Here is a 110,574-nt window from a genome sequence, read left to right as displayed (position 1 = left end):
CCGCGAAGAGAACGCCGCGCTGAAGGCCCGCATCGAGGCGCTGGAAGGCAAGAAGGAAGACTGAGGTCTTCGCGATGGAATTTGAAAACGCCCGGTCCGAATGGCCGGGCGTTTTTCGTTGGCCCCGTACGGGGGCGACCGCCCCCCGGGGACGGCGCATTGGCGATATCCTCGCGCGTTCGGATATCATGCGGCCTTGCAAGACAAAGCGCCCTCTCGAGGGTCAAGCGCGGCCCTTTGTCAGATTTCCAGACACGTCACCACACAGCGAAATGCCCGCGCCGAGGCGCGGGCAAATCACTAATTCTTCGTTAAAGCCTCCCGGCTTCAGGTGCCTTCCGCCTGATCGTAGGCGTCGATGATCTTCGCGACCATCGGGTGACGCACCACGTCTTTCGCTGTGAAGTAGTTGAAGCTGATCCCCTCGACATGGCCGAGGATACGCTCGGCATCCTGCAGTCCCGAAGGCATCCCGCGCGGCAGGTCCACCTGCGATCGGTCGCCGGTAATAACCATCCGCGAGCCTTGGCCCAGGCGGGTCAGAAACATCTTCATCTGCATGGTCGAGGCGTTCTGCGCCTCGTCGAGCACCACGAAGGCGTTCGACAGAGTGCGCCCGCGCATGAAGGCGAGCGGCGCGATCTCGATCCGCTTCTCTTCCAGCAGCTTCGCGAGCTGCTTGGCGGGGAGGAAGTCGTTCAGCGCGTCGTAGAGCGGCTGCATGTAGGGATCGACCTTGTCCTTCATGTCGCCGGGCAGGAAGCCCAGACGCTCGCCCGCCTCGACGGCCGGACGCGACAGGATGATCTTGTCGACATGCCCGCCGATCAACATGGTCACGCCCACAGCCACGGCGAGATAGGTCTTGCCGGTGCCCGCCGGCCCGATCCCGAAGGCCAGCTCGTGCTCGAAGAGGTGCTTCACATAGGCCTTCTGCGCCTCGGTGCGCGGCTCGACCTGCTTCTTGCGGGTGCGAATCTCGAACTTGCCCGCCTCGAACATCTCGAGCTGCTCGTCCACCGTGGTCCCGGCGCCACCCAGATCGGCCATGCGCAGTGCGGCATCCACCTCTTCGGCGTCGATCTGCTTGTTCTGTTCCAAGCGCTGATACAGCTGATGCAGCACGGCGGCGGCCTGCGATTGCGCCTCCGGCTCGCCCACTACGGCCAGCTGATTGCCGCGCCGGAGGATGTGAACCTGCAACTTGTGCTCTATCTGGGCCAGATTGCGGTCGAATTCACCGCAAAGATCGATCAGCAGCCGGTTGTTGGGGAACTCAAGAAGCGTCTCGTGAGCATCCTGAGAGCGAGGCGGGGGTGTGATCGCGCTGAAGCCCAAATACAGAGTCTCCCTAGCTGGTTTGGTAAAGATATGGTGCCTGCCTTGGGGGATTCACGCAAGCACTGGTTTCCCGCCCTCCTAGGCGAGGTATCGAATTTCATCAAACTGAAACGAAAAAACCCAAGCGCGGTTCCGTCTGGTCACTTCGCCTGTTTTTTAGGCAAAGACGGGTCGATCTGGTGTGCAAGTCGCTGAGCGGGTCGAGCATCCGTGGCACGGTTGCCCCGCGCGACAACCCCGAATCGCCAAGCCGCCGAGGGCCCGTCAAAGACGCAGAATCGCGTAGGAAAAGGCAAGCTTCACACAACCTTAGCGGGAAAACTGTCGCGGAAGGCTAAACATCCTCCATGTTTTTCCCGCCATTGTTTTCACATGCCCGGCAAATATCGACAAACTCTCGCCAATTTGGGTTCAATCTGGGCAAACTGCGGGCAGATGGTGCTCGGGTCGGAAGGATCACGAGCACCTATGTTATTCCGCTGCCCGATCAGGAGAGTCTCTGAAGATGAAGACCATTGCAATCACCGCCGCCGCGCTGCTCACCGGTATGGCATTCGCTGGCGCCGCCCAGGCCGGTACGAGCTGCTACACCGGCCCGGTGGGGCGCGATCACGTCAACAACAAGACCGTCTGCGGCCCGACCCGCAAGCAACAGATTCATATCGACTGCTTCCGTGGCCCTTGGCGCGAGACGATCTGGGATCACCCGCAGGGCAGCTTCGTCGATGACCTTGTGGCGTTCGGCTACGATTACGGCGATGCGAACGGCCTCGCGACGCAAATCTGCAGAAACGAGAGCCTCGTGGGCAACCCGGAAGGTCTCCGAAAAGAGCTTCTGAAAGCGATCGCGAACGATCCGCCCGGCCCGAACTGATCGGCGAAGGCTTCCAACAAGAAAGGGCCGCGGATGATGCGGCCCTTTTCAATTGATGCAGTGACGCGTTGCGCGCTCAGATCAGCTCGCCCGCCAGCGAATTTGGCGCCGTACCGGTGATCCGCACCTTCGCCAGGACGCCGGGACCGAGCCCCTCGCCCGAGACATGGACCGCCTGCAGGTAATCGGATTTGCCGACCCACTGGCCGTCCAGACGACCGGGCTTCTCGAAGAGCACGTTCACTTCGCGCCCGATCATGCTCTCCTGACAGGCCCGCTGTTGCGAGGTCAGAAGCGCCTGAAGCTCTTGCAGCCGCGCGTCCGCGACCTCGGCAGGCACCGCGCCTTTCGCGCCAGCCGCGGGCGTGCCCGGGCGCGGCGAGTATTTGAACGAATAGGCCATGCCGTAATTGACCTCGCGGATCAGCGACATCGTGTCCTCGAAATCCTGATCGGTCTCGCCGGGGAAGCCCACGATGAAATCGCCCGAGATCACGATGTCGGGGCGCGCGGCGCGGATACGCTCTATCAGGCGGATATAGCTTTCCGCCGTATGTCTGCGGTTCATCGCCTTGAGGATCTTGTCCGACCCAGATTGCACCGGCAGATGAAGATAGGGCATCAGCTTCGGCTCGTCGCCATGGGCCGCGATGAGATCGTCTTCCATGTCGTTCGGGTGCGAAGTGGTGTAGCGGATACGCTCCAGCCCATCGATCTTGGCGAGCGACCGGGCAAGCCGCGCGAGCGACCAGTCACCGCCCTCTCCCTCGCCGTGATAGGCGTTGACGTTCTGACCCAAGAGCGTGATCTCGCGCACGCCTTTCTCGACCAGCGCCTGCGCCTCCCGCAGGATTTTCTCGGCAGGGCGCGAAACTTCGGCCCCCCGCGTATAGGGCACCACGCAGAAGGCGCAGAATTTGTCGCAACCTTCCTGCACGGTCAGAAACGCGGTCGGGCGCGCCTGCACGGGGCGCGCGGGCAGATGGTCGAACTTGTCTTCCAGCGGAAACTCGGTCTCGACGGGGCGCGCGCCATTGTCGGTGCGGGCGACCAGTTCGGGCAGCTTGTGATAGCTTTGCGAGCCCACGACCAGATCCACCAGATCCGAGCGCCGCAAAATCTCGTCGCCCTCGGCCTGCGCGACGCAGCCCGCGACACCGATCTTCAGGTCGGGCTTGGCCTCCTTGAACGGACGCAGGCGGCCCAGATCGGAATAGACCTTCTCGGCCGCTTTCTCGCGGATATGGCAGGTGTTGAGCAGCACCATATCCGCCGCGCCCACATCGTCGGTCAGCTCGTAGCCCTTGGCGCCCATGGCCTCGGCCATGCGCTCGCTGTCATAGACGTTCATCTGACAGCCATAGGTTTTGATATGCAGCTTTTTCGGAGCGTCGCTCATGCCAATCCTCGCGCGTCTTTCCAGCGCGCCTGATACAGCCAAACCGCCCTTTCCCGCAAGGTCGCGCATGGCGCGGGCCGTAAAGGCTTGATTTCATGCGGGCCTTCCCCGATCCTGCGCCCGAAGACCCCGCGAAAGGGCTAAATCGGGCATGAAATATTCCTCGCTGATCGATTTCCTCACCCGTCAGAGCGCAGCGCTATCCAAAGGTCCGGTCGGCGTGATCCTAGCCGAGGACGGGGTCGAGTTGGAGAGCACGATCCGCCACCATATCGACCTCGGCTTCCCGTTGTTGCTGGTTCTGGGCCATGCCGCGATGGATCTGCCGGACGATCTGGCCGCCGACAGCCCGACGAAAATCCACCGCATCGATTTCGAGTTGAACCGCCGCGACGCAGCCCCCCTCGCGATCAACCCGATCATCGCTGCCGTGGCCGCCGGAACGTGGCTCTATTACTGCTTCAACGCTGAATACCTGTTCTTCCCCTTCTGCGAGAGCCGCACGATCGGCGAGGTGCTGAGCTTCCACACCGAAGAACGCCGCGCCTCGATGCTGAGCTATGTGATCGACCTCTATACCGGCGATCTGGAGGCGCATCCGAACGGCGTCGATACCGAGAACGCGATGTTCGACAAGGCGGGCTATTACGCGCTCGCCCGGCTCGATCCCGAGAACCACGACCACCCGAAGGAGCGGCAGCTCGATTTCTTCGGGGGGCTGCGCTGGCGTTTTGAGGAGCACGTCCCCGCCGAGCGCCGCAAGATCGACCGGATCGCCCTGTTCCGCGCCAAGCCCGGCCTGAAGCTGCGCCCCGATCACACGTTCAACGACGAGGAATACAACACCTATTCCTGCCCATGGCACCATAACCTGACCTGTGCCACCGCCTCGTTCCGGGTGGCGAAGGCGCTGAAGTTCAATCCCGGCTCGACCTATGACGTGCACAGCTTCACTTGGGTCAATTCCGAGCGCTTCAACTGGTCGAGTCAGCAACTCATGGATCTTGGTCTGATCGAACCAGGCCAGTGGTTCTGATCCGCCCCTCAAACTGATTCCGAACGGTTCCCCCGTTATCTCTGCGCGGGCGCAGAGCACCCTGCGCAATTCCCGAGTAAAAGAATCACCTTTACAATTCCGATAATTTCACTCAGGTTGCTTCCATCAGCCAGTCGATCCCCGACGAGCCGCATATCGCGAGATGGAGACCGGAGATGAAACGCCCCTCTTCCCCCGGCCCCCGATACCGGGCCGACACGCATGTTGATACCGACCCGCCGCTGAGCCTGCGCGATATCGTCGAGGCGCTGTGCAGCGGTTTCCCCCCGGGCCAAAGCGCGCTCGAAGCGACGCTCGACCGGATCGAGGGAGGCCAGAGATGAGCATCAATGAAAGCTTCGCCAACGCCCTGCCCGTCCATGACGCGGAGGTGCTGACCGGCAAGGGCAACCTCGCCCATATCGTGCTGGACGGTCAGGTCTATACGCTGCGCATCACCAAGGCGGGCAAGCTGATCCTGACCAAATGAGCGCAGCATTGCGCACCCCGCACATCCCGAACGTCTGAAGCCGCCCGATCGTCCCTCGGGCGGTTTTTTCGTCTCGAAGACGCGTATCACAGTGATCTTGGGGAAAATGGAGCGGGTGATGGGAATCGAACCCACGTCTTCAGCTTGGAAGGCTGCGGCTCTACCATTGAGCTACACCCGCACTCTGGCCTCTCCTTAGCGGTCCACGCCGCGCCATTCAAGCGGGATTGGCAAACGGTTCGCGTAAACCCGCCCCGGAGGCGCGGTTCGAGTTCACCTCTTGGCCCACGCGCCACGCCTGCAGGATGCCCTCGGGCCTGGGCTGCATCAGTGTCGCCGCGCCATGGCCCTCCTCGCCGAGCCATTTCGCCCAGTCGGCTTCTTCGAGGACCAGCGGCTCGCGGTGATGGATCGGGGCGAGCGTCGGGCCTGCCGGCACCGTCACGATGGCGCAGGTCGTCAGCAACTCGCCGCCCTTCTCCCAGTCCTGCCAGAGCCCGCCGAACACCATCGGCGCCCCGTCCCTGCGCGAAACGTAGAAAGGCAGCTTCGCCTCGCCCTCGCGATGCCATTCATAGAAGCCATCCGCCGGGATCAGGCAGCGCCGCGACCGGATCGCCGCCCGGAAGGCGGGCTTCTCCGCCACCGTCTCCGAGCGCGCATTGATCAGCAATGGCCCGTCGGTCGGCGTCTTGTACCAATGCGGGATGAAGCCCCAGCGCATCGCCCGCAACTGCCGCTGCCCCTCACCGGAGACGCAGACCGGCAGGCTCTGGGTCGGGCAGATGTTGAACCGCTCGCCATCGGGCACGTCATTGCCGGGCACCGCCTTGAACAGACGCGCCATCGCATCGACAGGAAGAGTGTTGGCCATACGTCCGCACATGGCACAAAGCTATGCCGCCACGCGCGCGGCACAAGCCCCACGCTTGACCGGACGGCGCGTTTTCGGGCAAGGGAAAGCCATGTTGATTTACAAAATCCTCCGTCGCCCCGAATGGGATGCATTTCGCGAAGCCGGGCACACGCTCGGCGCTCCGGTCGACCTCGCGGACGGCTATATCCATTTCTCCACCGCCGATCAGGTCGTCGAAACGGCTGCGAAACATTTCGCGGGCGAATCCGATCTGGTGCTGGTCGCCTTCGACTCCACCGCGATGGGCGCCGATCTGAAGTGGGAACCTTCGCGCCGCGATCAGCTCTTCCCGCATCTCTACCGCCCGCTGAATCTCAGCGAAGTCGTCTGGGACCACGCCCTGCCCCTGGGCGCTGCGGGCCATATCTTCCCGAAGGAAATGTCGTGACCACCCTGATCGAGCGTGCGGGCCTCGCGGTTTTTCACAAGATCGACCCGGAAAAGGCGCATGGCCTGTCGCTGCGCGCGCTGCGAATGGGGCTCGCGCCCCTGCCCGGCCCGATCACTTCGCCCCGGCTGAAAACCGATCTGGCGGGGATGTCGCTTCTGAACCCGGTGGGCCTTGCGGCCGGCTTCGACAAGAACGCCGAGGCCGTGCCGCAGCTGATGCGCGCGGGCTTCGGCTTCATCGAAGTTGGTGCCGCGACGCCGCGCGCACAGGAAGGCAACCTGCCTCCGCGTCTCTGGCGGCTGCCCGCCGATCGCGCCGCGATCAATCGCTTCGGCTTCAACAATCAGGGCATGGAGCCGATCACAGAGCGGCTGGCAAAGCGCCCGCAGGGCATTCCGGTAGGCCTCAATCTCGGCGCCAACAAGGACGCCGCCGACCGCGCGAAAGATTTTGCGACCGTTCTGGCCCATGCCGGCCCGCATATCGATTTCGCAACGGTCAACGTCTCCTCGCCCAACACCGAGAAGCTGCGCGACCTGCAGGGCAAAGCCGCGCTGTCTGCGCTGCTGGCAGGCGTGATCGAGACCCGCGACGGCCTCGCGCGGCGTATCCCGGTCTTCCTGAAAATCGCCCCCGATCTGAGCGCCGAGGAACTGGCCGAGATCGCCGAGGTCGCGCTGGAAAGCGGGATCGACGGGATCATCGCGACCAATACGACGCTTTCGCGCGAGGGGCTGACCTCGCCCAACCCCTCCGATCAGGGCGGCATGTCCGGCGCACCGTTGTTTGAAAAATCGACCCGCGTTCTGGCCCAGCTCTCGCGGCATACTGCGGGCGCCCTGCCGCTGATCGGTGTTGGCGGCGTGGGCTCTGCCGAGCAGGCCTACGAGAAAATCCGCGCGGGCGCCTCGGCGGTGCAGCTCTACACCGCGATGGTGTTCTCCGGCCTCTCGCTCGCTGCAGATATCGCACGCGGCCTCGACGCCCTTCTGGAACGCGACGGCTTCGCCAGCGTTTCCGAGGCGATCGGCACCGGGAGAGACAAATGGCTGTAACGATCTGGCACAATCCGCGCTGCTCGAAATCGCGCGAGACGCTGAAACTTCTCGAAGCGCGCGGGATCGCGCCTGAGGTGCGCGACTACCAGAAAGAGCCGCCGACCATGGTCGAACTGCAGGACGCGCTGATGAAGCTCGGCCAGCCCGCCTCCGCCCTGATCCGCTGGAAGGATACCGACCTCTCCAAGGAGGCCGGCGAAAACGAAATCCTCTCGGCGCTCACCGCCAACCCGAAGCTGATCGAGCGCCCCTTGGTGCTGACCGAGACTGCGGCCCGCATCGGCCGCCCGCCGGAAACGGTTCTCGAGATTCTCTGACATCAGGGGCGCGGCCGCACTTCGCCTTGGCCCAAATATCCGGGGGCTCTCCGGAGGAGGTGGGGGCAGAGCCCCCTGCCTGACCGATAGTTGCCTAGTGGCGCTGAAAATATCGACGATGCTCGGCGTAACCCCACCCGCGGAAAGCAAAGCGCCGAGATCAGAAACGATCTCGGCGTGAAGGCCATCTGCGGCGTCTGGATCAGGTTTCAACTCGACCCGCCTTATCAACTCTCGGATATGCTCGTTCGCTTGGTGTACAAGCTCGGGATCGGCGAGCAATGTCTCGAGTTCCCGCACGGCGCGGGCAAAGAGCGCGGCACTGTCGGTCGGAAGTTGTGGCAGAACTGCGCGGGTCTCTTGATGCTGAGCCAGCTCGGCTTCAAGATCGGCGATCTCGCGTTCGAGGTCTTCCGCGCGCGCTTTGTAAGCGCTGTATGGCGCGCCCTGCTCGATCGCATCAAAGATCCGTTGGCGGCTCGTGCGCGCTTTCTTAAGACGACGCTCGAGCCGCGTTGCGGTATCTGCGCCCTGGGAGCTCGCCAGCGCCTTGTACTCAGCCTTAAGCGCGGCGTCGAAGCTCGCGGCCAGTTCCGGCGTCAGGAAGGTGCCCCGGAGCTTCGAGAAGACGCGCGCCTCGATCCGATCACGGTGAATGGTCGTCTTGTTGTTGCACGCCCCCTTGCGAGCTTCGCGGCATCCGAAATGCGTTCGACCAACTTTTATGTAAGTCGCGCCACAGCAGCCGCAGACCAACAAACCGCTCAACAGGTGCTTACTGCGCCGGGCCCCGACGGGGTTACCCTTGCTTTTGGCTTTTACGGCTTGGGTCGCAAGCTGGGCCTCAACACGATCCCAGAGATCTTGATCGATGATCCGCAGCGCCGGGACCTCGATCTCCACGGCCGCGCCCGGGGTTTCGTAGACCTCCTTGCTGCCAGTTTCGGGATGATAGCGGCGTGACGTCTTCGCGACGCTTGCAATGCCGATGTAAAGACGATTGCGCAGCATGCCTTCAAACCGCGTCGGATTCCCTCGGATCGTGCTGATATCCCAAGTGCCACCGCGCGGCGCCGGAATGCCATCTCCATTCAGCCGCTTGACGATCGCTTGCGTCGAGTGCCCGTCGGCAAACTCGCGAAATATGCGACGCACAACTTCTGCCTCGTCGGGGGCGATCTCGCGGTTGAGCCCTTCGTCACCGTCACGCTTGCGGTAGCCGTATGCGCTCGTGTGAAGCCGTTTCCGGGTGAGCCCCTGTACCATTCCACGGCGCGTGTGTTCACCGATCATCTGCGCATAAAGCTGCGCGCCGAGCGCATTAATCAGCACTTTGAAGAAGTCCTGCTGGCCTTCAGCGACAGAGTAAAGCTCGGCCTGCTGGAACCGGAACAGCTCGTAATGATTGAGCGCGTCCGCGATCTTGCGGGTGAGGCGATCCACGGCTTCGATGACGATCGCATCGACCTGCCGCGCGTTGACCGCAGCGCACAGTGCCTGGAGACCCTCGCGGCGCGTGTTGCGGCCCGATTTCTCATAGTCCGTGAAACGATGGGTCACCACCCAGCCGCGCTCGGCTGCAAAACGCTCCGCCATGGCGACCTGATCGTCGATCGAAGTTTGCTTCTGGAGACCGGAGCTGTAGCGAGCATAGATTGCGACGCGTTTCGTCATTGTGCTTCCTCCTTCTGAGGCGCGGCGGGGCTGTTGGCGGGGATCGCATTCGCGAGATCCCGGACAACAGCGCGCGCCAGCAGCCGGGCGATCGCGTTGCAGGCTGGCGGCATGAACGTCGCTTTGTCGGGCGTATCGTTGGCGGCGGTGATGGGGGCGGATGGCATGGCAAGCTCCTTCGTTCGGGATCCTACGAAGAAGCTGGGTTCATCTGTCAGAGCGCGGAAACGCGATCACGCAAAAAACTGAAATTCGCGATGCGAAAAGGTCGGCATGAAGCCTCATGTTCCTTGCGAACGAGCCCGCCCTAGCGTTCGTCTCAGGAGCGGACTCGTGATCAATAAGGGCGGAAAGTGCGAATTCGCCGCGATGCAGCAGAAAACTGCGCGAACTGCAAAAGCGGACCTTCTGAACTGCAAGTTCCTTTCATCAGATAATCACATGGGCTGTATACCGCCTCGGTCTGCGGCGCAAAGACACCACATCTTCTTTGTACGGAGGGCGCTTTGCTTCCCTGTCGCATCCCGCGATTACAGACTAGCTATATGTTGGGCCAGGTGGGGGGAATCAGCGCAGCGTCGCCGCGCCATTCTTCGACGATCGCATTCTCGAACCACTCGTTTCTTAGATGAGCGTGATCCAAAACGATGAGTTGAAACGGCTCTGATATTTCCTGACAAGCACGATGCATTAATTCAAACAAGGATTGGACAGCTTGCCTGTCTTCGTCAACTTCAATCTCATCCAAAAAGCCGTCCTTGGCGTCTGGCGGGTAGTAGGCTTGTGTCGGTTGATCGAGTACCAAAAATGCTGGAACAGGCCGGTTGCGTTTCCTTAGCCACCAGTGCAGTGCAAGGTGCGCTAGAACGTGGTACCCGACCCAGTTCTCACCACTACCCATCCTGCTCAAAGGGATCGGGCCATCTTCAGTGTTCGCAACCACGGTCAGCTTTTTCGCATCCAACCTCAGTGAGCTGCCTTGATACTCAAGATTGAGCATTTCAGAATACTCGGTCATCTTCCGGCCAATGAAATCGAGGAACGTAGCGATTTTTGACTCGGTTTCCTCCGAGCGGAGCTTCGAAAGAACTGTGTCGATGAGCGCTTTCACCCGGTCGAGCTCGGCTTCATCGAATTCGACCTCCTCTTCAGGTGACACAGTTTCAATGAAGTTCGTCAACCTACCCACATAGCGGGCTCTGGCAACAAGTTGCTCTTGGGCAGCCCGAGCTTGTTCGTCAGAAGCTATCGCGCTTCGCAATTCCCTTGAGACTTCTCTGAGGTCGACAGTAAGAGATTGGATCTTCTCTTCGAGCGCAGCGATATGCGAGAGCAAATGTGGGCTTTCTTTGTGCACTGACGACAATTGTAGGTCAATGTCCTCAAGAGCCGCATTTATTTCCTGTAGGCTGGGCGTAGGATTGTCTTGTGGCAGAGCACACAGTGGGCATATTGACCTGTCACCAAGGGGTTCTTTGTAAATCCCGATGCTGCTCAACCTAGATTTCTGCTCCGATACTTCCAGACCATAGTCTGTTTGCGCCGACAAAAACGCTTCCGTTGCGGAGCGATCTTTCGTGAGTTCGTCGATCCGATTCCAGATTGACCGCCTTTCATTTTCTAACTGAGTTATCGTTTCTCCGAAGTCCTGATAGTCCACAGCCTCCTCGACATCTGTTTTTGCGACCTGTGCTAGAAAGTCGAAAACCGTGTCATCTACGGCTTGGTAGTCCTGAGGAATGAGCCCCACTCGTTTACCGTCATTCACTAGTCGCGTCACGCGGGACCTGCTGACATCTACGGCCTGTACTCGTTTTGCCTTTTGAGCTTCCAACAAACGTGCTTGCGCGCGTAGTTCGTCTAGCTCCGCCAGGTAGCGGAAATGCTCTTCGTCTACCGCTCCCAAGAAATATGGGAGAGTGTCTCGCAGTGCTAACGCCCGAAACGTATCGTCCATGCGGTTGAACAGTTGATCTTTTCGCGCGATGACCCCCTGGGGCTGAAAGCACATGAACAGCGCGTGCGAGATATTTGCCGCCAAAGGGTCGCGTGTGCCAGTGACAGGGCGGTGTTCATTTTCCACGATTCCGCTGAACTGCGTCATGAATTTCTTTAAGCTGTTCTCGGTGGTGTTCTTCTCCAATTCGTCGATAGTTGGCAAATTTTCGACCTTGCCTCTCCGAAAGAAAACTTTGGAACCTGTTGAAGCACCTGTTCCAGGGTTGTCTCGCGCGACGAATACCTCGTCTCCTTCCTTTTGCAGATGAAGGCCGAACCAAGATACCTTTTTCCGGATAACGCCTTCGGCAACATCGTAACTCCCCCGACCGAGGCAATAATCAATGATGTCAATAATTGCAGATTTTCCGGTCTTCGACTTGCCAGTAATAATATTCAAACCGGTCGGGTTCAGGGGGATTTTTCGGACCTGACCGGAATGGCTATACAGTACGATTCCGCGAATGATGAAACTCAAGGTCGAACTCCCCAACCTGAAAGTACAGATGCTTCAGAGCCAGACTTGGCAAACCACTTTGCCAAGAACCTTGTGGCGGCGACAACCTCGTTCATGTCGCTGGACACCGCGTCCAAAAACGCGGGCGTGAAATGCCCCTTTTTCGGTCCAACTATAAGCCGATGCCCGTCAGAGAACTCGATCACCTTTTGGAATACTGCGAACTTCATGCCATCGCGCAACAGCGGCAAGAGCGCATGATTTCGTCGAGGGAGGTCAACCAGAACATCTTCATTGTTTTGAAGCCATTCGTACAAAGAAGTAACCGTACGGCTGGGAAACCTTGTTCTTGTTTGCCGGTGCAACGATAAGGCCGGAGCCAGAAAAGCCAAGGTGACCGGGCAAGCTTCGTGCTTTGCTTTTGTGAACTCTCGGACGAAATCGCACACTAAAGATGACAAAAATGCCGGGTTGAAGGCGTATGCCTCTTCGCGTGGACGATCTTGCCAAGCCCTATCCATCGCTTGCCTCCGATACCTTCCCGTCAGCATTGTCGAAATCTGGATGCCACCTGACTTGGTGCCTATCCGCAAGCCCGTGATATGATCCTGCGGTGATCCACTTCTCGACTACGTTTCGAAGCGGCGTCGATTCTTGGGTAGCCCACAGGAAAACTCGTCTACCTATCGAAATCTTTTCTTCTTCGTTTTTTGCATCGTCCATTAGCGACACTTCATCGAACTTCCGACGCCAGGCGTCTCGAAGCTTTTCGTCGTAGTTGGACAGCTCGTCTTCCAGGATTAGGCTTTCTCGAGCCCAACGCGACCTTTGGGCGTACGCACGATAAAAGTCAGATGTCGCACCGCGCACCATGCCATCCGTGATTTTGATAGCTCGCATTTGGCGAACAAAAACACGGGCCTCGTCATCGTCGCTGTATTCCTTGATGCCCAATGTGGCCGGGCTGTCGATGGGCAAAGCCTTATCGGTCAGCGTCTTGCCAATCTCGTGCGCCTTTAAGATCAAATGCTGAACAGGAATGCCCGCGTCATCCTCACCAATCAGGTGTTGACCAACTCTGTTCAACCACCACCCCTCCAAATATTGCGCTGCTAGTTCGGCGTTGGTGGGCGCGAGTATGTTGAGTTCGGCGACTATGTCTGAAAATACGTCTGTCAGGTTTGGGTGGCTGTCGATGACAACGACACGCGACAAGAGCAGTTTTGCTTCATCTGCCGTCATTTCCAAGAAGGCCGACCGCGCCACTTCAGTTGCACTATTGGCCGAATCCCGCGCGGCGGTTGTTAGCAGTTCATATGACGCATTGACGTCAGCTTCTGATGCCCCTTCACGCAGTTTGGACATTGCTGAATCTGGCGGGCTCGTTGCTGTTGTCACCAACATGTATGTGGTCTTGCTGACTTCGAACACGCCGTGCTTCGCACCCTCCATCCAGATCAAGAGAGTTTTCCAAACGTCTTCGCTCATATCACCAAGCGGCTTTGGCACAACGTGGTGTTTCGCTTGGACCAAACAATCTGCGTGGTCCCCTGTCTCAAAGGCGATATCATCAAACTTCTCTATGGAAACCATTGCTTCTGGTTTCCGGCGCGTGAGCTCCAGAGCATGGAGCAACGCAAGGCGACACTGGAATAAATATCCCGCCATTGAACCGCTTGCGCTGTATTTTGAAAGTTCAGTCACCCAACAGCCTCCGTTTACAGCGTAGCACGTTGAAAAGACAATTCAAAGTTGACTGACTTCCGATCAATAACTCTGCTTCCAGACTTGAGTTTCTCTACCAGCGTGCTGACAATCAACGAAACCAAACTTGGGTGGTTGGAACGGACCGAGACAGACCAGATCAGCCGGGTTGTTTCGCCCGTCAGACTCCCATTCCTGATTGGGAAGTAGCCGGCGGGAGGTACGCCGAAGCTCCTTGGGTTGCCGCACGACGCCTTCCTCATTTAGCACGAGCAGCGAAGGTCCGGTCTGACGTGTCGCGCGGCAGCACGCAGATCAGTGGCTGAAAATTTGGTAAGGGCCGCGAGTGATGGCACCTGAAAAACGGCCTCGACTATCGGTACCGCAAAAATATGGTGAGGCACGTAAGGAGCTTGAAAATGGGAACCATGGGTGAACTGCACGGTAGGCTTCACGGCGGGTTATGGCACACGACCCATCCTGACCGCTTACTGTCCATCGTTGAATCTAGGGCAATCTTAGTGGAACCGGAGATCGATGATCGAGAGAGGTCAAATACTGCCAATGGGCCGAGGAATTATCCAATTTCCAGAACGATTGGAGGCATAAGCCTATTTGACTTCGATGGGTTCCATCCAGAGAGCTATGAAAAGCAGTTTCCAATGAGCTCGTGGCAGTTCTTTGTCCCATATGTTCGGAGCTGGCAAGGTTCTGTGTGGCTTGAAATCGAACGCGAAGTTGTGAGTGAGCAGTTGGTGTCACCCACAGCTCTACTCAGTAAGTGGAAAGATGAGGGGCTTCACGGTCACAACATCTTGCCAGCATTAGAGGCCGCGCACATTGGTGACCTACCGATTTCGGCAATCCTTTCTGCATTCTTAACGTGGGATGATGGGCGGGAAGTTCGCGAATTTAATATACAAGACTTCGACCACGAGCTTTTTAATCAGAATCTGATAGAATGGCAGGAAGCTGTCGGAAAGTAATCCACCAGTGAGCATTCCTTTTGGCGGCCGTTGGAGGCGCGCAGCTGACCCAAGTGGCTTCCGACCAGTAATTGACCGCATAAACCATTGTTGAAATTCGACTGAAGTAGTGACGGTCAATGTCCGCTATGCGGGTTACGACGGCAGCATTGATCGGCACTGGTCAACGGCAGCTATGGTTCGATCGCGTCTTGCTCTAAGAGCCATCACGCTCCGAGCATCGTGCAAACCAACAGTCTTGAACGCCGTGTCGCTTGGATCGAAGGGAGTGTGGGCGCGCCGGTTCCGGTTGAGTTTGGAGCATGTGCGGAAAGAGTTTGTTGGCGCGCCCTGGCGGATTACCACCACCATCTCTTCGAGCCCGTTCGGCGTCATATCTTCATCATGCGGCTTGCTGGATGCTGCTAGCGCGCTCGATGCTGAAAGCAACGGCCGTACAATAAGAGCCGTTGATCGCGTCCCGAAGTCGACGCATGGCCCTGTCGAGCTCGCGCGCAATCGTCTCGTCCGGCTCGATCCGCGCGAGGTGGCGCAGAATCTCCGCGCCCGCCTCGCGGAAGTCCTCGCCGACCAGCTCATCGTTGATCACAAGCCGTGCGCAAAAATCGCGATCGAACTCTGCGCCCCGGAGAGCGTCAGCGGGAAGAGCATCGAGAGCGTCGATTGCCTCGCGTGCCATCGCTTTCACAGTGTCGATCCGGTTCGGTTGCTGAAACATCGGACATCCTTCCAAAGCTGAACTGCGGGCGCTGCGGCCCTCATCGAGGGGCCGCAGCGATTGCAGTTCAGCCGATCCCGTCAGGATCACTTCCAATCATTAGGAAATCAGGCATCGCAGCGTATCTCGCCAAGCGCATCGAGCGCCTTCTGCGCCCAATATGCCTGTCCCTCGAGTTGCGTGCGGATCCCTCTCAGATCGGTCGCGACGGCACGCATCGCGAGATGCGGCGGGGCCTCTTCGACGGAGAAACGCGGGCCGAGCCGCATGTAGCCGTCTTCGAGATAGGCCCATTCGAGAGCGTCATCGAGCGCGATGATAGCCCGGGTGATCAACGTTCGGGTCCGGCCGGTGGCTTCCGTCAGGCGGCCAAAGAGCGAGATGTCTTCGAAGCCAGTGAAAAGCATCCAGTCTTCGAGAAGCGGCGCGTTCTCGAGGTCTTTCGGAGATGGCTTCGCAGTCGCTCCGAGAACGACGTTTGCGAGCACGCTGCGTTCTTCGCGGAGCTCGGCAGCGGTGAGTTCGGTGGGGTGTTTATCGTAGGTCATGTATGATCTTTCGAAGAAATTAAGGGTTCAGGAGACGAAGCAGGGCTGCAAGATCCGTCCGCCTCGGTGAGAAGGCGGACGGACGCTGCAGCCCCGATCGGCGGCGCAGTTTACGGTTGGATGAGTGGTTTCGGGCGGTAGATCGCGACACGCGGCCTCAGCCGGGACCGAACCTCGCGACGCGCGGTTGCGAGCAGCGTCTCGACCGCTTCGAATTGTTCGCGCTGTGCCGGGCCGAGGCGCCCGATACGAGCATTGCGCTCGAACAGGTCCGAACCGGTCGCGATGAAGAGCCGTTGCGAGGCGCGGAACATCGTGGGGCGATAGAGCCCGCAAGCGGCAGCTTGACTGTGATCAGCAATGACGATGTCGTCTTCGCGCAGCAGCCGGCCTTCGGGACTAACACCCGGCGCTACGATGTTCATCGGTGCATCACCGATCAGCCCGCGCGAGAGGAGCAAGCAAGGACGCGTGCCGGGCGGGATGTCGAACTCGCCATCACGTTTGCGGTCGGAGCCATAGGGGAAGCGCATCAGGAAAATATCGCCGGGTTTGAGCTGGCCGCCCGGAAGCAGCCGAAGGTATCGGTCGTGGAGCATGAGTGCCTCGTGTCGTTGAAAAGGAAAACGACGCGCCGAACCTCACCAACGAACCCGATACGGGGCTTCGGGGCGTGGCTTGATTGCGTGCGTCAAAGACGCTGCACGCAAGCAAGACATGCGCCGAGGCCTGCCCTCCCACGACCCATTGATCGCTCGCCAGCGGGCAGATCGCGCGGATGCCGGGGAGAGCGTCGAGAGGGGTGACATCCCTCTCGACCCGCCGGGGGCGCCGGAAGAGCTCGGAGAGGGTGGCGAACGCCTCTTCGATCCGTCGGAAGGACGCCGAGAGGGTCCGGGGAGATTGGCGAAAGTCTCCCCCGGTCCGCCGGATGGGCGCCTTAGGGTGCAGGGAAAGTGGCGAACGATCCCTGCCCTGGGGGTTTGGGGGATGTGGAGCTTCCCCCATGCGGCGCGCAGCGGCGCCGGGTCTGGGGCTACGCCCCAGCGAACGCACGGGACGCGCTATCGGCCGAAGGACGATTGCGCGGCCCGTCTAGTGAGTAGATGGCCCTGCGCACCCGTTGAGCGAAGGCGTGCGAAACTAGTGAGCGCTTTGGGCAGCTGCATTGGGAGAACGGACGGAGAAGCCCGTCGTTGGGAAGGAAGAGCCGACGGGGAATGTCATCTGCATCAGAACTCCTCGATCGGCCCTGAGCCGCCATTCTTGGCCGTCGCCAGTGCCGCATCGCAGCTTCCCCAAAGCAGCCATCGGCGGCTTCATGCAGCATCATCTGGTGGTCCAAGGTCGGCTCTGCGGGACAAAGCCGACATCCGATGAATGCCGGCTTTTGATCTATGGAGGAATGCAGTTTCCGCTGGTGACTGGAAATCTTCGGTGTTGGTCGTTTAGCCCCTTAGGTTGACACTTTTTCAAACCCGAAGGCACTTCGATCTAATTTATCAGTCACCCCATTCATTTCTGACGAACTCTTCTATCTTGGACGCGCGAGCACGCACTGCTTTTTTATCCCACTTCAGTCCGTTTTCAATTTCGTGGCCGATCTCCAGCGTGGACTGCATCCCAGATTTGACGTATTTTGCAGCCTTGTCGGATGGTGGGCGATCCTTCAGTGAAGAATTAACCCCGGGAGGAAGCATCGTCAGGTTTCCGAGGCTGTGGATATAAGACTTTCCTGAGCTTTGAGGCATGACATGCTCAATCGAACGCGCGGGATCGGCCGCCCAAACCTTCGCCCATTGCGATTCATTCATCGTTACGCCGCTCTCGCGCGCCAGATGCTCCTCGTACCGGAACAGAAGATAACGAACTTCTTCATTATAGCCCCCATACCAGTCTTCCCAAGTCTCGTCATCGATGATCGTGTCGATGTCGAAGCCGTCGGCGAGAGCCTTGATCTTCCCTTTGATTTCTTCGGCATCTGGCTTTTCCTTCAGCACGCTATATCCCAGCCGGATGTAGTCTCCGACCTTTGATCGACTATCCTTACCTGCAAGCGTGAAAATGCGAAATGTCACCCGCTCCCAAGCGCCAAGCAGGTTCCGCTCTGTCTCTTCATCAAATCCACGCAGCATGATGGCGATCGCGAGAAAACGTGCTTGCGAGATACGGGTGACAGCCGCCCGCCGCTGATCGTTGTGCAGGTCCACAACCTTTCCGACTACCGTCTTCAACCAAGTTGCGGAGCTGACAATAGTCTTGAGACGCTTGTCAGCTGCCTGAAGCAGTGCAGCAGATGCATCTTGCTCATTGAGAACACGGTTCAGAGGTTTGTCACTTGAGAAAGTTCCGGCGAATCTTAAAGCCTCTGCACCCAAGTGATTGTCCAGCCCGAGAAGGCGATACACATCTTTGAACAAGTTCTGCACCTCGCGCAATCCGTCAGCTTGCGAGCCGGGCTCCACATATTCGTAGATTGACGCCATAAGCTGGCTTTTGGTCTTGTCAATCCAACGAACGTCGAGCCCACGGCTATTGAGCACTTCAAAGACGCGGTAAACTGTTCCTTCGTCATTAAGTTCATGATAAATCATCGACAGCTTGTGGCGGATGGTCGCAACCAAATCAGTCAAACCATCGGTCATTTGCCAATTCGTGACGAATGCTTCGCATTCCTCAGCTGCATTGATGACATTGGCATCAGCAGACGTCACGATCGAGTCCCTCCGAATCTCCCCATCCCTGATGTAGCTTGCAAAGACATCACTGCTGTCGTGATTGGTCTGCAACAGGACCAAGTTGTGATCGTCGCCTTTGACGAGCATGCGACGCAGATCATTCCGGATGTTTTTTCCCGTTTCTTGATCTTCACCGAATGCCTTTTCGATAGCCTTGAACAGTATAACCAATGTCGTGAGGCGCTGCTGGCCATCTACGAGCTCGACAACGTTAAATTCATCGGCTTCAATTAGGCGCTTCTCGAGAGCGAGAGCGACCACTGTGGCCATAAAGTGCTCGCGGCCCGAGCGGGCGGCTTCCCGAATGTCTTCAAATAAGTCAGAGCGTTGCCGTGTTCCCCATGAGTAGGCGCGTTGATAGTCGGGAATTCGAAACAAGCGGCTTTGCATCAGGTGAGCCACGGTTAGATGTTGAGGACTAAGTTGCATTTCTGTGCCTTTTTATGTCGAACTTCTTCGTGGCCAGTTCCTGTCTAGGCTACGAGAAATGTTGAGTATTTGCTGCGCAGATTGCAGATAACCGCTCCGGAATGGAACCCCCTCGCCACAACCAGCGAACTGCAAAACATCGTATCTGTCTCTATGAGCGTCAGCGTCCCCTCGGCACTTCAGCACGGTCAGTGTCCCAACGTGAAACTAGATCGGTTTCGGCAAGTTCGTGGCTGATCCTCAAAGCAATCATTCGGTGCGCTCCGATGAACGGACGAGGGCTCGAACCGGTCATGCGGCGGCGCGGCAGGCTCCTCGCCGAGGTGAGCCAGGTCCGCGCGGCGGTGACGGCCCTTCGCTGCCATTCAAGCTTGTGCGATTGCCATACCGCGATTTTCCCAAAAGCAGACGTTCAAAACCATACCTAGCATCGCCGGGCTGCCAAGGTGAGGCGAGAGCCTAAGTATCGGGATCGATGACATCAGCTTGTGCCGAGGGCACGATGTCAGACAACTTTCGCGTCGTGCTCTTAGGCTGCTGCATATCGGGTAGAGGTCTCATAGCCAGCTTCATTGGCATCTGGCCTGCCATCCCGCTGAATATGCAAGTTCCAGTCGGCAGGGTCGGGATCGACTCCTCGGTAATTTTGTCTATGTAAGACACGGCCGTAGCAATGGATTGCAAATCACGGTGATTGATTAGCCTGTGAATGAAGTAATTGTGGGCTTGGGACGTGATCGTTTGGGAAATATCACTGGGACGCTGGCTCGAGACTGTTACAAATACGCCAAACTTTCTGCCTTCTTTGATGATCTCTTCAAAGGTCTCGAGACGATAATCCTTCCAACTCTCTGCTTCACGGGATGACTCATAAGACAGAATATTGTGAGCCTCATCGATCACAATACTCAGCGCGGAGTCTGTATCTGCACGATCTTTCTGTTCTTGATAGACACGCTTTGAGATCAAGAGAGGAAGCGTTTTCTTCATCTCGATATTCACATCATGCAAGTTCATCACAACGATGTTTCTAGCGAAGATATCGCCTACGTTTTGTGGATCAAAAACTTTTCGAATGTCGCCTTGCTTGCTTTTCAGCTTGTTGATCGCGGGAGCAATGTGTTCGTTTTGGGCACGATTGCTAAGTACATCCCAAATCAGTTGTACGTAGCATATGGAGATAAAGTCGGTAATAATGTCTCCTGCAAAATCATACGAATCAACGCGTTGATAAATCTCAGTTTCTGGTATTACCTCAGGATTTGATGGCAGATAATCCCCATTAAATCTGAACTGGGCCGTCGTGTTGTGCCATTCTAAATCGGTTTCAAGAGGCACCTCGACCCCGCCTTCCTCACGCTCAGGTAAGATCTGGCGCATATAGTCAATTAGCAGGAATGCACGCTCCTTATCAGCCATCTGCAGAATTTGAGTGATCTGCATACGCAACGTGTTTTGTAGATGAGCCCGACTACCTTCACCTCGTCCTATCCTATTGGCCAAGCCAAGAGCTCTTCGGATAAAGGGGCGTTGGGTTTTCTCTGTGGCATCTGAAAGTATCGCTAGGGTTTCAAAGTCGAGAAACCCTGCTTCAGATAACGGAACCTTGTCACCTTCATCATGTCTCGTGGATAGATTGTAGACTGTCTTGTCAGGCGTCAGACAGTTCTCACGAGAATACTCCCCGTTGAAGTCGAAAAACAAAACTCGCACGCGCTCATCGAACGAAGCGTGATTTCTTTGTCGCATAGCTTCGATGAAGCTCTGGTACAACAGAGCAACCGTGTTCGATTTCCCGCTGCCTGTGTTACCAAATATCGCGATGTGACTGTTCATCAGGCCGTCGACGGGTAGGCTGATCTCAAATCCTTCGTAATCCGAAACAGCAACATTCAGGGGTATCGCATCTTTCGATACTAGGTTGTGGATTTGGTGCACTTTTTCGCTGGTGAGCAAGAAGGCTTCGTTGCCGACCAAAGGTAGCTCTTTGGTACCTCCGTAGAACGTCCCGGAACGATCAACATAGCCTACAAGAGAAATCGACAGTGATCGCTTTGCGTTAGGTACCTTGCTGGCTTCAGCCGGGTGGGTCGCGTCGGGACGAGCGTACTCACCATCAACCTTGCCTATGAGACTGAAGAACCCCTTTCTAATGTCAATGTAGCTGCCCACTGCGACGTTGCGGATCAAGTCACCATCAAAGAACAGCTCAGATAGGTTTTTGTCCTTGTCGACTGTAACCGAGATTTTGCGCCCAGTGACCTCTGTTACCTCGCCAACCCGCAGTACTGCTTCCTTCTGAAGACGCGGATCAGTCATGTATTTCCTCGGGGGTAACACCGATAGTATGGAAGAGAGAGTTCAACTCTGGAAAGCCGATATGCTGCCCTTCCTCAGGTTTGATTATCAAAACATTACGGTGGGCTGAGAATTTTTTCTCAAAGTCGGCTGCACCGTTTTGACTATATGCGAATATCACAACCTTTGCAGTGGGATTGCGCATCGCTCTTCGGGTGATGTCTAAGATATGCTCGTCAGCAAATGAGAATCCGAAAACGAAGAGTAGAGCGTTCTCCATCTCCATAGCGTTCGAGTACAGACGCAGAAGATCAAAATATACTCGATCCAATAGTGTAGACTCGAATTTCCGCATGTTGGGTAAGATCACAGCTCTCTTTGCAAGAGCATCCCTAACGTCCTGTGGATTGTCTTTCTGGACCCCCGATAACTGAACTGTTTCCGGCTCACCAAGCGTGATCTTTTCGTCGTCCTGACGCTTCCACGAGATCGATCCATGAACTTTGACTAGGTTAACCGACGGTATTTCTGATTGATGCTGATACACCGTACCCGACCTATAAACGCGGTCGAAAAACAACTCCGGTGCATACTCAAAGCCTGAGTTACCTATGCGACGATTAAAGCCGTCGTTTAAAACTAACGAAGGAATTAACGATGCCGCAACCTCAAAAAACTCGTCGTAATTCGTCGTGAAGATGTTGGCTTGGCGGGGTAAAAGTATGTTTTTGCGCTCAAAGAGAATACGGTCGATAGAACTTAAAAAATGAAGGTAATTCTGGAGCGTAATTTCAGTATCGTCGCCCTCCGTGTACCCGGCGGGCAGAAAGCCATGCTGGTACTCCAGTTCTTCGATGAACGTCAGAGCTTTTTTGTTTGCCTCGTCATGTTCTGAGGCCGCTAAGTGCTGATCGATTTCCTGTTCCACAGTGCCAGCAAGGTCGATCGCAGGCATCGATGCGCCAGAGCCAAATAGGAAATTTAGGTGAGCAGACTGAATGTAGCGCTCCAGAAGTCGTGCTACTTTCTCGGGACCGTTTAGTTCAAGAATTTCCATGCCGCCCTATACTCTTACCTAATCAGGAGATTAGCTTACCGCAGAGTTCCGATTGAAAGTAAGGCATTCGAAACAATTTATGCGACATTAAGTTGTCATCCGGTGTCACTTTTCAATAGAAATTCGTACGTCTGCTTCAGCATGCCTACCTGCTCGGCGATGCACTCGCAGCGAATGACCGTTTCCCGCCCTTTGTGACCGAGCCTCCCGCAGTCGCCTAGCCGTCCCGACACCCGCCTCGCAGGTACCCTCTAAGTAGATACCGGGGGAAATTCACAGCGATTTTTGCGCTGAATGACATGAACCCATCTCGATCTCACAAGCACGGAGATCGACTATGTCATCAGCACCTAAAACCCACTACCCAATCGTCATGCGCATGCAGGGCATGCACCCCCGCAATCTTGCCGGTTACGAGAAGCACCGGATGCGCAGTGGGGGCGATCACGGCCATTGCGACAGCAGCCTCATGGCACACAACCGACGCCTCATCGGCTCCGAGAGTTGGGCGCAAGATGCCTGGGACGAGATTCAGGACATGCGCCATGCGAACCATCTCCTCGAACTGGAGCAGCTGCGCCGCCGGCGTCGGAAGACGGAACTTAAGAATGCGCTTTTCCGGGGGCCGCGCGACCCTTGGCGCGCAACCCGGCACGGTCCGCTGCGCGAAATTATTCTGACGGTAAACACAGAGTGGTTCGACAAAGATCTCACCGAGTTTTTCGGGGAGAGCGGCCCGACGCGAGAAATGCAATTCGAGACGCGAGCCAAGCAGTGGCTCTTGAACAACTTCGGCGATGACTGCGTTCATGCACGCGCCGATCTCGACGAAACAGCATACCATATCCATGCGGTGATCATTCCTCGCGCAGTGACAACCGATGGTCGGCGTATGCTGCAGCCGGCAGTCCATCCGCTGATCCGGAGCTACGAGAAGGCGCAAGATAGCGTCGGCGAATGGTTCGAGGAGATTGGGCTCCAGCGCGGCGAGCGTCGCAAGCAAGCCCTGCGGGACGCCCTTAAGCACAACAGGAAAGTCCGCGAAGCGCGCGCGAATGGGGCGGCCGATCCTGGAACCGAGGTCGCGTTGCCGCAGCATCGCGATCACGTCAGCCCACGAAAATGGCGCGAGAGCCAGGAGATTGAGCTGGCCAGTCGCGACAAAGCGGTGAAGCAGACCGAGAAAACCCTCGCTGCCGAAAAATCGGCGCTCGCAGATCAAGAGCGTACCGTCACGCAGCGGCAGCGAGAGGCTCAGTCCGTGCTCGAAGTCGCGGCTGCGGTGGCTGAAGGCCGCGTGGACATTGTCCCCGCCACGGACGAGACGGCGCGACAGGACGCTCAATTCGATACGACATCGCCGGTGCAGACCCTATTTGGGCGTGCGCTTGCGGTTCTCCGGCAACGCGCACGCAAAGAAGCACGCGCCGAACTCGATGATGAGTTCACCCAGATCAAGGCGGCGGACGCAGCGCTTCTCGAGATCGCGAAAACGCTGCCCGACAAAGCCCGGCAGCGTCTCGCTCAAGCGCGCAGATCGCTTTCGTTGCCGCTGAATGCGCTTCGGCGTCGTTTGTCGCCCGCCCGGTTCGACGACGTCGATCGGGGCTCTGATGAGAAAACGTGAAAAAGTTCGCGAATTCGATTTCCGCGCCCCGCGCGATGAACCCACCTCATCATCAGCGGCCAGGAAGCCCCGCGACAGGCGTGGGGCAGACGCCGCCAGAAAAGGATTAGACTACATGGCACAGAAAAACCGGCATCCTGTCATCGACTGGAACCGCATGACCGACCGCCAACGGCAAATGAAAGCGCGGGCGGAAAACCTCACGGCGCAGATCGCTCTCGATCAGCACCGCGAACATGACCGCGCGAATAAAGCGCTTTTCGCAAGCCTCGAGAGCGTCCTGGCCCAGCTGGCGGGTACCCCCAAAGCGGAAGAGTTTTTCCGCCTGTTCAGCGAAACCGCCACGATGGCGAATGCCAAGCGGATCGCAAATCATCCCGACTGCCCGGACGTCGTGCGCGACGAGATCGCTCAACGGATCCAGAAGGCTGGCGCCATCCGTGGCAACGAAGGCGTTGCACGCACTGCGCTCGGGAAATCGGACAACGCCAGCGAAGGCTGACGGGGCTTAAGTCATCGACGACGAACAGAAAGGGCGCGGTGTATTCCGCGCCCTTTCTCGTTATCATCGGCTGCCCATTGGCTCGGCAGCGATTAGAAGCCACGGACACAGTCCGGTGCGATCAGCCAATTGAGCACTGCAGAGGCACTCCGCTGACAACTATCGGTCGGGTTAGGCCCCCTACCCGTTCAGATCCTTGAGCAGCCGCCCGTGCTTGCGCAGCTCCGCCACCAATTCGCCGAACGTCCGCAACCCCCGCGCCTGCAGCGCCGGCAGCATCTTCAGGAAAGCATCCGCCGTCGCGACCGTATCGCCGATCGCGGTGTGGCGTGCCTCCTCGGGGATGGTGATGCCAAGCCTGTGGGTCAGCGCGTCGAGCGTGTGGCTCTCCGACTGCCCGAACACCACCGCCGACAGCAGCACCGTGTCGAGGATCGGATGATCGAACCGCTCTCCGATCGCGCCTTCCTTGCGATGCAGGAATTCCATGTCGAAGGGCGCGTTATGCGCGATCAGCACCGCGCCTTCGGCGAAACGATGGAAATCGCGCCCCACCTTGGCAATGTCGGGCGCGCCTTCGACCATCGCATTCGAGATGCCATGCACCTCGGTCGAGCCGGGCGGAATCGGGCGTTTGGGATCGACGAGCGTGTCGAAGACCTCGGTATCGATCCGCCGCCCGTTGACGATCCGGACCGCGGCGATCTGGACGATCTCATCGCCCTCGGTGGGCAGCAGGCCGGTCGTCTCGGTGTCGAACACGACATAGGTCAGATCGGTCAGTGGCGTGTCGGCGATCTCGGCGACGCGCTCGCGCGCAAGCAGGTCGAAATCGTAGACCACCGCGCGCGGCACCGGCTTCGGGCGTTTGGTGACATGGCGCGCCTCGCGGAGCGGGATACACAGGCGCGCACGCGTGACGCCCAGCTTCTCGGGCCAGATTTCGGCGGCATGGGTGGTGAGCACCCGGTGCCCGGTCACATCTTCCAGCCCGGTGTCGAGCGGTTCGGCAAGCCAGCGCTCCAGCTCTCCGATCGGGAGCGGAGCGCCTTCCCATTCCAGCGCGATCAGCGCGCCGGGGCCGTCCTCGGTAATCTCCAGCCGGAAGTCGCGCCGGTCGGTCAGGCGGCGCACCAGACCCGCCAGAAGCGCGACCATCTCGAACCCCTCGCAGCGCAGCATCAGCGCGGCCGTGACCGGGAGGATCGCTCCCCCTTCGGCGGCTACCCGCGCGGCCACCGCCTGCCCCAGATCGGAGGCGCGGATCATCGCGAGCGGCCACCAATCGGCGCGGTTCGCCTCGTGGCGCTCGAAAAATTCGTGGATCGCGGCGGAGAGGTGATGCGCCTCGGAATTGGCGGCCTCGCGAACCCGGTCCCGCTCCGGACCCGGGGCGGGGCCGTCGTCGGCGGTCAGGACCCCGATCAGCGATTGCAGCGCGGCGGCCGGGCGGCGGATGCGGTCGAACAGCTCATCCATCAACTGCTCGCGCTGCGCATGAGCGGCCATGTCGCCCGAGACGTCGCGCAGCGTCAGCACGTAGCCCGGGCGCTTCGAGACGTAGTGATCCTCACCCTCCGACAGCAGCCGCATCCGGGCGGCGAGCACGCGCCCCTCCGCCTTGGTCGAACACAGCAGATCCGAGGCCGCATCGGGGTCTTCCGTCGCCAGAAGACGCTCATAGGCATGGGCGATGGGCGGCTGGTTGAGGTAATCGAAAACGCGCCGATCGAGCCCCGGCGCATGGGCCGAGCCCAAGAGCTCCACCGCCTGCCCGTTATAGAAGGCCAGCTGATGATCGGCGGTGCAGAGCAAAACGCCCACCGGCACATCCGACAGGAGCGCCTCGAGCCGCTCCTTCTCCTGCGCGAGCCGCGTCGTCTCGCGCTGAACGGCTTCGGTCAGGGCGTTGCGGGTCTCCGACAGATGACGCGTGACGGAGGCCGCCGCGGGAGCCAGATCGCCCAGATGGCGCGCGATATCGACATCCATCTCGCCCTCGATCTCGGCGGTGGTGCGGGCGCGCAGCATCCCCGAGAGCCGCTCGATCGGTTTGGCCACGTTCTCGTCGAACAGAAACCAGATCCAGGCGATCAGCCCAAGGATCGCGAAGCCCGCGACCGTGCCGCCGATCACCATAGCGTTCAGCAAATCGGGATCGCCAAGCCGGGTGAAGCCGAACCACAACCCCGCCACCAGCGCCGCGAGATTGCCGAGCGCGAGCGCGGCGAAGAACAGGAACACCCGGGTGCGCAGGGAGAGCCGGGTGAGATCCATCAGGCCGTCTCCCCGTCGAGAATGCGGTGGACCTCCTCGCGCAATTCGCGCAGTTCGAAGGGTTTGGCGATGAACCCGTCAGCTCCGAGCGCGAGCCCCTTGCGGCGCTCCATCGCGGAGCCGCGCGCGGTCATCATCAGGATTTTCACATCGCCGAGGCCCTTGTCGGCGCGCACGCCTTCACAGATCTCGTAGCCCGACACTTCGGGCAGCATCACGTCGAGAAGGACCAGATCGGGGCGGGTCTCGCGGATCTTCTCCAGCGCGCCGCGCCCGGTGTCGATCCGGTCATGCTCGTAGCCCTCGCGACTCATCAGGTAGTCGAGCGCGATCGCGATATTGTCCTCGTCCTCCACGATCAGGACGCGATGTTTCCTCCCCCCCGGCATGGTCTCATCCTCCTGCGCATACCGCTTTCAGCCCCGGGTCGTCGGGCGTGAGCTTCAGCCAACCGCCGCCCGAAAGCTCTCCGTCTTTCGACAGCGTGGCTCCGTTCACCAGATCGGCGCGGCTGTCGGTCTTGCAGTCATAGACCGTCGGCACCGTCTGTAAATTCTGCCAGCGTCCGATCAGCAGCAGATCGGTCTCGACCAGTTCCGGCTTGCCCGCGACAGGATGTTCCACCTTGCCTCCATCAACCGCCATGAAACGCGTGACCATCGGCACAAGGTAGGTCCAGGGCCGCCACGGCACGCTTTCGTCGATCTTCTGCAGCACGACGACCGTGTCGGGCATCTCGGAGCGCATTTCGGGAAACCACGAATATTCGCTCCAGATCGTATAGCCGATCAGCGCCGCGCCAATTGCTGCCGGCATCACCCATTTCGGCAGCTTCTCGCCGCGGATCCGCTTGCTCAGATGCGACAGCAGAAAGACCACGAGGGCGGCCAGCAGGCCCGCGGCGATGGTCGAGATGAAATCGTTCGTCATAAGCTCTCCTCAGCTCATCGCGCCTTTGCCGTGACCGGCGGCCGATTGCATGGTGCGCACCACCACGAAGGCATCGCGCAGATGCGAGCGTTCGAAATCGGACAGGTCCGAGGGTGCAAGATAATTGTCGGGCTTGCGCCCCGAGCGCGCGAGATGCGCCTGGTTCTCGAGCCGCATCGATGCGATCAGGTCATAGGCCTCGACCAGATCGCGCGCACCGGAATGGCTCAGCACGCCGGCATGTTCCGCCTCGATCAGGCGCGCGCGGGTGTTCACCTCCGGCAGGCGGCCCTGCAGCGCGTAGATGCGCGCCAGATCGGTCACTGGCACCACGCCGTTATGCTTCATGTCGATATGATTGCGATGCTCGCCCGAGCGGATCGTGGCAAAGCCCCGGATCAGGCCCAGCGGCGGGTGATGCTTGAGGCTGTTGGCGATCATATGCGCCACGAAGATCGAGTTCTTCGCCGCCTTCGCCAAGGTTTCTTCCTGCAACTGCTGGAACAGCGTCGCCCCGTTGCCGCCGATCGCGCGCAGGTCGAACATCACCGAGGCCAGCATCTGCGCCTCGGGGTTCGGCTTGGCGATCCAGCCGTTGAAATAGTCCCGCCAGACCCGGACCGGCTGACACCAGCGCGGGTTCGTCGCCATCATGTCGCCCGGGCAATAGACGTAACCGCAGGCGTCCAGACCATCCGAGACGATCTTCGCGAACTGGCGGAAATACTCCATATCAGCCTCGGTCACGGCATCGTCGAGGATCAGGCAGTTGTCCTGATCGGAGACGCCGGTCTGCTCCTGTCGGCCCTGCGAGCCGCAGGCCATCCAGAGATAGGGCACAGGCGGCGGCCCCAGCGTCTCTTCGGCCATCTTCAGCAGCCGGCGCGTGACTGCATCGGCGATATCGGTGATCAGCCGCGTGATGACCTCATGGGCGTGATGCCCGCCCACGAGCTGCACCAGAAGCTGCGGGATGCGCGCGGTGACGGCGGCCATTTCGGCCACCGTTTCGGCGCCCGCCACATCGCGGATCAGCACGGCCGAACTCACGGCCTGAAAGCGGGTCAGATCGGTCTGGGTGATCATGCCCACGAAGCGCCCGCGATCGGTAATCGGCAGGTGCCCGACGCGCTTTTCCAGCATGACATGCAGAAGGTCGGTGCCCAGCCCGTCGGGCGTCAGCGTCACCGGATCGGGCGTCATCACCTCGCCTACCGGCGTGTCGGGTGCGCGCCCCTCGGCCAGAACCTTGTTCGACAGGTCGCGCACGGTGACGATCCCAACCAGCGCGCCATTCGCATCGGTTACGCCCAGAGAGGAGATATGTGCGTCGCGCATCTGCCGCGCGGCCTCGGTCACGGTGGTCTCCGGCGCGCAGCCCATCGGCTCCTGCGCCAGCAGATCAGCGATCTTCATCGTCGCGATGGAGTTGGTGCGGCTCTCGCCGCCGCGCACCCGGTTGAAGAACCGCGCGAAGGCGGGAGTGTTCTGCGACAGCTCCCGGAATTCGTCGACTGGCAGTTCCAGCAGCACGGTCTCGGCGGTCGTGCGCGCGGTGGTTGCGGCGAGCCCGTCGCGCATCAGACCGCGCTCACCGAATGTGTTGCGCGCACCGAGGATCGAGACCAGTGCCCCGTTCTGGTCGGTCACTTCGACCGATCCGCGCTTGATCAGATAGATGCCCTTGAGCGGCTCGCGATAGGAATAGACGGTCTGCCCGGCGGGCAATTCCTTGCGACGGAAGGAACTGGCGACACGCTCCAGCTCGTTGCGCGGCAGATTGTCGTAAGGGTGGACGCCTTCGAGAAATGCGAGGATCGGGGTCAGATCGGCGGCCATGATCTTTTCCTTCGGGAAGTGGCGGCGCCCCCCCGGGGCGCCTGCCGGATTTTCGAGGGGCGGGACGAGGGCTCCCCCGTCCCGCGCCGCTGTCTCAGTGGTCGACTGCCGCACCGGCGCCTTTCGGCACGCGGATCGACTCGACGAGCTCCTGGATGTCTTCCGGGGTCTCTTTCGTCGCGTTCGAGACGAAGTAGGCGACGATGAAGTTCAGGACCGCACCGATCACGCCGAAGGACGTCGACTTGATCGAGAGGATCATCGGGTTCGCATCCGAGAACATGTTGGTGTCCGGGATGAAGAACCAGCCCTTGTGCAGGAAGATGTAGACCAGCGTGGTGATCAGGCCGGTCAGCATGCCCGCGACGGCACCGGTGTTGTTGATGCGCTTCGTGAAGATGCCCATCATCAGTGCCGGGAAGATCGACGACGCCGCCAGACCGAAGGCCAGAGCCACCGTCTGCGCCGCGAAGCCGGGCGGGTTCAGACCCAGATAGGTCGCGATCGCGATCGCAACGGCCATCGAGATACGGGCGGCCAGAAGCTCGCCTTTTTCCGAGATGCCCGGGTTGATCTGCGACTTGATCAGGTCATGCGAGACCGCCGACGAGATCGCCATCAGAAGGCCCGCAGCGGTCGACAGAGCCGCAGCCAGACCACCGGCCGCCACCAGCGCGATCACCCAACCCGGCAGGTTGGCGATCTCGGGGTTGGCGAGGGTGATGATGTCGCGGTTCACGGTCAGTTCGTTGGTGTCGCCCGCATTGTACTCGATGCGACCGTCGCCGTTCTTGTCGTCGAAGGACAGAAGACCGGTCGCGGCCCAGTTGCGCACCCACGACAGGTTCTGATCGTTCTCGATCGCGGTCATCTCCACCGCCGGCTCGTTCACGCCATTGGGGTAGAAGGTCGAGATCAGGTTCAGACGCGCCATCGCACCCACAGCCGGAGCGGTGAGATAGAGCAGCGCGATGAACACCAGCGCCCAACCCGCCGAGGAGCGCGCGTCGGCGACCTTCGGAACGGTGAAGAAGCGCACGATGACGTGGGGCAGACCGGCGGTGCCGACCATCAGCGTCATGGTGAACAGGAACATGTTGAGCATCGTGTCGTGCTGGCCGGTATAGGACGCGAAGCCCAGATCGGAGACCAGACCGTTCAGCGTCGACAGGATCGGCTCGCCGGTGTTCACGTCGTTCGAGAACAGGCCCAGGCCCGGGATCGGGTTGCCGGTCAGCTGCAGCGAGATGAAGATCGCCGGGATCGTGTAGGCGATGATCAGCACGACGTACTGAGCCACCTGCGTGTAGGTGATGCCCTTCATGCCGCCCAGAACTGCGTAGAGGAACACGATCGCCGCGCCGATGAAGAGGCCGGTGGTGTTGTCGACTTCGAGGAAGCGCGAGAACGCGACGCCCACGCCGGTCATCTGACCGATAACGTAGGTGATCGACGCCACGATAAGGCAGACCACGGCCACGGTGCGCGCGGTTTGCGAGTAGAAACGGTCGCCGATGAATTCCGGCACGGTGAACTTGCCGAACTTGCGCAGGTAAGGCGCAAGCAGCATGGCCAGCAGCACGTAGCCGCCAGTCCAGCCCATCAGGTAGGCCGAGGTGTCGTAGCCGCCAAAGGCGATGATGCCCGCCATCGAGATGAACGACGCGGCCGACATCCAGTCAGCGCCCGTAGCCATGCCGTTGACGACCGGGTGAACGCCGCGACCGGCGGCGTAGAATTCCGACGTGGAACCCGCACGGGCCCAGATCGCGATGCCGATGTAGAGCACGAACGTCGCGCCAACCACCAGCAGGTTGAGGGTAAACTGATCCATATCCCTCTCTCCTCCCTGAGATTACTCTTCGACGCCGTGCTCGCGGTCCAGTTTGTTCATCCGCCACGCATAGGTGAAGATGAGCACCAGGAACACGAGGATCGAGCCTTGCTGGGCGAACCAGAAGCCGAGATCAGTGCCGCCGATCTTGATGCCTGCCAGCATAGGGCGCAGCAGGATGCCGAAGCCGAAGGACACGATGAACCAGATCACCAGAGAGATCTGGATGGTCCGGATATTCGCCTTCCAATAGGCGTTGGACGAGGATTTGTCCGCCATGAGACTAACTCCCTTTAGTTTCTCTCCAGACGGGCCCCTCATGGGCCCGCCCCTCCCCAAAAATCAGGCCGAGACGCGCTCTACGATCGACCCAAGGCCCGAGGCGATCTCGTCGATGGAGCCCATCGCGTCGATTTCCTCGAGAACACCGAGCGCCTTGTAATGGGCGATCAGCGGTGCCGTTTGCGCGTGATAGGCCTCCAACCTGGCGCGCGCCGTCTCGGCATTGTCGTCGGCCCGGCGCTTGAATTCCGTGCCGCCGCATTTGTCGCAAACGCCCGCGACCGCGGGCTGTTTGAACTCGTCGTGATACCCCTCGCCGCATTTGGCGCAGGTGTAGCGGCCGGCGACGCGGGCGATCATCGCCTCGTCGTCGACCTCCAGGCTGATCGCCGCGGTCACCGACTGGCCGTTCTCCTCCAGAAGCCTGTCGAGCGCCGCAGCCTGCCCGGCGGTGCGCGGGAACCCGTCGAGGATCACCCCTTTAGCAACGTCCGGTTCCGCCATGCGATCTTGCAGGATCGCCAGAACGATCTCGTCCGAGACGAGACCGCCCTCCTCCATCACCGCTTTCGCGGCGAGGCCCGCCTCGGTGCCCTGCGACACCGCGGCCCGCAGAAGATCGCCCGTCGAGAGCTGCACGAGACCGAACCTCTCTTCGAGCATCCGCGCCTGCGTGCCCTTGCCCGCGCCCGGCGGGCCGAGAAGGATCAGAACCGCAGGCTTGGTCCGCGTCATGGTCGTGCTGTCGGCCATCACTTGTTCCCGCGATTTTCGATCAACTCATCGACGACCGACGGGTCGGCCAGCGTCGAGGTGTCACCCAGGCTGCCGAAATCGTTCTCGGCGATCTTGCGCAGGATGCGGCGCATGATCTTGCCCGAACGGGTCTTCGGCAGGCCCGGCGCCCATTGGATGATGTCCGGTTTCGCGATCGGGCCGATCTCGGTGCGGACCCACTTCTCGAGCTCCTTGCGCAGCTCGTCGGAAGGTTCGACATCGTTCATCAGCGTGACATAGGCGTAGATGCCCTGCCCTTTCAGCTCGTGCGGGTAGCCCACCACGGCAGCCTCGGCCACGGCCTGGTGCGCGACCAGCGCGGACTCGACTTCCGCCGTGCCCATGCGGTGGCCCGAGACGTTGATCACGTCGTCTACGCGGCCGGTGATCCAGTAGTAACCGTCGCTGTCGCGGCGGCAGCCGTCACCGGTGAAGTAATAACCCTTGTACTGGCTGAAATAGGTTTCCTGGAAGCGCTCGTGATCGCCCCAGATGGTGCGCATCTGGCCCGGCCAGCTGTCCGAGATGCAGAGCACGCCTTCGGTCTCGGTCTCGTCCTGCTTCACCGCAGTCTGCGGGTCGAGCACGACCGGCTTCACGCCGAAGAACGGACGGGTCGCCGAGCCGGGCTTGGTGGGCGTCGCGCCCGGAAGCGGGGTCAGCATGTGACCGCCGGTCTCGGTCTGCCAGAACGTGTCGACGATCGGGCATTTGCCCTTTCCGACATACTTGTCGTACCAGGCCCAGGCCTCGGGGTTGATCGGTTCGCCGACCGAGCCCAGCACCTTGAGCGCGGACAGATCGTATTTCTCGACCCATTCCGGCCCCTGCCCCATCAGCGAGCGGATCGCGGTGGGCGCGGTGTAGAACTGGTTGACCTTGTGTTTCTCGCACACGGCCCAGAAACGGCCCGCGTCCGGATAGGTCGGCACGCCTTCGAACATGACGGTCGTCGCACCATTCGCGAGCGGCCCGTAGACAATGTAGCTGTGACCGGTGACCCAGCCGACATCCGCGGTGCACCAGAATACGTCGCCGTCGTGATAGTCGAACGTGTATTGATGCGTCATCGCGGCATAGACCATGTAGCCGCCGGTCGTGTGCACGACGCCCTTCGGCTTGCCGGTCGAGCCCGAGGTGTAGAGGATGAAAAGCGGATCTTCCGCGTTCATCGGACGCGCCGGACAATCGGGCGAGACGTTCTCCATCATCGCCTTTACGTCGACATCGCGCCCGTCGATCCAGGTGGTCTGGTCGCCGGTATGCTTCACCACGAGGCAGCGCACCTTGTCCGAGCAGTGCAGCAGCGCGGCGTCGGCATTGGCCTTGAGCGGCGTGCGGCGACCGCCGCGCGGCGCGGTGTCGGCGGTGATCACGACTTTCGCGCCCGAGTCATTGATGCGGTTCGCCAGCGCGTCGGGCGAGAAGCCCGCGAAGACGATCGAGTGGATCGCGCCGATGCGCGCGCAGGCGAGCATCGCGTAAGCCGCTTCGGGGATCATCGGCAGGTAGATCACGACGCGGTCGCCGCGCATCACGCCCTGGCTCGAAAGCACATTGGCGAAGCGGTTCACCTTCTCGGAAAGCTCCTTGTAGGTGATGTGCTGCGCCGGGGTTTCCGGATCGTCAGGCTCGAAGATGATCGCGGTCTGGTCGCCGCGCGTCGCAAGGTGGCGGTCGATGCAGTTCACGCTGGCGTTCAACACGCCGTCCTCGAACCACTTGATATCGACATGGCCGAAGGTGAAATCGGTGTTCTTCACCTTGGTATACGGCGTGATCCAGTCGAGGCGCTTGCCCTCGCGGCCCCAGAACTTCTCCGGGTCGGTGATCGATTCCTTGTACATCTCGCGATATTTCGCAGCGTCGGCATGGGCGTTCTCGAAGCCCGGCGGGACCTCTTTGACCTCTGGAACCTGAGTCACCTTGTCTTGCGCAGTCATGAGTTTCCTCCCAGCAATTTCGCCTTGCGGCACGGCGTGTCCGCATGTCGCCCGCGTCATGGTGCAGGCCCTCTACCCCGCGCCACTGTAACTCAAAGGTTAAGATTCATGTAACCCCCTTTATACGCTGAATTTTTTTGTAAACTTTTTGACACCGATTGCGCTAACGCTGTAAATGCACGGAAATGAGGCAGAAAATAGTCACGCTTAATCAAGCGCTTGCCTGTAGCGTTTCATGCGCGCGGAGCCCGCATCTGAAAATCGACCTCATGGTTAAAAGCGGGCGGCAACCAAGAAGAGGGAACATGGCACCACGGGGTGATTCGGTACGCAATCTGTCGTTACGTCATCCTAAAGCCGACGACGTCGATTGCGGACGGCGTGGCTGAGTCCTAGCATTAGGACGTCCGCGAGGAGTCGCCCATGCCGCAACCAACTCCAACGACCGACCCAATTCGCCCGACGGATGACGAGGCCCGCGCCTTGGCGCAACGCCTGATCCGCGAGGCCCGGTTCGGGGCGCTCGGCACGCTCGACCCGGATACGGGCGCGCCGGTCGTGACCCGCGTCGCCCTCGGGCCCGGCCCTCAGGGGGAACTGTTAATCTTCGTATCCAGCCTCGCGGCGCATACGACAGCCCTTCTGCGGGATCGCCGCGCGGGTCTGCTGTTGGGAGAGCCCGGCCCGAAAGGCGATCCGCTCACCCATCCGCGCCTCTCGCTGCAGGTCGAAGCCCATGCCGTCGAACGCGACAACCCCGCCTTCCCGACGATGCGCGACCGCTGGCTCGCCGATCATCCGAAATCGAAGCTTTATATCGACCTGCCCGATTTCTTTTTCTTCGATCTCCGCCCGACCTCGGCCAGCCTCAATGGCGGCTTCGGCCGCGCTTTTCGCCTGATGCCTGTGGACCTGACATGAAAACGGCGCGCAAGACTTTCATCCCACGCGCCGCATCGCCAATCCGTCCGCCCCGGCCCGGATCGGCACAGCCCAAGCACCCCGTCAGATCGGGTTATCCATCCGCAGCGTGACTTGCAGCCGGCCCTTCGCCGCCTCCGGCCAGTTCACCGTGATCTGGTTCTTGGCCGCGCCCTGCTCCACCGCGACATAGGGCATTGCGTCGATCCGCGCGCCCGAGCTATCTCGCACCATCCCCTCGGCGATCAGGCCTTGAACATTGCGCGCCCAGCCCGCGAAGGGCAGGTACTCGCTCGCATCCGCCGTCCAGACCGTTTGCGCAGCCGACTGGTTCACCTCGACCATCACCGGGTTCTGCGATATCTCTTTGATCCCGTTGAACATATTCCCCTCGAACACCACATTGCGCACCCGCGAGCGGTCGATATCGGCAAAGCTCCTATCGATTTTCTCGATCCGGTCGACACTGCCGTTGAGCGACTTGAACACGTTGTTCGTCACGCTCAGCCCTTGGATGAAATGCCCCGGCCCATAGGGCTTTATCGAGAGCCACGTGAACCAAGGCGCGACGTTGATGCACACGCAGGTATTGCCCGTCACGGTCAGCCCGCCAAAGCTGTACTCGCTCGCGAAATCCGGCTCGGCATCGTGTTCATTCGTCCATTCGATGACCGAGTTATCGATGTAATTTCCGGTCACCGCCGATTGCACATTGGTCTGCGTGAAAACGAGCCCCGCAACGCGCACGCCGCTGGTTTCCTCGTCACCCTGAAACCAGTGATTACCGACGATCAGATGCCCAGAGCCATTCAGCACGAAACTCGTTCCGAAGCGCACGAAGCGTGAGTCGCGGATCTTGCTGTCATTTGCGTTGACGTTCAGCACCATCGACTTGCGATCCTGCGCGGGCACTAGCATCTCGTCCGACAGGAACTGACAGCCATCGATCAGCAGGTCCTGGCACCCGCGCCCGATTGAGGTGATCGCGCGATCCTTGGGTCGCACCACATAGCTGTCGCGGATCTGGAACATCTGCCCGTCGGGCGCCAGCATGATGCAGCTCGCCGCGCCGTTGCAGAGGAATTCCACATTGGCGATGTTGAACCGGTCGAGCTTCTCCATCCCGGAGAAATCCAGCACATATTGGTGACGTGTGAAGGTATAGGTCCGCGTCCCAGATCCGCCATAAAGCGGCTGCGAGAGATACAGCGTCTGCGCGCCGTTATTCTTCGACCTCACATAGACTTCGCGCCCGACGCCGGTGCCGGTGATCCGCGCGCCAACGGGAATATTGGCGATATTGGCGACCGAGCTCAGCTGCATCGACTGGCTCACCGAATAGGTCGCCTGCGACGTCACCACATCATCGTACCAACCAGATCCCGCGATCACGTTGATCTGCCCATTCTGCAGAACCCGACGGTTCGAAAAGCTCGACAGGTCCGGCGCGATCTCCTCGATGCGGATCGGTTCGGTCACCTCGACGCGACGCCCTTTCAGGTCCAGCACGTTATGATCGGTATATCCGAACAGCGCCTGCAGCGCCTTCTTGAACCCAGCCAGCTCATCGCCGAACGCCGCCGCATAGGTCGGGAAGTCGAAAGACGACATCAGCGCCAGCTTCGCCGCCACCGGCATTACCAGAGTGCCCACGAACTCTACCGGCGACGAGATCGAGATCGAGCTGCCCAGATAATAATTCCCCTCCGAGACGAGAACCTTGCGCCCGTTCGGCGCCTGATCGGCCGCATTGAAGGCCGCGACGTTGTCCGTGACGCCATCCCCGACCGCGCCGTAATCCTTAACATCGACCCAGCCCATCAGCTCGCGCAGGAAGGCCTCGGTCACATCCTCGATCTCGATATCGTCGATGCGCACGACCCCGCCAGTCGCGCCCGTCAGGTCCAGCCCGAAATGCCCGTAAATCGCATCCAGCCCCCACGACATATCGACACCGTCGCGCGAGCCGGTGCCCACGATCGCAGAAACCTCGACCACCTCACCATAGCTTTGCAGCGCCATCGTCGGCCCCACCTCGACCACGCCGCTCACGTGGCTACCCGATCCCGTCACCGCATAGCCTGCAATCCTCACCTCAGGCAGGTTGCCGCTCACCGCCTTCACCCGCGCCCGGATGCGCAGATAGGCGCCCGGCAGGATCGGCGTGTCGCCCATGTAGCGCAGTTTCTGCACCGTCTGCATCTTGAGCATTTCCAGACAACCGCCGAAATCCGCATCCGCCGGAACCAGCACGGCATTGCCCGAGCTCTCATAGGTCGTGGAGCCCGGCGTGCCATCTTCACTCGACCATTGATCCAGCCCTTCGGCGAATGCGGGCAGGCTCAGCACCAGCCCTTCGGTAATCGCGACGTTCATCTGCAATCCTCTTGTCCATTTTCCACCCGCGCGCGCCCCGCGCATCGCTCCATGCGCCTTGGAACCCGCCGAAAGCGCCCGCGCTTCGGCCCGAAAAGAGCTAGAAGGAAAGATTAAAGAAGACCTGATACCTCCGCGCGCCGCGCCGCCTCTCCCGCTTCGCAGATGACAGCGTCATGCGCCTGTCATATCCTCGCGCCACATCGGGAGTGCAGCCGAGAGGAGCGCAGATGGTCTACGCCATATCCCCCGACGACAAGACCCCAACGAAAGCCCTTCGCCGCATCGCGCGCAGCGAGCTTGGGACGGCCATCAAACTGGCTGGGAAACCCGATCCTTCGGTTCACGCCCTGCGCAAGGCGATCAAGAAGACCCGCGGCCTGATCCGTCTTCTCGCGCCGCACTTCGCCGATTTTCACAAGGAAAACGAGGCCTTGTCCGAGGCTGCCCGCGGCATATCCGGCCTGCGAGACGACGAGGTGATGCGCGCCTCGTTGATCCGGCTGGGGCGCGAAGGGCCCGATCTTGATGGCGCCTCGGCGGCCCGCACCATGCTCGAAGCACTCCCCGCAACCCCGCCCCCGAAGGAAGGCGATATTTCGACATTCGTCAAACGCGTCACGGAAATCCGCAAACGCGCAAAGGATTGGGAGGTCAGCGCAAAGGGCTGGCCCGCCTATGAGACCGGATTGCACGAGACCTTGAAAGATTGCCGCAAGCGTCTGAAAACCGCCCAGAAATCACACGCTGGCGCAGACCTCCACCATTGGCGGACGCGGGTGAAGCAGCACTGGTATCACACCCGCCTGCTCGCCCCAATCTGGCCCGAGATGCTGCACCCACGCGAAGACGCGCTCGACACTCTGGGCGAGTTGATCGGAGATCATCACGACCTGCATGTGCTCGAGATGAGGGTGCCCGAGCATCTCGATCCCGAAAGGGCCGAGGCGTTGCTTGCATTGATACGCACCGAATCTGCCCGGCTCGAGGCCGAAGCCTTCACTCTCGGCGCCAAAATATTCGCCGAGCCCCCCGAGCCGCTCTGCGACCGCTGGGGGGCTTGGTTCGAACTCTGGAAAGCCTAGGCGACCAGTTCGCCCGCCAGCGCCCGCTCGATCAGCGCGACGGTCTCATCGACACCGTAAAGCGCGATGAACCCGCCGAAGCGGGGACCTTGGCTCTGACCTAGGAGTACCTCGTAGAGCGCCTTGAACCAATCGCGAAGGTTGGCGAATTCGTGGTTCTTGCCGACCGCGAAGACGACCGATTGCAGGAACTCATCACTGTGGAAATCGGCCTCCGGCAGCGGCTCGTCGTTGCCTGCCGCCGCGTTCTTGCGCGCGATCTGATCGAGCGCCGCCTCTTCCGATTTCAGCGCCTTGGCCAGATCTTCCAGCGCCGCCCGCTCTTGCTCGGAGGGCGCGCGGAAGACCAGCGTGGGTTTCACGAAGTCCTCGAAATACTTCAGCGCGAAGCCTGCCGCCTGATCGAGGTCCGGATTGCCTTCCGGGCTCGCCTCGGGCGCATAGCGCTTGATGAAACCCCACAGCCCTTCCTTCTCGGTCGCGCCTGCGACGCTCGCAAGATTGAGCAACATCGCGAAAGGCACCACCATCCGGCTCTCGGGCGGATTGCCGCCATGGATGTGCCAGACCGGGTTGTTCACCTGCTGCTCGATCGGCTGATCGGGATAGGCCCGCAGCTGCTGGTGATATTCGTCCACCGCTTTCGGGATCACGTCGAAATGCATCCGCTTCGCGGTCTTCGGCTTGAGATACATGAAGTAGCTCAAGGACTCCGTCGCGGCATAGGTCAGCCACTCGTCGATCGAAAGGCCGTTGCCCTTCGACTTCGAGATTTTCTCGCCATTCGCGTCGAGGAACAGCTCATAGGTGAAATGCTCCGGCGCACGCCCGCCGAGGACGCGGCAGATACCGTCATAGATCGGCGTGTTGGTCGAGTGATCCTTGCCATACATCTCGAAATCGACGCCGAGCGCGGCCCAACGCATCCCGAAATCGGGTTTCCACTGCAGCTTCACATTGCCACCGGTGACCGGCAGCGTCCATTCCCGCCCTTCCTCGTCGTCGAAGGTCACGGTGCCGTCGCGCGCGTTGACTTCCTTCATCGGAACATACAGCACGCGGCCCGTCTCGGGATGGATCGGCAGGAAGCACGAATAGGTCTGCTGACGCTCTTCGCGAAGCGACTTCAGCATGATTTCCATGATCTGATCGTATTCGTGGGCCGATTTCATCAACATCTCGTCGAACCGGCCCGACTTGTAGTAGTCGGTCGCGCTCGCGAATTCGTACTCGAAGCCGAACGTGTCGAGGAAACGGCGCAGCATCGCGTTGTTGTGGTTGCCGAAGCTGTCGAAATCGCCGAACGGATCGGGCACCGAGGTCAGCGGCTTCTGCTCGTGCTGGCGCAGCATGTCCTGATTGGGCACGTTGCTGGGCACCTTGCGCATCCCGTCCATATCGTCCGAGAAGCACAGAAGCTTCGTCGGGATATCCGAGATCACCTCGAAAGCGCGACGGATCATCGTCGTGCGCGCAACCTCCCCGAACGTGCCGATATGCGGCAACCCCGACGGCCCGTAGCCCGTCTCGAACAGGACGTAGCCCTTCTCCGGATCGCGTTTCTCGTAACGCTTGAGCACCCGGCGGGCTTCCTCGAAGGGCCAGGCCTTGGATTTCATCGCAGCGTCACGCAAGCTCGTCATTGCATACCTCATGAAGGCGCCCCGTGCGCCCGGTCGCGCCTGACCTATTGAAGCGAAGGGGGACAGTCAATAATTAGCACTCGAACACCATCAAGGAGCTCCGACTTGCCAGACGTTCTCTCCTCGCTTTCGCCCCAAGACGCGCTCGTCGCCGTGATGGTCGCGGTGTCCGCCGCCGACGAGGACGTGCCGACCTCGGAACTCGTCGCCATCGAGCGGATCGTGAACCACATGCCGATCTTCGCGGGCTACGATTTCGACCGCGTCTCCCGGGTCTCGCGCTCTGTGTTCACACTGTTCGAAGAGGAAGACGGGCTCGAAGCGCTGTTCGGCCTGGTCCGCGATGCGCTGCCCGAGCATATCTTCGAGACCGCCTATGCGCTGGCCTGCGACGTAGCTGCGGCCGATGGCACGATCCGACAGGCCGAGTTGCGTCTGCTGGAGGAGATCCGCGGCGAGCTGGCGATCGACCGGCTGCACGCCGTCGCCATCGAATGGGGCGCGAAAGTGCGTCACGTCACGCTCTGATCCTCGGCGGCACTTCGGGCGGGAACGCGGCATGTTCACCGCCCGGATCGCGCCTCACCCGTAAATCCCGGCCCAACGTTCCAGTAGCTGGCTCTGCAGTATTTTCGACGCACGCACCCATTGCACCTGCCCCGGCGGGCGCGGTGCGGAGCCCGCGCGCCGGCGACGGTCGAGATCGGCGGTGAAGATCGCAAACACAAGCTCGGTGCCATCCGGCGCGGTCATGTAGCCCGCCAAGGTCGAGACGAAATTCAGCGTCCCGGTCTTGGCATCGACGCTGAACGGCTGCGATTTCGAGGCCCTACCCGTCGCATCGCGCAGCTTGAAAGGTTTCATTAAGCTGCGCAGCCCCATCGGTGCGCCAAGATTGCGCAGCGCCGCGACCATGTCCTGCGGCGAAATCTCGGCATCGGCGCGCAACCCGGAATGGTCGGTGAACCGGGCCGAGCGTGCGCCCGTGCGCTGCTGCAGCCATTGGGTCATGGCCTGCCCCGATTGCATCAGGGAACTACCCGCGCCCAGCCGTTTGCTGACCGTCATGCCCACCGCCTCGGCGGTGATATTGGTCGAGTATTTCATCATCGCGCGCAGCACTGGCACAAGCGGATCGCTTTCATGGCTTACCAGAACCGTGCCGCCGGGCAGATTGCGCGCCTCTTCCGGCGCGGGCAGCGGCGTGCCTTGTGCGCGGGCCAGCGTCTGGAACACGTCGCCCGCATAGGCCGCGGGATGGCGCACCGGCAACCAACGGCTTCCGCCACGCCCCAGAGCCGCCGAGGCGACCGTCCAATGCTCTACCCCGCCGCGATCCGAATAGGTGAATGTGGGTGAGGACCGCTTCGCGATCGAGGCTTTCGCTGTATAGGCCTGAGGCTGCACGTCGCGCCCACGCGCGTCCATGCTCAGCGCCCAGCCGCCCCCGGAGCGACGCCATTGGAAATGCACGCGATTGAAATTCAGCATCAGCCCGGAGATCGACGGGTTGTAGCCTGCGAAAATCGGCTGATCATTTGCGATCTCGCTCTTGTACGGAAGCGCGCCGGCCCAGGTCAGGAACCGCCCCGTGACGCCCTGCACCCCCTTGGCTGCGAGCGACTTCGCCATCGCATTGAGATCGTCGGTCGTCAGCGTGGGATCGCCACCGCCCGAGAGAATCAGATCACCCTGAATCCGCCCGCCAGAGATTGGCCCCGTCGCGATCAACTGCGTACCGAAGCGGAAATCCCCGCCCAGTTGCTCCATCGCGTAAATCGAAGTGATCGATTTGAGCGCGGAGGCGGGCGGCATCGCTTGGCCGGGATTGCGCTGTTCAAGGATCTGGCCCGTTTTCAGATCTGCCACGACATAGCCGACATCGCCGCTCAGCCCCGCCATCCGAACCAGTTCGGCGGCTGCGGGCGCCTGACCCAAAACCGTTTTCGGAGTGACGAAAAGCGCGGCGCCACCCAGCAATGCAAAGCGACGCGATATCGTTAGCGGCATGGCGATTCCCCCTCGGCGTTAGCCCGAGCGTAGCGCGCCCTGCGCCGTCTTCAAGCAGGCGTCGATGCCCCCCAGCCGCCTTTCTCGCGAATTTCCGTGGAGGAAATCGACGACATCGGGATGTTTACGAAGCACCAGCGTGGCGCTGGCCCGTCGAGCAGGCGCTGCGAGGCAACCGCGGGCAATTCGGCCCGCGCATAGATGCGCGCCGCGCGCGCCCAACGCCCCGGCATCCGCCAGCCCGGACGCGCCAGAACGCCGACCGACACGCTTTCTATGATCGTCCGCCAATGGTCCCAGCGATCGAGCTGTACGAGGTTATCCGCTCCCATCAGCCATGCGAAATTCACACCGGGATAGAGCGCACGCAGCGCGGTGATCGTGTCGGCGGTGTAGCGGGTACCGAGCCGCGCTTCGATATCTGTCACCACGACCCGCGGGTCTCCCCCGAGGATGGCCCGTGCACTCGCGATCCGCTGATCTAGGGGTGCAGGCCCATGCGCCTTGAGCGGGTTGCCGGGGCTCACGACCCACCAGACCCGGTCGAGGTTGAAACGGCGCAGCGCCTCGCGCGTGATCAGCACGTGGCCTTCATGCGCAGGATCGAACGACCCGCCCAGAAGACCGATGCGCTGTCCGGCGCGGGCAAATGGGAAACCTTGTCTCATGCGCTGCCCTTACCCGAAGGCGACCGGTCAGGAAAAGAGCGTTTTATGCGTATCAGACGCCGAGTTAGGCGGTCGCGGGCGCCTGCGATCAGCCTTTTCGGACGATCTCGACCCGAAACGAAGGCATCCGCGCCCTGCTGCCTTCGCCGCATAGGTTGCCCGGTCGACATCGCTCTGCAGCGCCCCGATCACAAGCTTCTCGTAGTCGCGTGACGAAACCGCGCCGACCGATCCGGACACCAGGCACTCCTGGCCCTGATACCATTTCGGTGTCTCGATCTGTTCGATAATCCGCGCCGCAAGAGCTCTGACCTCCGCGTAACTCGGAGCGCCCCGCAGCAGCACGAGAAATTCGTCGCCGCCCATGCGCGCAACAAGATCGTCCTCGCGAACGCTTTCGCACAGGTTGCGGGCCACACGTTGCAACACGTAATCCCCTGCCGCATGGCCCCGACTGTCGTTGATCGCCTTGAAGTGGTCGAGGTCGATCTGCAGCAAAGCGAAATGCGCCGCGTCATTCGTCGCGTGATCGACTGCCTGCGCAAGCGCCTGCGCCATTGCGCGGCGGTTGGCGAGTTTCGTCAGCGGATCGGTCAGCGCCTGTTTCTCTGCCGCTTTGCGGGCCTGATCGAGCCGCCCGGTCAAGGCTCGCAATTCTTCCATCACGAGCGATTTGGCTTCTTCCAGGTAAAGCATTTCCATCGCGAGATCCGCGGCGGAGAAGTCGCGTTCTGTCAGGTCGAACTCCGCCACGAGTTCACGCAGGTGAATACCGAAGCTGAAATTGAGGAGCATATCGCCCGCAGTCGCGCCTGCAGATGTCTGCGCAGATAGCCCCACATGGCTGACGACCGCGCCACGCAGGCTCACCTTAGGATGCATGCGCAGGGTGACATGCAGTACCTCCTCCGCCATCAGCGCACCAAGCGAACGCCCGCAGCGACCGGCCTGACCATCGCAATCGCGTGTCTCGCAATTCCTGCACAAGGTATCCGTGCAAAGACGACCTGTCGCCCCTCGTCGCGCGACCGCGAAAAATCGTGCGAACGGCGCGCCGAGGATCTGCGCCTCGGGCACACCGAGCACTTTGCGCAACGTGCGGCCGACGCCAAGGATGCGCGCCCGCTCATCTATCCAGAGAAACATCGGCAAAAGCCCGGTCAGGAGGGGCAGCCAATAGGCCTGGCCGCCCCGGTCAGGCGGCGGCACAGTCGGTGCAGCCCTCGGGGCAACAGTGGTTTTGGCCGGTGCGCCCATCACACCTCTCCAGTCATGTGCGCTAGGGCGAATTGACGCGCCTCGGCATGGGCGGCGTCGAGCAGTTGGATTGTCACCACCTCTTCCGCCGGCTCGAATATCCGCGAGTCGCGGCCTGCCCTGCTCTGCGGCATTTCAATAAGCGCGAGGCTGCCATAGTCATCCGCCATCGCGCGCAGAATACCCGCCAGCACCGCCCCCCAGCCCGGCACGTCCCCGATGACGCGAAGACGAAACTGGCCCGACTCGGTCGCAACGAGATGAAGATGCGGCAGTTCGAGATCGGGCAACGCCATTCGCGCGCGGTCGTGCAACTCGTTCAGCGAATTCAGGAACCCGCGATAATCGCACCCGCCATAGCGCAACAGGCGCCGCACGGCTTCGCGCGTGCACAGATGCGCACCAAGGTCCTCGAGCAACTCGGACCGTTCACGCCCCAACGCGTCGCAAGCGGCATCAATCAGCCGCAAGGTTTGCGCATCGGCATATTGCAGCAGCGGTTCATAGCCTTCACTCGGCAGCTCCGCGCACCGCCTAACACGCGCGCAGAGCGCCGCCCCGTGGGTGTCGGTCAGGAAGTTTTCGATAGAGCGGTTGATCAAGCCGAGCATGTGCCCTCCTTCCCGCCACGCTAGCGACCAGAAGTTAACAAAGCTCCAAAATCGCTCGGCTCAGCGCGAGAGCGGCAACAGGCGCAGCCCACCGGCCTCGAGCGACATGATCCCGCTTGGGACGACTTTCATCTCGCCGCGCTTGATGGCGGCGATGACAGGTGCCAGATCGACGCGGAAGCGCGGTTCGCCCTGCGCGTCGACCACGCTACCCCACCCGATCGAATCCCAAGCGCCATCCGACTGGCGCAGAACGTAGATCGCATCGCGATCGGGCAGATGCAGCAGGACCATCGCCTCGTCGCCGGGTACATCTTTCAGGAAATCGGCCTCGATCAGGGCGCAATTCGCCGCAGCGCCCTCGCCAGAGGCGCAAAGCCCCGACGCGACTTCCGGAGCCCGCGCGCGGATCGCATCGAGCAACGCATCCTCGGGCGGCGTCGCTCCGGGCGGCAGCACGAGATCCCGGCGCAACTGGGCGCGCGCCGCACTATCCCCTTCGCCCCCATCCGCCGACGGGCGCAGACGCGCCAAGGCGGTCGCGAGCGCTCGATCATCACCGGCTTGGGCCTCCAGCTCCGAGTAGGCCGACTGCCCGGCAAGCCCCCATTGGTTTTTCAAGGCGTAGAGCGGCAGGGCCCCCGCAGTGATCCGCCCGTCGCGATAGAGCGCCAGTTGCGAGCGCGCGGCGATGGCATTCGCATCCAGCACTGGCGTCAGCCACGCCAGAGCCGCGAGAAACAGCACGCCCGCCATCGCGATATTGATCCGCCGCAGGCGCGCCATCCAGCCGCGCCCCAGCAGGACAGAGCCGGCATATCCCAGTGCATATCCCGCGAGCAGCACGATCAGCACCGCCTGCGCCACGCGCCCTGGCGTCCAGCCCTGCGCCGTGACGCTTTGCCAGCCAGTCCAGGCCGCTGCGCCGACCAGCACGGGCAGCGCCAGCGCCAGCCCCTGAGCCGACAGCCGCAAAACCTGGGCCCGCACTGCGCTGTGATCGTCGCGCTCCACGCCGATCGAGATCAGCGTCACAGCGGCCACGGCCATCGCCAGCAGCGTCTCGATTTGCGAGAACCCGATCAGCGAGACCTGCCCGCGGCGCGCAATGAACCCGGCCACGAAGATCACGGCGACCAGCAGGACGGGCGGCAACAACAGCCTGAGAAGCCGCAGTATGAGGGTAGGAGAGATCATCTCCTCCAACTCGGTCACCACCGCCAGCCCGAGCCCGAGAATGCCGCCCGACACGGAGAAGGCGAATAGTTTCTGGCGCAGAAGCTGACGCAGGAAATCGAGGTCCACGCTTTCGAGCAGGCGCGCCGAGAGATAGAGGACGAGCCAGACCATCCCGAGGAAAATACACGCGGCGGCATAGCGCACGACGATATTCCATGCATGAAGAAACAGCGCTGGATAGTCGTTCCACGCGAGACCGCCACCCCGCGCCACGGCCATCGCGAAGGGCATCGGCAGCGTCGCCAGAACCGCGAGCGCGAGCATCTCGAACGGCATGAATCCCGCCAGCGACTCGGTCGGAGAATAGCCGAGCGACGCCCACCAGCCGAGCAGCGCGACCGGAAACGCAATCAGCGCCGCCGCACCGAAGGCCTTGCGCCAGCCGATCTCGCCCAGCATCGCCAGCGCGGTTGCGAAGAACACCGTTCCCAGAACCGAGACGCCGAATTGCCCGTGGGCGTCGAGCGGCAGCGCCGTCTGCAACTCGCTATCGAGAGCCCAGAAGAACACGCCCGCCAGCAGCCCGAGCAGAATATGTTGCAAACGTAGTTGCATGCGTCCCTCTCCTGTTCTTGCGCGAGGCTCTCGCGCGCATCCGACGCGTCTCGTCAGCCCGCGCGCTGTGCGAGCCAGTCGGGAAGCCCCCCGATATGATCGAGCACGGCATCGGCCAGCGGAGCAAGATCGTCCCGCATCGCTGGCCCGCTCAATACGCCGATCGCGATCATCCCCGCCGCGCGCGCCGCGTGCAGATCATGCTGGCTGTCTCCGACCATCACCACCTCCGCCGGGTCCAGACCGAGCGAGTCCGCAAAGGCCAGAAGCGGGCTCGGCGTGGGTTTCGCGCCATGCCCGCTGTCATAGCCGATGATCAGGTCGAAAAGATCGGTGATGCCCGCCTGCGCCGCATGCGCGCGCGCCGAGGACTCGGCGTCGTTCGTGCAAATACCCAGATGCAACCCGCGCGCGCGCAGATCAGACAGAAGCTTGCTCAGCGGCACCGGCTCCACCAGCGGCACATCATGCGCTGCGCGCTCCAGCTCGATTACGAGGTCGTCGAGCGTGCGCCCCGGCAAATGCGGCAGCAACAATTCTGCCGCCTCCCGGACCGTGCCCGCGATCACCGGCGAGTGCGGCTCGAACTCCACCCGCTCGAGGTCGAACCCGATCGCCTCGGCAAGCCGCGCGGCCTGACTGGTGTCTTCGGCCAACGCCTCGATCTGCAGCTTCGCCCAAGCGCCCCATGTCGCGTCGAAATCGAAAAGCGTGCCATCCTTGTCGAACAGCACCGCCCGTATCTTGCCGCCTGCCATCTGCGATCCGCCCTCCCTTTGCGGGCAGATTGCCCAAAGCGGGGCGTCAGGTCCAGTGGCGCAGATCGCCGCGCCCGAGAACCGCGCGGGCCTGCATCAGCGCCTCGGGCTGCACTCCGAGGTCCTGCGCGCAATCCAGAACCACCTGATCGTCCTGCAGGACATGGTCGAGAACCCCTGCGAGGAAGTCCGGATCGCTCGCCTGCGCACGCAAATCATCCGCGCTCGCCCCGGAATTGGCGAGGAATGCACCGATCAACTCTTCACGGCTGACGAGCCAACCGAGGGTCTGCAATGCGAGCGTGTGAGCGTTTTCTTGCCGCATGGCGGATCCTTCTCTGTCAGGGGAAACGCTTTGTTAACCTATAGATCGCTAAGGTCAAGAAAAGGCGCGTCCAGAAGCTCGCGCATTCGCGATCGCCCTGCCGCAAACCGGAGGACGCAAGAGGTTGTAAGGAGTAGCCTGGAATGCCGGGAACGATCCTCATCGTTAATGACGTGGCGACCAATCGCATCGTGCTGAAGGCGAAGCTGACCGGTGCGCGCTACAACACGCTGCAAGCTGCGAGCGCAGCAGAGGCGCTCGCCCTCGCCACAACAGAACGGCCCCGCCTGATCCTGCTCGACATCACCCTGCCCGACATGACAGGGGAGGCTGTCATCAAACGGCTGCGGAACGATCCACAGACACGGCGCATCCCGATCATCGCGATGACGCAGCGCGACATTCCGGAGCTGCGCGTGGCGCTGCTGGCGGCCGGGGCGAACGATGTCCTCGTCAAACCTTTCGACGAACTCGTGCTGCTCGCACGTCTGCGCAGCCTGATCCGCGCCCATGCCGGCGACGAGGATTCGGCCCTGCGCGAACAAACCTGCCGGGCACTCGGTTTCGCCGAGGCCGCGAATGAATTCGCACCTCCCGCCCGGATCGCGATGATCGCCCCCGACCCGACCGAGGGGATGCGCTGGAAAGCCGCGCTCGCACCGCGGCTCGAGGCCAGTCGGATCCTGTTGACCAGTTACGAACAGCCCTGCGGCGGCGACCCCGCGCGCCGCCCCCCCGATCTCTTCGTGATCGGCGCGGATCTCGTGCATCGCGGGGACGGGCTGCGGCTGATGTCGGAATTGCGCTCGCATCCAGAAACGCGCCACGCAGCGATCCTGATCGCGTGCATGCCCGAAGCCTCGGAGACGCAAGCGAGCGCGCTCGATCTAGGGGCGGACGACCTTCTGCCCTCGGATATCTCCACGCCACTCGCAGCACAGGAAACGGCACTCCGGATCGGCGCGCAGCTGCGCCGCAAGCAGCTCTCCGATCAACTTCGCCTCTCGGTCGATGAAGGCTTGCGTCTCGCGCTGGTCGATCCGCTGACCGGGCTCCACAATCGCCGCTACGTCAATGCGCATCTGGCTCGCATGTCCGAACGCGCGCGCAGCACCGGCCGCGGCTACGCGGTGATGCTGCTCGATCTCGATCGCTTCAAATCGGTGAACGACACCTATGGCCACGGCGCGGGAGACGAGGTGCTGACCAATATCGCCCGTCATCTGCGCCGCAGCCTCCGCGACGTCGCCCTGATCGGTCGCATCGGCGGCGAGGAGTTTCTCGTGGCGCTGCCGGACAGCTCGCTCGATGAGAGCTATCGGATCGCGGAACGGCTCCGACGTGATATCGAGGAGACGACAATCACGCTTCCGGACGGAAGCAAAATGCAGGCCACGATCTCGATCGGCCTCGCATTCGGCGGCACCCGTCGCGACGACCCACAGCATCTTATCGACGAGGCCGATGCGGCCCTTCTCTGCGCTAAGGGAAGCGGCCGGAACCAGGTCTCACTCGCCCCTCACACGAACGCAGCGTGACGCCTGGAAACAGCATCACGCCACGCATGATGATGAGACGAGCCGAAAATCTTCACCATTTCAGCTAGCGGCCAACTCCGACGCGCCGGCCATCGCACCGGCCTCAAGGCTTGTCCTGACGATCCCTGTCGCGGTCTTTCTTGTGCCGGTCGAACCGCCCCGCGCCCTCGCGCAGACGCTCGGCGAAACTGTGGCGGGCCGCCGGGCTCATTGCGTCGAGCCTGTCGAGGATCAGCCGCTCGCCGATATCGACCCGCTGCACGGTCCGCGCCTTGTGCCGCTCGAGCAGCTTGGCCACCTGATCGCGATCCCACGGCTCCGCGTCGATCGCGCTGATCAGCGCCGCCATATCGCTGCGCGCCTGCCGCCGCATGTCGCGGAATTCGGAGCCGCGCGCCTGCGCCGCCTTGCGCAGCGCGTCGCGGTCTTCGGGGCTCAGAGCTCCGGTGAAGGCGCCAAGGCTGACGTCGCCCACGACCGGGCGCGGCGGATGCCGCTCATGGCCAAGCCAGCCGCCGATGAAAAATCCCAGCAGCAGCAGGTTCAGCACCGCGGACGCTATCAGCGCCCAACGCAACCCCCGGCCGTTTCGCGTCTCGGCAATCGCCATCAGAACCCTCCTTCATCGACGAAGGCGAAGGTATCGCCTTCGGGTAGCAGGTTGACCGTGCCGAGGCTTTCGGTCGTGCTGCTGGCGTAAAACGGGCTGAGCGCGCCGATCTCGTCTGCGCCCACAAAGCCGATCCAGACCCCGGCCAGCGCCGCCGTGACGAGGCCGCCCATCGGGGCCCAGCCGCCAAACGCGCCGCGAAGCGCGTCCCAGATACCGGCTAGGACATCGGGTGCTTCGGACCCATCCGCCGGGGCCTGGCGCGCAAAGGCTGCTTGCTCCGCCTCGGCATCGGCCAAAACCCGGGCAAGGAAGCCCTCGCCTGGCTCGGCCCCGCCCGCCGCGCGCGCTTCGCTGAAAAGCTGCTCCAGCGCCGCGTCGTCGAATGCGTCCGTCTCGCGATCCATGCGTTTGTCAGTCATCGCCAAACCCCAATTTCTCTCGCTGCCCCCGAAGCAGCTTGCTCAAAGCGCGCTTTCCCCGCGCTGTCAGACTTTCTACGGCTTCGACGCCGGTTTCCATCGCGGCAGCGATCTCGGGATTGGACAAACCGTCGATATGTCGCAGTGTCACCGCGATCCGCTGTCGTTCCGGCAATTGCTCCAGCGCGGCTTCCAGCGCCGCCACACGGTCGCGCGCGATCAGCTCGTCCAGAGCGCTCGCCCGGTCATCGACCACCTCAGGCGCCTCGTCCAACCCCACGCCGCGGCGCTTGCGCAGCCGGTCCGTCGCGAGATTGGCAACCACCCGGTAAAGCCATGTCGAGACCTTGGCCTCGCCGGCCCGCCATTCCGGCGCGATCTTCCAGAGCCGCAAAAGCCCCTCTTGCGCGACATCCTCGGCCTCGGCCGCGTCGCGAAGATAGCGATAAGCGAGCCGGTAGGCCAACGGCCCGAAGCGCAACGTCAAAGCCCGCGCTGCCGCCGGGTCGCCCTGCGCGTATAGCTCCAGCAGAGCCTCGTCCGAAGCCTCGTTCATCGCATCCAGTGCCATCGTCATTCCGTCAAAGGCCTAGCCTGCTTTCCCTACGCATGCAATTTGACATGCGACCGGGGCGCACTGCTGCGCCCCGGCTCTTTGTACTGCTCGAAACTCAGTTCGCGGATCGGCCCGAGCCGTCGGCCGGACCGCTGCCCGGCCCCTGACCTTGCCCTTGGCCAGCACCGCCGCCCGGTTGCATCGGCGGCGTGCCCTGAGGGCCTTGACCGTTCGGGCCCTGCCCCATCGGACCATCCCCTAGCATCATCCGGCCATAGCCGGGGCCATATTCGTCGCGGTCGTCGTCCCAGCCCATGCGGTCATGGCCGTAGCGATCCCCTTTGCCCATGCGGTCGTACCCATGGTGATCGCCCTTGCCCTTCCGGCCATGCTCGTAGCGGTCGTGCATCCGCCGCATGAACCTCTTGGCCATCTGCATCTCGTCGGCGCTGACCGCCCCGTCGCCGTTACGGTCCATACGCTCGAACATGCGCGTCGGCATCGGGTGGGCCATCAGTTCGGCGGCCGACAACTCGCCATCGCCATTGCTGTCCTGCGCAGCGAAACGCGCCTTCACGCGGGCCTCGATGCGGGTCTTGACCTTCGCCATCTCGAAATTGACGAGTTCTTCTTGCGAGACCATGCCGTCGCCATTCGCGTCGAGCGCCTGCGCGTCGGCGGCGCGCTTGGCTTGAATCTCGTCCATCGTCACCTGACCGTCGCCATTGCTGTCGAAACGGCTGATGTCGAAGCCGAAGCCGCGTCCGCCCCGACCGTCCATCGCACCGGGCTGCATGGTCTGCCCCATACCGTTGACCGGGCCATTACCTTGGCCAGCGCCGGGACCGTTACCCGGTCCGTTAGCTGGCCCCTTCCCCGGCATCGCCTGTTGCCCCTGCATCTGGTTGCCGGTCTGGTTCTGCGCCACCACCGGCATTGCGAGGGTGATCGCGCTCCCTGCGAGGATCGCCGCGACGAGGGTCTGCCTGTTCATGACTTTCATAAGAAACTCCTGTTCTCGCTCCCACGGCACGTCTCGCGCCGTCGATGTCTGTCCCAACGCGGCACGCGCAGCATTCCGTCGCGAATCTCACACACCCGTGATAGACCCGCCGGACTTTCCATCCGCTCCGGCTGCCGCCATACTGCCCGGCAAACGGGCGGAGAGAGACCGCCACAAGGGAGAGCGCAATGCAGTCGCATGACGAATATCACGATGACCGCCCGCTGGGCCGCTCGATCGGGCGAGGCCTGCGCTGTCTCTGTCCGGCCTGCGGCAAGGGGCGGATCTTGCACAGCTATCTCAAGGTGCGCGACACTTGCCCGTCCTGCGGCGAAGACCTCTCGCACCAGCGCGCCGATGACGGCCCGGCCTATCTGACGATCCTGATCGTGGGCCATCTCGCGATCCCGATGATGGCGGCCTATTTCATCGCTTTCCGTCCCGGCCCGTGGGAGATGATCTGGATTTTCGGCATCGGGTCGATGGTGCTCTCGGCGATCCTGTTGCCGCTGATGAAAGGGATGCTGGTAGGCATCCAATGGTCGCGCCGGATGCATGGTTTCGGCGAGGGCGAGATCGTTCATGACTGACACCAAGCCCCCGGAGGACAAAACTGCGCTGCGCGATGCGGCGAGCGTGATCGTCCTGCGCCGTGACGGGACGACAGCTCCTCGTGTGCTAATGGGTCAGCGCGGCGCTGGGGCCGCGTTCATGCCTTCGAAATACGTCTTTCCGGGCGGTGCGCTCGACGCTGCCGATTGGGAGGTGCCCTTTGCGTCTCCGCTGCCCGCGCCCGATCATGCGCGGCTCGAGGCCGATGCGCCCAGGGGCATCGGTGCGGCCCTCGCCGCCGCCGCCCTCCGCGAGTTGTGGGAAGAGACCGGGCTCGTGCTGGGCGAGAAAAACGCCTGGCCCGGCGCGGTGCCCGCCGATTGGCAGGGCTTTGCCGATCTGGGCTTTCTGCCCTCGGCGGCCGATCTGCGTTTCGTGTTCCGCGCGATCACGCCGCCAGGCCGTCCGCGCCGCTTCGATGCACGGTTTTTCCTCATCGACGCGGACGCAATCCAAGGCGATCTCGACGATTTCTCGCGGGCCTGCGACGAGCTCTCGCATCTGCATTGGGTGCCCCTGCCGGAGGCGCGCGCGCTGAACCTACCGTTCATCACCGAAGTCGTGCTGGCCGAGATCGCGGCGCTGATCACCACCGATCACGCGCTTGGCGCGCCGCATTCGGTGCCGTTCTTCGATAATCGTGGATCGCGATCGGAGTTCCGGCGGATCGGGCTCTAACGCCCCGCCAGCACAATCACGATCAGCGAAACCACGACGAGCGCGATGCCCACCCCTTCGCGCTTGTGCAGCCGCTCGTGGAAGACCAGCGCCGAGGCAAGCAGCGTGAAGACGATCTCCACCTGTCCCAGCGCGCGCACGAAAGCCGCGTTTTGCAGCGAGAAGGCAGTGAACCAGCCCGCCGAGCCCAGAACGCCGGTGATCCCCACGAGCACCGTGCGCCGCCACGCGCCGAACACGCGGGTTAATTCGCCCGGCTCGCGCAGCCGCAGGTAAAGCCCCATCCCGATTGACTGCGCGAAGGTCGCGCAGGCCAGCGCGACGATGGCGCGAGCGAAGAAGTCGAGCGGCTCAAGCTCCAGCGTCGCTCCGCGATAGAAGATCGAGGACAGGCCGAACAGCGCCCCTGCCCCCACGCCGTAAAGCGCCGCTCGCGGGTTGAAGCCGCCTTCGGGCGGCTTGGTCAGGAACAGCACCCCCGCCAACCCGATCGCAATTCCGATCCAGCCGATGGGTCCGACGAACTCGCCAAGGATGATCGCGGAGAACAGCGCGACCTGCACCGTCTCGGTCTTGGTGAAGGCCACGCCCACCGCGAAGTTGCGCAAGCCGAACAGCGCGACCGTCAGGAAGGTCGCCGCCACCTGCGCCGCGCCGCCCGCTATGACGAAACCCCAGAAGGGGCCACTTAGATGCGGCCACCGCGTGGCGGTCGCGGCCAGAAAGCCCAGCGCCGTCACCGCCGCGAGCGGGAAGCCGAACAGGAAGCGTGAAAACGTCGCGCCGCCGACCGAGAGTTGCGCTCCCGCCAACAGCTTTTGCAGCATGAAGCGGATGGTCTGAACCGCCGCCGCGAACAGGGTCACCCAAACCCAGAGATGCGCCGGCGCGTCGGTCACTTGCCGACCCGCGTCATGTCATAGCCGTTGAAGTCCATGACGTCGCGCGCCGCCTTGATCAGATCGGGCCGGGGCGGGGTCTGCCGCGACAGGATCATCCCCCAACGGCCCGACGGCGTGCCGAGCACAGCCACCCGATAATCGAAATCGACCCAGAGCACCCAGATCGGCTCACCGCCGAACGCGTCCTTCGCCAGAAGCCGCCCGCCCGGCCCGGTCAGCGTGACCGTCTCGTCGACGGCAGCCGGTGTAATCGCGCAATTCGTGCCGCGCAGGCGATAGGCGCTCTTGCCGTCCCACGTCCAGTTTTGCGTGCCCGAGCAGCCCGGAATACCGCTTTCGACGACATGCCACTCGCCAGCGAAGCGCTGCGGATGGAACAGCGAGGCCGAAGAGATCAGCGCCCCCGGCTTGCGGAGCGAGGCGGTCTCCGGCTGAGGCCCACAGCCCGCGAGGGTCAGCGCGAGCATGCCGCCCAGCGCGGCGATCTTCGCCCAGCTCATTGCACGCATAGTTGCATCGGGTAGCCCGCCTCGCTCATCACGTCGTTACAGCCCAGAAGCGGTGTTACCGGAGCGCAGGTCTTGGAGCGCGCGAGGCATTCGCCCTCGCATTCGCTGCCCGCCTGGCAGCTCTTGCCGCTATCGGAGGTCATCTTCACGCAGATGAACGCCCCGTCGCGCGCGACCCAGTTGCCGCCGCGCGCGACGCATTCGAATTTACCGGCATCGATCTTTTCCTGCCCGACCAGCGGCAGTTGCTCTGCCGTATCGCCCCCGTCCGTGGTGCCGAAAGGCTTGCAGGCCGCGAGGGCGAGTGCAGCACCCAGAAGGATCGACGCCGCCCGCATCAATAGGGCATCGGGTAGTGCTTATGGAGCTCCGCGATCTTGTCGAGCAGCTCCTTCGGCAGTTCCACCCCTTCCGCGTCGAGGTTAGGTTTGAGCTGGTCGACCGAAGTCGCGCCGACGATCGGGATCACCGGGAAGGGACGGCTCATCACCCAGGCGATCGCCATCGTGACCGGGTGCAGGTCGAACTCCTTGGCGAGCGCCACATAGCGGTCCGCGATCTCGAAAGCGCGCGGATTGGCCCGCCCACCGAGATTGTTGACCAGCGACCGACGGGTATTCTCGGGGATCACGTCGCCGGAATATTTGCCCGTCAGGATACCGGCCGCGAGCGGCGAATAGGCCAGCAGCGTAACCTTCTCCTGTTGGCCGAGCTCGCCGAGATCGAGATCATAATAGCGGCACATCAGCGAATACTCGTTCTGGATCGACTCGACGCGCGGCCCCTTACCCGCCGCGGCCAGTGCCAGCCATTGCGCGGTGCCCCAGGCGCTCTCGTTCGACAGACCGAATTCGCGAATCTTGCCTTCCTGGCGCAGCGCCTCGAGCGTCTCCAGACAGGCGCTCATATCGTCGAGCACCTCCTGCTTCGAGGGCTGCTTCGACGGATCGAAGCGCCACGTCTTGCGGAAGTGATAGGAGCCGCGATTGGGCCAGTGGAACTGGTAGAGGTCGATGTAATCCGTCTGCAGCCGGGTCAGCGAGTCCGTCACAGCCTGCCGGATCCGGGTCGGGCTGATTACCGGGCCTCCCTCGATCGCGTGCGAGCCTTCGCCGGTGATCTTCGTCGCCACCACGAGATCGTCGCGCTTGCCGCGCTTGGCCAGATAAGTGCCCACGATCTGCTCGGTCCGGCCCAAGGTCTCGGCCTTGACCGGGTTCACCGGATACATTTCCGCGGTGTCGAGGAAATTGATCCCGCGGTCGAGCGCGAAGTCGATCTGATCGTGGCCCTCGGCCTCGGTGTTCTGGCTGCCCCAAGTCATCGTTCCGAGGCATATCTCGGACACCATGATCCCGCTTTGACCAAGTTCCAGCTTGCGCATTCCCGCGCCCCCTTTGTCATATGATGTTGCGCGGACCCTGCCACCGGGCCGCGGGAAGGTAAAGACCCCTGACCCGGTGCTTATTCGACCCGGTCCATATACTCGCCGTAGCCCTCGGCCTCCATCTCCTCGTAGGGCACGAAGCGCAGCGAGGCGGAGTTGATGCAATAGCGCAAACCGCCCTGATCGCGCGGGCCGTCGGGGAACACATGGCCCAGATGGCTATCGCCATGTTTCGAGCGCACCTCGACGCGCGTCATCCCGTGGCTGGTATCGGTCAGCTCCACGACATGATCGTCGATCAAGGGCTTGGTGAAGGACGGCCAGCCGCAGCCCGCGTTGTATTTGGTCGAGGAGGCGAAAAGCGGCTCGCCCGAGACCACGTCGACATAGATGCCCTTGGCGGAGTGGTCGTCATATTCGCCCGTGAAGGGGCGCTCGGTGCCATTTTGTTGCGTGACGCGGTATTGCTCGGGGGTGAGTTTCGCGATCGCGTCGTCGGATTTCTGCCATTTGCTCATGATGGGTCTCCCTTTCGCGCCTGATCTAGGCGGCGGCGGCCGCGAGAAAAGCCCTGCCGCCGCGTTTCACTCGCATGTTTTACGGCGCGCGCCTACCATCCGGATCAGGAGGAGTTTGCCATGACCACGCCCGATCCCCGCGCCGATCTGCCCACCCATCACGTCGAGAACCAGCCGCCCGCGCGCGGCGACGTCGATTTGTTCGGCGCGGATGCGCCTCTGCGCGAGGCCGTCGCGCGGGCGGGCGGTCAGACAGATACGCTCTCGGATTACGGCCGGACCCTCGGCACGACCGAGATGCGCGAAGCCGGGCGCGACGCGAACCGCTACCTGCCGGAGCTGCGCCTCTTCGATATGGGTGGACGACGGCTCGACGAAGTGCACTTTCACCCCGCCTATCATCGCTTCATGGAGGCTGGAATCGGCGCGGGCTACGCCGCGCTGCCGTGGGAAGGCGCGAAGGGCGGCCACGCCACCCACGCCGCGATGGTCTATCTCGCGAGCCAGGTCGAGCCCGGCAGCTGCTGTCCGATGACGATGACCTATGCCGCGGTGCCCGCGCTCGAGGCCACGCCCGAGATCGCCGCGATCTGGCGCCCGAAACTGACCGCGCGCAGCTACGATCCGCGCGTGCTGCCGGTGGGCGAGAAGACCGGCGCGACGCTCGGCATGGCGATGACCGAGAAGCAGGGCGGCTCGGACGTGCGCGCGAACACCACCCGCGCCGAGCCGGCGGACGGGCATTGGCGGCTGACCGGCCACAAGTGGTTCTGCTCCGCGCCGATGTCGGACGGGTTCCTGACGCTGGCGCAGACCGACAAGGGACTGAGTTGTTTCCTCGTCCCGCGCTGGCTGGAAGGCGAGCGCAACGCGATCCGAATCCAGCGGCTGAAGGACAAGCTGGGCAATCGCTCCAACGCGTCCTCCGAGATCGAATATGAGGGCGCGTTGGCCTATCTTCTGGGCGAGGAAGGCAGGGGCGTCGCCACAATCATCGAGATGGTGCATCACACCCGACTCGACACCGCGCTCGCGCCTGCGGGGCTGATGCGCGCGGCGATCTCCGAGGCGCATCACTGGGCCACGCATCGCGCCGCCTTCCAGCGGCGCCTGATTGACCAGCCGCTGATGCGCGCGGTGCTGGCCGATCTGACGCTGGATTGGGAAGGCGCGCTGACGCTGGGGATGCGCGTGGCGCAGGCCTTCGACAGCGCCCGCCCCGAGGATCGCGCCTTCGCCCGGATCGGCGTGGCGCTGGCGAAATACTACGGCAACAAACGCTGCCCCATGGTGACCTACGAGGCGATGGAGGTGCTGGGCGGCATCGGCTACGTCGAGGACACGCCGATGCCGATGCTCTACCGCGAGGCCCCGCTGAACGGCATCTGGGAAGGCTCGGGCAACGTGATCTGTCTCGACATCCTGCGGACCCTCGCGAAAGAGCCGCTGGCGGCGGAGATGCTGCGCGCGGAGCTGGACGCGGCGCGCGGCAGCGATCCTCGCTATGACGCGGCGCTGGCCGATCACCTCGCCCGCTGGCCTGCGCTCCCACCCGAGGCCGAGGCGCGCTGGTTCGCGGAACGGCTGGCACTGCTCCTGACCGCATCGCTGTTGATCCGGCATGCACCTGCGGCGGTGAGCGACGCCTTCGTCGCGACGCGGCTTGCGGGCGAGGCGGGCCGGACCACCGGCGCGATGGCGGACAGCGATGTCTCTGCTATTCTGGACCGGATCGCTGGCTGAGACTGCGGAAGCCTCCGGCGGGGATATTTGGATCAAGGAGAAGGAGGGGCGCGATGAGCGAAGACCGATATCTGATCCGGGCCGATGAGATCGCGGCGATGGAGGGGCTGGCCAAGACGCATTTCCTCAACCCGAATGCGCGGCGGATCAACAAGAGCCTTGGCGATGCGACGGGGCTGACCGGGATCGGGGTGCATATCATCGAAGTGGAGCCCGGCTGCGAGACCACCGAGTTTCACCGCCACCACCACGAGGACGAGGCGATCTTCGTGCTCAGCGGCGAGGCGACCGCGCGGATCGGCGAAGAGCGTCACGCGATCGGGCCGGGCGATTTCATCGGCTACCGCGCGGGCGGCGCGGCCCATACGATCGAGAATACCGGATCGGAGATGTTGCGGCTGCTCGTGGTGGGCCAGCGCCTACCCCATGACGTGGGCGACTATCCCGACACGGCCAAGCGGCTCTACCGCAATGCGGGGATGCCGTGGCAGATCGTGGATGTCGACGCGATCACGGAGGTCAAGGCGGGGGCGAAGAAGTGACGCCCCCAGCCGAGGTTCACGCGTTGAACAGGAAGTGCAGCACGTCGCCGTCTTTCACTTCGTAGGTCTTGCCCTCGACGCGGAACTTGCCGGCCTCTTTCGCGCCCGCTTCCCCCTTGTTGGCGACGTAGTCGTCGTAGGAGACCGTCTCGGCGCGGATGAAGCCGCGTTCGAAATCGCCGTGGATGACGCCCGCCGCCGCCGGGGCCAGCGTGCCCTTGCGGATCGTCCAGGCGCGGGCTTCTTTCGGGCCGACGGTGAAATAGGTCTGCAGGCCCAGCAGGTCGTAGCCCGCGCGGATCAGGCGGTCGAGACCGGCCTCTTCCAGCCCCATCTCTTCGAGGAACATCTCGGCTTCCTCGGCGTCGAGCTGCGAGATTTCTTCTTCGATCTTGGCCGAGATCACCACGGTGCCCGCGCCCTGCTCTGCGGCCATCTTGGCGACCGCTTCGGATTTCGAGTTGCCGGTCGCGGCGGAGCCTTCCTCGACATTGCAGACATAGAGAACCGGCTTGGCGGTCAGCAGCTGCAGCATGTTCCACGCTTTGCGGTCGTCCTCGGACACCTCGACGGTGCGCGCGGGGCGGCCAGCTTCCAGCGCCTCTTTCGCCTGCTCCAGAAGGCGCATCGCCTCCTTGGCTTCCTTGTCGCCGGATTTCACCTTGCGGGCGAGGTTCGCGATACGCTTCTCGAGGCTTTCGAGATCGGCGATCATCAGTTCGGTCTCGATGGTTTCGGCATCGGCCACCGGATCGACGCGGCCTTCCACATGGGTCACATCGCCGTCTTCAAAGCAGCGCAGCACATGGGCGATGGCATCGACTTCGCGGATATTGGCGAGGAACTGGTTGCCCAGCCCCTCCCCTTTCGAGGCGCCTTTCACGAGGCCGGCGATATCGACGAAGGTCATTCGGGTCGGGATGACCTCTTTCGAGCCTGCAATCTGGGCCAGCGTGTCGATCCGCTCATCTGGAACGGCCACTTCGCCGACATTCGGTTCGATCGTGCAGAAGGGAAAATTCGCCGCCTGCGCGGCCGCCGTCTTGGTCAGCGCGTTGAAGAGGGTGGATTTGCCCACGTTCGGCAGACCCACGATACCCATCTTGAAACCCATTTCGCCCTCCTGTTTGTGGCTGCGCGTTTCTTATTCATTGGCCGCCCCCGGTGCAAGCGCGCGCGAGGGCCGGAATCGTGATAGGCTGGCCTTCGTGTTCAGGGAGGTGACCGCGATGAGTTTCGAACCCTACATCCACTTTCAAGGAAACTGCGAAGAGGCGATGCGTTTCTATGCCGACCTCTTCGGCACCGAGCCCCCCTTCCTCATGCGTTATGGCGACATGCCCGAGGCCAGCGAAGGCATGAGCGATAACGGCAAGGCGCGGATCATGCATGCGCTGATCAAGCTCGGAGATGGCGCGCTGATGGCCTCGGATTGGCCCGAGGGGCGCGATCGTCCGCAAAGCTCGGTTTCGATCTCGCATGTCTCGGACAGCCGGGAGGCCGCGAAGGCGATCTTCGAGCGGCTGATGGATGGGGCCGAGGAGGTCATGATGCCTTTCGACGACACGTTCTGGGCCGACGGGTTCGGAATGCTGCGTGACCGTTTCGGAACGGCGTGGATGATCAACGGCCCCTCGAAGATGTAGGCGCGGTCCGTCGCCGCAGTATGCGCGGGCCGTCGTGGCATTCGATCACGCGCGCGAGGCATTGATTTTCCCGCCCTCTTCGCGCAAACCGCTTCGGGACCAGCCGGAGGGACGCCATGACTCGCATCGACGCCAAATTCGCCAGCCTCAAGGAAGAGGGCAAGAAAGCCTTCGTCTCTTATATCATGGCGGGCGACCCGGATCTGGAAACCTCGCTCGAGGTGATGAAGGGCCTGCCGGCGGCAGGCGTCGACATCATCGAGCTGGGCGTACCCTTCACCGATCCGATGGCCGACGGTCCGACGATCCAGCTGGCGGGGCAGCGCGCGCTCGACGGCGGGCAAACGCTGCAGAAGACGCTCGACATGGCGGCGGAATTCCGCAAGACCGACGACACCACGCCGATCGTGCTGATGGGCTATTACAACCCGATCTATTCGCGCGGCGTGGATCGCTTCCTCGAAGATGCGAAGGCCGCGGGCATCGACGGGCTGATCGTGGTCGACCTGCCGCCGGAAGAGGATGAGGAGCTTTGCATCCCCGCGCAGGCTGCCGGGATCAACTTCATCCGCCTAGCGACGCCGACGACCGACGACAAGCGCCTGCCCAAGGTTCTGCAGAACACGTCCGGTTTCGTCTATTACGTCTCGGTGACGGGGATTACCGGCTCTCAGGCCGCGCAGGCGACCGAGGTCGGCCCGGAAGTCGCACGGATCAAGGCCAAAACCGATCTGCCGGTGATCGTTGGTTTCGGCATCACGACGCCCGAGGCGGCCAAGACCATCGCGGGCGTGGCCGATGGCTGCGTCGTGGGCTCGGCCATCGTGAAAGAGATCGCCGAGGGCAAGCCGGTGGCCGAGGTTCTGGACTTCGTGAAAGGCCTCGCGGGCGGCGCGCACTCGGCGTAAGTCGCCGCGCCGCGACTGGCTCAGGGCTTCATGCGATAGCCAATGCGCAGCCAGTACCAGCCGAGTCCCAGAACCACGATCAGCGCCACGCCGATCACCGCCAGACCGCGCCACGGTGACGCATCGGACACACCGAGGAAGCCAAAGCGGGCCATGTCGATCAGGTAGAAGACCGGATTGTAATGGGTCAGGATCTGGAAGGCCGGCGGCAACGCCTTGGCCGAGTAGAAGGTTCCCGACAGGAACGACAGCGGCGTGATGATGAAGTTGGTGATCGCCGCCATCTGGTCGAACTTGTCGGCAAACACCGCCGCCAGAATGCCCAGCCCGCCAAGGAAGGCAGCGCCGAAGACGACCGCGGCCAGCGCCCAGAGCGGATGTGCGACACCCTGCCCCAGCACGACAAAAAGCCCGATCCAGATCACGACCGCCACGATCAGCGCGCGCGCTACCGCCCCGGTCAGATACCCCACGAGGATTTCCCACGGCGCAAGCGGCGGCATCAGCGTGTCGACGATATTGCCCTGCACCTTCGCGATCACGATCGAGCTGGACGTATTGGCAAAGGCGTTCTGGATCACCGTCATCATCAGGATGCCCGGCGCAATGAAATGCAGAAAATCGACGCCGAGCACGTCGGCCCGATTGCGCCCGAAGGCCAGCGCGAAGACGGTCAGGAACAGCCCGGCGGTGATCAGCGGCGCCAACACCGTCTGCTGCCAGACCGCGAGAAAGCGGCGAATCTCGCGCCAGCCCAACATCCGCAGGCCCATCCAGTTTACCGCGCCAAAACGGCGCACACCGATCTCGTACATCCTGATACTCCCGTTGTTGACCGCTCCCTACACGCTCGCGGCCCGCAGCTCAACGCAGCGAGCGCACAGCCGGTTTCCCGCTTGCGCACGCGCCCGAACCGCCTCGTAGCCCTTGAAAAGCGGGCCCCGCGATTGTATCTCTGCGCTCTCCCGCTAAAATAGGGATTGAAACTGGAATGGCCTGCAAGACGGACTTGCAGGAAACCAAGGAAGGATGCCCATGTCCTGGACCGATGAACGCGTCGAATTGCTCAAGAAGATGTGGACCGAAGGCCAATCGGCCAGCCAGATCGCGAAAGAGCTGGGCGGTGTGACGCGCAACGCGGTGATCGGCAAGGTGCATCGCCTCGGCCTGTCGAACCGCACCGGCGGCGCAGCAGAGCCCGCGAAACCCGAGCCGAAAGCCAAGCCCGAGAAGGTCGAGGCGAAACCCGAGAAGCCCGCCGCGCAGCCCGCGGCCGAGGCGCCGGACCCCAAACCTGCCGCGAAACCGGCGAGTCCCGCGCCCGCTCAGGCCGCAGCCCCGTCGGCCGCGCCCGCACGCAAGGCGATCATCCCCGCCGGCCAGCCGCTGCCGCCGCAGCCGTCGGCCAACGAGATCGACCCCGCCGCGCTGGCCAAGGTCGGCGAGGTCGAGAAACACGCCAAGAAGCTTGGCCTGATGGAACTGACCGAGCGCACTTGCAAATGGCCGATCGGCGACCCTGCGACCGAGGAATTCTGGTTCTGCGGCCTGCCGAGCCAATCCGGTAAGCCCTATTGCGAGGCCCATGTCGGCGTCGCCTTCCAGCCGATGAGCTCGCGCCGCGACCGTCGCCGCTGAGGCCGCTTCCCCCGTGATATCGAAGGGCGCCCCGCGAGGCGCCCTTTTCTTTTGAACCGGTCACACACGCCACAATCCCGCCGCCCCAACCGACGCTGCCCCGATGCGAGGGGCTTTTCGGGGCGCCCTGCAAAGGCTATATCGCGCGCCATGAGCACGAACCCTCCGAACCTGCGTCCCGATCTCGCGCCCCGCGCGCGCATCACGGATGCCCCCCGCCCCGGTCAGCCGCTGATCGGGATGGTCTCGCTTGGCTGTCCGAAAGCGCTGGTCGACAGCGAACGCATCCTGACGCGACTGCGCGCCGAGGGCTACGCGATCTCGCCCGATTACGCGGGCGCGGATGCTGTCATCGTGAACACCTGCGGTTTTCTCGACAGCGCCAAGGCGGAAAGCCTCGAGGCGATCGGCGAGGCGCTGAACGAGAACGGTCGGGTCATCGTAACTGGCTGCCTCGGTGCCGAGCCCGAATATATCACCGGCACGCACCCGTCCGTGCTCGCAGTGACCGGGCCGCATCAATACGAGCAGGTTCTCGACGCGGTCCATGCGGCCGTGCCGCCCGATCCCGATCCCTTCGTCGACCTTCTGCCCGCCGCGGGCGTGAAGCTGACGCCGCGCCATTACAGCTACCTCAAGATTTCCGAGGGCTGTAACCACAAGTGCAAGTTCTGCATCATCCCTGACATGCGCGGCCGCCTCGTCAGTCGTCCGGCCCATGCGATCGTCCGCGAGGCCGAGAAGCTGGTCGGTGCGGGCGTGCGCGAATTGCTGGTGATCTCGCAGGACACCTCCGCTTACGGCGTCGATATCAAACATGCCGAAGAGCGGGGCCACCGCGCGCATATCACCGATCTCGCCCGCGATCTGGGGTCGCTCGGCGCATGGGTGCGGCTGCATTACGTCTATCCCTACCCGCATGTGCGCAATCTGATCCCGCTGATGGCGGAAGCACAGGAGAACGGTGGCGGCGTGCTGCCTTACCTCGACATCCCGTTCCAGCACGCCCATCCGGACGTGCTCAAACGGATGGCGCGGCCCGCGGCCTCGGCCAAGACGCTCGATGAGATCGCGGCATGGCGCGCGGCTTGCCCGGATATCACGCTGCGCTCGACCTTCATCGTCGGCTATCCCGGCGAGACCGAGGAGGAGTTCCAGTACCTGCTCGACTGGATGGACGAGGCGAAGCTCGATCGCGTCGGCTGCTTCCAGTACGAGAATGTCGAGGGCGCGCGCTCCAACACCCTCCCCGATCATGTGCCCGACGAGGTCAAGCAGGACCGCTGGAACCGCTTCATGGAGAAGGCGCAGGCAATTTCCGAGGCGAAGCTGCAGGCCAAGGTGGGCTCTGTGCAGCAGGTGATCGTGGATGCGGTCGATGCGGAAGGCGCCACTTGCCGCACCAAGGCAGATGCTCCCGAGATCGACGGCAACCTGTTCATCGATGAGGATTTCGAGAATCTCAGCCCCGGTGATATCGTGACGGTCGAGGTCGACGAGGCCTCGGAATACGATCTCTGGGGACGACTCGTTTGATCCGCATTTTCGCCCTGTCCGCCTTGCTTCTCGGCCTGCTCCCGCTCGCGGCGCAGGCTGGCGAGTGCGCCATCGATGCCGCGCAGGGGCGAGAGATCGCGCTGGCAACCTCGCAACAGCGACAGGCGCAGGGCCTCAACGCGCTCGCGATGGACCCGCAATTGACACAGGCAGCCGCGGCACAGGGCTGCGACATGGCCCGGCGCGGCTTCTTTGCCCACACGGGCTCCGACGGGTCGACCCCACTCACGCGCGCGAAGCGCGCGGGCTTTCACGCCTGCCTGATCGCCGAGAATGTTGCGATGGGCCAGCGCGATCCGGGCGAGACCTTCGACGCCTGGATGAAGTCGTCCGGCCATCGCCGCAACATCCTGCTACGCGGCGTGACGCGGATCGGCGTGGCGGTCGTCCCCAAGCGCGACGGCAAGGGCCCGTGGTACGTGATGGTGCTCGCCAAGCCCTGCTGAGACGCTCAGGTTATCCCTTCGGTGTCGATATGGATGACCTCGCCGCAATGCTTGCAATGGACCGCATCGGCATCGTGCAGTTTCAGCCCGCAGGTCGGGCATTCGTGACGCACCTTCGTTGGCCGGAACAGAACCTGAGCGAGCCGCAGGAACAGCGTCACCCCGAAGATCATGATCGCGACCGAGATCATCCGCCCCCATTCGCCCTTGGGGGTGATGTCGCCGAAGCCCGTCGTCGTCAGCGTGGTGACGGTGAAATAGAGCGCGTCGGCGTAATTTTTGATCTCCGGGTTGATCCGCACCTGCGTCGAATAGATCAGCCCGGTCATGACGAAGAGGAAAACCAGAAGGTTGATCGCCGCGACGATAATCTCTTCGTGGTGCCGGAATAGAGAGAAATCCGCCCGCAGCCGGGCGAGCAATTGGTAGGTGTGCAACAGCCGCAGCGTCCGCAGGATTCGCAGAAAGCCCAACCCCTGCCCCGCGATCGGCGCAAGGAAGGAGCCGATCGCGATCAGGTCCGCCCAGGTCGGCGCGCGGGTCCAGAACCGCACCTTCTCGCCCGAGATCGCGTAACGGGCGAGGAAATCCGCCACGATCACGACGCCGATCACGGCATCGATCGCGCCTATGGTGCTGGAATGCGGAAAGAACGAGGTCACGATGACGAAGACGATCGTCAAGAGGTCGAAAATCAGAAGCCCGTAGCGGAAGACATGCGCCCGGTGGCTCTCGCCCTCGTAATAGTGCCTTAGCGTTTCGAGCATGTTCTCTCCCATAGGTCCCGCTCAGGGATACAGGCTTTGACCGCCCTGTCAAAGCGCATGAAAAAGGCGGCCCCGAAGGACCGCCCCTTTCGTCAAGTCAGGCGATGTCAGGTCAGGAAGCCTTCGGCGCGAAGTGCATCGTCGTGGGTTGCGACGAAGCGCCTTGGGTCACGATGAAATGGGCGTCGCCATAGTTGCCGCGCTGCACGTCATGCTGGATGCGCTGAAGCTGGGCAACGGTGTAGTTGTCGGGGTTGAGCCCAAGCTGCGAAGCCATCTGGGTCTTGCCCGGCGTGGTCCTGCCGAGGCCGGGACCGCCCGGTTGCCGGTCCGCGTGGCTGCGGTAGTAGGCCAGCTTGGCAGTATCGCCCTTGCGCGCTGCGTGGAGCATTTTCTGCAACTCGCCCACCGAATATTGCGTGGGATCGACATTGTTGAGACCGGCGAAGGTTTGCAGCTCTGCGGCAACTTGCGCTCTGCCCTGATTGGTCGCGTTGACGACCATCGATGACCCTTGGGTTTGCGGCGTCATCGAAGGCGCGATGACACCCAGGTCCGAATTATTGTCAGGCCCGTTATAGGTCGTGGCGGCCGAAGCGAGTCCGGCGGAGCCTGCCGTGAGGGCGAGTGCTGCGATAGCAGTAGTCAGAAGATTGCGGGTCATGATGAAATCCTTTCATCAGCAGGTTGATTTTCCGCGGCACCGTCTGGCGCCGATGACCCCGACTTATGAACCCAATCATCGCACAAAAGGCCGTTTCGGCCCGCTCCCATGTTTACTCAAACACATATACACAGGGAACTCTCGCCCGTTCCAGACGCCGTGAAGTATTTGGAATACATGTGAAAACCAATTTTATCGAAAGAAAATGACAGGTTCGCACAAATAGAAACGGCCCCCGCGAGGGAGCCGTTTTCGGTCAGAACACTGCGTCGACCTTACGCGTCACGGCCCATCACGGGCTGCGGCGCCACGTCGACCGGCTGACGGTTGGTGTGGTTGATGACGTATTTCGCCTCGTCGCGATTGCCGTTGCGCAGCGCGTTCTGGATGCGGAACAGCTCGGCGGTGGTGTATTCGGCCGGGTTCAGACCGAGTTGGGCCGCGATCTGGGCCTTGCCGGGGGTCACTTCGCCAACAGCCGAGCCTTTGCTGGCCGACGAGCTTTGCGACATCGAGGGCGCGATGGAGCCGTAGCCGTCACCGCCGGCAGCAGCCAGCGACGTGCTCAGGGCGAGGGCGAGGACGGAAGTCGTGATAAGCGTTTTCATGGTTACTCTCCTATACGAATACGCATGTTGTTCTTCTCACCGAAAGCGAAGCGACAGGGGGAAGCGTCTGTGCCCTCGGCGATGACGCTGATCTAGGATCGTTCGCATTCGCAGGAAACTGGCGATTTCAAACACAGTTCTGCGCATCTGCGCACCTTGAAAATTGACAGTTCCGCGACAGAAGCGGCAGGCTCGCCCGTAGGCTCCCGCCACGCCCCCTTTCCCTATCCCGGCTTTCCGCATAGAAGGCGCCCAAACCCCTTATTCCATACGAGGTCGACTATGGCGTCCTATCAATATGTCTATCACATGGATGGTGTCTCGAAGACCTATCCGGGTGGCAAGAAATGCTTCGAAAACATCCGCCTGAATTTCCTTCCCGGCGTGAAGATCGGCGTCGTGGGCGTAAACGGCGCGGGTAAGTCCACGCTGCTGCGCATCATGGCCGGCATCGACAAGGATTTCTCGGGCGAGGCCTGGGCCGCGAAAGGCGCGAAAGTCGGTTACCTCCCGCAGGAGCCCGATCTGGACCCGGCGCTGAACGTGCGCGGCAACGTCATGGAAGGCGTGGCCGCCAAGAAGGCAAAGCTGGAGCGTTTCAACGAGCTGGCGATGAACTACTCGGACGAGACCGCCGAGGAGATGGCCCAGCTGCAGGACGAGATCGACTCGGAGAACCTGTGGGATCTCGACAGCCAGGTCGACGTCGCGATGGAGGCCCTGCGCTGCCCGCCGGACGACGCCGATGTCGAAACCCTCTCGGGCGGTGAGCGCCGCCGGGTCGCGCTGTGCAAGCTGCTGCTCGAAGCGCCCGACATGCTCCTGCTCGACGAACCGACCAACCACCTCGACGCGGAAACCATCGCCTGGCTGCAAAAGCACCTGATCGAATACAAGGGCACGATCCTCTGCGTCACGCACGACCGTTACTTCCTCGACGACATCACCTCGTGGATCCTCGAACTCGAGCGCGGCCGCGGCATCCCCTATGAGGGCAACTACTCCGCATGGCTGGAGCAGAAAGCGAAGCGCCTCGAGCAGGAAGCCCGCGAGGACAAGGCCAAGCAGAAAGTCCTCGAGAAGGAACTTCAGTGGATCCGCGCCGGCGCGAAAGCCCGTCAGGCGAAGTCCAAAGCGCGTATCTCGGCCTATGAAAAGATGGCGGACCAGTCCGAGCGCGAGCGCGTCGGCAAGGCCCAGATCATCATCCCGAACGGCCCGCGTCTGGGCGGCAAGGTGATCGAGGTCGAGGGCATCTCGAAACATTACGGCGACAAGCAACTGATCGAGGACCTGTCCTTCTCGATCCCGCCGGGTGCCATCGTCGGCGTGATCGGCCCGAACGGCGCCGGGAAATCCACGCTGTTCCGCATGATCACCGGTCAGGACAAGCCCGACACCGGCGAGATCACCCTCGGCGAGACCGTCAAGCTCGCCTATGTCGACCAGTCGCGCGACGCGCTGGATGCGAACAAAACCGTCTGGGAGGAAATCTCCGGCGGGGCCGAACTCATCGAACTGGGCGACGCGCAGGTCAACAGCCGCGCCTATTGCGGCGCGTTCAACTTCAAGGGCGGCGACCAGCAGAAGAAGGTGGGTCTCCTCTCGGGTGGTGAGCGCAACCGCGTGCATATGGCCAAGCTGCTGAAAGAGGGCGGCAACGTGCTGCTGCTCGACGAACCGACCAACGATCTGGACGTCGAAACCCTACAGGCGCTGGAAGCCGCGATCGAAGACTTTGCCGGCAACGCGATCATCATCTCGCACGACCGCTTCTTCCTCGACCGCCTCTGCACCCACATCCTCGCCTTCGAGGGCGACGCCCATGTGGAATTCTTCGAGGGCAACTTCGAGGACTACGAGGAAGACAAGATCCGTCGTCTCGGCCCGGATGCTGTCGAGCCGAAGCGGGTGAAGTACAAGAAGTTCAGCCGGTAAGCGAATTCGTGTAGGCTCACTTTATTCCAAGGAGGAATTTTAGTGAGCCTACCGACGCAATACGATGTAAGACTTCGAAAAATTGAGAAGTCTTGGCGACAGTCGAAAGACGAATTTCAAACTAACGGAAATCTTGAAGAACTCGCAGTCGAAGTCCAAGATTTAGCTAATTCCTGTAGACTATTACTCGACCGTTTCATGAATGAGGTCTGGGAGAGATATTCAGCGCCAAATGCTAATCGTCCAAATGTCTACTTCCCCAAGAGAGCGTCAGAAGAAGGCCTATCGGACCACCTGAAAAAACTTCACCTCGGAGATCTCAAGGACAAAGCACCTGAAATCTTCGCCCAGATCCTCGACGCGCAACCCGCGGAAAACAAGTCGTGGCTACAGAACCTATTTGAATTAAGTGCAACAAAGCATCAGAGCGATCCTGAGCTATCAAAGGAAACTCGTGCCTTCACGGCTATCGGTCAAGGTCAGAACAGCCTGTATATTGAACGCTTGGAGGTAAACGAGGGTAAAATCTCTCACCTTTCCGGGCACAGTACTCGCGCAGATGGCACGATCGAACCAATCCGCATATCACATGGAACAGAAGACATTCCGAGCCTAACGGATTCAGGGGAAAAGGCTTTTCAGGTTTGCGACGAGATCTTGCTGAACACTCGGCGCTTCCTCTCTGTCGCATTCATGAAAATCAAGAAACGATAACCCCCAACCAAAACCACACACCCCAGCCCCATCTCGCCTCGCCCCTTGCGCGCCACCTTCCCCAGTTCCCCATTGCCATCTATAGTGTCTGGTAAGGGACAAGACACAAGACAAAGCGGGGATGGGACTTGGCGCATATCATCGTGATGGGCAACGAAAAGGGTGGGTCGGGGAAGTCCACCACCTCGATGCATGTGGCGACCGCCTTGGCGCGGATGGGATGGAAAGTGGGGGCGCTCGATCTCGATCTGCGGCAGCGCAGCTTCGGGCGCTATATCGAGAACCGGCTGGCCTATATGGATCGCGAGGGGCTCGACCTGCCCTGCCCCGATTATCGCGAACTGCCCGAGGTGGACGCCTCGACGCTGGGTCCGGGCGAGAACCCCTATGACCACCGTCTGTCCACCGCCGTGGCCGAGATGGAGCCGTCCTGCGACTTCATCCTGATCGACTGCCCCGGCTCGCATACGCGGCTGTCTCAAGTCGCGCATTCGCTGGCCGATACGCTGGTCACGCCGCTCAATGACAGTTTCATCGATTTTGACCTGCTGGCGCGGATCGATCCGGTGACCTCGAAGGTGATCGGCCCCTCGATCTATTCCGAGATGGTCTGGTCGGCGCGGCAGCTGCGCGCGAAGGCAGGGTTGAAGCCGATCGACTGGATCGTGCTGCGCAACCGCGTGGGCGCCCAGCAGATGCACAACAAGCGCAAGGTGGGCGCGGCGCTCGAACAGCTCTCGAAGCGCATCGGGTTCCGCGTCTCGCCCGGCTTCTCCGAACGGGTGATCTTCCGCGAGCTGTTCCCGCGCGGGCTGACGCTTCTGGACCTGAAGGACCTCGGCGTCGAGAGCCTCAACATCTCCAACGTGGCGGCCCGTCAGGAAGTGCGCGACCTGATGAAGGAGCTGGACCTGCCCGGCGTCGCGGTCGACTTCTGAGGCCCTCTCCCGGCGCGAAAAGCGGAAAAAACAAACGCCCGCTGGGAATGACCCTCGGGCGTTTCGTCACTGGCACTGGTCTTGCACTAAGGCGCGCGGCTCTTACTGAGGCTTCGGCATCTCGGCGAAGGGCGAGACGCGGCTGTGGCGGGGCGCGGGCATCGCGCCAAGGGCCTTCATCCTCACTTCGATCCGGTCCTCCCGACGCTTGAAGAAGCTGAAAAGGGCAATCAGGCGGCTCATTCCGTGTCTCCTTTGCATCGACGCCGTTCTGGCGTCACCCTTTCAGATTTCCGCTCAATTGAGGCGCTTACGTGGCGGGCTGTGGATATGTCGGTGGCGTTGTCGGGACGCTTTCACGGCCTGTTACGCGGCGGCAAAGCTGTCGCAATTTGCGACCGGGTCGCGCGCGCGCCGGCGACCGAGCCAGCCAAGCCCCACGAAAAGCCCCAGCCCAGCCAGCATCATCCAGACCGAGGCGGGCAGCGGCACCGTCGCGGGCGTCTCGACCATCATCGCGATCTCGTCCAGCGAGGCGTTCATATAGTAGTAATTCGTCTCGACATCGAACTGGATTCCCAGCGTCGAGCCCACCCCGGCCTGCAGGTAGCTGGTCAGGTCGTAGCTCAACGCCGTCGCACCCTGTGTCGTCACATCGCCCGGCTGCGTCGCAAAAATCTGCGAGATCACCGCCCCCGCGTTGTCGATCAGGCTCACGCGGAACTGCTGGTTCGGGTCATCGTAGCCCAGCAGGTAATGGTTCACGATCTGATAGGTGAAGTTGAAGCTGGCGCTGATCACCTGATCGGGCACCGCGAAGAATTGCGTCAACGTCGATACACCGTAGCCGGTCTGCTCGTTCATCACGTCGTAATTGCCCGAAATCGGATCGACGCGCCGCGTCGGCCCGCGCGGGTTGAACCGCCCGTTATTGATCTGGAAGTCATCGGCGAAGACGGTGCTCGATGTGCTCCAGCCCGAGAGGTTACCGGTCTCGAAATCACCGTTCGTGATCAGGTCCACGGTCACCGCCTGCGCGGCGGAACTGTACAGAACGCTCGCCACAAAGAGGGCAAGGGCGCGTTTCACGAAACGGGCAATGGTAATCCGGAACATCGTTACACTCGATCTCAATGGTGCCGATCCGTCCTTGCGAATGCGGCTTCTTTAACTTTCTTTAACCATTGAAATCGGAACCTACTTGGGCCGGTCGGGGGCAATTTCGCGATGCACCGCCACGATGTCTCCATAATCGAAGCGCCGCCCCTGAGGGCGGCGCAATGGATGGCAGAGATCTGAAGGGGTGCTTACTGTGCCCAGTCCCACGGCACGGTAAACTCACCCAGCTTATGGGCCAGCGCGTCCTGATCGCAGTCGCCAGTGGTCGCGACATGCGCCACCAGACCGCGTTTCTTGTCCTCTGTGACCGAGATCACATGCGCGTTGATGCCGGCGTTTTCCAGCTCGCCATTGAGCACCCGCATGATCGCCTTCTTGCGTAGGTCGGGCTTGAAGATCTTGCCCACCGCCGTCTTCGGCAACTCGTCCATCACCTCCAGGTATTTGGGGATCGCGGCGCGCTCGTGGATATTCGCTTTCGCGTGTTCCATCAGCTCCTCGTTGGTGACTTCGGCATCCGCCACCAACTCGACATAGGCGCAGGGCAGCTCTCCCGCGAAACTGTCCGGCTGGCCGATCGCGCCCGCGAAAGCGACGGCCGGGTGGCTCAGCAGCGCGTCCTCGATCTCTGCCGGGTCGAGATTGTGCCCGCCCCGGATGATCAGATCCTTCGCGCGGCCCGTGATCCAGAGATAGCCGTCCTCGTCGATGCGGCCCAGATCGCCGGTGCGCAGGAAACGCTCCTCGGCGAACAGATCGTGGTTCTTGTCCGGCTCGGTATAGGTCGAGCCCTCGAAGACGCCCGGATTGGCGACGCAGATCTCGCCGACCTCGTCACGTCCGCATTCGTCGAACGTGCCGTTGCGCTTCTTGAGGATGCGCACATGGGTATAGGGCATCGGAATCCCGACGGAGCCCACCTTCTTCATCCCGTCCACCGGATTGACCGACACCAGGCAAGTCGCTTCGGTGAGGCCGTAGCCTTCCGCGATCTCGACCCCGGTCGCCGCCTTGAAGCGGTTATAAAGCTCGATCGGCAGCGGCGCAGAGCCCGAGAGCGCGGTCCGCAGCGAGGAGATATCGGCATCGACCTTGCGCTGCACCATCGCCGAGACCGCAGTGGGCACGGTGATGAGGAAGGTCACCTGCCAGCGCTCGATCAGCTTCCAGAAATTGTCGAACACCCCCTCCCCGCGATAGCCCGCAGGGGTCGGGAAAATGACATGCGCGCCCGAGGCGATGGCCGACATCAGGATCGGATAGGCCGCGAAGACATGGAACAGCGGCAGCGGGCACATCATCACGTCGTCCTGCTTGAACAGGAGCCGCCCGCCGAGCCAGCCATTGTAGATCATGCCGGAATATTTGTGCTGCGCGACCTTGGGCATGCCGGTGGTGCCGCCAGTGTGGAAATAGGCCGCGACGCGATCCTCGTTGGGGTTGTCAAACATCAGCCTGTCACCGGGCATCTTCGCGGCTTCGCCGTTGAAGCTCATCACCTTCGCGTTGTGCTTCACCTCGGTCTTGGGACGCACGAAGGGCACGATCCAGCTTTTCGGCGGCGAGAGGTAGCGGTTGAGATCGACTTCGAGCACAGCCTCGACATTCGGCGCAAGCCGCACGGCTTCAGCCGCCTTCTGCGCCACGTCCGTCTTCGGGAACGCCTTCAGGGTGACGAGAACCTTCGCCTTGGTTTCGCGCAGGATCGCGCCGATCTGCTCGGGCTCGAGAAGCGGGTTGATCGGGTTCACGATCCCGGCCGTGGCCCCCGCAAGCAGCACCGTCGCGGTCTCCAGCGAATTCGGAAGCAGATAGGCCACTGTGTCGGTCGGCCCGACGCCCAGATGGCGCAGCAGGTTCGCGGCCTGCGTGACCTTGCCGTGAAGTTGCGACCATGTCAGCGTCTCCGCCTTGTCGGTCGGGCCGGACATGATCTGGAATGACAGGGCCGGACGATCGCTATGGGCCTTGGCGGTCTCGCTGAGAAAACCGTAAAGCGTTTCGGGGCGGTTGCGCGCCTCCCAGGGTTTCTCGGCCTCGACCGCATCACGGTCGGCAACTGTCGCGAATTTCTGCATTATTCTCCTCCCGGGGCCGCCGCGATCCTCCACTGACGGGCCACGCGCAGGATGCGGCAAAAGCGCCCGCCACGGCAAGAGTTACGCCGCCGCCAAAACGTCACGTCACGCAAAATCTGACGTGGGGAAACAAGCGTCCGGGTTCAAGGTGGAAAGGCGCGAACGCCTCTCATGCTCCTTCGGTGAATTGCAGCTTCGCCAGTTCCGCGTAAAGACCACCCTCGGCCACGAGACTGTCATGCGTGCCTTGCGCGACGATCTTGCCTTCCTCGAAGACGACGATCCGATCGGCCTTTTTCACGGTGGCCAGACGGTGCGCCACGATCACCGTGGTGCGCGTCTTGGCCAGCTGATCGACCGCCGCCTGCACTTCGCGTTCCGAGGCTGCATCGAGCGCCGAGGTCGCCTCGTCCAGAAGCAGGATCGGTGCGTCGCGCAGGATCGCGCGAGCAATCGCGATACGCTGCTTCTGCCCGCCCGAAAGCATCACGCCGCGCTCGCCGACATAGGTGTCGAACCCGTCGGGTAGAGCCTCGAGGAAGTCATAGGCATGGGCCGCGCGCGCAGCCTCCTCGACCTCGCGGTCGGTCGCATCGGGACGCCCAAAGCGAATATTGTCGCGCGCCGAAGCCGCGAAGACGACCGGATCCTGCGGCACAAGCGCGATCGCCTGACGGAAATCATGCCGCGCCATGTCGCGCAGGTCGTAGCCGTCTATCATGACTTTGCCGGTTTCGGGATCCCAGAACCGCTGGATCAACTGCACGACGGTCGTCTTGCCCGCGCCCGAGGGCCCGACCAGCGCGACCGTCTCGCCCGGCGCGATGTCGAGATCGACATGGTCGAGCGCGGAGGCCTGCGGCCGCGACGGGTAGTGGAAGCTCACATCCTCAAACCGGATCGCGCCGGTCGCCGGCATCGGCAGCGGCACCGGATGCTCGGGGTCTTTCACCGAGTCCTCGCTTTGCAGCAGCTCCACCAGACGCTCGGTCGCGCCGGCCGCCCGCTGCAATTCGGACCAGATTTCCGACAGCGCCCCGACGGAACCCGCGACCATCACCGCGTAGATCACGAATTGCACCAGTTCGCCCACGCTCATCTCGCCCGCGCGCACGTCGCGCGCGCCGATCCAGAGCACGCCCACGACGCCGGCGAAGACAAGGAAGATCACGATCACGGTCATCACCGCCCGCGTGCCGATCCGTTTCTTGGCGGAGAGGTAGGCTTTCTCGGTGACGTCGGAGAATTTCTCGCGGGTGATCGCCTCATGGGTGAAGGCCTGCACGGTCTGCGCCGCCAAAAGCGACTCCGAGGCGGAGCCCGAGGAATTCGCGATCCAGTCCTGGTTCTCACGGCCCAGCACCCGCAGGCGGCGGCCCAGAACCACGATCGGAACAACGACCACCGGCACGACCAGCAGCACCAGCCCGGTCAGCTTGGCCGAGGTGAAGAGCAGCATGATCAACCCGCCGATCAGGATCAGCACGTTGCGCAGCGCGACCGAGACGGACGAGCCGATCACCGAGAGGATCAGCGTGGTGTCGGTCGTGATGCGCGAGATGATTTCGCCGGTCAGGATGCGCTCGAAGAATGCGGGGCTCATCGAGATCACCCGGTCGAACACCGCCTTGCGGATATCGGCCACGACCCGTTCGCCGAAGCGCGTCACGAGGTAGTAGCGCAGCCCCGTCCCGATCGCGAGCAGACCCGCGATGACCAGCGCGGCGAAGAAATACTGATCCAGCAGCGCCGCGCCCTTCTGGAATCCGTCCACCACGCGGCGCACCGCGAGCGGCAGGATCAGCGAGATCGTGGCGGTGGCGATCAGCGCCAAGAGCGCCCCGAAGGCCAGCCCCTTGTAAGGTGCGATGAAGGGGCCGAGCCCCTTGAGCGCGCCGATCTTCTTCGTCTTGGGCCGGTCATCGGCCGGTCCCGTCGGTCTGCGAGCCATGAATTCCCCCTTGCTTGACGACGGGTTTAGGCGGCGGGGGCATTGCGGGCAAGCCTCGATTGGCAAAGCCTGCGGCACGCGCATGCCCGGACGGCCTCACGATAGCTCACATTTTCGCAGGAAGGCTACGGGCGGCCGGACTCGAACCGGCACGGGCAATGCCCAAGGGATTTTAAGTCCCGTGTGTCTACCATTCCACCACGCCCGCAGCGCGCTCTGGCTAGCGCGGGCGCGGCGGCTTGGCAAGGCCGCTGGGCGCTCAACGCCCCTCGAATTTCGGCGCGCGCTTCTCGAGGAACGCCGTCACGCCTTCGCGGAAATCGTGACTCTGACCGAGGCTGCCCTGCAGCTCCGCTTCCAGTTCCAGCTGGGTCGACAGATCATTGCTGTAACCTTCGCGCAGCGAGCGCTTCACCGCGCGATAGGCCGCCGTCGGACCATTGGCCAGATGCGCCGCCCGGGTGCGCCAGTGGTGGTCGAAATCGACCTCGGCGATGGCCTCCCAGATCATGCCCCAATCGGCCGCCTGCCGCGCCGTGATCTTGTCGGCAAACAGAGCCATGCCCATTGCGCGGGCAAAGCCCACCTGACGCGGCAGCCAATAGGTGCCGCCCGCATCCGGCATCAGCCCGATCCGCGTGAAGGCCTGAATGAAGCTCGCCGCTTCCGAGGCGATCACCACATCCGCAGCCAGTGCGATATTCGCCCCTGCCCCTGCCGCAGGCCCGTTCACCGCGGAGACCACCGGCAGCGGGCTCTCGTAGATCGCTTTGAGCATCGGCTCGTACTCGTCGCGCAGCACCCGCTCCAGATCGAGCCCCGCCGCCGAGACGCCATCGCCCAGATCCTGCCCCGAGCAGAAGGCACGGCCCGCGCCGGTCAGCACGATCACCCGTGCCTCATCCTCGGCGCGTTTCACCGCCTCGAGGATTTCCGCGCGCATCTGCGCGTTAAGCGCGTTCATCACATCGGGCCGGTTGAGCGTGATCACCGCGACCTGCTCTTCGACCTCGTAACGGATAACCTTGAACACCATCTGGAAAACGCGCCTCCCTCTTTGTCGCGCGCCCACGATAACGCGGGTCACGCGAAGGGAAAGCGGAACGGGGCGTCACACGCGCAACGCCCACACCGATTTATTCAGAAGATCTCGAACAGGCCCGCAGCCCCCTGCCCGCCGCCGATGCACATCGACACGACGCCGTAGCGCGCACCGCGGCGCTTGCCTTCCAGCAGGATATGGCCCGCCATGCGCGCGCCCGACATGCCATAGGGATGGCCGATCGAGATCGCGCCGCCATTGACGTTGAGCTTATCGTCGGGAATGCCCAGCCGGTCGCGGCAATAGAGGAGCTGCGAAGCGAAGGCCTCGTTGATCTCCCAAAGGTCGATATCGTCGATGGAGAGCCCCGCACGCTCCAGCAGGCGCGGAATCGCGAAGACCGGACCGATGCCCATCTCGTCAGGCGCACAGCCCGCAACCGCCATGCCCCGGAACGCGCCCAGCGGCTCCAGCCCACGCCGCGCGGCTTCTTCGGCGGACATCACCACGCAGGCGGACGCGCCGTCGGAGAGCTGGCTCGCATTGCCTGCGGTCACGCATTTGTCGGGGCCCAGCACCGGCTTGAGCCCTTGAAGCGCCTCCAGCGTGGTCTGCGGACGGTTGCACTCGTCGCGTTCCAGCCGCACCGACTGCTCCGAGACGTCGCCCGTGGCCTTGTCCTTCACCAGCTTCACCGCCTCGACCGGCACGATCTCGGCATCGAAGCGACCGGCCTCCTGCGCGGCGGCGGTGCGCGTCTGGCTTTGCAGCGCATAGGCATCCTGCGCCTCGCGGGTTACGCCATAGCGTTCGGCCACGACCTCCGCCGTCTCGATCATCGACATGTAATAGGCGTCGGGCACGCCGGGGCTGCGGTAGCGATAGCCGTTCCAATGCTCGTTCTGCACCAGCGAGATCGAGTCGAGCCCGCCCGCAAGCGCCACGTCCATCTCGCCCGTCATCACGCCATGAGCCGCCGCCGCGATCGCGTTGAGGCCCGAGGCGCATTGCCGGTCCAGCGTGACGCCCGCCACGGAGTCGGGCAGGCCCGACGCCTGCGCGATATGGCGCGCCACGTTGACGCCGGTGGAGCCCTGCGTGAGGGCCGAGCCGAAGATCGCATCGGCGATCTCGCCGCCCTCAAGGCCTGCACGGGAGACGGCCGCGCGCACGGCATGGGCGGCCAGCGCCGGGCCTTCGAGATTGTTGAACGCGCCGCGATAGGCCTTGCCGATGGGCGTGCGGGCGGTGGAGACGATGACAGCGTCGCGCATGGGTATCCTCAGATGGTTTCGAGCCCGCACCAGTCCGCGATGAACAGGGCGGTGCTCTGGGTGATGCGACGGATGCTTTCCAGCTCGACGCGCTCGTTGAAGCCGTGGATCGCCTCGGCACGCGGCCCGTAGACCAGCGCGGGCGTGTCGGCATAGAGCCCGAAGAAACGGGCATCGGTGGTCGCGGTGATCGCCACGCGGTCGAGATCGCTCTCGTTGACGCTGCGATGCGCCCCTTCGAGAGCACCAATCGCAGCCGTCGCCGTGGCGGAGTGGTCGTCGGAAAGCGCATAACCCTCGGCCATGAAGCCGTGCCAGACGATCTCGGGCAGCGAGTTCTTCAGGAAGGCGTTGGAGCGCGCGGCGTCCATGATGGTCTCGGTGATCTCGGCGCGTGCGGCGGCGATGTCCTGACCCGGATAGATCGCGATGCGCATGTCGAAGATACACCAGGCCGGAACGGAGGACGCCCAGTCGCCGCCCTGGATCTTGCCGATATTGAGGTTGATCGGATGATGGACGTGGGCGAAATCCCCGTGCCGACACCCCGGCGCGTTCCAGCGCTCCTCCAGCCCGTGCAGCGCCTCGATCAGCGGGATTGCGGCCTCGATCGCATTGGCGCCGGTGCCAGCATAGGCCACATGCGTGGGTAGCCCCTTCAGGTGCACCTGCGCCCAGACCACGCCGAGCTGCGCGTCGACCAGCTTTTCCTCGAACGGTTCGGGGATCAGCGCGGCGTCGGCGCGGTAACCGCGCTCAAGGCAGGCCAGCGCGCCGTTGCCGGTGCACTCCTCTTCCACGACGGATTGGAAGAACACATCCGCCCCGGGAGCGAAACCCGCCTTGCGCAGCGCATCGAGCGCGAAGAGGTTCGACACCAACCCCGCCTTCATGTCCCCCGCGCCGCGCCCATAGAGCCAGCCATCGGCGACATGCGGCTCGAACGGCGGCGCGTCCCACATGTCCAGAGGCCCCGCAGGCACCACGTCGATATGGCCGTTGAGGATCAGCGAGCGCCCCTTCCGCGATTGGCTGCGATGGGTGCCCACCACATTCACCGCGTCCTCGTAATCGCCCATCACCGGCGAGAAACCCGGCATGTCGCGGATTTTCTCGACGTCGATCTGCCAGCGATCCACCTCGTAGCCGCGCTCATCGAGGGCAGCGGCCATGAAGTCCTGCGCGCTCTGCTCCTGCCCACGGGTGGACGGGTGCGCGGTCAGCTCGGAGAGAAACGCGGTCTCGTCATCGAATGCGGCGTCGACCGCCGAGAGGATGCGGGTTTTAAGCTCGGTATCCATGTCATGCCTCAGAATCTGGGAATGTCGCCTTGCGGCAGCGCAAGGGGCGCGCCGGTCGCCTCGCGGATCTCCGCCTCGGAAATGCCCGCAGCCAGTTCGACCAGCGCGAAGCCTTGATCGGTCACGTCCACCACCGCCAAGTCGGTGTAGATTCGCGCCACCCGTCCCTTCGCGGTGAGCGGCAGAGAGCAGGTCTCGAGCAGCTTCGGATTGCCCTTGCGGTCGCAATGGGTGGTCATCACGACGACACGGCGCGCTTTCTGCGCCAGCTCGATCGCGCCGCCCGCGCCGGGGGAGAACTTGCCCGGGATCTTCCAGTTCGCCAGATCGCCGTTCTGCGCGACCTCGAAGGCACCGAGCAGCGTCAGGTCGAGCCGCCCTGAGCGCACCAGCGCGAAGCTCACTGCACTATCGAAGAAAGCCGAGCCGGGGATCGTCGAGACATAGGCCCCGCCCGCGTCGATCAGGTTCCGGTCGGCGCGTTCCGGCGACAGCGTCGGCCCGATCCCGGTCAGCCCGTTTTCCGAATGCAGGCAGACGGGAAAGTCGGAAGGCAGGTGGTTGACCACCTTGGTGGGCAAGCCGATGCCAAGGTTCACGACCATGCCGGGCGCGATTTCGCGCGCGGCGCGGGCCACCATGCGAGCTCTAGCGTCTGACAATGCCATACTCCTCGGAAATCGCGTCGAGTTTCACGACGTGGTCGACGAAGGCGCCGGGGCTTTCGACCGAGTCCGGATCGAGCCCGCCCAGCGGTAGCAGCTCTTCGGTCTCCGCGATCACGCGGCTCGCGGCCATCGCCATGAGCGGGTTGAAATTGCGGGCGGTTGCGGCATAGGCGAGATTGCCGAAGCAATCGGCGCGCGCGGCATGAACCAGCGCCACGTCGCCGCGCAGAGCGGACTCGACCAGCATCGGACGACCGTTCATCTCGACGATCTGCTTGCCCTGCGCCAATTCCGTATCGATGCCGATATCGGTGAGGATGGCACCGAGTCCGGCACCTCCGGCCCGGATACGTTCGGCGAGGATGCCTTGCGCGCAGAACTCGACCTCCATCCGGCCCTCGTTCATCGCCGCGATGGCGTTGGCGTTAAGGCCGAGATGGGTGACGATCAGCTTGCGCACCTGTCCACCCGCGATCAGGTGGTCGATGCCCATGCCCGCCTCGTTGGCATCGTTCTTGACCAGAACAAGGTCGCGCTGCCCCTGACGCGCCAACTCGCGCAGGAGCGCGAAGGGGGTACCGGGCACACCGAAGCCGCCCACCAGCACCGTGGCGCCGTCGGGGATCTGCGCCACCACCTCTTCCATCGCGATGGATTTGTCGGGCAGCTTCATGCGCTGACCTCCTCGACCACCGGCAGGTCGTGTTTGGCGGCAAAGGCTTCGAGCGCGTCGGTGAGGATCGCGATGATCTCGTCGATCTGCGCCTCGGTCACGATCAGCGGCGGGCATACGAGGAAATGGTCGCCCTCATAGCCGCTTCGCGTGCGACGCGAATAGATGATGAGGCCGCGCTCATAGGCCAGCTCGACGAGCTCGACATGCGCGTTCCACTCTTTCGGCAGAACCTTCATCGTCTCGCGGTCCGAGACCAGTTCGAACGCCAGCAGCAGGCCCTTGCCGCGCACGTCGCCGATGAAGGGGTAGCGATCCATTAGCGCGGTCAGCCGCGCCTTGAGAACATCGCCCATCCGCGCGGCGTTGCCGATCAGATCCTGCTCTTCCATCTCGTCAAGCACCGCGAGACCCGCCGCGCAGGCCAGAGGGTTGCCCGCATAGGTGAAGCCGTGCAGGAAGCCGCCCGCGTCGAGGAGCGTCTCGACAATGTCGTGACGCGCGACCACGGCACCCAGAGGCGCGTAGCCCGCGCCGAAGCCTTTCGACATCGCGACGATATCGGGGATGATCCCCCAATGCTCGGCGGCGAGGAACTTGCCGGTGCGGCCTGCCCCGGTCATCACCTCGTCATAGATCAGCAGGATGCCGTATTCTTCGCATATCTCGGCCACGCGGGTATAGTAGCTGTCAGGCGCCACCAGCGCGCCGGTCGAAGCCCCGCCCACCGGCTCCATCAAAAAGGCGAGTACCGTCTCGGGGCCTTCCGCCTCGATCTTCTCGCGCAGCATCTCGGCATATTTGATGCCGCGTTCTTCCTCGGTAAGGTTGTCGCGGTCGAGATAGCAGGTCGGCGCCGGAACCTTCGGCATCTCCGTGAACATCGGCGCGAACTTCCCGGTGAAGATCGGGCTGCCCGTGACGCCGAGCGAGCCCATCGTCGCGCCGTGGTAGGACGGCAGCCGCGAGATCACCTTGTAGCGGCTCTCCTCGCCCTGCGTGACCGCGTATTGCCGTGCGAGCTTGATCGCGGTTTCGACCGCCTCGGAGCCGCCGGACACGAAGAACACCTTGTCGAGCCCTTCCGGCATCCGCGCGGCGACGCGTGCGGCGAGATCCTCGGACGGGTGCGTGCGGAAATGCAGCCGGTAGCCGAAGGTCGAACGGTCCATCTGCGCCTTCATCTTCTCCAGCACGCGCGGGTTGGAATGGCCGATATTCGAGACCATCGCCCCCGAGGAGCCGTCGATATAGCGTTTTCCGTTCTCGTCGTAGTGGTAGATCCCCTCGGAGCGTTCGAGGAAAGGCCGCGGCTGGCGCGACTGATAGAACAGGTGAGACTTTTCAGTCGTCATTTTGCACCTTCGAGATGTTTGCGCAGGAAATTCCGAGTCCGTTCCTGGGTCGGGTTCTTGAAGACCTGCTCGGGCGGGCCCTCCTCGACCACGACGCCCTTGTCCATGAACAGCACGCGGTCGCAGACGGAGGCGGCGAAATCCATCTCGTGGGTGACGATGATCATGGTCATGTGCTCTTGCGCGAGCTTCTTCATGACCAGGTTCACCTCTTCCACCAGCTCGGGATCGAGCGCCGAGGTGGCTTCGTCGAACAGCATCAGCTTCGGCCGCATCGCCAGCGCGCGGGCGATCGCCACACGCTGCTTCTGACCGCCCGAAAGCTGCGCAGGGTAATAGTCGATCCGCTCCAGCATGCCGACGTGATCGAGCTGCTCCTCGGCGAGCTTGTCGGCCTCCTTGTCGGAGATCTTCTTGAGCAGCTTCGGCGCCATCGTGACGTTGTCCCGAACGCTCAGATGCGGGAACAGGTTGAAGTGCTGGAACACCATGCCGATGTCCTGGCGCATCTTGTTGATGTGCTTCTCGTACTGGTTATGCGGCAGGGACTTGTTCACCTGCACCCCGTCGAGCCAGACTTCGCCGCCGGTCAGCGGATCGAGATCGTTGATGGCGCGCAGCAGCGTGGATTTGCCCGAGCCCGAAGGGCCGATGATCGCGACGATCTGGCCGCGCTCCACGTTGAGCGAGATATCCTTGAGCACTTCCAGCGAGCCGTAGGATTTCTGGGCGTGGCGGATCTCGACGAAGGATTGCGTCTCGGTCATGTCGATATCTCCCGGATCAGCGATAGAGGCGGTTGCGGTTCTCGAACCAGCGGATCACCGCCTCCATGCCGAGATTGATGATGTAGTAGAGAACGGCCGCAGCCGCGTAGAACTCGAAGGCGCGGTAGGTCTGGCCGATGGCGCGCTGCGCCGAGAGCGTCAGTTCCGACACCCCGATCACCGAGACCAGCGCCGAGTCTTTCAGAAGCGCGATCATGTTGTTGCCGATCGGCGGCAGCACGTCGCGCACCGCCTGCGGCACCACCACCTTGACGAGCGCTTGCCTGCGCGACAGGCCCAGCGTGCGTGCGGCCTCCATCTGGCCCTTGTCCACCGCGACCATCGCAGTCTGGATCAGTTCGGAATTATAGACCGCGAAGTGGAAGCCGAGGCCGATCACGCCCGCCACGAAGGCCGGAAGGTCGATGCCGATCTGCACCAGCCCGAAATAGATCAGGAAGAGTTGCAGCAGCAGCGGCGTGCCCATGAAAAGCCAGGCGATGAAGCGCACCGGCAGGCGGATGATGGCAGGTGCATAGAGCGCGATCACCGCGAGCAGGATGCCCCCGAAGAAACTCAGCAGCGCCGAGGCGGCGGTGATGGCAATGGTCCACAGGACACCCAGCAAGAGCGTGCCGTAGAAAGGCGGGATGACGGAGAAATCGAGACCCATGGCTCACTCCTTCTCGTGCGGGCGGGAAAGGGGGGCGGATGCGCGGATCATTGGATGCGCACCCTGCGGTCGAGGAAGGCGATACCCTTGCCCACCGCCGTGATGATGACGAGGTAGAGTATCCCCGCGAGGAAGAACATCTCGAACGGCTTGTAAGTCGAACCGATGTAGCGCTGCGCGGTGTAGGTCAGCTCCACCACCGAGATCGCGGAGACCAGCGCGGTGCCCTTGATCTGAGCGTTGATGTTGACGCCGAGCGGCCGGATCATCAGGCGCAGCGCCTGCGGCAGCGTCACCTTGCGGAAGGCCTGCGCCTTCGACAGGCCCAGCGTGCGCGCGGCCTCGGTCTGCCCGCGGTCCACCGCGACGATGGCGCCCCGCATCGTCTCGGTCATGTAGGCCCCGATATTGACGCCCAGCCCGATCACACCGGCCTGAAACGCATCGAGCTGGATGCCGACCTGCGGGCCGCCGAAATACAGCAGGAACAGCTGGATCAGCGCGGGCGTGCCGCGAAAGAAGCTAACATAGGCGCCGCCTATGAAGCGCAAGAGGAAGAAGCGCGACAGCCGGAACGCTGCGCCAATTGCGCCGCAAATGAGCCCCAGCACGATGGTCAGGACCGACAGTTCGACCGTGATCACGGCGGCTTTCAGGAAGTACGGATAGACCTTGAGGATTAGTTCGATATCCACGGCATTCCCCTCAATGATGATCGCGGCGTGGCAGGATCGGCAGCGCGCGTATCTCGCGCACGAGCGCTGTCGTCTCCTCGATCGCCGCTTCCAGGAACGCCTTGCCGGTCTCGGCATCGGCGACGGTCGGATCGCCCATGGTTCCATCGGGCGAGACCGAGGACCACCAGCGCATCAGCATCGCCTTGCCGCCACCGGCCGCCAAATCGAGATTGAAGAACTTGGTGTCGGGATCGTGCAGGTTCTGGCTTTCGGCCTTGTCGAGATCGACCAGATCGGGATGCAGATGCTTGTACATCGCAGCTTCGAATTCCCCGGCATGGGCGATGCCGCCCACTTCGGATTTGCGCAGGCCCTGAATACGGTCGCTGCACAGGTTCCAATACGATGCCGAGACGCAGATGATGCCGGTGCGGATGACCGTCTTGCGCGCCGCGAGATCGAGGATCGGGTGGTTCGACCCGTGCGAGTTCAGCAGCAGGATCCGGCGGAAGCCGTGATGCGCGAGCGACTCGGTCACATCGCAGACGAAGTTGATCAGCGTCTCCGGCTGGATCCAGATGACACCCGGAAAGTCCTTGTGATGCTCGTTGAAGCCATAGGGGATCGCGGGCATCACGAATACTTCGTCGGGCGCGGCTTCGGCAACGCCATTGGCCACCGCCATCCCCAGAACCGTGTCCGTATCGAGCGGCATATGCGGCCCGTGATCTTCCGTCGCAGAGACATTCAGGATCACCACACGATCCTTGTCCGCGTCGCGGACCTGCTCCCAGGTCAGCTTTCCATATTCGGCGGTCATCCGTTCCGTGTCCTTTCGGGAATCCATCGAAGATTGCGGGAGGCAGGGCAGCCGTCAGAAGACGGGCTGCCCACCATTCCTTGGGACGCGCCGATCAGCGGATGTCGGCGCCGATCCACTTCATCGCGATCTTCTCGTAGGTGCCGTCTTCCATCATGGAATCGAGCGCCTTCTGCATCGCGTCTTTCAACTCGGGATTGCCCTTGCGGATCGCGATGCCAGCACCGATCGCGTCGGTCTTCAGATCGTCGAGGATGCGGTATTTGTAGTCGTTCTTCTTCATCGCGAGGATCGCCGCGATCGAGTCGTTGATGATCGCGTCGACACGACCGTTCTGAAGCTCGAGGATCAGCTCGGGCAGACCCTTGTAGGTCTTCACGTTATAGCCTTGCTGACGCGCCCACTCTTCGTGCGTTTCACCAAGGGTCACACCGACTGTCACGTCCTTCAGATCGGCAACCGACTTGATCGGGCTGTCGGGCAGGACGAAGATCGCGCGTTTCGTCGTGTAATACGGACCGACGAAATCGACGACCTTCTCGCGCTCGGGGGTGATCGACATCGAGCCGACGATGGCGTCGTACTTGTTGGCCAGCAGACCGCCGATGATCCCGTCCCACGCGGTCGTCACGATCTCGGTCTTCAGGCCCATGCGCTTGGCGATCTCCTCACCGATGGCCGGATCGAAGCCCACGACCTCGTTCGAATCGTTGATGAAGTTGAAGGGCGGGTAGGCGCCCGACATGGCGATCCGGATCACGCCCTTTTCCTTGAGGCTTTCGAGCTCGTCAGCCGCGGCGAGGCTGGGCAGCGAAATGCCGGTGGCGGCGAGCGTGCTCGCCCCGAGGAGGGTCTTGAGAACGGTTCTGCGGTTGGTCATGGATCTCTCCTGTTGGTCATGACTGCGGGCGGCCTTGTTTCCGGCGCGTCCCGCCACGGCGAGCGCCCCATCCGGAGCCTCGTTGACGGGAACGCTTGCATGGCGACCGCCATTGCGCAAATAAATAATTGAAATCTTCATTATAGATCTGGGCTATGGTCAAACCCTACGAACAACGTTTCCCCTGGCATCTCGACTGGAACCTATTACGGACTTTCATGGTCGTGGTGGAGCAGCGGGGCATCTCGCGTGCGGCCTATCTGCTGGGTCTGAAGCAACCCACGATCTCGGCCGCGCTCAAGCGGCTGGAGGAACGTACCGGCCATGAGCTGATCATCCGAAAACCGAATGAATTCAAGGTCACTAGGGCGGGAAACCTGCTCTATCAGGAATGCGCGCAGATCTTCGGCGCCGTGTCGCAGATCCCCTCCCTGCTGGAGACAGGCGCAGAGGAGTTGCGGGGCCATATCGCGATCACCACGACGTCACATGTCATCTCCGATCACTACGACGCGGTGTTGCATGATTTCGCCACCGAACATCCCAAGGTGACCTTCTCGATGACCGTGGCCGAGAGCGAGGAAGTGGTGAATCGGGTGCAACAGAATCGGGCGAGCCTCGGGATTTGCCTGCTTCACAAGACACCCGAGAACCTGCGCGCACAGGTGCTCTACCGCGAATATTTCGGCCTTTTCTGCGGCAAGCGGCACCCGCTTTTCGAGCGCGAGAACATCTCGCTCGCGGAGATCGAGGGCGAGACCTCGGTGTCGTTCCAGACCGAGACCGAGGACGGCCCGCTTCACCCCGTCTCACTGCTCCGCGCGCGGGCCAAGCTCGCGCCGAGCTGGCGCGGGGTGTCGTCGAACCTTCACGAGCTGCGTCGAATGATCGTGGCAGGTGTCGGGATCGGTGCGCTGCCGCTGCATGTCGCGCATCGCGATGTCGAGGCCGGGCGGCTGCGCCAGTTGCCGCCCTATGACGGGTTGCCGATGGTGAATATCTACCTGCTCACCAACCCGCAGCGGAAGCAGTCGAGCGCGGAAACCGCGTTCCTCGCGGCCTGTGATGCGATGATGGCCGAGAGCGATCTGGAAGAGCGCACCTATTATTGAGCGCGCGTCTCAGAAGGTGGGCGGTGTCGCGGCCGAGACCACCACGCAGCGCGCCTTGGCCACGTTGCGGAAACGGTGCGGCAAGCGGCTGTCGAACAGGTAGGCGTCGCCCGCGCGCAGCAGCTCGGTGGTCTCGCCCACCGTCAGCAGCAACTCGCCCTCGATGACAAACCCGCCCTCCTCGCCCTCGTGGGCATAGGCCTCCGCCCCGGTATCGGCGCCGGGCTCATAGGTCTCGTAAAGCAGCAGAAGGTTGGTCTGCCCCGACTTGCCCGCGCGTTTCAGCGAAAGCGCATCGAGCGCCGCGCCGCCCGAGCGGTAGATCCGGCCGGGGTTGATCTCGGTCAGCTCGGAGTGCCGGAAGACGAACTTGCCTGGCTCGGACGGCGTGTCGCTGTCGAAGAACTCCGCCAGCGTCATCTCGAGGATTTCGAGGATCTTGCGCAGCGAGGTGATCGAGGGAGAGGTCTTGTTGCGCTCGATCAGCGAGACAAGCCCGTTGGTCACGCCCGACCGCTGTGCCAGCTCGCGCTGCGACAATCCCTTGTCCTCGCGGATCGCCCGAAGCCGTCCACCCACGTCGAATTCGCTCACCGCAAGCCTCCTGTCCTTTGCCTGTTCTAGAGTGCGGGCGGGCGGATTTCCAGCGCGCGCGCCGTCGCCATACGTTTAACAAACTAAACATTGCACAGCTATTCGTTAAACACTAGCGTCACATCATTCCGTGATTCTCCAGCACCTCAGGAGTACCCATGTCCAGCAATGCCGACCTCGAAACCCGCCGCGCCGCCGCCCTTGCCCGGGGCGTGGGGGTGCAGACCCAGAACTTCGCCGTCTCCGCCGAGAACGCCACCGTCACCGATGCCGATGGCCGCGAACTAATCGATTTCGCCGCCGGGATCGCGGTGGTGAACACTGGCCACCGCCACCCGAAAGTCATCGAGGCGGTGAAAGCCCAGCTCGATGCCTTCACCCATACCTGCCATCAGGTGATGCCCTACGAACCCTATGTGCGCCTTGCCGAACGCCTCAACGAGAAGGTGCCGGGGGATTTCGACAAGAAGTCGATCTTCGTCACCACCGGGGCCGAGTCGGTCGAGAACGCGATCAAGATCGCCCGCTCCTATACCGGCCGTAACGCGATCATCGCTTTCGGCGGTGGCTTCCACGGCCGGACCTTCATGACGATGACGCTCACCGGCAAGGTCGCACCTTACAAGGCGGGCTTCGGTGCGATGATGCCCGACGTGTTCCACGTCCCCTTCCCGAACGCGCTGCATGGCGTGTCGACCGATGACAGCTTCGCTGCGATGGAGAGCCTGTTCAAAACCGATCTCGATCCCACGCGCCTCGCTGCGGTGATCTTTGAGCCGGTGCAGGGCGAAGGCGGCTTCAACCCGGCCCCGCATGATTTCGTCAAACGGCTGCGCACCTTCTGCGACGAGCATGGCATCGTAATGATCGCCGACGAGGTGCAGACCGGCTTCGCGCGCACCGGCACGATGTTCGCGATGGACGCCTATGGCGTGGCCGCGGACATCACGACCATGGCGAAGGGTCTGGGCGGCGGCCTTCCGATCGCGGCGGTGACAGGTCGCGCCGAAATCATGGACGCGGCGAACCCGGGCGGGCTGGGCGGCACCTATGGTGGCAACCCGCTGGGCGTCGCAGCCGGGAACGCGGTGCTCGACGTGATCGAGGAGGAAGACCTCTGCGCCCGCGCCAATGAGCTTGGCTCGCGCCTCAAGCAACGACTGGAGGCGATCCGCGCCAACATGCCGGAGATCGCCGAGATCCGTGGCCCCGGCTTCATGGTCGCGGTCGAGTTGATGACGGACGGCAAGCCCGATGCAGCGCTGACCCAGCGCATCCGTGTCGAAGCGCTCAACCGGGGTCTTCTGCTGCTCACCTGCGGCGTCTACGGCAACGTGATCCGCTTCCTCGCGCCGATCACCATCCCCGACGAGCAGATGGCCACGGCGCTCGACATCCTCGAAGAGGCGATGACCGCCGCGAAGGAGGGCTGACATGCTCAAGCTGAACGACCCGAGCCTGCTGGAAACCCGCGCCTATGTGAACGGCAAGTGGATCGAAACGGGCAAGACGTTTGACGTGACCGACCCAGCCACAGGAGAACTGGTGGCCAAGGTCGCCGATCTCGACGTGGACGCCACGCGCGCCGCGATCGAGGCCGCCCATGCCGCGAAACCGGACTGGGCCGCGCTCACCGGCAAGGAGCGCGCGGGCTACCTGCGGCGCTTCCACGACCTGATGATGGAAAATCAGGACGACCTCGCCGCGATCCTGACCGCCGAGATGGGCAAACCGCTCGCCGAGGCCAAGGGGGAGATCGCCTATGGCGCAAGCTTCCTCGAATGGTTCGCCGAAGAGGCCAAGCGCGTCTATGGCGACGTGATCCCCGGCCACCAGCGCGACAAGCGCATTCTCGTGATCCGCCAGCCGGTCGGCGTGGTGGGCTCGATCACGCCGTGGAACTTCCCCAACGCCATGATCGCGCGCAAGCTGGCCCCGGCGCTGGCGGCGGGCTGCACCTTCGTTGGGCGCCCCTCCGAGCTGACGCCGCTTTCGGCCCTTGCGATGGCCGTTCTGGCCGAGCGCGCGGGCATCCCGGCGGGTGTCTTCAACATCATCCCCGGCGTCGATGCGGCGGGCATGGGCGAAGAGCTCTGCGCCAATCCCAAGGTCGCCAAGATTACCTTCACGGGCTCGACCCGCGTGGGCAAGATCCTGATGCGCCAAGGGGCGGAGACGGTGAAGAAGATCAGCCTGGAACTGGGCGGCAACGCGCCATTCCTCGTCTTCGACGACGCCGATCTCGATGCGGCGGTCGATGGCGCGATGATCGCGAAGTTCCGCAATAACGGACAGACCTGCGTCTGCGCGAACCGGATCTACGTGCAGGCCGGCGTCTATGACGCCTTCGCCGAGAAGCTGACCGCGCGGCTTGCGACCCTACGACCGGGCAACGGGTTCGAGCCGGGCGTAACCACCGGGCCGCTCATCAACGCGGACGCGCTCGCCAAAGTCGAGGCGCATATCGCGGACGCGACCGAGAAAGGTGCGCAGGTAGCTGCTGGCGGGCATCGCTCGAACCTCGGGCGCACCTTCTTCGAGCCGACGCTGCTGACCGGCGTGACGCAACAGATGCGGGTCGCGCGCGAGGAGACCTTCGGCCCGCTCGCCCCGCTGATCCGCTTCGAGACCGAGGCCGAGGCGATCGAGATGGCCAACGCGACCGAATTCGGGCTGGCGGGCTATTTCTACGCCCGTGACCTCGCCCGCGTCTGGCGTGTGGCCGAAGCGATGGAGACCGGGATCGTCGGCGTGAACACCGGGCTGATCTCGACCGAGGTAGCCCCGTTCGGCGGCATCAAGCAATCCGGTCTGGGTCGCGAGGGCTCGAAATACGGCATCGAAGATTTCACCGAGCTGAAATACATGTGCCTCGGCGGGATCGAGTGACCGCTGCACCTGAGACATCAGGGCGAGAATAGAGAAGCGGCGGGCTTTCCCGCCGCTTCTTTCATTTTAAAACGCGGACTGAAGAGCGCCTGCGCCCGGAGCGCACCGAAGGCGCAGGGAGCGCGGCGGCCCGTCCCGACGGGCTGGGGAATTGGTGACCGCGCGCGACGCTCATTTGATGGAGGGGCGTGGCTGGTATAAAGCGCGTGCCGTCCAAGGTCGCGATGCGCCACCCCACGGGCCGCCGCGCGCCCTGCTCCCCTACTCGCCCATCAGCTCCTCAAGGCGCTTGCGCTCTTCATCGGAGAGATCGGGCTGGGCCGGCCCCTCGGACGCCCCGCGGCGCGAGCGGACATAGAAGAACCCGCCAGTCAGCGCCACGATCAACGTCGCCGGACCGAGATACCACAGCAGCAGGTTCGCCCCGCGCTTTTCGGGCTCGAACAGCACATACTCGCCATAGCGAGCGGTGATGTAATCGATCACCTGGCTATTCGTGTCGCCCGCCTTGAGCCGCTCGCGCACCAGCAGCCGCAGATCGCGCGATACCTCGGCGTTGGAATCGTCGATATTCTCGCCCTGACAGACCGGGCAGCGCAGCACCTTGGAGATTTCGCGTGCCCGCGCCTCAAGCGCCGGGTCCTTCATGATCTCGTCAGGCTGCACCGCCAGTGCAGGCCCGAGCGAGATCAGCGCCGAGAGAACCAGCGTCACGACAAGAAGGGTTTTCCTGAGCATCGTTCACTCCGCCGGAGAAGCGTGCGCCGAGGTCGCACGCGATTTGCGCGCCCCCGCCGCAACACGGTAACGACGGTCCGACAGGCTCAGAAGCCCGCCCAACGCCATGATGATCGCGCCCGCCCATATCCAGTCCGCGAAGGGCTTGATATAGGTGCGCACCGCGTAGCCGCCCTGATCCTGCGGATCGCCGATCACGAGGTAGATGTCGCGCAGCGGCGTGGTGTGTATCGCGGCCTCGGTCGTGGGCATCCGCTGCACCGGGTAGATGCGCTTCTCGGGATGCATCGTCGCAATCTTCTTGCCGTCCTTCTCGACCAGCATCGTCGCCATCTGCGAGGTATAGTTCGGCCCCTTCTCCTTATGCACTTCGGTCAGCGTGATCTGGTAGCCGCCGACGGTGAAAGGCTCGTCAATCTTGGCGACACGAATATCCTCGAGCTGGCCGGCGGTCAGCAGGCCGATGCCGATGAAGGTGATGCCAAGGCCGGAATGGGCCGTGGCCTTGCCCCAGTCGGCGCGCGGCAGGCGTTTGAGGCGCCCGAAATTGCGGGCCGAACGCTGCCACAACTCGGTCATGGCGCCGAAGACCAGCCAACTGCCGAGGAACACCGCGACGAGGGCAAGAAGCGAATTGCCGCTCTCGACGGCCCAGGCAAGCCCGCCCAGGGCCAGCGCCAGCACGAAGGCCGGGACCAGAGGTTTCACCACCCGGCCGAGACGCGCGCGTTTCCACGGCATCATCGCGCCGATCGGCAGGATCAGGGCGAGGATCACCATGAAGGGGGTGAAGGCCTGATCGAAGAACGGCGCGCCGACCGAAAGTTTGCGCCCGAAGAACATCTCCGCGACCAGCGGCCAGACCGTGCCAACGAAGACGACGAGGGCTGCGACGGCCAGCAGGATGTTGTTGATCACCAGCGCGGTTTCCCGCGACAGCATCGAGAACACGCCCTTTGCCTGCATCGAACTCGCACGGAACGCATAGAGCGTCAGCGCCCCGCCCACGAAGAGGGCGAGAATGCCGAGGATGAAGATGCCGCGTTGCGGGTCGGAGGCGAAGCTATGCACCGAGGTGATCACGCCCGAACGCACGATGAAGGTGCCGATCAGCGAGAAGCCGAAAGCCATGATCGCCAGAAGGATCGTCCACGATTTCAGCGCTTCGCGCTTCTCGACCACGATGGCCGAGTGCAGCAGCGCGGCGGCCAGAAGCCACGGCATGAACGAGGCGTTCTCCACCGGGTCCCAGAACCAGAAGCCGCCCCAGCCAAGCTCGTAATAAGCCCACCAAGAGCCCAGCGCGATGCCGATGGTCAGGAATATCCACGCCGCCAGCGTCCACGGCCGCACCCAGCGCGCCCAGGTCGCGTCCACCCGGCCCTCGATCAGCGCCGCCACCGCGAAGGAGAACGACATCGAGAGGCCGACATAGCCGAGATAGAGGAACGGCGGATGGAAGGCCAAACCCGGATCCTGCAGCAGCGGGTTCATCCCTTCGCCGTTGAAAGGCGGCTCCGCGAGACGCAGGAACGGGTTGGAGGTGAAGATGATGAAGCCGAGGAACGCGACGCCAATCCACGCCTGAACGCTCAGCACACGCGCCCGCAGCCGCGGTGGCAGAGCGCCACCGAACACGGCCGCCGCCGCCCCGAAGAGCGACAGGATCAACACCCAGAGGAGCATCGAGCCCTCGTGGTTCCCCCAAACGCCGGTGATCTTGTAGAGCATCGGCTTGTCGGTATGGGAATTCGCCCAGACCAGCTTCAGCGAGAAGTCCGACACGACAAACGCGTGGGTCAGCGCCGCAAAGCTCACCGCGATGAGCAAAAACTGCGCCGTCGCTGCGGGCTCGCCCACCGCCATCCAGCCGCGCCAGCCTTTCTGCGCGCCGACGATCGGCACGATGGCCTGCACGATGGCCACCGCAAAGGCGAGAATTAGGGCAAAATGCCCGAGTTCGTTGATCATGGGACTCCTCCTGTCGCGGGGCGAGAGCATAGAGATATACGGCCTTCGGGCCAAGGAGGATGCGCGCCGATGTCGCAACTTTCCCACGCGGGATCACGGGGCCGTGAATGGCGCACCCCATCCCCAAGGTCTAAGCAAGGCGCGTGAGAGCAAGAGGGAAGCTAAATATGCGTGCGATCGTGATCGGGCCGCTGCTGGCCTTGGGGCTGGTGACGGGATGCCAGTCGGAGCCGGGCGACCCTCTTGAGGCGATCGCACCGAACGCGATCTGGGAAGTGGTGTCGATTGACGGCAAACCGATCCCCAATGGCGTGGAGGTCACCCTCACCCACCCCGAAAAGGGTTTGGTCGCGGGCAAGGCCGGCTGCAATCACTACAACGGCCGGATCTCGGAGAAGGACGGCCGAGTGCGAGTCGGTGAACTGGCGGGCACGCGGATGATGTGCCCCGAGCCCGCAATGGGTGTCGAGAAGGCCTTCCACTCGGCCATGGCCCGCGTCGATACGGTGAAACTGTCGCAGGACCGGCTGGAGCTGATCGCGCAGGGCGAGACGGTGATCGAAGCCACGCAATAAGCGCCTTGACCGAGGGCCCTGCGCGTGGCCCTCTCGGGCGATGTTCCCGATCCGCGATCACAATCCTTCGTACAATACCCCGTGGGTCACATGGGCCCTGATCGCGATCAATATCGTGGTTTATGTCATGACCGCGCCATGGGGCGGCGATCTGCGGGAACTCTGGCTCGACAACGCGCTCTGGCCTGCCGCCGTGACCCATGGCGTCGCGTGGCACGGGCTCATTACACACATGTTCCTGCATGCCGGCATCCTGCATCTGGCGGGCAACATGCTGTTTCTCTGGGTCTTCGGCGACAACCTCGAAGATCGGATGGGTCGCGTCGCCTTCCTGCTGTTCTACTTCGCCTGCGGGTTGGCCGCCGCCTTCGCGCAGATCGCAGCGAACCCCGATGCGACCGTGCCGATGGTGGGCGCCTCGGGCGCGATCGCAGGCGTGATGGGAGGCTATCTGCTGCTCTATCCGAAAGCGCGGATCGACGTGCTGTTCTACTTCCTCGTCTTCTTCAAGATCTGGGCCACGCCCGCTTGGCTGGTTCTGGGTCTCTGGTTCACGCTGCAACTGTTCAACGAGCTGACCTCGAGCGCCTCGGGCGGGGTGGCTCACATGGCCCATATCGGCGGCTTCGTGGCGGGCGTGCTCCTGACCCTGCCGCTATGGCTCCGGCTCGGCGGGCCGCTCTTCTGGCGGCTCACCCATGGCCACCCGCCCTTCCCCGAGGCGCGCGAGAGCCAGACCAATATTCCCACAGTCACACGGAGACGCTGATGCTGCCCGAAATCCAGTCGCCCCACCGCCTGATCTGCCATTGCGGCGCGGTGGAGACGGAAGTGACGCTTTCCGACGGGCTCAACACCAAGCGGCGCTGCGATTGCTCTTTCTGCCGTCGGCGCGGGGCGGTGGCGGTTTCGGCCCCGCTCTCGGGCATCCGCATCTTAAAGGGCGAGGACAACCTGACGCTCTATCAATTCGGCACGATGACCGCGAAGCATTACTTCTGCAAAACCTGCGGCGTCTACACCCATCACCAGCGCCGCTCGAACCCGAACCAATACGGCGTGAATGCCGCCTGTCTGGAAGGGGTGAACCCGCGCGATCTGGACCCGGTGCCGTGGAACGACGGCGTCAATCACCCGACCGATCGTACCGACTGATCCCCTCGGATGAACGCGGCCGCGCGCTCGGCGATCATGATCGTCGGCGCGTTGGTGTTGCCCGAAATCAGCCGCGGCATCACCGAGGCATCGACAACGCGCAGCCCGTCGATCCCGCGCACCCGCAGCTGAGGATCGACCACCGACATGTCGCCCTGCCCCATCGCGCAGGTGCCGACCGGGTGGTAGATCGTATCCGCCCGCGCCCGGATATCGGCCATCAGCCCTTCATCCGTTCCGTCATGCGGATAGAACCTGCGCCCCCGCCACGGACGAAGCGGCTCCGCCTCGGCGATCTGGTCCAATAGCCGTGCGCCCTTCAGCAGTAGCTCTGCGTCGCGCGGATCAGAGAGATATTCGGGGTCGATCAAGGGCGCCGCGCGCGGATCGCTTGAGGCCAGCCGCAGCGTGCCGCGCGACTGAGGCCGCAGCGGGCAGATATGAGCCGACCAGCCATCGGCCAGATGCGGCTTGCGCATGTGCTGATCGACGATACCGACGACGAAATGGATTTGCAGATCGGGTCGGGTGAGGCTCGGATCGCTCCGCAGGAACGCTCCGCCCTCGGCCATGGGCGAGGCGAACAGCCCCTCGCCATGCTTGCGCCACGCGCCCGCCGCTCGCGCCAGCCGCAGCAGTCCGCGCGGGTTGAGGCCTACGACATCGCGCCGGGGCGACGTGTAGCTGATGACGTAATCCAGATGGTCCTGCAGGTTCGCCCCCACGCCCGGCAGATCGAGACGCGGTTCGATCCCGACCTCACGCAGATGATCCTCAGGCCCGATCCCCGACAGCATCAGCAGTTGCGGCGAGCCGAACGCCCCTGCCGAGACGATTACCTCGCGCGCCGCCTCGATCTTCATCCGCTTGCGGCCTTGCCGGACGATTGCCCCCGTCGCACGGCCCTCCGCAATCTCGATCTTCTCAGCGCGCGCACGTGTCAGCACGGTCAGGTTCGGCCGATCCATCACCGGATGCAGATAGGCTGCCGCCGCCGAACAGCGTTCGCCCTTGCGCGGACCGTCCCAGAACTGCGTGACCTGATAAAGCCCCGCCCCCTCCTGTCGCGGCCCGTTGAAATCCTCGTTCGGCGGGCATTGCACCGCGCCGCACGCCTCGATGAAAGCGCGGCTGATCGCCCGGGGCCGCCGCTGATCGCCGACCTGCAATGGCCCTGCCGTACCATGCCAGTCCGACGCCCCGCGCGCATTCCGCTCGGAGGCGAGGAACCATGGCTTCACGGTTTCCCAGTCCCAGCCCTCGGCGCCCGCCTCGGCCCAACCGTCGTAATCCTCGGGCTGGCCGCGCGCATAGAGCATCGCGTTGATCGCCGACGACCCGCCAAGCCCCCGGCCCCGCGGCTGGAACCCGCGCCGCCCGTTGAGCCCCGGTTGCGGAGTGGTGCGCAGCGCCCAGTTGTGGATCGGCGGTCGCCCCGCCACCATCGCAGCGACCAACGCAGGCGCGCGCACGAAGATATCGCGCGCCTCGCGCCCTGCCTCGACGAGACAGACGGTCACCGCGGCGTCCTCCGACAGCCGCGCCGCCAGCACTGCGCCTGCCGAGCCGCCGCCCAGAATGAGATAATCGAACCGCAAGGGCTCCTCCTTCCCTCGTTCGCGAAAAGCCTAACGGGTTTCGGAAGATAAGGAAGCGTGACGCAGGGTCGGACGGGTTAGGGACGCGCCCGAGCCTCGGGCGAGAACGACTGGAATTGAATGCCCGGATCAGCCGCGTCAGCGGCCAAGGCAGCGCCCGACCGCCCCCTCGGGCGGGCGCTTTTATGACGGCAGCGCGCGGTTCGAGGTCGCCCGGATGTGACGGGGATAAAGTGCCAACCTCCGAGGGCAATGCGCCCACCCGGCGGTCGGGCCCCGCCCTCCGCTGCACGCAAAAGAAAACGCCCGGTCTCTCCGACCGGGCGCTCCAAACTTTCTCGAGGACAACCTTAGCTGCGCAGCGTGCCGCCGGTGGCCTTGCTCACCTTCTCGACGATCTTCTTGCTCACCGCGTCGATCTCGGCATCGGTCAGCGTCTTGTCGGCGGGCTGCATCCGCACCGTCAGCGCGATCGACTTCTTGCCCGCGCCCATCTGTTCCTCGGCCTTGGCGCCGGTGAACTGGTCGAAGACATTCACGCTCTCGATCAGCTTCTTGTCGGCGCCCATCGCCGCGTTCACCGCCGTCAGCGCCTCGACATCCGCATCCACGACGAAGGCGAAATCGCGCTCGACCGCCTGCAGGTCGGAAATCTGCAGCGCGGGCCGCGTCGCGCCCTTTTTCTTCGGGAAGGGGATGTTCGCCAGACGGATGGTGAACGCCACCGCCGGGCCTTTCACGCCCAGTTCGCGCAGCACCTTGGGATGCACCTCGCCAAAGGTCGCCAGCAGGTTCGGCCCGAGCGCCACATTGCCCGCGCGGCCCGGGTGCCACCACGCATCGAGCTTGCGGTTGATCTGCGCGCGCGCCGGCGCGCCGACCGCGGCCAGCACGGCCTCGGCATCGGCCTTCGCATCATAGAGGTCCACCGGACGGCGCGAGCCGAAGGGATCGCGCGGGGCCGAATGACCGACCAGAAGCCCGGTCGCCTGCAGAACCTGCTCGCCCGGCTCGCCACCGTTGAACGCAGGGCCCACTTCGAACAGCGCCAGATCGTTCAGGCCGCGCGCCTGATTGCGGGCAGCCGCCTGCAACAGACCCGGCAGCAGATCGGGGCGCATATGCGTCATCTCCGAGCTGATCGGGTTCTCCAGCTTGGTCGCATCCGCGCCACCGCCGAACAGCTTGGCGGAGGCCTCGTCGATGAAGCTGTAGGTCACGCACTCATTATAACCCAAAGCCGCCGTGGTGCGCCGCGCCATCCGCTCGCGCTGCTGCATCGGGGTGAGGATCGCGCCGGGCACGCCGGTCGTCTCGCGGCCCATCGGCTTGCCTTCGAGCTTGGTCAGCGAAGCGATCCGCGCCACTTCCTCGACCAGATCGGCCGAGCCCAGCACGTCCGGGCGCCAAGTCGGCGGCGTCGCCATGTCACCCTCCAGCGTGAAGCCTAGAGCTTCCAGCGTCTCGCGCTGCGTGGCCTCGGGAATATCCATGCCGACGAGCGAGATCACCCGCGCCGGGTCCAGCTTGTAAGCGCGGCTGACATCCGGCACCGCGCCGTCCATCACCAGCTCCGACACTTCGCCGCCGCACAGATCGACGACCATCTTCGCCGCCAGATCGAGCCCCGGCAGCGTGAAGGCCGGATCGACGCCGCGCTCGAACCGATACCGCGCATCCGAGTTGATCTTCAGCGCACGGCCCGTGGCCGCGATGGTGATCGGGTCCCAGTAAGCGCTCTCGAGGAACACATCGACCGTGTCCTCATCCGCGCCGGACTCCTCGCCGCCCATGATCCCGGCAAGGCTCTCGACGCCCTTGTCGTCGCAGATCACCATGTCGCCTGCGCGCACGGTGTAGGTTTTCTCGTCGAGCGCGAGGAATTCCTCGCCGCCCTCGGCCGGCTTGATCACCAGATTGCCCGTCACCTTCTTCATGTCAAAGACGTGGAGCGGCCGGTTCACGTCATAGGTGAAGTAGTTGGTGATATCGACCAGCGTCGAGATCGGACGCAAACCGATCGCGCGCAGTCGCTTTTGCAGCCAGTCGGGCGACGGCCCGTTCTTCACACCGCGGATCACGCGACCAGCAAACAGCGGGCAGCCCTTGTCCTTCAGCGCCGGGTCGATCGTCACCGAGATCGGCGCATCGAACGCAGCCTCGACCTTCGGCACGTCGAGCGGCTTGAGCTTGCCCAGCCCCCGCGCCGCCAGATCGCGCGCAATACCGCGCACGCCAAGCGCATCGGGGCGGTTGGGCGTGATCGCGATCTCGATCACCGGATCGACCGCCTCGGGACGGTTCTGAGCCAGCCAGTCGGTGAACTTCTGGCCCACCTCGCCCGACGGCAGTTCGATGATGCCGCTATGCTCGTCCGACAGCTCCAGCTCGCGTTCGGAGGCCATCATGCCGTGGCTTTCCACACCGCGGATATTGCCCACCGACAGCGTCACGTCGATGCCGGGCACGTAATCGCCAGGCTTGGCCAGCACGACCGTGATCCCGGCCCGCGCATTCGGCGCACCACAGACGATCTGCTTCACCCCCTCGTTGGTCTCGACCATGCAGACCCGGAGACGATCGGCGTCGGGGTGCTGCTCGGCGGATTGCACCTTGGCCAGCGTGAAGGTCTCGAGCTTCGCCGCCGGATCGACGACCTCCTCGACTTCGAGACCCAGATCGGTGAGCGCTTCGGCGATCTGATCGACGGTGGCCTCGGTCTCGAGATGATCCTTGAGCCAGGACAGGGTGAATTTCATCGGACTTCCCTCAGGATTTTCTGCGCAGAGCGAGGTCCTTGTAATCCCCCATCTCGAGGAGTTTCAACTCCCGCCAGAGCCGGATCGAGGGTTTTGCCGCGAAAAGGATGGACCCGATCAGGAACAACCACGTCCCCGGGACCATCAGGCTGTCGTAGAAGAAGAAGATCGACCCCACGACGAAACAGAAGGCCGCGCCGAAATCCACGACCGTATAGGCGATCTCGGTGATGGCGACGAAACGGCGCTGCTCGGGGGTCTGTTCATGCTTCGGGGTGTCGAAGAGGCGTTTGTTCTGTGACATTTGAGGCTCCTTGATAGTCCTCTATCAAGCGAAACCGCTCGCAGACCAGTTCCATCTCGGGGTTAAAACCTCCGTTACGCTCGAAATAGGCCTGATGATCGCGCCGCCAGCCCTCGAGCGTCTCGTTCTCCCCCTCGGCCAGCGCGAAGTCTTCATCGACATCGCAAAACCGCCGGATCGTGACCTCGACCGTCTCGATCATCACCGCCGGTTTGCCGTCCCAATCGAGCGCTATATCGCGGCGACCGACCACCGGCATATCCTCGCCCCCTTCGGTGAAATAGGTGAGCGCGCCGCAGGTGGCGGTCTTCTTGCCTTCGCGGATCAGGGCGAGGAGCTGGTCGCAGAGGTCGCGGCTGTCGCCGAAGGTGAAGGTGATGGGGGTGTTGGGCATGGGGAGAGCCTCCTAATCAGTGCTCCTCGGGAAACAGAGATCGCTTTTATTTGCGATCAACTATCGTAATCCCTACGCCTTGCAGGTTGTCAGTCTGGCGAAGCTCTAGACGTGCGGCGTTCATTGAGGCCTCAAACTTCTGCCGGACGGAATTAACGAGCAAATTGCCGTCAACGTCGTAGAGCTTGCCTTCTGTAAGTATATGAATTGCGAGCTTCTCAGCTTCTAAGAATAGATCAAGCATCAACTGAGCTGTCTCGCGCTTAGAAAACAACATCACTTCGTTGAGGCAGCCCTTGCAAACCAGAATGGCTTCGACCTGCTCCCTTTCGCCGCCTAGCACATTGAAATTTAACATTCTTTCAACGCTTTTTAGATAATCCCTGAAAATTTCTCTCTTCTCTTCGTCAATCTTCAGATCTCGATCTTTTTCCTTTTGGACCGGGTAAACATTGGTCGCGATATGGCGCGCAAAAAGGCCTGCAACAAACGCTGCAGCCAAGGTTAACAGCCCTTGGAAAACCTCTGGCGAAATGAGAACCGAGAAATCACGGCACACATTCTCACATGCCGTGATCGTCTCCATTAGCGGCTAAGCCCACCAGCCACCGTCGGCAGATCCAGCGCGCTGAACCCGTAATGCTTCAGCCAGCGCAGGTCACTCTCGAAGAACGCCCGCAGGTCGGGGATGCCGTATTTCAGCATCGCGAGGCGGTCGATCCCGATGCCGAAGGCGAAGCCCTGCCATTCGTTCGGGTCGATCCCGGCGGATTCGAGCACTTTCGGATGCACCATCCCCGAGCCGAGGATCTCCATCCAGTCGTCGCCCTCACCAATCTTGAGCGAACCGCCCTCCCACGAGCAGCGGATATCGACCTCGGCCGAGGGCTCCGTGAAGGGGAAATGCGAGGCGCGGAAGCGCAGCTCGACGCCGTCCACCTCGAAGAAGGCCTTGCAGAACTCTTCCAGCACCCATTTCAGGTTCGCCATCGAGATGTCCTTGCCGATCGCCAGACCTTCGACCTGATGGAACATCGGCGTGTGGGTCTGGTCCATGTCCATACGGTAGACACGGCCCGGCGCGATCACGCGGATCGGCGCGCCCTGCTCCAGCATCGCGCGGATCTGCACCGGCGAGGTATGGGTGCGCAGCACATGCGGCGGGCGGTCGTCGCCCTCGTCGCGATGCATGAAGAACGTGTCATGCTCCTGCCGCGCAGGGTGTTCGGGCGCGATGTTGAGCGCGTCGAAATTGTGCCAGTCGTCTTCGATCTGCGGACCTTCGGCGACCGCAAAGCCCATATCGGCGAAGATCGCGGTGACCTCGTCCATCACCTGAGAGACCGGGTGAATCGTGCCCTGCCGCCGCGGACGGCCCGGCAGCGTCACATCGAGCCATTCCTCGCGCAGCCGCGCATCGAGCGCCGCATCCGCCAGCGCCGCCTTCTTCGCGCGCAGCGCCGCGTCGATCTCGTCTTTCAGCACGTTGAGCGCCTTGCCCGTGGTCTGGCGCTCCTCCGGGGTCATCTTGCCCAGCTCACGCATCTTCAGGCTGATCTCGCCCTTCTTGCCCAAGGCGGCCAGACGGATCTCTTCCAGCGCGGCCTCGTCGGTCACATCGGCCACGGCGTTCAGGTATTTATCGCGAAGCTCTTGCATATCATTCCCCGGGAATTTGCCTCGGTGACGGGTTAGCCGCGCCGGCGCGCCTTTGCAACCTCGCGCTTGCAGGCAAAGGGCGGATGGGGGCGCTGCCCCCTCTGGCTTCGCCATTCACCCCCGGGATATTTCCATCAAGAGGAAGGTTAGCGGTTCATTAACTGGAATCGCGTTCACTCGGAGATGCGGTACAGGCGGGGACGCCGATGACCGCTCAAGGGGAAGCGCCCGGCCTGCCGCCCGATGATGGGTCCGAGCCGGGCGTTTTTCTTCCTCTTGATCCAAATATCCCGGGGGGGCTCCGAAGGAGCGGGGGGCAGAGCCCCTCCCCGACCGGTCATCCACTCGAAACGAAAAAGGCCGCCCCAAACGGAGCGGCCCTTCCCGAATTCTATCGTCAGCCGATTACGCGGCGGCGGCGGCTTTCGCCTGCTCGACGATCGCGCCGAAGGCTTCCGGCTCGTGCACGGCGAGATCAGCGAGAACCTTGCGGTCCACTTCGATCCCGGCCTTGCTCAGGCCGAAGATGAACTTCGAGTAGCTCAGATCGGCATCGACGGCGCGCACGGCGGCGTTGATACGCTGGATCCAGAGCGCGCGGAAATTGCGCTTACGGGCTTTACGGTCGCGGGTCGCGTATTGGTTCGCCTTGTCGACCGCCTGGGTCGCAGTGCGGAAGTTGCGCGAGCGCGAGGAATAGTAACCTTTCGCCTTCTTGAGCACTTTCTTGTGCGCGGCGTGGGTGACCTTACCGGATTTGACGCGTGCCATTGTTCAAGTCTCCCGAATTCAGCGGTTGTAGGGCATGTATTTCTTGACGATCTTCGTATCCGGCTCGCTGAGCACCATGGTGCCCGAGGTTTCGCGGATGAATTTCGTCGAGCGTTTGATCATGCCGTGACGCTTGCCGGCCGGACCGACCTTGACCTTGCCGGTCGCGGTGAACTTGAACCGCTTCTTGGCAGCGGATTTCGTCTTCATCTTGGGCATTTACAGCTCCTTTGCAGGGTGTGGAAGCGCGACTCGGCATGCCACATAGGCCGGCCGCGCGGGTTCAGAGAGGGCCTGTTAGACGCCGCAGGGCGGTTTGGCAAGGGAAAAATCCGGATCGGTCGAAGGCACCGGGGACCGTATTAGCGATTGACCACGCGGGCCAATGTACGCGCCACCGCTTCGGGCACCATCCTGAGCGTGTAGCCACCCGGACGGGCGTAGAAGGCGATCACGATCAGCGCGCCCGCCACCACGATTCCGACGGTGGCCGCCCGCGGGGGGCGGCCATCGGAGAAGGCGGAGATCGCGGCCGGGATCGCGAAGATCGCGATCGCCAGACCGATCGTCAGCAGGAGATCGGTATCGATCGAAGAAAGATCCATCGCCTGTGCCCTTGTAACCACCCCTTTCGGGAAAGGTTACTCAGGGTCGGTGCGGTAAATCAATCGCTCATCACAGGGCGCGACGCGCAGGATGTTCGTGGTGCCCTGCACGTTGAAGGGCACACCGGCGGTGACCACGATCTGCTGGGTCTCGTCGGCGAAGCCGAAATCGCGCGCGGCACGGGCCGCGTTGACCACGGCCTGCTTGAACCGCTCCAGCTCGCCACACGGCACGGCATGCACGCCCCAAGTCAGCGAGACCCGGCGCAGCGTCGCCTCGATCGGCGACAGCGCGATGATCGGCACACGCGGACGCTCCCGCGCGATCAGCCCGACGGTCTGGCCCGATTGCGTGTAGGCGCAGATCGCGGCGATATCCGTGGTTTCCGCGATCTCGCGGGCGGCAGCCACGATCCCGTCCGCGACGGTCTGGCGGGCCGCATGGCGCGACGCCTCGATCACCTCGCGATAGGTCGGGTCCTTCTCGACCGAGATCGCGACGTTGTTCATCGTCTCGACCGCTTCGACCGGGTAGTTGCCTGCAGCGGATTCCGCGCTGAGCATCACCGCATCCGCGCCCTCGTAGATCGCGGTCGCGACGTCAGAGACCTCCGCGCGGGTCGGCATCGGGCTCTCGATCATCGATTCCAGCATCTGCGTCGCCACGATCACCGGCTTCGCCCAGGTGCGACACTTGCGGATCAGCTGCTTCTGGATCGGCGGAACGGCCTGCACCGGAAGTTCCACGCCCAGATCGCCGCGCGCCACCATGATCCCGTCCGAGACCTTGAGGATATCGTCGAAGCAGCGGACCGCCGAAGGCTTCTCGATCTTCGACAGGATCGCTGCACGGCCCTTGGCCAGTTCGCGCGCTTCTTGCACGTCCTCGGGACGCTGCACGAAGCTCAGCGCGAGCCAGTCGACACCCATCTCGCAAGCGAATTCCAGATCCTTGCGGTCCTTCTCCGAGAGCGCGGCCAGCGGCAGCACCACGTCGGGGACGTTCACGCCCTTGCGGTCCGAAATCGTGCCGCCCACGGTGACGGTGCAATTGGCGAAATCATCGCCGCATTCGTCGACCACGAGGCGGATCTTGCCGTCATTCACCAGCAGTTCCGAGCCCGGCTCGAGCGCCTGAAAAATCTCGGGGTGCGGGAGGCAAACGCGGTGCGTCGCGCCAGGCGTCTCGTCGAGATCGAAGCGGAACTTGTCGCCGTCCTCTAGCTCGGCGCCATGCGCGGCGAAAGTGCCGACGCGCAGTTTCGGGCCCTGCAGATCCGCGAGGATCGCGATCGGGCGGCCGAACTCTGCTTCGAGTTGGCGGATGATGGCGTGGCGGGCGCGATGTTCCTCGTGGCTGCCGTGGCTCATGTTCAGGCGGAACACGTCCGCGCCTGCAACGAACAGAGCTTTGATGCTGTCATAATCCGACGAAGAAGGGCCCAGCGTAGCCACGATCTTCACGTTGCGAAGGCGTCTCATGCGTCCTCGTTTTCCGTTCAAATTGATGTCATTTCGTGGGCCAAGTAAGCGTATGGCGCAATTTGTCCCGGGCCGCAACTGGCGTGGCGCAATCTTTCCCGTTATCTGAGCCATATCGAGCAAGCGTGAAGAGAAGATGAACGAAAAACAGCCCTATTCGATCACGGGAGAGGCACGCACCGGACGCTGGCTGGTCACGTGCGATCATGCGCGCAACACCGTGCCCGGATGGGTGGGCGGTGGCGACCTGGGCATCGACGCCGAGGATATGGCGCGACACATAGCCTATGACGTCGGCGCGCTGGGGCTGTCGGAGGCACTGGCGGAGCGGCTCGACTCGCCGATGATTGCTAGCGACTTCTCGCGGCTGGTGATCGACCCGAACCGCGGCGAAGATGACCCCACGCTGGTGATGAAGCTTTATGACGGCACGATCGTCCCCGCGAACCGCCATGCCGACGCGGCGGAGGTCGAGCGGCGACTGGACCGGCTCTACCGTCCTTATCATGCGGAATATGCCCGGCTCGCGGCGCGGCGCGAGGATACGGTGATCTGTGCCGTCCACTCCTTCACCCCTCGCCTGCGCGGGCGCCCGCCCCGGCCGTGGGATGTCGGCATCTTGCACGCTCCTGCCGATCCGCGCCTCGCCTATGAGATGATCGCGGCCCTAGAGGCCGAGGGTGATCTCTGCGTGGGCGACAACCAGCCCTATCTTGGGCATCTGGAGGGCGACTCGATCGACCGTCACGCGCTGGCGCATCGCCGCCCGAACGTTTTGATCGAGCTGCGCAATGACCTGATCGCGACGCCGGAGCAGCAGGCGGCGTGGGCGGACCGCCTTGCGCCGATTCTGACCCGTGTTCTGGCGCAGAGCGGACTGTAATCGGCGACAGTGACGACTGCGGCGCACGGTGTTTCCGCCAGACGCATGCGCAGCCACATTTTGATCACATTCTGTTGACGCTTTCGTGAGCACCAGGGCGACGACACGCTGCGCGGTAACCTCGGCGCTGACTACCTCTTCGATGCGGAAGGGGCTAACGCGCTGTATGGCGGCTATGGCGATGACGAGCTCTATGCCAGCGATCTGGACGGTGTCCCCGACCTGCTCGATGGCGGCGCCAACAACGACTACCTGAACGGCGATGACGGCGACACGATGACCGGGGGCACCGGGTCGGATTGGTTCGGGGTCGACTGGAACGAGGGCGATGCGCCGGTGACGGTGACCGATTTCGGACAGACCGACCCGATCCCGGCCGCACCCGGCGAGTATCTCGGCATCGAGGTCGACGACCTCGCGCAGATCTCCGACTTCACTGTCTCGCAAAGCTCACCGATTCCATCGTCTCGATCAACGGCCAGACGGTCGCGACGCTCAAGGATGTCGAATATGCCGCGCTGAAGGCGGCGGGCGGTGCGATCTACGGCACAGACGGGATCAATTTCGGCCAGCCGAGCTACGCCTGACCGCCACTCGAATCGTATCGGAGGCCGCCAACCGCACGGCCTCTTTCCGTTTTGGTAAAGCGCCCGAAATCCGACCGTCCCGGGACACGGCACCAATCCGCGCCATGCCGGCCGATGGTTAACGACATCTGAACAATGGAGCGGTTTCGGCGTCACAAAGCTTTTGCGCAAGCGATCAAATATCGCGACGATCAGGGCAAGTTCAGGAGAAACCATGCTCGCCTTGTTCATCGCCACCACCATCGCGTTATGCCTTCTCGGCTGGGCCGAGGGTCTGCCGCGCCAGCGTCAGGTTCGCGTCTCCTCCGACGCTGCAGCGATCGCCGCTGACCCGTCGCATGGCGCCCGGTCGGACCAGACGCCCGAAGCGTCGGACGCCTCGGAAGACCTCGACGCTGCCGTGATGTCGCGCATTGAAACCCTGCTGGCGCATTCGAACCAACAGGCCGGCGCCCACGCAAAAGAAAACCCTGCGCCTGCCGCGGGCCCCGAACCGCTCCCGCGGATCGACGGGTTCGAGCCGGGAGACGCGATTGCCCTCGACTTCACCGGCGCTGCGCCGCGCCACGACGACATCACCTTCCGCACCTGCGCCGAAGGCACGCTGGTCGTGATCGACGGCCGGGCCGAGCTCGTCATCACCGGCGTCGCGCCAGAGCAACTCGCGCCCGACGCCTTCCAATTCCGCGCTCATGCGGCGGCCTGAGAGACACCGCCCGCATGACAGGAAAAGATCCCGGTTGGGCTGGCCGGGGTCTTTTCTTTTTAACTACAGGAAGTTGCGCCTCGGCGCGGATCAGATCGCGGCCTTGCGGCTCTCGTCGAGATAGATTTCGCGCAGTCGCACCGCGACCGGACCGACCACGCCCTCGCCCACCGTCTCGCCGTCGATCTCGACCACCGGCATCACGAAGGCCGAAGCCGAGGTGAAGAAGGCTTCGTCCGCTGCCTGCGCTTCCTCGATGGTGAAGGGACGCTCCTCAATCTCCATCTGCGCTTCGGCGGCGTATTTCAGCAGCGAGGCGCGGGTGATCCCGTGCAGGATGTCGTGGCTCAGGTGCCGCGTGATGATCTTGTTGTCCTTGACGATATAGACGTTGTTCGACGAGCCTTCGGTGACGAAGCCATCTTCCACGAACCACGCATCATTCTTGCCCGCCTTCTCGGCCGCCATCTTCGCCATGGAAGGGTAAAGAAGCTGCACCGTCTTGATGTCGCGGCGATGCCAGCGCAGGTCGGGCAGCGAGATCACCTTGATGCCCTCTTTCGCCTTGGGATCGTCGGCGAGGTTCGGCTTCGACTGCGTGTACAGCACCACGGTCGGGGGCGTGCCCTCTGGCGGGTAGTGGAAATCGCGATCGCCCGCATTGCCGCGGCTGACCTGGAGGTAAATCATCCCTTCTTCGAGATCGTTACGCTTGACCAGTTCGCGATGGATCTCGATCCATTCGTCGCGGGTCAGATCGCACGTCATTTCCAGCTCCGCCAACGAGCGGGCGAGCCGGTTCATGTGACCTTCGAATTCGAGGATCTTGCCATCCAGAACGGAGGTCACTTCATAGACCGCATCGCCCATGACGAAGCCCCGGTCGAAGACCGAAACCTTGGCCTCTTCCTCGGGCATATACTCTCCGTTGAGATAGACGATCCGGCTCATGTTCTCGCTCCTTGCAAACTCAGCCCCAGAGTTCCGACTCCGGCGGCTCGACCACGCTGCCCTTGTAACGCAGCGGCACGTCGCGGTCTTCGGCCAGAAGCAGCGGGCCGTCAAGATCGACGTAATCCGCGCCCTGCGCGACCAGCATCGCCGGAGCCATCGCGAGGCTCGACCCGACCATGCAGCCCACCATGACCTTGAACCCCTCGGCGCGGGCCAGCGCCCGCAACCGAAGCGCCTCGGTCAGCCCGCCGGTCTTGTCGAGCTTGATGTTGATGACGTCATACTTCCCGCGGAGGTTGAGAAGCCCGTCGCGCGTGTGGCAGCTCTCATCCGCACAGATCGGCACCAGCCGCTCGATTTCCGAGAGCGCCTCGTCCCCCGCCGCGGGCAGAGGTTGCTCCACAAGGGCGACACCCAGCTTTTTCAACTCGCCCTGAATGTCGAGGAAGGTTTCCATCTCCCAGCCCTCGTTCGCGTCGACGATGATCTTCGCCTCCGGGGCGCCCTCGCGTACCGCGCGCAGACGCGGCATATCCTCGGGAGTGCCGAGCTTGATCTTCAACAGCGGCCGGTGCGCATGTTCGGCCGCCGCCGCGCGCATCTTGTCGGGCGTGTCGAGCGAGAGCGTGTAGGCCGTGACCTGCGGTTCTGGCTTTTCCAGCCCCGCAAGCTCCCAGACCGGCACGCCCTTCTTCTTGGCTTCCCAGTCCCACAGCGCGCAATCCACCGCGTTGCGCGCGGCACCGGCGGGCAGCGCATCCTGCAACTCGGCGCGGCTGATCCCCTCGGGCAGGCTCTCGATCTGCGCCGTCACACTGTCGAGACTTTCGCCGTAGCGCGCATAGGGCACGCATTCGCCGCGCCCGATCTTGCCGTCGCGCTCTATGGTCACGCTCAGTACATGCGCCTCGGTGCGCGAGCCGCGCGCGATAGTGAAGACCTGCGCCAGCTTGAACGTATCATGGCTTACCCGGATCATCCGCGCCCCCTTCGACTTGCTCAAAATATCCCCGCCGGAGGCATCCGACGGGTGTCACAGGCGAGACAATCAGATCGCGGCGAGCGCGTCCACCAGCTTGCCCGCGCCGAAGCGGAACGGGTCGGTCGCGGGCAGGCCCATTTCCTCCTCGACTTTGGCCAGATAGGCCTTGGCCTCGTCTTCCCCCATCTTCTGGGTATTGACCGAGATGCCGACCACCTGACAGGCGGGATTGGCGACCTTCGCCAGCGCGAGCGCCATGTCGCTGAGCTCTTGCAGCGAGGGCAGCTTGTAGCCCGGCAGCCCGCGCATATGGGTGCGCGTCGGCTCGTGGGCGAGGATCAGCGCGTCGGGCTGACCGCCATGGATCAGCGCCATCGTTACGCCCGAATAGGAGATGTGGAACAGGCTCCCCTGCCCTTCGATCAGGTCCCAATGGTCGGGATCGTTGTCAGGTGTCAGGTATTCGACCGAGCCAGCCATGAAATCCGCGATCACCGCATCGAGCGGCACCCCGTCGCCGGTGATCAGGATCCCGGTCTGCCCGGTGGCGCGGAAGCTGGCCTTCATGCCGCGTTCGCGCATTTCGCGCTCCATGCAAAGCGCGGTATACATCTTGCCCGCCGAGCAATCGGTGCCCACGGCGAGGCAGCGTTTGCCGGTGCGCTTCTCGCCATTCGCGATCGGATATTTCACCGCCGGAATGCGCACGTCATGCAACTGACGCCCGCAGGCATCGGCCACGGCGACCAGATCGGGTTCGTCGCGCAGCAGGTTGTGCAACCCCGACGCGAGGTCGAGCCCTTCCTCCAGCGCCTCGACGAGCACTTTCTTCCAGGCCTGCGAAATCACGCCGCCGCGGTTGGCAACGCCGATCACCAGCGTCTTGCAACCCTTCGCGACCGCCTCTTTGATATCCAGATCGGGGATGCCCATGTCGGCTTGGCATCCCTCCATCCGGTACTGGCCGATGGCGTATTCAGGCCGCCAGTCCTTGATCCCCTGCGCCACCTTCGCGGCCAATGGATCGTGGGCATCGCCCAGAAACAGCAGATAAGGGGTGTCGATCAGCGACATGCGGGTCTCCCTGTGTTTTGTCTTTGTTTGTCGATGATATTAGGACGCGACGCAAAAATTTCTTGGGGATTTCCATGCAATATTCACGCAAAAACGGAAGATCCTTCGGTAAAAGCGCCATCGCGACGCAATTTCGTGCATCACGCGGATTTCGAGGCGCATCGGATGCTGCAGTGCGGCCTCGATTCTGCGCCTGCAAAATCGCCTTGCATGCGCCTGCGCAACAATATACCCAATCCGCAACAAAAAACGTAACTTCATTGCGAAAGGCCGCTTCATGAGCTTCCGCGTTCAACCTACGCCCCCTGCCCGCCCGAACCGCTGCCAGCTCTTCGGCCCCGGCTCGAACACCAAGCTCTTCCCGAAAATGGCCTCTTCTGCCGCCGATGTGATCAATCTCGACCTCGAGGATTCGGTCGCCCCCGATGACAAGGCGCAGGCGCGGCGCAACATCATTCTGGCCAGCCACGAGATCGACTGGGGCAACAAGTACCTTTCGGTGCGCATCAACGGTCTCGACACCCCCTACTGGTATCGCGACGTGGTCGAATTGCTCGAAGAAGGTTCCGAGCGCATAGACCAGATCATGATCCCGAAAGTCGGCTGTGCGGCGGATGTCTATGCGGTCGACGCGCTGGTCACGGCGATCGAAACCGCGAAGGGCCGCAGCAAGAAAATCTCGCTCGAAGTCATCATCGAAAGTGCCGCCGGTCTCGCGCATGTCGAGGAAATCGCTGCATCTTCTTCGCGTCTGCAGGCGATGAGCCTTGGC

At 62.8% G+C, this 110,574-nt stretch carries 113 protein-coding genes, 2 tRNA genes and 1 pseudogene (2 of these 116 only partly in view); 38 read left to right on the top strand and 78 right to left on the bottom strand.

The window, feature by feature from the left end; all coding sequences use genetic code 11:
- A protein-coding gene (locus tag B6V73_RS13685) for an accessory factor UbiK family protein (protein WP_088719767.1) crosses the window boundary here: on the top strand, positions 1 to 64 show its 3' end. The gene continues 185 nt to the left of window position 1, outside the view; only the last 64 of its 249 coding nucleotides appear in the window; its start codon lies beyond the left edge, outside the window; its stop codon occupies positions 62 to 64.
- A 263-nt stretch (positions 65 to 327) separates the two neighbouring features.
- Here the strand turns inward: B6V73_RS13685 and B6V73_RS13680 are convergent, their stop codons facing one another.
- Positions 328 to 1,260 (bottom strand): PhoH family protein, encoded by a 933-nt coding sequence (locus B6V73_RS13680; RefSeq protein WP_240504143.1) that lies wholly within the window; start codon positions 1,258 to 1,260, stop codon positions 328 to 330.
- Between B6V73_RS13680 and B6V73_RS21140 the strand changes: the two genes are divergently transcribed.
- Complete coding sequence (locus B6V73_RS21140) at positions 1,192 to 1,536, top strand: hypothetical protein (protein WP_240504144.1); 345 nt, start codon at positions 1,192 to 1,194, stop codon at positions 1,534 to 1,536. The genes B6V73_RS13680 and B6V73_RS21140 overlap by 69 nt on opposite strands.
- A gap of 310 nt (positions 1,537 to 1,846) precedes the next feature.
- Positions 1,847 to 2,215, top strand: a complete 369-nt coding sequence (locus tag B6V73_RS13675; protein WP_075774072.1) for a hypothetical protein — start codon at positions 1,847 to 1,849, stop codon at positions 2,213 to 2,215.
- A gap of 76 nt (positions 2,216 to 2,291) precedes the next feature.
- On the opposite strand, the gene miaB is transcribed toward B6V73_RS13675, so the two are convergent.
- Positions 2,292 to 3,614, bottom strand: coding sequence for a tRNA (N6-isopentenyl adenosine(37)-C2)-methylthiotransferase MiaB (gene miaB, locus B6V73_RS13670; protein WP_088725506.1), 1,323 nt, complete (start codon positions 3,612 to 3,614; stop codon positions 2,292 to 2,294).
- 151 nt (positions 3,615 to 3,765) lie between these two features.
- Here miaB and B6V73_RS13665 point away from each other — a divergent pair, with 151 nt between their 5' ends.
- From B6V73_RS13665 to B6V73_RS13660, 3 genes are all read left to right on the top strand, one after another.
- Positions 3,766 to 4,650, top strand: a complete 885-nt coding sequence (locus B6V73_RS13665) for a glycosyltransferase family 2 protein (RefSeq protein ID WP_088725505.1) — start codon at positions 3,766 to 3,768, stop codon at positions 4,648 to 4,650.
- A 176-nt stretch (positions 4,651 to 4,826) separates the two neighbouring features.
- Positions 4,827 to 4,994: a hypothetical protein gene (locus tag B6V73_RS20825; protein WP_157771603.1), complete on the top strand. Its 168-nt coding sequence runs from the start codon at positions 4,827 to 4,829 to the stop codon at positions 4,992 to 4,994.
- Entirely contained in the window at positions 4,991 to 5,140 is a 150-nt protein-coding gene (locus B6V73_RS13660) for a hemin uptake protein HemP (RefSeq protein WP_075774069.1), read from the top strand. Before B6V73_RS20825 ends, B6V73_RS13660 begins: the two co-directional genes overlap by 4 nt.
- A gap of 107 nt (positions 5,141 to 5,247) precedes the next feature.
- On the opposite strand, the gene B6V73_RS13655 is transcribed toward B6V73_RS13660, so the two are convergent.
- Both B6V73_RS13655 and B6V73_RS13650 read right to left on the bottom strand, forming a co-directional pair.
- Positions 5,248 to 5,321: transfer RNA gene (locus B6V73_RS13655), tRNA-Gly, on the bottom strand.
- Positions 5,322 to 5,357: 36 nt separating this feature from the next.
- Positions 5,358 to 6,026 (bottom strand): SOS response-associated peptidase, encoded by a 669-nt coding sequence (locus tag B6V73_RS13650; protein WP_088722354.1) that lies wholly within the window; start codon positions 6,024 to 6,026, stop codon positions 5,358 to 5,360.
- 79 nt (positions 6,027 to 6,105) lie between these two features.
- On the opposite strand from B6V73_RS13650, the gene B6V73_RS13645 reads away from it, so the two are divergent.
- From B6V73_RS13645 to arsC, 3 genes are read left to right on the top strand one after another with little or no spacing between them, the layout of a single operon-like run.
- Entirely contained in the window at positions 6,106 to 6,444 is a 339-nt protein-coding gene (locus B6V73_RS13645) for a DUF952 domain-containing protein (protein WP_078520541.1), read from the top strand.
- Between the two features lie 5 nt (positions 6,445 to 6,449).
- Positions 6,450 to 7,502 (top strand): quinone-dependent dihydroorotate dehydrogenase, encoded by a 1,053-nt coding sequence (locus tag B6V73_RS13640; RefSeq protein ID WP_088725542.1) that lies wholly within the window; start codon positions 6,450 to 6,452, stop codon positions 7,500 to 7,502.
- Positions 7,493 to 7,822: an arsenate reductase (glutaredoxin) gene (arsC, locus tag B6V73_RS20820; RefSeq protein ID WP_075774066.1), complete on the top strand. Its 330-nt coding sequence runs from the start codon at positions 7,493 to 7,495 to the stop codon at positions 7,820 to 7,822. Before B6V73_RS13640 ends, arsC begins: the two co-directional genes overlap by 10 nt.
- A 624-nt stretch (positions 7,823 to 8,446) precedes the next feature.
- Here arsC and B6V73_RS21135 read toward each other — a convergent pair.
- The 5 genes and pseudogenes from B6V73_RS21135 to B6V73_RS13615 form a co-directional block, all read right to left on the bottom strand.
- A pseudogene (locus B6V73_RS21135) lies at positions 8,447 to 9,496 on the bottom strand (recombinase family protein); the annotation flags it as partial.
- A complete protein-coding gene (locus B6V73_RS20805; protein WP_168174901.1) occupies positions 9,493 to 9,663 on the bottom strand; it encodes a hypothetical protein in 171 nt (56 codons plus the stop codon). The gene B6V73_RS20805 and the pseudogene B6V73_RS21135, both read right to left, overlap by 4 nt.
- A 374-nt stretch (positions 9,664 to 10,037) precedes the next feature.
- On the bottom strand, positions 10,038 to 11,972 hold the full coding sequence (locus tag B6V73_RS13620) for a DUF3732 domain-containing protein (protein WP_143597910.1): 1,935 nt from the start codon (positions 11,970 to 11,972) through the stop codon (positions 10,038 to 10,040).
- Entirely contained in the window at positions 11,969 to 12,472 is a 504-nt protein-coding gene (locus B6V73_RS20490; RefSeq protein ID WP_143597909.1) for a three component ABC system middle component, read from the bottom strand. Before B6V73_RS20490 ends, B6V73_RS13620 begins: the two co-directional genes overlap by 4 nt.
- On the bottom strand, positions 12,465 to 13,655 hold the full coding sequence (locus B6V73_RS13615) for an ABC-three component system protein (protein ID WP_143597908.1): 1,191 nt from the start codon (positions 13,653 to 13,655) through the stop codon (positions 12,465 to 12,467). Before B6V73_RS13615 ends, B6V73_RS20490 begins: the two co-directional genes overlap by 8 nt.
- Before the next feature lie 419 nt (positions 13,656 to 14,074).
- Between B6V73_RS13615 and B6V73_RS20485 the strand changes: the two genes are divergently transcribed.
- Positions 14,075 to 14,641: a hypothetical protein gene (locus B6V73_RS20485; RefSeq protein ID WP_143597907.1), complete on the top strand. Its 567-nt coding sequence runs from the start codon at positions 14,075 to 14,077 to the stop codon at positions 14,639 to 14,641.
- A gap of 382 nt (positions 14,642 to 15,023) precedes the next feature.
- Here the strand turns inward: B6V73_RS20485 and B6V73_RS13605 are convergent, their stop codons facing one another.
- The 6 genes from B6V73_RS13605 to B6V73_RS13580 form a co-directional block, all read right to left on the bottom strand.
- Complete coding sequence (locus tag B6V73_RS13605) at positions 15,024 to 15,359, bottom strand: hypothetical protein (protein WP_088725501.1); 336 nt, start codon at positions 15,357 to 15,359, stop codon at positions 15,024 to 15,026.
- A gap of 107 nt (positions 15,360 to 15,466) precedes the next feature.
- A complete protein-coding gene (locus B6V73_RS13600) occupies positions 15,467 to 15,907 on the bottom strand; it encodes a hypothetical protein (RefSeq protein ID WP_088725500.1) in 441 nt (146 codons plus the stop codon).
- Between the two features lie 110 nt (positions 15,908 to 16,017).
- A complete protein-coding gene (locus B6V73_RS13595; protein WP_088725499.1) occupies positions 16,018 to 16,506 on the bottom strand; it encodes a hypothetical protein in 489 nt (162 codons plus the stop codon).
- A gap of 903 nt (positions 16,507 to 17,409) precedes the next feature.
- Entirely contained in the window at positions 17,410 to 19,047 is a 1,638-nt protein-coding gene (locus tag B6V73_RS13590) for a DUF262 domain-containing protein (protein ID WP_206185583.1), read from the bottom strand.
- 486 nt (positions 19,048 to 19,533) lie between these two features.
- On the bottom strand, positions 19,534 to 21,393 hold the full coding sequence (locus B6V73_RS13585) for an ATP-binding protein (RefSeq protein ID WP_088725497.1): 1,860 nt from the start codon (positions 21,391 to 21,393) through the stop codon (positions 19,534 to 19,536).
- Positions 21,386 to 22,429: an SIR2 family protein gene (locus B6V73_RS13580; protein ID WP_088725496.1), complete on the bottom strand. Its 1,044-nt coding sequence runs from the start codon at positions 22,427 to 22,429 to the stop codon at positions 21,386 to 21,388. The genes B6V73_RS13585 and B6V73_RS13580 overlap by 8 nt, the downstream gene beginning before the upstream one ends.
- Positions 22,430 to 22,766: 337 nt before the next feature.
- On the opposite strand from B6V73_RS13580, the gene B6V73_RS13575 reads away from it, so the two are divergent.
- Together B6V73_RS13575 and B6V73_RS13570 are read left to right on the top strand one after the other, a co-directional pair.
- A complete protein-coding gene (locus tag B6V73_RS13575) occupies positions 22,767 to 24,056 on the top strand; it encodes a plasmid recombination protein (RefSeq protein WP_088725495.1) in 1,290 nt (429 codons plus the stop codon).
- A 115-nt stretch (positions 24,057 to 24,171) separates the two neighbouring features.
- Positions 24,172 to 24,558, top strand: a complete 387-nt coding sequence (locus tag B6V73_RS13570; RefSeq protein ID WP_088725494.1) for a hypothetical protein — start codon at positions 24,172 to 24,174, stop codon at positions 24,556 to 24,558.
- Between the two features lie 180 nt (positions 24,559 to 24,738).
- Here the strand turns inward: B6V73_RS13570 and B6V73_RS13565 are convergent, their stop codons facing one another.
- The 8 genes from B6V73_RS13565 to acs form a co-directional block, all read right to left on the bottom strand.
- Positions 24,739 to 26,835, bottom strand: a complete 2,097-nt coding sequence (locus B6V73_RS13565; RefSeq protein WP_088725493.1) for an exonuclease domain-containing protein — start codon at positions 26,833 to 26,835, stop codon at positions 24,739 to 24,741.
- Complete coding sequence (locus tag B6V73_RS13560) at positions 26,835 to 27,224, bottom strand: response regulator (protein ID WP_075774064.1); 390 nt, start codon at positions 27,222 to 27,224, stop codon at positions 26,835 to 26,837. The genes B6V73_RS13565 and B6V73_RS13560 overlap by 1 nt, the downstream gene beginning before the upstream one ends.
- Positions 27,225 to 27,228: 4 nt before the next feature.
- Entirely contained in the window at positions 27,229 to 27,765 is a 537-nt protein-coding gene (locus B6V73_RS13555) for a hypothetical protein (protein ID WP_088725492.1), read from the bottom strand.
- 9 nt (positions 27,766 to 27,774) lie between these two features.
- Positions 27,775 to 29,604 carry a DUF294 nucleotidyltransferase-like domain-containing protein gene (locus tag B6V73_RS13550; protein ID WP_088725491.1) on the bottom strand — a complete coding sequence of 610 codons (1,830 nt, stop codon included), beginning with the start codon at positions 29,602 to 29,604 and terminating at the stop codon, positions 27,775 to 27,777.
- A 94-nt stretch (positions 29,605 to 29,698) separates the two neighbouring features.
- On the bottom strand, positions 29,699 to 31,438 hold the full coding sequence (locus B6V73_RS13545; protein WP_075774061.1) for a sodium:solute symporter family protein: 1,740 nt from the start codon (positions 31,436 to 31,438) through the stop codon (positions 29,699 to 29,701).
- A gap of 21 nt (positions 31,439 to 31,459) precedes the next feature.
- Positions 31,460 to 31,717, bottom strand: coding sequence for a DUF4212 domain-containing protein (locus tag B6V73_RS13540; RefSeq protein ID WP_075774060.1), 258 nt, complete (start codon positions 31,715 to 31,717; stop codon positions 31,460 to 31,462).
- A 63-nt stretch (positions 31,718 to 31,780) separates the two neighbouring features.
- Entirely contained in the window at positions 31,781 to 32,473 is a 693-nt protein-coding gene (locus tag B6V73_RS13535; RefSeq protein WP_075774059.1) for an adenylate kinase, read from the bottom strand.
- Entirely contained in the window at positions 32,473 to 34,440 is a 1,968-nt protein-coding gene (gene acs / locus B6V73_RS13530) for an acetate--CoA ligase (RefSeq protein WP_077701305.1), read from the bottom strand. The genes B6V73_RS13535 and acs overlap by 1 nt, the downstream gene beginning before the upstream one ends.
- Positions 34,441 to 34,863: 423 nt before the next feature.
- Between acs and B6V73_RS13525 the strand changes: the two genes are divergently transcribed.
- Complete coding sequence (locus tag B6V73_RS13525; RefSeq protein WP_088725490.1) at positions 34,864 to 35,361, top strand: pyridoxamine 5'-phosphate oxidase family protein; 498 nt, start codon at positions 34,864 to 34,866, stop codon at positions 35,359 to 35,361.
- Positions 35,362 to 35,445: 84 nt separating this feature from the next.
- Here the strand turns inward: B6V73_RS13525 and B6V73_RS13520 are convergent, their stop codons facing one another.
- Positions 35,446 to 37,737 carry a glycosyl hydrolase family 28-related protein gene (locus B6V73_RS13520; RefSeq protein WP_088725489.1) on the bottom strand — a complete coding sequence of 764 codons (2,292 nt, stop codon included), beginning with the start codon at positions 37,735 to 37,737 and terminating at the stop codon, positions 35,446 to 35,448.
- Between the two features lie 230 nt (positions 37,738 to 37,967).
- Here B6V73_RS13520 and B6V73_RS13515 point away from each other — a divergent pair, with 230 nt between their 5' ends.
- On the top strand, positions 37,968 to 38,822 hold the full coding sequence (locus B6V73_RS13515) for a CHAD domain-containing protein (RefSeq protein ID WP_168174900.1): 855 nt from the start codon (positions 37,968 to 37,970) through the stop codon (positions 38,820 to 38,822).
- On the opposite strand, the gene B6V73_RS13510 is transcribed toward B6V73_RS13515, so the two are convergent.
- Positions 38,819 to 40,465, bottom strand: coding sequence for a lysine--tRNA ligase (locus B6V73_RS13510; protein ID WP_088719592.1), 1,647 nt, complete (start codon positions 40,463 to 40,465; stop codon positions 38,819 to 38,821). The genes B6V73_RS13515 and B6V73_RS13510 overlap by 4 nt on opposite strands.
- A gap of 105 nt (positions 40,466 to 40,570) precedes the next feature.
- Here B6V73_RS13510 and B6V73_RS13505 point away from each other — a divergent pair, with 105 nt between their 5' ends.
- The gene (locus B6V73_RS13505) at positions 40,571 to 40,993 is read left to right on the top strand and encodes a tellurite resistance TerB family protein (RefSeq protein WP_075774054.1); all 423 of its coding nucleotides are present in this window, start codon (positions 40,571 to 40,573) and stop codon (positions 40,991 to 40,993) included.
- 54 nt (positions 40,994 to 41,047) lie between these two features.
- On the opposite strand, the gene dacB is transcribed toward B6V73_RS13505, so the two are convergent.
- The 7 genes from dacB to B6V73_RS13470 all read right to left on the bottom strand — a co-directional run bounded on the left by dacB (position 41,048) and on the right by B6V73_RS13470 (position 47,888).
- Positions 41,048 to 42,475, bottom strand: a complete 1,428-nt coding sequence (dacB, locus tag B6V73_RS13500) for a D-alanyl-D-alanine carboxypeptidase/D-alanyl-D-alanine-endopeptidase (protein WP_088725487.1) — start codon at positions 42,473 to 42,475, stop codon at positions 41,048 to 41,050.
- 50 nt (positions 42,476 to 42,525) lie between these two features.
- Complete coding sequence (locus tag B6V73_RS13495; RefSeq protein WP_088725486.1) at positions 42,526 to 43,143, bottom strand: nicotinate-nucleotide adenylyltransferase; 618 nt, start codon at positions 43,141 to 43,143, stop codon at positions 42,526 to 42,528.
- 27 nt (positions 43,144 to 43,170) lie between these two features.
- The gene (locus B6V73_RS13490) at positions 43,171 to 44,289 is read right to left on the bottom strand and encodes a GGDEF domain-containing protein (RefSeq protein ID WP_168174899.1); all 1,119 of its coding nucleotides are present in this window, start codon (positions 44,287 to 44,289) and stop codon (positions 43,171 to 43,173) included.
- A 110-nt stretch (positions 44,290 to 44,399) separates the two neighbouring features.
- A complete protein-coding gene (locus B6V73_RS13485; RefSeq protein WP_088725484.1) occupies positions 44,400 to 45,011 on the bottom strand; it encodes a heme NO-binding domain-containing protein in 612 nt (203 codons plus the stop codon).
- Positions 45,012 to 45,071: 60 nt separating this feature from the next.
- A complete protein-coding gene (locus B6V73_RS13480; RefSeq protein ID WP_088725483.1) occupies positions 45,072 to 46,805 on the bottom strand; it encodes a DUF4153 domain-containing protein in 1,734 nt (577 codons plus the stop codon).
- 53 nt (positions 46,806 to 46,858) lie between these two features.
- A complete protein-coding gene (locus tag B6V73_RS13475) occupies positions 46,859 to 47,563 on the bottom strand; it encodes an HAD family hydrolase (RefSeq protein WP_075774048.1) in 705 nt (234 codons plus the stop codon).
- A 46-nt stretch (positions 47,564 to 47,609) separates the two neighbouring features.
- On the bottom strand, positions 47,610 to 47,888 hold the full coding sequence (locus B6V73_RS13470) for a DUF3572 domain-containing protein (RefSeq protein ID WP_075774047.1): 279 nt from the start codon (positions 47,886 to 47,888) through the stop codon (positions 47,610 to 47,612).
- Positions 47,889 to 48,031: 143 nt separating this feature from the next.
- Here B6V73_RS13470 and B6V73_RS13465 point away from each other — a divergent pair, with 143 nt between their 5' ends.
- On the top strand, positions 48,032 to 49,426 hold the full coding sequence (locus tag B6V73_RS13465) for a diguanylate cyclase (protein WP_088725482.1): 1,395 nt from the start codon (positions 48,032 to 48,034) through the stop codon (positions 49,424 to 49,426).
- Between the two features lie 103 nt (positions 49,427 to 49,529).
- On the opposite strand, the gene B6V73_RS13460 is transcribed toward B6V73_RS13465, so the two are convergent.
- From B6V73_RS13460 to B6V73_RS13445, 4 genes are all read right to left on the bottom strand, one after another.
- Positions 49,530 to 50,036, bottom strand: a complete 507-nt coding sequence (locus B6V73_RS13460; protein ID WP_088725481.1) for a periplasmic heavy metal sensor — start codon at positions 50,034 to 50,036, stop codon at positions 49,530 to 49,532.
- Positions 50,036 to 50,458, bottom strand: a complete 423-nt coding sequence (locus B6V73_RS13455; protein ID WP_141104907.1) for a hypothetical protein — start codon at positions 50,456 to 50,458, stop codon at positions 50,036 to 50,038. The genes B6V73_RS13460 and B6V73_RS13455 overlap by 1 nt, the downstream gene beginning before the upstream one ends.
- Positions 50,451 to 51,035: an RNA polymerase sigma factor gene (locus B6V73_RS13450; RefSeq protein ID WP_088725480.1), complete on the bottom strand. Its 585-nt coding sequence runs from the start codon at positions 51,033 to 51,035 to the stop codon at positions 50,451 to 50,453. Before B6V73_RS13450 ends, B6V73_RS13455 begins: the two co-directional genes overlap by 8 nt.
- A gap of 94 nt (positions 51,036 to 51,129) precedes the next feature.
- The gene (locus tag B6V73_RS13445; RefSeq protein WP_088725479.1) at positions 51,130 to 52,017 is read right to left on the bottom strand and encodes a hypothetical protein; all 888 of its coding nucleotides are present in this window, start codon (positions 52,015 to 52,017) and stop codon (positions 51,130 to 51,132) included.
- Between the two features lie 188 nt (positions 52,018 to 52,205).
- Between B6V73_RS13445 and B6V73_RS13440 the strand changes: the two genes are divergently transcribed.
- Positions 52,206 to 52,607, top strand: a complete 402-nt coding sequence (locus tag B6V73_RS13440) for a DUF983 domain-containing protein (protein WP_075774041.1) — start codon at positions 52,206 to 52,208, stop codon at positions 52,605 to 52,607.
- On the top strand, positions 52,600 to 53,307 hold the full coding sequence (locus B6V73_RS13435; protein WP_088725478.1) for an NUDIX hydrolase: 708 nt from the start codon (positions 52,600 to 52,602) through the stop codon (positions 53,305 to 53,307). Before B6V73_RS13440 ends, B6V73_RS13435 begins: the two co-directional genes overlap by 8 nt.
- Here B6V73_RS13435 and B6V73_RS13430 read toward each other — a convergent pair.
- The 5 genes from B6V73_RS13430 to msrB all read right to left on the bottom strand — a co-directional run bounded on the left by B6V73_RS13430 (position 53,304) and on the right by msrB (position 56,623).
- Positions 53,304 to 54,206: a DMT family transporter gene (locus B6V73_RS13430; protein ID WP_240504140.1), complete on the bottom strand. Its 903-nt coding sequence runs from the start codon at positions 54,204 to 54,206 to the stop codon at positions 53,304 to 53,306. The genes B6V73_RS13435 and B6V73_RS13430 overlap by 4 nt on opposite strands.
- A complete protein-coding gene (locus B6V73_RS13425; protein WP_143597906.1) occupies positions 54,203 to 54,718 on the bottom strand; it encodes a lipocalin family protein in 516 nt (171 codons plus the stop codon). Before B6V73_RS13425 ends, B6V73_RS13430 begins: the two co-directional genes overlap by 4 nt.
- A complete protein-coding gene (locus tag B6V73_RS13420) occupies positions 54,706 to 55,056 on the bottom strand; it encodes a hypothetical protein (RefSeq protein ID WP_075774039.1) in 351 nt (116 codons plus the stop codon). Before B6V73_RS13420 ends, B6V73_RS13425 begins: the two co-directional genes overlap by 13 nt.
- Positions 55,056 to 56,102, bottom strand: a complete 1,047-nt coding sequence (locus B6V73_RS13415) for an aldo/keto reductase (protein WP_075774038.1) — start codon at positions 56,100 to 56,102, stop codon at positions 55,056 to 55,058. Before B6V73_RS13415 ends, B6V73_RS13420 begins: the two co-directional genes overlap by 1 nt.
- An 80-nt stretch (positions 56,103 to 56,182) precedes the next feature.
- Positions 56,183 to 56,623 (bottom strand): peptide-methionine (R)-S-oxide reductase MsrB, encoded by a 441-nt coding sequence (gene msrB / locus B6V73_RS13410; protein ID WP_088725476.1) that lies wholly within the window; start codon positions 56,621 to 56,623, stop codon positions 56,183 to 56,185.
- Positions 56,624 to 56,743: 120 nt separating this feature from the next.
- On the opposite strand from msrB, the gene B6V73_RS13405 reads away from it, so the two are divergent.
- Positions 56,744 to 58,366: an acyl-CoA dehydrogenase family protein gene (locus B6V73_RS13405; RefSeq protein WP_088725475.1), complete on the top strand. Its 1,623-nt coding sequence runs from the start codon at positions 56,744 to 56,746 to the stop codon at positions 58,364 to 58,366.
- Between the two features lie 53 nt (positions 58,367 to 58,419).
- Positions 58,420 to 58,908, top strand: a complete 489-nt coding sequence (locus B6V73_RS13400) for a cupin domain-containing protein (protein WP_088725474.1) — start codon at positions 58,420 to 58,422, stop codon at positions 58,906 to 58,908.
- A gap of 16 nt (positions 58,909 to 58,924) precedes the next feature.
- On the opposite strand, the gene ychF is transcribed toward B6V73_RS13400, so the two are convergent.
- Positions 58,925 to 60,022, bottom strand: a complete 1,098-nt coding sequence (gene ychF, locus B6V73_RS13395; RefSeq protein ID WP_078600446.1) for a redox-regulated ATPase YchF — start codon at positions 60,020 to 60,022, stop codon at positions 58,925 to 58,927.
- Positions 60,023 to 60,137: 115 nt separating this feature from the next.
- On the opposite strand from ychF, the gene B6V73_RS13390 reads away from it, so the two are divergent.
- A complete protein-coding gene (locus B6V73_RS13390) occupies positions 60,138 to 60,554 on the top strand; it encodes a VOC family protein (protein ID WP_088725473.1) in 417 nt (138 codons plus the stop codon).
- Positions 60,555 to 60,670: 116 nt separating this feature from the next.
- Positions 60,671 to 61,462 (top strand): tryptophan synthase subunit alpha, encoded by a 792-nt coding sequence (gene trpA, locus B6V73_RS13385; RefSeq protein ID WP_088725472.1) that lies wholly within the window; start codon positions 60,671 to 60,673, stop codon positions 61,460 to 61,462.
- A gap of 20 nt (positions 61,463 to 61,482) precedes the next feature.
- Here the strand turns inward: trpA and B6V73_RS13380 are convergent, their stop codons facing one another.
- Entirely contained in the window at positions 61,483 to 62,277 is a 795-nt protein-coding gene (locus tag B6V73_RS13380) for an ABC transporter permease (protein ID WP_088725471.1), read from the bottom strand.
- A 220-nt stretch (positions 62,278 to 62,497) separates the two neighbouring features.
- Here B6V73_RS13380 and B6V73_RS13375 point away from each other — a divergent pair, with 220 nt between their 5' ends.
- The 3 genes from B6V73_RS13375 (at position 62,498) to B6V73_RS13365 (ending at position 65,103) form a co-directional block, all read left to right on the top strand.
- Positions 62,498 to 63,100: a GcrA family cell cycle regulator gene (locus tag B6V73_RS13375; RefSeq protein ID WP_075774030.1), complete on the top strand. Its 603-nt coding sequence runs from the start codon at positions 62,498 to 62,500 to the stop codon at positions 63,098 to 63,100.
- 150 nt (positions 63,101 to 63,250) lie between these two features.
- Positions 63,251 to 64,636: a 30S ribosomal protein S12 methylthiotransferase RimO gene (gene rimO, locus B6V73_RS13370; protein WP_088725470.1), complete on the top strand. Its 1,386-nt coding sequence runs from the start codon at positions 63,251 to 63,253 to the stop codon at positions 64,634 to 64,636.
- The gene (locus B6V73_RS13365; RefSeq protein ID WP_088725469.1) at positions 64,633 to 65,103 is read left to right on the top strand and encodes a CAP domain-containing protein; all 471 of its coding nucleotides are present in this window, start codon (positions 64,633 to 64,635) and stop codon (positions 65,101 to 65,103) included. Before rimO ends, B6V73_RS13365 begins: the two co-directional genes overlap by 4 nt.
- Positions 65,104 to 65,108: 5 nt before the next feature.
- On the opposite strand, the gene B6V73_RS13360 is transcribed toward B6V73_RS13365, so the two are convergent.
- The 3 genes from B6V73_RS13360 to B6V73_RS13350 all read right to left on the bottom strand — a co-directional run bounded on the left by B6V73_RS13360 (position 65,109) and on the right by B6V73_RS13350 (position 67,142).
- Positions 65,109 to 65,870: an ion channel gene (locus B6V73_RS13360; RefSeq protein WP_075774027.1), complete on the bottom strand. Its 762-nt coding sequence runs from the start codon at positions 65,868 to 65,870 to the stop codon at positions 65,109 to 65,111.
- A gap of 112 nt (positions 65,871 to 65,982) precedes the next feature.
- Positions 65,983 to 66,534, bottom strand: coding sequence for a hypothetical protein (locus B6V73_RS13355; RefSeq protein WP_088722329.1), 552 nt, complete (start codon positions 66,532 to 66,534; stop codon positions 65,983 to 65,985).
- A gap of 275 nt (positions 66,535 to 66,809) precedes the next feature.
- On the bottom strand, positions 66,810 to 67,142 hold the full coding sequence (locus B6V73_RS13350; RefSeq protein ID WP_075774025.1) for a hypothetical protein: 333 nt from the start codon (positions 67,140 to 67,142) through the stop codon (positions 66,810 to 66,812).
- Positions 67,143 to 67,424: 282 nt separating this feature from the next.
- Between B6V73_RS13350 and ettA the strand changes: the two genes are divergently transcribed.
- From ettA to B6V73_RS13340, 3 genes are all read left to right on the top strand, one after another.
- On the top strand, positions 67,425 to 69,080 hold the full coding sequence (gene ettA / locus B6V73_RS13345) for an energy-dependent translational throttle protein EttA (RefSeq protein ID WP_075774024.1): 1,656 nt from the start codon (positions 67,425 to 67,427) through the stop codon (positions 69,078 to 69,080).
- A 42-nt stretch (positions 69,081 to 69,122) separates the two neighbouring features.
- A complete protein-coding gene (locus tag B6V73_RS20480) occupies positions 69,123 to 69,794 on the top strand; it encodes a hypothetical protein (protein WP_143597905.1) in 672 nt (223 codons plus the stop codon).
- 128 nt (positions 69,795 to 69,922) lie between these two features.
- Positions 69,923 to 70,732: a division plane positioning ATPase MipZ gene (locus B6V73_RS13340; protein WP_075774023.1), complete on the top strand. Its 810-nt coding sequence runs from the start codon at positions 69,923 to 69,925 to the stop codon at positions 70,730 to 70,732.
- 102 nt (positions 70,733 to 70,834) lie between these two features.
- On the opposite strand, the gene B6V73_RS20800 is transcribed toward B6V73_RS13340, so the two are convergent.
- The 16 genes from B6V73_RS20800 to B6V73_RS13265 all read right to left on the bottom strand — a co-directional run bounded on the left by B6V73_RS20800 (position 70,835) and on the right by B6V73_RS13265 (position 86,010).
- Positions 70,835 to 70,975, bottom strand: a complete 141-nt coding sequence (locus B6V73_RS20800; protein ID WP_168174898.1) for a hypothetical protein — start codon at positions 70,973 to 70,975, stop codon at positions 70,835 to 70,837.
- A 123-nt stretch (positions 70,976 to 71,098) separates the two neighbouring features.
- Entirely contained in the window at positions 71,099 to 71,848 is a 750-nt protein-coding gene (locus tag B6V73_RS13335) for a VPLPA-CTERM sorting domain-containing protein (RefSeq protein WP_088725468.1), read from the bottom strand.
- Between the two features lie 191 nt (positions 71,849 to 72,039).
- Positions 72,040 to 73,929 carry an acyl-CoA synthetase gene (locus B6V73_RS13330; RefSeq protein WP_088725467.1) on the bottom strand — a complete coding sequence of 630 codons (1,890 nt, stop codon included), beginning with the start codon at positions 73,927 to 73,929 and terminating at the stop codon, positions 72,040 to 72,042.
- 169 nt (positions 73,930 to 74,098) lie between these two features.
- Positions 74,099 to 75,880 (bottom strand): ABC transporter transmembrane domain-containing protein, encoded by a 1,782-nt coding sequence (locus tag B6V73_RS13325; protein ID WP_075774020.1) that lies wholly within the window; start codon positions 75,878 to 75,880, stop codon positions 74,099 to 74,101.
- Between the two features lie 126 nt (positions 75,881 to 76,006).
- Positions 76,007 to 76,088: transfer RNA gene (locus B6V73_RS13320), tRNA-Leu, on the bottom strand.
- Between the two features lie 51 nt (positions 76,089 to 76,139).
- Entirely contained in the window at positions 76,140 to 76,916 is a 777-nt protein-coding gene (locus tag B6V73_RS13315) for an enoyl-CoA hydratase-related protein (RefSeq protein WP_075774019.1), read from the bottom strand.
- 104 nt (positions 76,917 to 77,020) lie between these two features.
- Positions 77,021 to 78,196 carry an acetyl-CoA C-acyltransferase gene (locus B6V73_RS13310; protein ID WP_088725466.1) on the bottom strand — a complete coding sequence of 392 codons (1,176 nt, stop codon included), beginning with the start codon at positions 78,194 to 78,196 and terminating at the stop codon, positions 77,021 to 77,023.
- An 8-nt stretch (positions 78,197 to 78,204) separates the two neighbouring features.
- Complete coding sequence (locus tag B6V73_RS13305) at positions 78,205 to 79,497, bottom strand: ArgE/DapE family deacylase (protein ID WP_088725465.1); 1,293 nt, start codon at positions 79,495 to 79,497, stop codon at positions 78,205 to 78,207.
- Positions 79,498 to 79,505: 8 nt separating this feature from the next.
- Entirely contained in the window at positions 79,506 to 80,159 is a 654-nt protein-coding gene (locus tag B6V73_RS13300; RefSeq protein ID WP_233242990.1) for a 3-oxoacid CoA-transferase subunit B, read from the bottom strand.
- The gene (locus B6V73_RS13295; RefSeq protein ID WP_088725464.1) at positions 80,146 to 80,838 is read right to left on the bottom strand and encodes a CoA transferase subunit A; all 693 of its coding nucleotides are present in this window, start codon (positions 80,836 to 80,838) and stop codon (positions 80,146 to 80,148) included. The genes B6V73_RS13300 and B6V73_RS13295 overlap by 14 nt, the downstream gene beginning before the upstream one ends.
- The gene (locus B6V73_RS13290) at positions 80,835 to 82,193 is read right to left on the bottom strand and encodes an aspartate aminotransferase family protein (protein ID WP_088725463.1); all 1,359 of its coding nucleotides are present in this window, start codon (positions 82,191 to 82,193) and stop codon (positions 80,835 to 80,837) included. Before B6V73_RS13290 ends, B6V73_RS13295 begins: the two co-directional genes overlap by 4 nt.
- Positions 82,190 to 82,960, bottom strand: coding sequence for an amino acid ABC transporter ATP-binding protein (locus B6V73_RS13285; protein WP_088722324.1), 771 nt, complete (start codon positions 82,958 to 82,960; stop codon positions 82,190 to 82,192). The genes B6V73_RS13290 and B6V73_RS13285 overlap by 4 nt, the downstream gene beginning before the upstream one ends.
- Positions 82,961 to 82,976: 16 nt before the next feature.
- The gene (locus B6V73_RS13280) at positions 82,977 to 83,633 is read right to left on the bottom strand and encodes an amino acid ABC transporter permease (RefSeq protein WP_075774012.1); all 657 of its coding nucleotides are present in this window, start codon (positions 83,631 to 83,633) and stop codon (positions 82,977 to 82,979) included.
- A gap of 47 nt (positions 83,634 to 83,680) precedes the next feature.
- The gene (locus B6V73_RS13275) at positions 83,681 to 84,328 is read right to left on the bottom strand and encodes an amino acid ABC transporter permease (protein WP_075774011.1); all 648 of its coding nucleotides are present in this window, start codon (positions 84,326 to 84,328) and stop codon (positions 83,681 to 83,683) included.
- Between the two features lie 10 nt (positions 84,329 to 84,338).
- Positions 84,339 to 85,130 carry a creatininase family protein gene (locus B6V73_RS13270; RefSeq protein WP_075774010.1) on the bottom strand — a complete coding sequence of 264 codons (792 nt, stop codon included), beginning with the start codon at positions 85,128 to 85,130 and terminating at the stop codon, positions 84,339 to 84,341.
- Positions 85,131 to 85,224: 94 nt separating this feature from the next.
- Positions 85,225 to 86,010 carry an ABC transporter substrate-binding protein gene (locus B6V73_RS13265; protein ID WP_075774009.1) on the bottom strand — a complete coding sequence of 262 codons (786 nt, stop codon included), beginning with the start codon at positions 86,008 to 86,010 and terminating at the stop codon, positions 85,225 to 85,227.
- 155 nt (positions 86,011 to 86,165) lie between these two features.
- On the opposite strand from B6V73_RS13265, the gene B6V73_RS13260 reads away from it, so the two are divergent.
- A complete protein-coding gene (locus B6V73_RS13260; RefSeq protein ID WP_075774008.1) occupies positions 86,166 to 87,122 on the top strand; it encodes a LysR family transcriptional regulator in 957 nt (318 codons plus the stop codon).
- A 9-nt stretch (positions 87,123 to 87,131) separates the two neighbouring features.
- On the opposite strand, the gene B6V73_RS13255 is transcribed toward B6V73_RS13260, so the two are convergent.
- Positions 87,132 to 87,716, bottom strand: coding sequence for a cupin domain-containing protein (locus B6V73_RS13255; protein WP_075774007.1), 585 nt, complete (start codon positions 87,714 to 87,716; stop codon positions 87,132 to 87,134).
- A gap of 158 nt (positions 87,717 to 87,874) precedes the next feature.
- On the opposite strand from B6V73_RS13255, the gene B6V73_RS13250 reads away from it, so the two are divergent.
- Entirely contained in the window at positions 87,875 to 89,149 is a 1,275-nt protein-coding gene (locus B6V73_RS13250) for a 4-aminobutyrate--2-oxoglutarate transaminase (RefSeq protein ID WP_088725462.1), read from the top strand.
- 1 nt (position 89,150) lies between these two features.
- Positions 89,151 to 90,605 (top strand): NAD-dependent succinate-semialdehyde dehydrogenase, encoded by a 1,455-nt coding sequence (locus B6V73_RS13245; protein ID WP_088725461.1) that lies wholly within the window; start codon positions 89,151 to 89,153, stop codon positions 90,603 to 90,605.
- 261 nt (positions 90,606 to 90,866) lie between these two features.
- Here the strand turns inward: B6V73_RS13245 and B6V73_RS13240 are convergent, their stop codons facing one another.
- Both B6V73_RS13240 and B6V73_RS13235 read right to left on the bottom strand, forming a co-directional pair.
- Complete coding sequence (locus B6V73_RS13240; protein WP_088725460.1) at positions 90,867 to 91,343, bottom strand: cytochrome c-type biogenesis protein; 477 nt, start codon at positions 91,341 to 91,343, stop codon at positions 90,867 to 90,869.
- 3 nt (positions 91,344 to 91,346) lie between these two features.
- The gene (locus B6V73_RS13235) at positions 91,347 to 93,314 is read right to left on the bottom strand and encodes a heme lyase CcmF/NrfE family subunit (RefSeq protein ID WP_088719560.1); all 1,968 of its coding nucleotides are present in this window, start codon (positions 93,312 to 93,314) and stop codon (positions 91,347 to 91,349) included.
- Positions 93,315 to 93,481: 167 nt separating this feature from the next.
- Between B6V73_RS13235 and B6V73_RS13230 the strand changes: the two genes are divergently transcribed.
- The 3 genes from B6V73_RS13230 to B6V73_RS13220 are packed head-to-tail and all read left to right on the top strand — an operon-like array spanning position 93,482 to position 95,044.
- Complete coding sequence (locus B6V73_RS13230; protein ID WP_075774002.1) at positions 93,482 to 93,889, top strand: META domain-containing protein; 408 nt, start codon at positions 93,482 to 93,484, stop codon at positions 93,887 to 93,889.
- A gap of 40 nt (positions 93,890 to 93,929) precedes the next feature.
- Positions 93,930 to 94,658, top strand: coding sequence for a rhomboid family intramembrane serine protease (locus B6V73_RS13225; RefSeq protein WP_088725459.1), 729 nt, complete (start codon positions 93,930 to 93,932; stop codon positions 94,656 to 94,658).
- Positions 94,658 to 95,044 (top strand): GFA family protein, encoded by a 387-nt coding sequence (locus B6V73_RS13220; protein WP_088725458.1) that lies wholly within the window; start codon positions 94,658 to 94,660, stop codon positions 95,042 to 95,044. The genes B6V73_RS13225 and B6V73_RS13220 overlap by 1 nt, the downstream gene beginning before the upstream one ends.
- Here the strand turns inward: B6V73_RS13220 and B6V73_RS13215 are convergent.
- The 10 genes from B6V73_RS13215 to pyk form a co-directional block, all read right to left on the bottom strand.
- The gene (locus tag B6V73_RS13215; RefSeq protein WP_088725457.1) at positions 95,020 to 96,642 is read right to left on the bottom strand and encodes a GMC family oxidoreductase N-terminal domain-containing protein; all 1,623 of its coding nucleotides are present in this window, start codon (positions 96,640 to 96,642) and stop codon (positions 95,020 to 95,022) included. The genes B6V73_RS13220 and B6V73_RS13215 overlap by 25 nt on opposite strands.
- 350 nt (positions 96,643 to 96,992) lie before the next feature.
- Entirely contained in the window at positions 96,993 to 99,401 is a 2,409-nt protein-coding gene (gene pheT, locus B6V73_RS13210; RefSeq protein ID WP_088725456.1) for a phenylalanine--tRNA ligase subunit beta, read from the bottom strand.
- Between the two features lie 10 nt (positions 99,402 to 99,411).
- Entirely contained in the window at positions 99,412 to 99,705 is a 294-nt protein-coding gene (locus B6V73_RS13205) for a YrhK family protein (protein WP_075773997.1), read from the bottom strand.
- Positions 99,665 to 100,099: an ASCH domain-containing protein gene (locus B6V73_RS13200; protein WP_088725455.1), complete on the bottom strand. Its 435-nt coding sequence runs from the start codon at positions 100,097 to 100,099 to the stop codon at positions 99,665 to 99,667. The genes B6V73_RS13205 and B6V73_RS13200 overlap by 41 nt, the downstream gene beginning before the upstream one ends.
- A 46-nt stretch (positions 100,100 to 100,145) precedes the next feature.
- Entirely contained in the window at positions 100,146 to 100,685 is a 540-nt protein-coding gene (locus tag B6V73_RS13195) for a hypothetical protein (protein WP_088725454.1), read from the bottom strand.
- Positions 100,685 to 101,758 carry a phenylalanine--tRNA ligase subunit alpha gene (gene pheS, locus B6V73_RS13190; protein WP_075773994.1) on the bottom strand — a complete coding sequence of 358 codons (1,074 nt, stop codon included), beginning with the start codon at positions 101,756 to 101,758 and terminating at the stop codon, positions 100,685 to 100,687. The genes B6V73_RS13195 and pheS overlap by 1 nt, the downstream gene beginning before the upstream one ends.
- A 405-nt stretch (positions 101,759 to 102,163) precedes the next feature.
- Positions 102,164 to 102,529: a 50S ribosomal protein L20 gene (rplT, locus tag B6V73_RS13185; protein WP_075773984.1), complete on the bottom strand. Its 366-nt coding sequence runs from the start codon at positions 102,527 to 102,529 to the stop codon at positions 102,164 to 102,166.
- Positions 102,530 to 102,547: 18 nt separating this feature from the next.
- Positions 102,548 to 102,748 (bottom strand): 50S ribosomal protein L35, encoded by a 201-nt coding sequence (gene rpmI / locus B6V73_RS13180; protein WP_075773983.1) that lies wholly within the window; start codon positions 102,746 to 102,748, stop codon positions 102,548 to 102,550.
- 143 nt (positions 102,749 to 102,891) lie between these two features.
- Positions 102,892 to 103,134: a hypothetical protein gene (locus B6V73_RS13175; protein ID WP_233242991.1), complete on the bottom strand. Its 243-nt coding sequence runs from the start codon at positions 103,132 to 103,134 to the stop codon at positions 102,892 to 102,894.
- 36 nt (positions 103,135 to 103,170) lie between these two features.
- Entirely contained in the window at positions 103,171 to 104,616 is a 1,446-nt protein-coding gene (gene pyk, locus B6V73_RS13170) for a pyruvate kinase (RefSeq protein WP_075773982.1), read from the bottom strand.
- A 136-nt stretch (positions 104,617 to 104,752) separates the two neighbouring features.
- Here pyk and B6V73_RS13165 point away from each other — a divergent pair, with 136 nt between their 5' ends.
- The 3 genes from B6V73_RS13165 to B6V73_RS13155 all read left to right on the top strand — a co-directional run bounded on the left by B6V73_RS13165 (position 104,753) and on the right by B6V73_RS13155 (position 106,792).
- On the top strand, positions 104,753 to 105,499 hold the full coding sequence (locus B6V73_RS13165) for an N-formylglutamate amidohydrolase (RefSeq protein WP_088722313.1): 747 nt from the start codon (positions 104,753 to 104,755) through the stop codon (positions 105,497 to 105,499).
- A gap of 276 nt (positions 105,500 to 105,775) precedes the next feature.
- Positions 105,776 to 106,021 carry a hypothetical protein gene (locus B6V73_RS21130; protein WP_088725453.1) on the top strand — a complete coding sequence of 82 codons (246 nt, stop codon included), beginning with the start codon at positions 105,776 to 105,778 and terminating at the stop codon, positions 106,019 to 106,021.
- A gap of 279 nt (positions 106,022 to 106,300) precedes the next feature.
- A complete protein-coding gene (locus B6V73_RS13155; protein ID WP_075773978.1) occupies positions 106,301 to 106,792 on the top strand; it encodes a hypothetical protein in 492 nt (163 codons plus the stop codon).
- A gap of 90 nt (positions 106,793 to 106,882) precedes the next feature.
- Here the strand turns inward: B6V73_RS13155 and B6V73_RS13150 are convergent, their stop codons facing one another.
- From B6V73_RS13150 to dgcN, 3 genes are all read right to left on the bottom strand, one after another.
- Positions 106,883 to 107,743, bottom strand: coding sequence for a D-amino-acid transaminase (locus B6V73_RS13150; RefSeq protein WP_075773977.1), 861 nt, complete (start codon positions 107,741 to 107,743; stop codon positions 106,883 to 106,885).
- Positions 107,744 to 107,762: 19 nt separating this feature from the next.
- On the bottom strand, positions 107,763 to 108,725 hold the full coding sequence (gene dgcA / locus B6V73_RS13145) for an N-acetyl-D-Glu racemase DgcA (protein WP_088725452.1): 963 nt from the start codon (positions 108,723 to 108,725) through the stop codon (positions 107,763 to 107,765).
- A gap of 69 nt (positions 108,726 to 108,794) precedes the next feature.
- Positions 108,795 to 109,796 carry an N-acetyltransferase DgcN gene (gene dgcN, locus B6V73_RS13140; protein WP_088725540.1) on the bottom strand — a complete coding sequence of 334 codons (1,002 nt, stop codon included), beginning with the start codon at positions 109,794 to 109,796 and terminating at the stop codon, positions 108,795 to 108,797.
- A 283-nt stretch (positions 109,797 to 110,079) separates the two neighbouring features.
- On the opposite strand from dgcN, the gene B6V73_RS13135 reads away from it, so the two are divergent.
- On the top strand, positions 110,080 to 110,574 hold the 5' portion of the coding sequence (locus B6V73_RS13135; protein WP_088725451.1) for an L-malyl-CoA/beta-methylmalyl-CoA lyase. The gene runs 462 nt beyond the window's last position; only the first 495 of its 957 coding nucleotides appear in the window; it begins with the start codon at positions 110,080 to 110,082; the stop codon falls past the right edge of the window.

It is taken from the genome of Thioclava sp. JM3 (assembly GCF_002213185.1).
Taxonomy (GTDB): domain Bacteria; phylum Pseudomonadota; class Alphaproteobacteria; order Rhodobacterales; family Rhodobacteraceae; genus Thioclava; species Thioclava nitratireducens.
The sequence above is the reverse complement of the archived record's forward strand: the minus strand, read 5'-3'. Positions and strand labels throughout refer to the sequence as shown.

What these genes read in the sequence shown, in the direction of transcription:
- B6V73_RS13675 (WP_075774072.1), top strand. Translation starts at nt 1,847, where the DNA reads ATGAAGACCATTGCAATCACCGCCGCCGCGCTGCTCACCGGTATGGCA.
- miaB (WP_088725506.1), bottom strand. Translation starts at nt 3,614, where the DNA reads ATGAGCGACGCTCCGAAAAAGCTGCATATCAAAACCTATGGCTGTCAG.
- B6V73_RS13665 (WP_088725505.1), top strand. Translation starts at nt 3,766, where the DNA reads ATGAAATATTCCTCGCTGATCGATTTCCTCACCCGTCAGAGCGCAGCG.
- B6V73_RS20825 (WP_157771603.1), top strand. Translation starts at nt 4,827, where the DNA reads ATGAAACGCCCCTCTTCCCCCGGCCCCCGATACCGGGCCGACACGCAT.
- B6V73_RS13660 (WP_075774069.1), top strand. Translation starts at nt 4,991, where the DNA reads ATGAGCATCAATGAAAGCTTCGCCAACGCCCTGCCCGTCCATGACGCG.
- B6V73_RS13650 (WP_088722354.1), bottom strand. Translation starts at nt 6,026, where the DNA reads ATGTGCGGACGTATGGCCAACACTCTTCCTGTCGATGCGATGGCGCGT.
- B6V73_RS13645 (WP_078520541.1), top strand. Translation starts at nt 6,106, where the DNA reads ATGTTGATTTACAAAATCCTCCGTCGCCCCGAATGGGATGCATTTCGC.
- arsC (WP_075774066.1), top strand. Translation starts at nt 7,493, where the DNA reads ATGGCTGTAACGATCTGGCACAATCCGCGCTGCTCGAAATCGCGCGAG.
- B6V73_RS20805 (WP_168174901.1), bottom strand. Translation starts at nt 9,663, where the DNA reads ATGCCATCCGCCCCCATCACCGCCGCCAACGATACGCCCGACAAAGCG.
- B6V73_RS20490 (WP_143597909.1), bottom strand. Translation starts at nt 12,472, where the DNA reads ATGGATAGGGCTTGGCAAGATCGTCCACGCGAAGAGGCATACGCCTTC.
- B6V73_RS20485 (WP_143597907.1), top strand. Translation starts at nt 14,075, where the DNA reads ATGGGAACCATGGGTGAACTGCACGGTAGGCTTCACGGCGGGTTATGG.
- B6V73_RS13605 (WP_088725501.1), bottom strand. Translation starts at nt 15,359, where the DNA reads ATGTTTCAGCAACCGAACCGGATCGACACTGTGAAAGCGATGGCACGC.
- B6V73_RS13600 (WP_088725500.1), bottom strand. Translation starts at nt 15,907, where the DNA reads ATGACCTACGATAAACACCCCACCGAACTCACCGCTGCCGAGCTCCGC.
- B6V73_RS13595 (WP_088725499.1), bottom strand. Translation starts at nt 16,506, where the DNA reads ATGCTCCACGACCGATACCTTCGGCTGCTTCCGGGCGGCCAGCTCAAA.
- B6V73_RS13585 (WP_088725497.1), bottom strand. Translation starts at nt 21,393, where the DNA reads ATGACTGATCCGCGTCTTCAGAAGGAAGCAGTACTGCGGGTTGGCGAG.
- B6V73_RS13580 (WP_088725496.1), bottom strand. Translation starts at nt 22,429, where the DNA reads ATGGAAATTCTTGAACTAAACGGTCCCGAGAAAGTAGCACGACTTCTG.
- B6V73_RS13575 (WP_088725495.1), top strand. Translation starts at nt 22,767, where the DNA reads ATGTCATCAGCACCTAAAACCCACTACCCAATCGTCATGCGCATGCAG.
- B6V73_RS13570 (WP_088725494.1), top strand. Translation starts at nt 24,172, where the DNA reads ATGGCACAGAAAAACCGGCATCCTGTCATCGACTGGAACCGCATGACC.
- B6V73_RS13565 (WP_088725493.1), bottom strand. Translation starts at nt 26,835, where the DNA reads ATGGATCTCACCCGGCTCTCCCTGCGCACCCGGGTGTTCCTGTTCTTC.
- B6V73_RS13560 (WP_075774064.1), bottom strand. Translation starts at nt 27,224, where the DNA reads ATGCCGGGGGGGAGGAAACATCGCGTCCTGATCGTGGAGGACGAGGAC.
- B6V73_RS13555 (WP_088725492.1), bottom strand. Translation starts at nt 27,765, where the DNA reads ATGACGAACGATTTCATCTCGACCATCGCCGCGGGCCTGCTGGCCGCC.
- B6V73_RS13550 (WP_088725491.1), bottom strand. Translation starts at nt 29,604, where the DNA reads ATGGCCGCCGATCTGACCCCGATCCTCGCATTTCTCGAAGGCGTCCAC.
- B6V73_RS13545 (WP_075774061.1), bottom strand. Translation starts at nt 31,438, where the DNA reads ATGGATCAGTTTACCCTCAACCTGCTGGTGGTTGGCGCGACGTTCGTG.
- B6V73_RS13540 (WP_075774060.1), bottom strand. Translation starts at nt 31,717, where the DNA reads ATGGCGGACAAATCCTCGTCCAACGCCTATTGGAAGGCGAATATCCGG.
- B6V73_RS13535 (WP_075774059.1), bottom strand. Translation starts at nt 32,473, where the DNA reads ATGGCCGACAGCACGACCATGACGCGGACCAAGCCTGCGGTTCTGATC.
- acs (WP_077701305.1), bottom strand. Translation starts at nt 34,440, where the DNA reads ATGACTGCGCAAGACAAGGTGACTCAGGTTCCAGAGGTCAAAGAGGTC.
- B6V73_RS13525 (WP_088725490.1), top strand. Translation starts at nt 34,864, where the DNA reads ATGCCGCAACCAACTCCAACGACCGACCCAATTCGCCCGACGGATGAC.
- B6V73_RS13520 (WP_088725489.1), bottom strand. Translation starts at nt 37,737, where the DNA reads ATGAACGTCGCGATTACCGAAGGGCTGGTGCTGAGCCTGCCCGCATTC.
- B6V73_RS13515 (WP_168174900.1), top strand. Translation starts at nt 37,968, where the DNA reads ATGGTCTACGCCATATCCCCCGACGACAAGACCCCAACGAAAGCCCTT.
- B6V73_RS13510 (WP_088719592.1), bottom strand. Translation starts at nt 40,465, where the DNA reads ATGACGAGCTTGCGTGACGCTGCGATGAAATCCAAGGCCTGGCCCTTC.
- dacB (WP_088725487.1), bottom strand. Translation starts at nt 42,475, where the DNA reads ATGCCGCTAACGATATCGCGTCGCTTTGCATTGCTGGGTGGCGCCGCG.
- B6V73_RS13495 (WP_088725486.1), bottom strand. Translation starts at nt 43,143, where the DNA reads ATGAGACAAGGTTTCCCATTTGCCCGCGCCGGACAGCGCATCGGTCTT.
- B6V73_RS13490 (WP_168174899.1), bottom strand. Translation starts at nt 44,289, where the DNA reads ATGTTTCTCTGGATAGATGAGCGGGCGCGCATCCTTGGCGTCGGCCGC.
- B6V73_RS13485 (WP_088725484.1), bottom strand. Translation starts at nt 45,011, where the DNA reads ATGCTCGGCTTGATCAACCGCTCTATCGAAAACTTCCTGACCGACACC.
- B6V73_RS13480 (WP_088725483.1), bottom strand. Translation starts at nt 46,805, where the DNA reads ATGCAACTACGTTTGCAACATATTCTGCTCGGGCTGCTGGCGGGCGTG.
- B6V73_RS13475 (WP_075774048.1), bottom strand. Translation starts at nt 47,563, where the DNA reads ATGGCAGGCGGCAAGATACGGGCGGTGCTGTTCGACAAGGATGGCACG.
- B6V73_RS13470 (WP_075774047.1), bottom strand. Translation starts at nt 47,888, where the DNA reads ATGCGGCAAGAAAACGCTCACACGCTCGCATTGCAGACCCTCGGTTGG.
- B6V73_RS13465 (WP_088725482.1), top strand. Translation starts at nt 48,032, where the DNA reads ATGCCGGGAACGATCCTCATCGTTAATGACGTGGCGACCAATCGCATC.
- B6V73_RS13460 (WP_088725481.1), bottom strand. Translation starts at nt 50,036, where the DNA reads ATGGCGATTGCCGAGACGCGAAACGGCCGGGGGTTGCGTTGGGCGCTG.
- B6V73_RS13455 (WP_141104907.1), bottom strand. Translation starts at nt 50,458, where the DNA reads ATGACTGACAAACGCATGGATCGCGAGACGGACGCATTCGACGACGCG.
- B6V73_RS13450 (WP_088725480.1), bottom strand. Translation starts at nt 51,035, where the DNA reads ATGACGATGGCACTGGATGCGATGAACGAGGCTTCGGACGAGGCTCTG.
- B6V73_RS13445 (WP_088725479.1), bottom strand. Translation starts at nt 52,017, where the DNA reads ATGAAAGTCATGAACAGGCAGACCCTCGTCGCGGCGATCCTCGCAGGG.
- B6V73_RS13440 (WP_075774041.1), top strand. Translation starts at nt 52,206, where the DNA reads ATGCAGTCGCATGACGAATATCACGATGACCGCCCGCTGGGCCGCTCG.
- B6V73_RS13435 (WP_088725478.1), top strand. Translation starts at nt 52,600, where the DNA reads ATGACTGACACCAAGCCCCCGGAGGACAAAACTGCGCTGCGCGATGCG.
- B6V73_RS13425 (WP_143597906.1), bottom strand. Translation starts at nt 54,718, where the DNA reads ATGCGTGCAATGAGCTGGGCGAAGATCGCCGCGCTGGGCGGCATGCTC.
- B6V73_RS13420 (WP_075774039.1), bottom strand. Translation starts at nt 55,056, where the DNA reads ATGCGGGCGGCGTCGATCCTTCTGGGTGCTGCACTCGCCCTCGCGGCC.
- B6V73_RS13415 (WP_075774038.1), bottom strand. Translation starts at nt 56,102, where the DNA reads ATGCGCAAGCTGGAACTTGGTCAAAGCGGGATCATGGTGTCCGAGATA.
- msrB (WP_088725476.1), bottom strand. Translation starts at nt 56,623, where the DNA reads ATGAGCAAATGGCAGAAATCCGACGACGCGATCGCGAAACTCACCCCC.
- B6V73_RS13405 (WP_088725475.1), top strand. Translation starts at nt 56,744, where the DNA reads ATGACCACGCCCGATCCCCGCGCCGATCTGCCCACCCATCACGTCGAG.
- B6V73_RS13400 (WP_088725474.1), top strand. Translation starts at nt 58,420, where the DNA reads ATGAGCGAAGACCGATATCTGATCCGGGCCGATGAGATCGCGGCGATG.
- ychF (WP_078600446.1), bottom strand. Translation starts at nt 60,022, where the DNA reads ATGGGTTTCAAGATGGGTATCGTGGGTCTGCCGAACGTGGGCAAATCC.
- B6V73_RS13390 (WP_088725473.1), top strand. Translation starts at nt 60,138, where the DNA reads ATGAGTTTCGAACCCTACATCCACTTTCAAGGAAACTGCGAAGAGGCG.
- trpA (WP_088725472.1), top strand. Translation starts at nt 60,671, where the DNA reads ATGACTCGCATCGACGCCAAATTCGCCAGCCTCAAGGAAGAGGGCAAG.
- B6V73_RS13380 (WP_088725471.1), bottom strand. Translation starts at nt 62,277, where the DNA reads ATGTACGAGATCGGTGTGCGCCGTTTTGGCGCGGTAAACTGGATGGGC.
- B6V73_RS13375 (WP_075774030.1), top strand. Translation starts at nt 62,498, where the DNA reads ATGTCCTGGACCGATGAACGCGTCGAATTGCTCAAGAAGATGTGGACC.
- rimO (WP_088725470.1), top strand. Translation starts at nt 63,251, where the DNA reads ATGAGCACGAACCCTCCGAACCTGCGTCCCGATCTCGCGCCCCGCGCG.
- B6V73_RS13360 (WP_075774027.1), bottom strand. Translation starts at nt 65,870, where the DNA reads ATGCTCGAAACGCTAAGGCACTATTACGAGGGCGAGAGCCACCGGGCG.
- B6V73_RS13355 (WP_088722329.1), bottom strand. Translation starts at nt 66,534, where the DNA reads ATGACCCGCAATCTTCTGACTACTGCTATCGCAGCACTCGCCCTCACG.
- B6V73_RS13350 (WP_075774025.1), bottom strand. Translation starts at nt 67,142, where the DNA reads ATGAAAACGCTTATCACGACTTCCGTCCTCGCCCTCGCCCTGAGCACG.
- ettA (WP_075774024.1), top strand. Translation starts at nt 67,425, where the DNA reads ATGGCGTCCTATCAATATGTCTATCACATGGATGGTGTCTCGAAGACC.
- B6V73_RS20800 (WP_168174898.1), bottom strand. Translation starts at nt 70,975, where the DNA reads ATGAGCCGCCTGATTGCCCTTTTCAGCTTCTTCAAGCGTCGGGAGGAC.
- B6V73_RS13335 (WP_088725468.1), bottom strand. Translation starts at nt 71,848, where the DNA reads ATGTTCCGGATTACCATTGCCCGTTTCGTGAAACGCGCCCTTGCCCTC.
- B6V73_RS13330 (WP_088725467.1), bottom strand. Translation starts at nt 73,929, where the DNA reads ATGCAGAAATTCGCGACAGTTGCCGACCGTGATGCGGTCGAGGCCGAG.
- B6V73_RS13325 (WP_075774020.1), bottom strand. Translation starts at nt 75,880, where the DNA reads ATGGCTCGCAGACCGACGGGACCGGCCGATGACCGGCCCAAGACGAAG.
- B6V73_RS13315 (WP_075774019.1), bottom strand. Translation starts at nt 76,916, where the DNA reads ATGGTGTTCAAGGTTATCCGTTACGAGGTCGAAGAGCAGGTCGCGGTG.
- B6V73_RS13310 (WP_088725466.1), bottom strand. Translation starts at nt 78,196, where the DNA reads ATGCGCGACGCTGTCATCGTCTCCACCGCCCGCACGCCCATCGGCAAG.
- B6V73_RS13305 (WP_088725465.1), bottom strand. Translation starts at nt 79,497, where the DNA reads ATGGATACCGAGCTTAAAACCCGCATCCTCTCGGCGGTCGACGCCGCA.
- B6V73_RS13295 (WP_088725464.1), bottom strand. Translation starts at nt 80,838, where the DNA reads ATGAAGCTGCCCGACAAATCCATCGCGATGGAAGAGGTGGTGGCGCAG.
- B6V73_RS13290 (WP_088725463.1), bottom strand. Translation starts at nt 82,193, where the DNA reads ATGACGACTGAAAAGTCTCACCTGTTCTATCAGTCGCGCCAGCCGCGG.
- B6V73_RS13285 (WP_088722324.1), bottom strand. Translation starts at nt 82,960, where the DNA reads ATGACCGAGACGCAATCCTTCGTCGAGATCCGCCACGCCCAGAAATCC.
- B6V73_RS13280 (WP_075774012.1), bottom strand. Translation starts at nt 83,633, where the DNA reads ATGGGTCTCGATTTCTCCGTCATCCCGCCTTTCTACGGCACGCTCTTG.
- B6V73_RS13270 (WP_075774010.1), bottom strand. Translation starts at nt 85,130, where the DNA reads ATGACCGCCGAATATGGAAAGCTGACCTGGGAGCAGGTCCGCGACGCG.
- B6V73_RS13265 (WP_075774009.1), bottom strand. Translation starts at nt 86,010, where the DNA reads ATGACCAACCGCAGAACCGTTCTCAAGACCCTCCTCGGGGCGAGCACG.
- B6V73_RS13260 (WP_075774008.1), top strand. Translation starts at nt 86,166, where the DNA reads ATGGTCAAACCCTACGAACAACGTTTCCCCTGGCATCTCGACTGGAAC.
- B6V73_RS13250 (WP_088725462.1), top strand. Translation starts at nt 87,875, where the DNA reads ATGTCCAGCAATGCCGACCTCGAAACCCGCCGCGCCGCCGCCCTTGCC.
- B6V73_RS13245 (WP_088725461.1), top strand. Translation starts at nt 89,151, where the DNA reads ATGCTCAAGCTGAACGACCCGAGCCTGCTGGAAACCCGCGCCTATGTG.
- B6V73_RS13240 (WP_088725460.1), bottom strand. Translation starts at nt 91,343, where the DNA reads ATGCTCAGGAAAACCCTTCTTGTCGTGACGCTGGTTCTCTCGGCGCTG.
- B6V73_RS13235 (WP_088719560.1), bottom strand. Translation starts at nt 93,314, where the DNA reads ATGATCAACGAACTCGGGCATTTTGCCCTAATTCTCGCCTTTGCGGTG.
- B6V73_RS13230 (WP_075774002.1), top strand. Translation starts at nt 93,482, where the DNA reads ATGCGTGCGATCGTGATCGGGCCGCTGCTGGCCTTGGGGCTGGTGACG.
- B6V73_RS13225 (WP_088725459.1), top strand. Translation starts at nt 93,930, where the DNA reads ATGTTCCCGATCCGCGATCACAATCCTTCGTACAATACCCCGTGGGTC.
- B6V73_RS13220 (WP_088725458.1), top strand. Translation starts at nt 94,658, where the DNA reads ATGCTGCCCGAAATCCAGTCGCCCCACCGCCTGATCTGCCATTGCGGC.
- pheT (WP_088725456.1), bottom strand. Translation starts at nt 99,401, where the DNA reads ATGAAATTCACCCTGTCCTGGCTCAAGGATCATCTCGAGACCGAGGCC.
- B6V73_RS13205 (WP_075773997.1), bottom strand. Translation starts at nt 99,705, where the DNA reads ATGTCACAGAACAAACGCCTCTTCGACACCCCGAAGCATGAACAGACC.
- B6V73_RS13200 (WP_088725455.1), bottom strand. Translation starts at nt 100,099, where the DNA reads ATGCCCAACACCCCCATCACCTTCACCTTCGGCGACAGCCGCGACCTC.
- B6V73_RS13195 (WP_088725454.1), bottom strand. Translation starts at nt 100,685, where the DNA reads ATGGAGACGATCACGGCATGTGAGAATGTGTGCCGTGATTTCTCGGTT.
- pheS (WP_075773994.1), bottom strand. Translation starts at nt 101,758, where the DNA reads ATGCAAGAGCTTCGCGATAAATACCTGAACGCCGTGGCCGATGTGACC.
- rplT (WP_075773984.1), bottom strand. Translation starts at nt 102,529, where the DNA reads ATGGCACGCGTCAAATCCGGTAAGGTCACCCACGCCGCGCACAAGAAA.
- rpmI (WP_075773983.1), bottom strand. Translation starts at nt 102,748, where the DNA reads ATGCCCAAGATGAAGACGAAATCCGCTGCCAAGAAGCGGTTCAAGTTC.
- B6V73_RS13175 (WP_233242991.1), bottom strand. Translation starts at nt 103,134, where the DNA reads ATGGATCTTTCTTCGATCGATACCGATCTCCTGCTGACGATCGGTCTG.
- pyk (WP_075773982.1), bottom strand. Translation starts at nt 104,616, where the DNA reads ATGAGACGCCTTCGCAACGTGAAGATCGTGGCTACGCTGGGCCCTTCT.
- B6V73_RS13165 (WP_088722313.1), top strand. Translation starts at nt 104,753, where the DNA reads ATGAACGAAAAACAGCCCTATTCGATCACGGGAGAGGCACGCACCGGA.
- B6V73_RS21130 (WP_088725453.1), top strand. Translation starts at nt 105,776, where the DNA reads ATGACCGGGGGCACCGGGTCGGATTGGTTCGGGGTCGACTGGAACGAG.
- B6V73_RS13155 (WP_075773978.1), top strand. Translation starts at nt 106,301, where the DNA reads ATGCTCGCCTTGTTCATCGCCACCACCATCGCGTTATGCCTTCTCGGC.
- B6V73_RS13150 (WP_075773977.1), bottom strand. Translation starts at nt 107,743, where the DNA reads ATGAGCCGGATCGTCTATCTCAACGGAGAGTATATGCCCGAGGAAGAG.
- dgcA (WP_088725452.1), bottom strand. Translation starts at nt 108,725, where the DNA reads ATGATCCGGGTAAGCCATGATACGTTCAAGCTGGCGCAGGTCTTCACT.